The 111,671-nt window shown below is 63.1% G+C and carries 108 protein-coding genes, 1 tRNA gene and 1 pseudogene (2 of these 110 only partly in view); 54 read left to right on the top strand and 56 right to left on the bottom strand.

Annotated elements, in window-relative coordinates; translation table 11 throughout:
- On the top strand, nt 1-316 hold the 3' end of the coding sequence (locus RHIBR816_RS0105270) for a LacI family DNA-binding transcriptional regulator (protein ID WP_018235492.1). The gene continues 704 nt to the left of window position 1, outside the view; 316 of the gene's 1,020 nt are visible here — the last part of the coding sequence; the start codon falls outside the window, past its left edge; its stop codon occupies nt 314-316.
- Nucleotides 317-523: 207 nt separating this feature from the next.
- On the opposite strand, the gene RHIBR816_RS0105265 is transcribed toward RHIBR816_RS0105270, so the two are convergent.
- Nucleotides 524-1,678, bottom strand: coding sequence for an ROK family transcriptional regulator (locus RHIBR816_RS0105265; protein ID WP_018235491.1), 1,155 nt, complete (start codon nt 1,676-1,678; stop codon nt 524-526).
- 203 nt (nt 1,679-1,881) lie between these two features.
- Here RHIBR816_RS0105265 and RHIBR816_RS0105260 point away from each other — a divergent pair, with 203 nt between their 5' ends.
- From RHIBR816_RS0105260 to RHIBR816_RS0105240, 5 genes are all read left to right on the top strand, one after another.
- Nucleotides 1,882-3,162 carry an ABC transporter substrate-binding protein gene (locus tag RHIBR816_RS0105260; protein WP_018235490.1) on the top strand — a complete coding sequence of 427 codons (1,281 nt, stop codon included), beginning with the start codon at nt 1,882-1,884 and terminating at the stop codon, nt 3,160-3,162.
- Nucleotides 3,163-3,300: 138 nt separating this feature from the next.
- Entirely contained in the window at nt 3,301-4,185 is an 885-nt protein-coding gene (locus RHIBR816_RS0105255; RefSeq protein WP_026186665.1) for a carbohydrate ABC transporter permease, read from the top strand.
- The gene (locus RHIBR816_RS0105250) at nt 4,185-5,036 is read left to right on the top strand and encodes a carbohydrate ABC transporter permease (RefSeq protein ID WP_026186664.1); all 852 of its coding nucleotides are present in this window, start codon (nt 4,185-4,187) and stop codon (nt 5,034-5,036) included. Before RHIBR816_RS0105255 ends, RHIBR816_RS0105250 begins: the two co-directional genes overlap by 1 nt.
- Nucleotides 5,037-5,060: 24 nt before the next feature.
- Nucleotides 5,061-6,197, top strand: a complete 1,137-nt coding sequence (locus tag RHIBR816_RS0105245; RefSeq protein ID WP_018235487.1) for an ABC transporter ATP-binding protein — start codon at nt 5,061-5,063, stop codon at nt 6,195-6,197.
- A 14-nt stretch (nt 6,198-6,211) separates the two neighbouring features.
- Nucleotides 6,212-8,344, top strand: coding sequence for a beta-galactosidase (locus RHIBR816_RS0105240; RefSeq protein ID WP_018235486.1), 2,133 nt, complete (start codon nt 6,212-6,214; stop codon nt 8,342-8,344).
- Nucleotides 8,345-8,532: 188 nt separating this feature from the next.
- Here RHIBR816_RS0105240 and RHIBR816_RS0105235 read toward each other — a convergent pair whose 3' ends face one another.
- From RHIBR816_RS0105235 to adhP, 8 genes are all read right to left on the bottom strand, one after another.
- The gene (locus tag RHIBR816_RS0105235) at nt 8,533-8,865 is read right to left on the bottom strand and encodes a low affinity iron permease family protein (protein ID WP_026186663.1); all 333 of its coding nucleotides are present in this window, start codon (nt 8,863-8,865) and stop codon (nt 8,533-8,535) included.
- Nucleotides 8,866-9,570: 705 nt separating this feature from the next.
- Complete coding sequence (locus RHIBR816_RS0105225) at nt 9,571-9,792, bottom strand: hypothetical protein (protein WP_018235482.1); 222 nt, start codon at nt 9,790-9,792, stop codon at nt 9,571-9,573.
- 66 nt (nt 9,793-9,858) lie between these two features.
- Entirely contained in the window at nt 9,859-10,086 is a 228-nt protein-coding gene (locus tag RHIBR816_RS0105220) for a hypothetical protein (protein ID WP_018235481.1), read from the bottom strand.
- A gap of 252 nt (nt 10,087-10,338) precedes the next feature.
- Nucleotides 10,339-11,931 carry an IS66 family transposase gene (locus tag RHIBR816_RS0105215; RefSeq protein WP_026186661.1) on the bottom strand — a complete coding sequence of 531 codons (1,593 nt, stop codon included), beginning with the start codon at nt 11,929-11,931 and terminating at the stop codon, nt 10,339-10,341.
- Between the two features lie 54 nt (nt 11,932-11,985).
- On the bottom strand, nt 11,986-12,339 hold the full coding sequence (gene tnpB / locus RHIBR816_RS0105210) for an IS66 family insertion sequence element accessory protein TnpB (RefSeq protein ID WP_018235479.1): 354 nt from the start codon (nt 12,337-12,339) through the stop codon (nt 11,986-11,988).
- Entirely contained in the window at nt 12,320-12,778 is a 459-nt protein-coding gene (locus RHIBR816_RS0105205; RefSeq protein ID WP_026186660.1) for a transposase, read from the bottom strand. The genes tnpB and RHIBR816_RS0105205 overlap by 20 nt, the downstream gene beginning before the upstream one ends.
- 624 nt (nt 12,779-13,402) lie before the next feature.
- Nucleotides 13,403-15,751, bottom strand: coding sequence for an ethanolamine ammonia-lyase subunit EutB (gene eutB, locus RHIBR816_RS0105195; protein ID WP_026186658.1), 2,349 nt, complete (start codon nt 15,749-15,751; stop codon nt 13,403-13,405).
- A gap of 134 nt (nt 15,752-15,885) precedes the next feature.
- Nucleotides 15,886-16,914: an alcohol dehydrogenase AdhP gene (gene adhP / locus RHIBR816_RS0105190; RefSeq protein ID WP_026186657.1), complete on the bottom strand. Its 1,029-nt coding sequence runs from the start codon at nt 16,912-16,914 to the stop codon at nt 15,886-15,888.
- A gap of 629 nt (nt 16,915-17,543) precedes the next feature.
- On the opposite strand from adhP, the gene RHIBR816_RS0105180 reads away from it, so the two are divergent.
- The 5 genes from RHIBR816_RS0105180 to RHIBR816_RS38270 all read left to right on the top strand — a co-directional run bounded on the left by RHIBR816_RS0105180 (nt 17,544) and on the right by RHIBR816_RS38270 (nt 20,625).
- The gene (locus tag RHIBR816_RS0105180; RefSeq protein WP_018235473.1) at nt 17,544-18,557 is read left to right on the top strand and encodes an aldo/keto reductase; all 1,014 of its coding nucleotides are present in this window, start codon (nt 17,544-17,546) and stop codon (nt 18,555-18,557) included.
- Nucleotides 18,558-19,008: 451 nt separating this feature from the next.
- Nucleotides 19,009-19,245, top strand: a complete 237-nt coding sequence (locus RHIBR816_RS38275; protein ID WP_018235472.1) for a hypothetical protein — start codon at nt 19,009-19,011, stop codon at nt 19,243-19,245.
- Between the two features lie 214 nt (nt 19,246-19,459).
- Nucleotides 19,460-20,038, top strand: a complete 579-nt coding sequence (locus tag RHIBR816_RS0105170; protein ID WP_026186656.1) for a hypothetical protein — start codon at nt 19,460-19,462, stop codon at nt 20,036-20,038.
- Nucleotides 20,039-20,154: 116 nt separating this feature from the next.
- On the top strand, nt 20,155-20,343 hold the full coding sequence (locus tag RHIBR816_RS0105165; protein WP_018235470.1) for a hypothetical protein: 189 nt from the start codon (nt 20,155-20,157) through the stop codon (nt 20,341-20,343).
- A gap of 36 nt (nt 20,344-20,379) precedes the next feature.
- Nucleotides 20,380-20,625, top strand: a complete 246-nt coding sequence (locus RHIBR816_RS38270) for a hypothetical protein (RefSeq protein ID WP_018235469.1) — start codon at nt 20,380-20,382, stop codon at nt 20,623-20,625.
- A 35-nt stretch (nt 20,626-20,660) separates the two neighbouring features.
- On the opposite strand, the gene RHIBR816_RS0105155 is transcribed toward RHIBR816_RS38270, so the two are convergent.
- From RHIBR816_RS0105155 to hutF, 6 genes are all read right to left on the bottom strand, one after another.
- A complete protein-coding gene (locus RHIBR816_RS0105155) occupies nt 20,661-21,236 on the bottom strand; it encodes a HutD family protein (RefSeq protein ID WP_026186655.1) in 576 nt (191 codons plus the stop codon).
- The gene (hutH, locus tag RHIBR816_RS33710; RefSeq protein WP_018235467.1) at nt 21,208-22,719 is read right to left on the bottom strand and encodes a histidine ammonia-lyase; all 1,512 of its coding nucleotides are present in this window, start codon (nt 22,717-22,719) and stop codon (nt 21,208-21,210) included. Before hutH ends, RHIBR816_RS0105155 begins: the two co-directional genes overlap by 29 nt.
- A complete protein-coding gene (locus RHIBR816_RS33705; RefSeq protein ID WP_018235466.1) occupies nt 22,712-23,539 on the bottom strand; it encodes a glycine betaine/L-proline ABC transporter ATP-binding protein in 828 nt (275 codons plus the stop codon). Before RHIBR816_RS33705 ends, hutH begins: the two co-directional genes overlap by 8 nt.
- Nucleotides 23,532-24,389 (bottom strand): proline/glycine betaine ABC transporter permease, encoded by an 858-nt coding sequence (locus RHIBR816_RS0105140; protein ID WP_018235465.1) that lies wholly within the window; start codon nt 24,387-24,389, stop codon nt 23,532-23,534. The genes RHIBR816_RS33705 and RHIBR816_RS0105140 overlap by 8 nt, the downstream gene beginning before the upstream one ends.
- A 135-nt stretch (nt 24,390-24,524) precedes the next feature.
- Entirely contained in the window at nt 24,525-25,559 is a 1,035-nt protein-coding gene (locus RHIBR816_RS0105135) for an ABC transporter substrate-binding protein (RefSeq protein WP_026186654.1), read from the bottom strand.
- 34 nt (nt 25,560-25,593) lie between these two features.
- Nucleotides 25,594-26,967 carry a formimidoylglutamate deiminase gene (gene hutF / locus RHIBR816_RS0105130; RefSeq protein ID WP_018235463.1) on the bottom strand — a complete coding sequence of 458 codons (1,374 nt, stop codon included), beginning with the start codon at nt 26,965-26,967 and terminating at the stop codon, nt 25,594-25,596.
- Nucleotides 26,968-27,096: 129 nt separating this feature from the next.
- Here hutF and hutC point away from each other — a divergent pair, with 129 nt between their 5' ends.
- A complete protein-coding gene (gene hutC / locus RHIBR816_RS0105125; protein WP_018235462.1) occupies nt 27,097-27,840 on the top strand; it encodes a histidine utilization repressor in 744 nt (247 codons plus the stop codon).
- A gap of 21 nt (nt 27,841-27,861) precedes the next feature.
- Complete coding sequence (locus tag RHIBR816_RS0105120) at nt 27,862-30,792, top strand: aminotransferase (RefSeq protein ID WP_018235461.1); 2,931 nt, start codon at nt 27,862-27,864, stop codon at nt 30,790-30,792.
- Between the two features lie 228 nt (nt 30,793-31,020).
- Here the strand turns inward: RHIBR816_RS0105120 and RHIBR816_RS0105115 are convergent, their stop codons facing one another.
- On the bottom strand, nt 31,021-31,962 hold the full coding sequence (locus RHIBR816_RS0105115) for an AraC family transcriptional regulator (protein ID WP_018235460.1): 942 nt from the start codon (nt 31,960-31,962) through the stop codon (nt 31,021-31,023).
- Nucleotides 31,963-32,182: 220 nt separating this feature from the next.
- Between RHIBR816_RS0105115 and RHIBR816_RS0105110 the strand changes: the two genes are divergently transcribed.
- Nucleotides 32,183-33,229: an NAD(P)-dependent alcohol dehydrogenase gene (locus RHIBR816_RS0105110; protein WP_018235459.1), complete on the top strand. Its 1,047-nt coding sequence runs from the start codon at nt 32,183-32,185 to the stop codon at nt 33,227-33,229.
- An 18-nt stretch (nt 33,230-33,247) separates the two neighbouring features.
- Here RHIBR816_RS0105110 and RHIBR816_RS0105105 read toward each other — a convergent pair whose 3' ends face one another.
- Together RHIBR816_RS0105105 and RHIBR816_RS0105100 are read right to left on the bottom strand one after the other, a co-directional pair.
- A complete protein-coding gene (locus RHIBR816_RS0105105) occupies nt 33,248-33,712 on the bottom strand; it encodes an Lrp/AsnC ligand binding domain-containing protein (protein WP_018235458.1) in 465 nt (154 codons plus the stop codon).
- Between the two features lie 23 nt (nt 33,713-33,735).
- Nucleotides 33,736-34,899: a M20 aminoacylase family protein gene (locus tag RHIBR816_RS0105100; RefSeq protein WP_018235457.1), complete on the bottom strand. Its 1,164-nt coding sequence runs from the start codon at nt 34,897-34,899 to the stop codon at nt 33,736-33,738.
- 171 nt (nt 34,900-35,070) lie between these two features.
- On the opposite strand from RHIBR816_RS0105100, the gene RHIBR816_RS0105095 reads away from it, so the two are divergent.
- Together RHIBR816_RS0105095 and RHIBR816_RS0105090 are read left to right on the top strand one after the other, a co-directional pair.
- Nucleotides 35,071-36,156: a D-alanyl-D-alanine carboxypeptidase family protein gene (locus RHIBR816_RS0105095; RefSeq protein WP_052522671.1), complete on the top strand. Its 1,086-nt coding sequence runs from the start codon at nt 35,071-35,073 to the stop codon at nt 36,154-36,156.
- A gap of 67 nt (nt 36,157-36,223) precedes the next feature.
- Nucleotides 36,224-37,354 (top strand): GTP-binding protein, encoded by a 1,131-nt coding sequence (locus RHIBR816_RS0105090; RefSeq protein ID WP_026186653.1) that lies wholly within the window; start codon nt 36,224-36,226, stop codon nt 37,352-37,354.
- 36 nt (nt 37,355-37,390) lie between these two features.
- Here the strand turns inward: RHIBR816_RS0105090 and RHIBR816_RS0105085 are convergent, their stop codons facing one another.
- The 7 genes from RHIBR816_RS0105085 to RHIBR816_RS35615 all read right to left on the bottom strand — a co-directional run bounded on the left by RHIBR816_RS0105085 (nt 37,391) and on the right by RHIBR816_RS35615 (nt 43,835).
- Nucleotides 37,391-38,971, bottom strand: coding sequence for a M10 family metallopeptidase C-terminal domain-containing protein (locus tag RHIBR816_RS0105085; protein ID WP_018235454.1), 1,581 nt, complete (start codon nt 38,969-38,971; stop codon nt 37,391-37,393).
- 203 nt (nt 38,972-39,174) lie between these two features.
- Nucleotides 39,175-39,657 (bottom strand): isoprenylcysteine carboxylmethyltransferase family protein, encoded by a 483-nt coding sequence (locus RHIBR816_RS0105080; RefSeq protein WP_018235453.1) that lies wholly within the window; start codon nt 39,655-39,657, stop codon nt 39,175-39,177.
- A 126-nt stretch (nt 39,658-39,783) separates the two neighbouring features.
- On the bottom strand, nt 39,784-40,020 hold the full coding sequence (locus RHIBR816_RS0105075; RefSeq protein WP_018235452.1) for a sulfurtransferase TusA family protein: 237 nt from the start codon (nt 40,018-40,020) through the stop codon (nt 39,784-39,786).
- Nucleotides 40,020-41,450 (bottom strand): murein L,D-transpeptidase family protein, encoded by a 1,431-nt coding sequence (locus tag RHIBR816_RS0105070; RefSeq protein ID WP_018235451.1) that lies wholly within the window; start codon nt 41,448-41,450, stop codon nt 40,020-40,022. Before RHIBR816_RS0105070 ends, RHIBR816_RS0105075 begins: the two co-directional genes overlap by 1 nt.
- Nucleotides 41,451-41,730: 280 nt before the next feature.
- Nucleotides 41,731-42,684 (bottom strand): acetyl-CoA carboxylase carboxyltransferase subunit alpha, encoded by a 954-nt coding sequence (locus RHIBR816_RS0105065; protein ID WP_018235450.1) that lies wholly within the window; start codon nt 42,682-42,684, stop codon nt 41,731-41,733.
- 63 nt (nt 42,685-42,747) lie between these two features.
- Nucleotides 42,748-43,689 carry a site-specific tyrosine recombinase XerD gene (gene xerD, locus RHIBR816_RS0105060; protein WP_018235449.1) on the bottom strand — a complete coding sequence of 314 codons (942 nt, stop codon included), beginning with the start codon at nt 43,687-43,689 and terminating at the stop codon, nt 42,748-42,750.
- The gene (locus tag RHIBR816_RS35615) at nt 43,686-43,835 is read right to left on the bottom strand and encodes a hypothetical protein (protein WP_018235448.1); all 150 of its coding nucleotides are present in this window, start codon (nt 43,833-43,835) and stop codon (nt 43,686-43,688) included. The genes xerD and RHIBR816_RS35615 overlap by 4 nt, the downstream gene beginning before the upstream one ends.
- Before the next feature lie 208 nt (nt 43,836-44,043).
- Here RHIBR816_RS35615 and RHIBR816_RS0105050 point away from each other — a divergent pair, with 208 nt between their 5' ends.
- From RHIBR816_RS0105050 to RHIBR816_RS0105040, 3 genes are read left to right on the top strand one after another with little or no spacing between them, the layout of a single operon-like run.
- Entirely contained in the window at nt 44,044-44,631 is a 588-nt protein-coding gene (locus tag RHIBR816_RS0105050) for a shikimate kinase (protein ID WP_018235447.1), read from the top strand.
- Nucleotides 44,628-45,758: a 3-dehydroquinate synthase gene (aroB, locus tag RHIBR816_RS0105045; RefSeq protein WP_018235446.1), complete on the top strand. Its 1,131-nt coding sequence runs from the start codon at nt 44,628-44,630 to the stop codon at nt 45,756-45,758. The genes RHIBR816_RS0105050 and aroB overlap by 4 nt, the downstream gene beginning before the upstream one ends.
- The gene (locus RHIBR816_RS0105040; protein ID WP_018235445.1) at nt 45,755-47,062 is read left to right on the top strand and encodes an HlyC/CorC family transporter; all 1,308 of its coding nucleotides are present in this window, start codon (nt 45,755-45,757) and stop codon (nt 47,060-47,062) included. The genes aroB and RHIBR816_RS0105040 overlap by 4 nt, the downstream gene beginning before the upstream one ends.
- Before the next feature lie 9 nt (nt 47,063-47,071).
- Here RHIBR816_RS0105040 and RHIBR816_RS0105035 read toward each other — a convergent pair whose 3' ends face one another.
- Nucleotides 47,072-47,353 (bottom strand): BolA family transcriptional regulator, encoded by a 282-nt coding sequence (locus RHIBR816_RS0105035; protein ID WP_018235444.1) that lies wholly within the window; start codon nt 47,351-47,353, stop codon nt 47,072-47,074.
- A gap of 112 nt (nt 47,354-47,465) precedes the next feature.
- Between RHIBR816_RS0105035 and RHIBR816_RS0105030 the strand changes: the two genes are divergently transcribed.
- From RHIBR816_RS0105030 to RHIBR816_RS0105015, 4 genes are all read left to right on the top strand, one after another.
- Nucleotides 47,466-48,101 carry a J domain-containing protein gene (locus RHIBR816_RS0105030; RefSeq protein WP_018235443.1) on the top strand — a complete coding sequence of 212 codons (636 nt, stop codon included), beginning with the start codon at nt 47,466-47,468 and terminating at the stop codon, nt 48,099-48,101.
- Between the two features lie 76 nt (nt 48,102-48,177).
- Nucleotides 48,178-49,173, top strand: coding sequence for a cobaltochelatase subunit CobS (gene cobS / locus RHIBR816_RS0105025; protein ID WP_018235442.1), 996 nt, complete (start codon nt 48,178-48,180; stop codon nt 49,171-49,173).
- Nucleotides 49,174-49,271: 98 nt separating this feature from the next.
- Nucleotides 49,272-51,167 (top strand): cobaltochelatase subunit CobT, encoded by a 1,896-nt coding sequence (gene cobT / locus RHIBR816_RS0105020; RefSeq protein ID WP_018235441.1) that lies wholly within the window; start codon nt 49,272-49,274, stop codon nt 51,165-51,167.
- A gap of 102 nt (nt 51,168-51,269) precedes the next feature.
- A complete protein-coding gene (locus RHIBR816_RS0105015) occupies nt 51,270-52,274 on the top strand; it encodes an esterase-like activity of phytase family protein (protein ID WP_018235440.1) in 1,005 nt (334 codons plus the stop codon).
- 64 nt (nt 52,275-52,338) lie between these two features.
- Here RHIBR816_RS0105015 and RHIBR816_RS0105010 read toward each other — a convergent pair whose 3' ends face one another.
- Both RHIBR816_RS0105010 and rpmB read right to left on the bottom strand, forming a co-directional pair.
- Nucleotides 52,339-52,977: a VUT family protein gene (locus RHIBR816_RS0105010; RefSeq protein ID WP_026186652.1), complete on the bottom strand. Its 639-nt coding sequence runs from the start codon at nt 52,975-52,977 to the stop codon at nt 52,339-52,341.
- 142 nt (nt 52,978-53,119) lie between these two features.
- The gene (rpmB, locus tag RHIBR816_RS0105005) at nt 53,120-53,410 is read right to left on the bottom strand and encodes a 50S ribosomal protein L28 (RefSeq protein ID WP_026186651.1); all 291 of its coding nucleotides are present in this window, start codon (nt 53,408-53,410) and stop codon (nt 53,120-53,122) included.
- 448 nt (nt 53,411-53,858) lie between these two features.
- Here rpmB and RHIBR816_RS0104995 point away from each other — a divergent pair, with 448 nt between their 5' ends.
- A complete protein-coding gene (locus RHIBR816_RS0104995) occupies nt 53,859-54,650 on the top strand; it encodes a DUF3108 domain-containing protein (RefSeq protein WP_018235436.1) in 792 nt (263 codons plus the stop codon).
- Nucleotides 54,651-54,775: 125 nt separating this feature from the next.
- The gene (locus tag RHIBR816_RS0104990; RefSeq protein WP_018235435.1) at nt 54,776-55,666 is read left to right on the top strand and encodes a DMT family transporter; all 891 of its coding nucleotides are present in this window, start codon (nt 54,776-54,778) and stop codon (nt 55,664-55,666) included.
- Nucleotides 55,667-55,669: 3 nt separating this feature from the next.
- Here the strand turns inward: RHIBR816_RS0104990 and RHIBR816_RS0104985 are convergent, their stop codons facing one another.
- On the bottom strand, nt 55,670-56,113 hold the full coding sequence (locus tag RHIBR816_RS0104985) for a cupin domain-containing protein (RefSeq protein WP_018235434.1): 444 nt from the start codon (nt 56,111-56,113) through the stop codon (nt 55,670-55,672).
- The gene (gloB, locus tag RHIBR816_RS0104980) at nt 56,113-56,883 is read right to left on the bottom strand and encodes a hydroxyacylglutathione hydrolase (protein ID WP_026186650.1); all 771 of its coding nucleotides are present in this window, start codon (nt 56,881-56,883) and stop codon (nt 56,113-56,115) included. The genes RHIBR816_RS0104985 and gloB overlap by 1 nt, the downstream gene beginning before the upstream one ends.
- Before the next feature lie 120 nt (nt 56,884-57,003).
- Between gloB and RHIBR816_RS0104975 the strand changes: the two genes are divergently transcribed.
- The 3 genes from RHIBR816_RS0104975 (at nt 57,004) to RHIBR816_RS0104965 (ending at nt 59,888) form a co-directional block, all read left to right on the top strand.
- Entirely contained in the window at nt 57,004-57,774 is a 771-nt protein-coding gene (locus RHIBR816_RS0104975) for a class I SAM-dependent methyltransferase (RefSeq protein WP_018235432.1), read from the top strand.
- A gap of 83 nt (nt 57,775-57,857) precedes the next feature.
- The gene (hisC, locus tag RHIBR816_RS0104970) at nt 57,858-58,964 is read left to right on the top strand and encodes a histidinol-phosphate transaminase (RefSeq protein ID WP_018235431.1); all 1,107 of its coding nucleotides are present in this window, start codon (nt 57,858-57,860) and stop codon (nt 58,962-58,964) included.
- Nucleotides 58,965-59,888 carry a prephenate/arogenate dehydrogenase family protein gene (locus RHIBR816_RS0104965; RefSeq protein ID WP_018235430.1) on the top strand — a complete coding sequence of 308 codons (924 nt, stop codon included), beginning with the start codon at nt 58,965-58,967 and terminating at the stop codon, nt 59,886-59,888. It abuts the gene before it with no gap.
- A gap of 15 nt (nt 59,889-59,903) precedes the next feature.
- On the opposite strand, the gene RHIBR816_RS0104960 is transcribed toward RHIBR816_RS0104965, so the two are convergent.
- Entirely contained in the window at nt 59,904-60,917 is a 1,014-nt protein-coding gene (locus RHIBR816_RS0104960) for a DUF2125 domain-containing protein (protein ID WP_018235429.1), read from the bottom strand.
- A 255-nt stretch (nt 60,918-61,172) separates the two neighbouring features.
- Between RHIBR816_RS0104960 and RHIBR816_RS33700 the strand changes: the two genes are divergently transcribed.
- A complete protein-coding gene (locus RHIBR816_RS33700; protein WP_034814939.1) occupies nt 61,173-61,742 on the top strand; it encodes a gamma-glutamylcyclotransferase in 570 nt (189 codons plus the stop codon).
- Nucleotides 61,743-61,754: 12 nt separating this feature from the next.
- Here RHIBR816_RS33700 and RHIBR816_RS0104950 read toward each other — a convergent pair whose 3' ends face one another.
- From RHIBR816_RS0104950 to ftsE, 4 genes are all read right to left on the bottom strand, one after another.
- On the bottom strand, nt 61,755-62,543 hold the full coding sequence (locus tag RHIBR816_RS0104950; RefSeq protein WP_018235427.1) for a 1-acyl-sn-glycerol-3-phosphate acyltransferase: 789 nt from the start codon (nt 62,541-62,543) through the stop codon (nt 61,755-61,757).
- A gap of 107 nt (nt 62,544-62,650) precedes the next feature.
- The gene (locus RHIBR816_RS33695; RefSeq protein ID WP_245262688.1) at nt 62,651-63,349 is read right to left on the bottom strand and encodes a YdcF family protein; all 699 of its coding nucleotides are present in this window, start codon (nt 63,347-63,349) and stop codon (nt 62,651-62,653) included.
- A gap of 112 nt (nt 63,350-63,461) precedes the next feature.
- Entirely contained in the window at nt 63,462-64,466 is a 1,005-nt protein-coding gene (locus RHIBR816_RS0104940) for an ABC transporter permease (RefSeq protein WP_018235425.1), read from the bottom strand.
- Complete coding sequence (gene ftsE / locus RHIBR816_RS0104935) at nt 64,459-65,082, bottom strand: cell division ATP-binding protein FtsE (protein WP_245262685.1); 624 nt, start codon at nt 65,080-65,082, stop codon at nt 64,459-64,461. The genes RHIBR816_RS0104940 and ftsE overlap by 8 nt, the downstream gene beginning before the upstream one ends.
- Before the next feature lie 434 nt (nt 65,083-65,516).
- Between ftsE and RHIBR816_RS0104930 the strand changes: the two genes are divergently transcribed.
- From RHIBR816_RS0104930 to RHIBR816_RS0104920, 3 genes are all read left to right on the top strand, one after another.
- Nucleotides 65,517-66,158, top strand: coding sequence for a hypothetical protein (locus RHIBR816_RS0104930; RefSeq protein ID WP_018235423.1), 642 nt, complete (start codon nt 65,517-65,519; stop codon nt 66,156-66,158).
- A gap of 161 nt (nt 66,159-66,319) precedes the next feature.
- Nucleotides 66,320-66,865 carry a hypoxanthine phosphoribosyltransferase gene (hpt, locus tag RHIBR816_RS0104925; protein WP_026186648.1) on the top strand — a complete coding sequence of 182 codons (546 nt, stop codon included), beginning with the start codon at nt 66,320-66,322 and terminating at the stop codon, nt 66,863-66,865.
- 267 nt (nt 66,866-67,132) lie between these two features.
- Nucleotides 67,133-67,492: a response regulator gene (locus tag RHIBR816_RS0104920; protein WP_018235421.1), complete on the top strand. Its 360-nt coding sequence runs from the start codon at nt 67,133-67,135 to the stop codon at nt 67,490-67,492.
- 142 nt (nt 67,493-67,634) lie between these two features.
- Here RHIBR816_RS0104920 and RHIBR816_RS0104915 read toward each other — a convergent pair whose 3' ends face one another.
- From RHIBR816_RS0104915 to argH, 4 genes are all read right to left on the bottom strand, one after another.
- Nucleotides 67,635-70,241, bottom strand: coding sequence for a TIGR02302 family protein (locus RHIBR816_RS0104915; protein ID WP_018235420.1), 2,607 nt, complete (start codon nt 70,239-70,241; stop codon nt 67,635-67,637).
- Nucleotides 70,242-70,384: 143 nt separating this feature from the next.
- A complete protein-coding gene (gene lysA / locus RHIBR816_RS0104910; RefSeq protein WP_018235419.1) occupies nt 70,385-71,653 on the bottom strand; it encodes a diaminopimelate decarboxylase in 1,269 nt (422 codons plus the stop codon).
- Between the two features lie 14 nt (nt 71,654-71,667).
- Entirely contained in the window at nt 71,668-71,862 is a 195-nt protein-coding gene (locus tag RHIBR816_RS0104905; RefSeq protein ID WP_018235418.1) for a lipoprotein, read from the bottom strand.
- A gap of 129 nt (nt 71,863-71,991) precedes the next feature.
- The gene (argH, locus tag RHIBR816_RS0104900) at nt 71,992-73,395 is read right to left on the bottom strand and encodes an argininosuccinate lyase (protein WP_018235417.1); all 1,404 of its coding nucleotides are present in this window, start codon (nt 73,393-73,395) and stop codon (nt 71,992-71,994) included.
- Nucleotides 73,396-73,421: 26 nt separating this feature from the next.
- Here argH and RHIBR816_RS0104895 point away from each other — a divergent pair, with 26 nt between their 5' ends.
- Nucleotides 73,422-74,096 (top strand): TlpA disulfide reductase family protein, encoded by a 675-nt coding sequence (locus RHIBR816_RS0104895; RefSeq protein ID WP_018235416.1) that lies wholly within the window; start codon nt 73,422-73,424, stop codon nt 74,094-74,096.
- Between the two features lie 16 nt (nt 74,097-74,112).
- Here the strand turns inward: RHIBR816_RS0104895 and RHIBR816_RS0104890 are convergent, their stop codons facing one another.
- The 7 genes and pseudogenes from RHIBR816_RS0104890 to RHIBR816_RS0104860 all read right to left on the bottom strand — a co-directional run bounded on the left by RHIBR816_RS0104890 (nt 74,113) and on the right by RHIBR816_RS0104860 (nt 79,652).
- Nucleotides 74,113-74,985, bottom strand: coding sequence for a 3-hydroxybutyryl-CoA dehydrogenase (locus tag RHIBR816_RS0104890; RefSeq protein ID WP_026186647.1), 873 nt, complete (start codon nt 74,983-74,985; stop codon nt 74,113-74,115).
- 143 nt (nt 74,986-75,128) lie between these two features.
- Nucleotides 75,129-76,058, bottom strand: a complete 930-nt coding sequence (locus RHIBR816_RS0104885; protein WP_018235414.1) for an electron transfer flavoprotein subunit alpha/FixB family protein — start codon at nt 76,056-76,058, stop codon at nt 75,129-75,131.
- Nucleotides 76,059-76,083: 25 nt separating this feature from the next.
- Nucleotides 76,084-76,833, bottom strand: coding sequence for an electron transfer flavoprotein subunit beta/FixA family protein (locus tag RHIBR816_RS0104880; protein WP_018235413.1), 750 nt, complete (start codon nt 76,831-76,833; stop codon nt 76,084-76,086).
- Between the two features lie 290 nt (nt 76,834-77,123).
- A complete protein-coding gene (locus RHIBR816_RS0104875) occupies nt 77,124-77,915 on the bottom strand; it encodes a rhomboid family intramembrane serine protease (protein WP_018235412.1) in 792 nt (263 codons plus the stop codon).
- Between the two features lie 30 nt (nt 77,916-77,945).
- Nucleotides 77,946-78,523: pseudogene (locus tag RHIBR816_RS33690) on the bottom strand (cob(I)yrinic acid a,c-diamide adenosyltransferase).
- 16 nt (nt 78,524-78,539) lie between these two features.
- Nucleotides 78,540-78,743, bottom strand: a complete 204-nt coding sequence (locus RHIBR816_RS0104865) for a twin transmembrane helix small protein (RefSeq protein ID WP_018235411.1) — start codon at nt 78,741-78,743, stop codon at nt 78,540-78,542.
- A gap of 75 nt (nt 78,744-78,818) precedes the next feature.
- The gene (locus RHIBR816_RS0104860; RefSeq protein ID WP_018235410.1) at nt 78,819-79,652 is read right to left on the bottom strand and encodes an SDR family oxidoreductase; all 834 of its coding nucleotides are present in this window, start codon (nt 79,650-79,652) and stop codon (nt 78,819-78,821) included.
- 154 nt (nt 79,653-79,806) lie between these two features.
- On the opposite strand from RHIBR816_RS0104860, the gene RHIBR816_RS0104855 reads away from it, so the two are divergent.
- Nucleotides 79,807-80,694, top strand: a complete 888-nt coding sequence (locus RHIBR816_RS0104855; RefSeq protein WP_018235409.1) for a YihY/virulence factor BrkB family protein — start codon at nt 79,807-79,809, stop codon at nt 80,692-80,694.
- A gap of 7 nt (nt 80,695-80,701) precedes the next feature.
- Here the strand turns inward: RHIBR816_RS0104855 and gluQRS are convergent, their stop codons facing one another.
- Nucleotides 80,702-81,595 carry a tRNA glutamyl-Q(34) synthetase GluQRS gene (gluQRS, locus tag RHIBR816_RS0104850; RefSeq protein WP_026186646.1) on the bottom strand — a complete coding sequence of 298 codons (894 nt, stop codon included), beginning with the start codon at nt 81,593-81,595 and terminating at the stop codon, nt 80,702-80,704.
- A 158-nt stretch (nt 81,596-81,753) separates the two neighbouring features.
- Here gluQRS and RHIBR816_RS0104845 point away from each other — a divergent pair, with 158 nt between their 5' ends.
- Entirely contained in the window at nt 81,754-82,401 is a 648-nt protein-coding gene (locus RHIBR816_RS0104845; RefSeq protein ID WP_018235407.1) for a DNA-3-methyladenine glycosylase, read from the top strand.
- A 106-nt stretch (nt 82,402-82,507) separates the two neighbouring features.
- Nucleotides 82,508-83,065 carry an HNH endonuclease gene (locus tag RHIBR816_RS0104840; RefSeq protein ID WP_018235406.1) on the top strand — a complete coding sequence of 186 codons (558 nt, stop codon included), beginning with the start codon at nt 82,508-82,510 and terminating at the stop codon, nt 83,063-83,065.
- A gap of 84 nt (nt 83,066-83,149) precedes the next feature.
- Here RHIBR816_RS0104840 and RHIBR816_RS0104835 read toward each other — a convergent pair whose 3' ends face one another.
- Nucleotides 83,150-83,659: a disulfide bond formation protein B gene (locus RHIBR816_RS0104835; protein WP_018235405.1), complete on the bottom strand. Its 510-nt coding sequence runs from the start codon at nt 83,657-83,659 to the stop codon at nt 83,150-83,152.
- A 188-nt stretch (nt 83,660-83,847) separates the two neighbouring features.
- Here RHIBR816_RS0104835 and RHIBR816_RS0104830 point away from each other — a divergent pair.
- Nucleotides 83,848-83,933 (top strand) — tRNA-Leu (locus RHIBR816_RS0104830).
- Between the two features lie 55 nt (nt 83,934-83,988).
- Here the strand turns inward: RHIBR816_RS0104830 and RHIBR816_RS0104825 are convergent.
- Nucleotides 83,989-84,669: a redoxin domain-containing protein gene (locus RHIBR816_RS0104825; RefSeq protein ID WP_026186645.1), complete on the bottom strand. Its 681-nt coding sequence runs from the start codon at nt 84,667-84,669 to the stop codon at nt 83,989-83,991.
- A 247-nt stretch (nt 84,670-84,916) separates the two neighbouring features.
- Here RHIBR816_RS0104825 and RHIBR816_RS0104820 point away from each other — a divergent pair, with 247 nt between their 5' ends.
- Nucleotides 84,917-86,563 (top strand): AMP-binding protein, encoded by a 1,647-nt coding sequence (locus RHIBR816_RS0104820; RefSeq protein ID WP_018235403.1) that lies wholly within the window; start codon nt 84,917-84,919, stop codon nt 86,561-86,563.
- A gap of 7 nt (nt 86,564-86,570) precedes the next feature.
- Here the strand turns inward: RHIBR816_RS0104820 and RHIBR816_RS0104815 are convergent, their stop codons facing one another.
- From RHIBR816_RS0104815 to secA, 3 genes are all read right to left on the bottom strand, one after another.
- Nucleotides 86,571-87,845, bottom strand: coding sequence for a GNAT family N-acetyltransferase (locus RHIBR816_RS0104815; protein WP_018235402.1), 1,275 nt, complete (start codon nt 87,843-87,845; stop codon nt 86,571-86,573).
- Nucleotides 87,842-89,236, bottom strand: a complete 1,395-nt coding sequence (locus RHIBR816_RS0104810; RefSeq protein WP_018235401.1) for a lipopolysaccharide biosynthesis protein — start codon at nt 89,234-89,236, stop codon at nt 87,842-87,844. Before RHIBR816_RS0104810 ends, RHIBR816_RS0104815 begins: the two co-directional genes overlap by 4 nt.
- 159 nt (nt 89,237-89,395) lie before the next feature.
- Entirely contained in the window at nt 89,396-92,104 is a 2,709-nt protein-coding gene (secA, locus tag RHIBR816_RS0104805; protein WP_018235400.1) for a preprotein translocase subunit SecA, read from the bottom strand.
- A 250-nt stretch (nt 92,105-92,354) separates the two neighbouring features.
- On the opposite strand from secA, the gene RHIBR816_RS0104800 reads away from it, so the two are divergent.
- The 6 genes from RHIBR816_RS0104800 to RHIBR816_RS0104775 all read left to right on the top strand — a co-directional run bounded on the left by RHIBR816_RS0104800 (nt 92,355) and on the right by RHIBR816_RS0104775 (nt 96,700).
- Nucleotides 92,355-93,209: a peptidylprolyl isomerase gene (locus RHIBR816_RS0104800; RefSeq protein WP_018235399.1), complete on the top strand. Its 855-nt coding sequence runs from the start codon at nt 92,355-92,357 to the stop codon at nt 93,207-93,209.
- 155 nt (nt 93,210-93,364) lie between these two features.
- Nucleotides 93,365-94,606, top strand: a complete 1,242-nt coding sequence (gene argJ / locus RHIBR816_RS0104795) for a bifunctional glutamate N-acetyltransferase/amino-acid acetyltransferase ArgJ (protein ID WP_018235398.1) — start codon at nt 93,365-93,367, stop codon at nt 94,604-94,606.
- A gap of 31 nt (nt 94,607-94,637) precedes the next feature.
- Complete coding sequence (locus tag RHIBR816_RS0104790; RefSeq protein ID WP_034814924.1) at nt 94,638-95,447, top strand: N-acetyltransferase; 810 nt, start codon at nt 94,638-94,640, stop codon at nt 95,445-95,447.
- A gap of 3 nt (nt 95,448-95,450) precedes the next feature.
- Nucleotides 95,451-95,864, top strand: a complete 414-nt coding sequence (gene mutT, locus RHIBR816_RS0104785) for an 8-oxo-dGTP diphosphatase MutT (RefSeq protein WP_018235396.1) — start codon at nt 95,451-95,453, stop codon at nt 95,862-95,864.
- Nucleotides 95,865-96,099: 235 nt separating this feature from the next.
- Nucleotides 96,100-96,420, top strand: coding sequence for a hypothetical protein (locus RHIBR816_RS0104780; RefSeq protein WP_018235395.1), 321 nt, complete (start codon nt 96,100-96,102; stop codon nt 96,418-96,420).
- Nucleotides 96,421-96,526: 106 nt separating this feature from the next.
- Nucleotides 96,527-96,700 (top strand): Flp family type IVb pilin, encoded by a 174-nt coding sequence (locus RHIBR816_RS0104775; RefSeq protein ID WP_018235394.1) that lies wholly within the window; start codon nt 96,527-96,529, stop codon nt 96,698-96,700.
- A 36-nt stretch (nt 96,701-96,736) separates the two neighbouring features.
- Here RHIBR816_RS0104775 and RHIBR816_RS0104770 read toward each other — a convergent pair whose 3' ends face one another.
- Nucleotides 96,737-97,636 carry a hypothetical protein gene (locus RHIBR816_RS0104770; protein WP_018235393.1) on the bottom strand — a complete coding sequence of 300 codons (900 nt, stop codon included), beginning with the start codon at nt 97,634-97,636 and terminating at the stop codon, nt 96,737-96,739.
- Nucleotides 97,637-97,694: 58 nt separating this feature from the next.
- On the opposite strand from RHIBR816_RS0104770, the gene RHIBR816_RS0104765 reads away from it, so the two are divergent.
- The 4 genes from RHIBR816_RS0104765 to RHIBR816_RS0104750 all read left to right on the top strand — a co-directional run bounded on the left by RHIBR816_RS0104765 (nt 97,695) and on the right by RHIBR816_RS0104750 (nt 100,159).
- The gene (locus tag RHIBR816_RS0104765; protein WP_018235392.1) at nt 97,695-98,471 is read left to right on the top strand and encodes a ComF family protein; all 777 of its coding nucleotides are present in this window, start codon (nt 97,695-97,697) and stop codon (nt 98,469-98,471) included.
- A gap of 45 nt (nt 98,472-98,516) precedes the next feature.
- Complete coding sequence (gene grxC, locus RHIBR816_RS0104760; protein WP_034815962.1) at nt 98,517-98,774, top strand: glutaredoxin 3; 258 nt, start codon at nt 98,517-98,519, stop codon at nt 98,772-98,774.
- A 102-nt stretch (nt 98,775-98,876) separates the two neighbouring features.
- A complete protein-coding gene (locus RHIBR816_RS0104755) occupies nt 98,877-99,734 on the top strand; it encodes a carbon-nitrogen hydrolase family protein (RefSeq protein WP_018235390.1) in 858 nt (285 codons plus the stop codon).
- Complete coding sequence (locus tag RHIBR816_RS0104750) at nt 99,731-100,159, top strand: DUF1178 family protein (RefSeq protein ID WP_018235389.1); 429 nt, start codon at nt 99,731-99,733, stop codon at nt 100,157-100,159. The genes RHIBR816_RS0104755 and RHIBR816_RS0104750 overlap by 4 nt, the downstream gene beginning before the upstream one ends.
- Nucleotides 100,160-100,178: 19 nt before the next feature.
- Here RHIBR816_RS0104750 and ubiG read toward each other — a convergent pair whose 3' ends face one another.
- Nucleotides 100,179-100,925, bottom strand: coding sequence for a bifunctional 2-polyprenyl-6-hydroxyphenol methylase/3-demethylubiquinol 3-O-methyltransferase UbiG (gene ubiG, locus RHIBR816_RS0104745; protein WP_018235388.1), 747 nt, complete (start codon nt 100,923-100,925; stop codon nt 100,179-100,181).
- Between the two features lie 114 nt (nt 100,926-101,039).
- On the bottom strand, nt 101,040-101,585 hold the full coding sequence (locus tag RHIBR816_RS0104740; protein WP_018235387.1) for a dihydrofolate reductase family protein: 546 nt from the start codon (nt 101,583-101,585) through the stop codon (nt 101,040-101,042).
- Between the two features lie 307 nt (nt 101,586-101,892).
- On the opposite strand from RHIBR816_RS0104740, the gene RHIBR816_RS0104735 reads away from it, so the two are divergent.
- The 6 genes from RHIBR816_RS0104735 (at nt 101,893) to clpB (ending at nt 111,558) form a co-directional block, all read left to right on the top strand.
- The gene (locus tag RHIBR816_RS0104735) at nt 101,893-103,167 is read left to right on the top strand and encodes an aspartate kinase (RefSeq protein ID WP_018235386.1); all 1,275 of its coding nucleotides are present in this window, start codon (nt 101,893-101,895) and stop codon (nt 103,165-103,167) included.
- 92 nt (nt 103,168-103,259) lie between these two features.
- A complete protein-coding gene (ptsP, locus tag RHIBR816_RS0104730) occupies nt 103,260-105,527 on the top strand; it encodes a phosphoenolpyruvate--protein phosphotransferase (RefSeq protein ID WP_018235385.1) in 2,268 nt (755 codons plus the stop codon).
- An 84-nt stretch (nt 105,528-105,611) separates the two neighbouring features.
- A complete protein-coding gene (prfA, locus tag RHIBR816_RS0104725; RefSeq protein ID WP_026186642.1) occupies nt 105,612-106,694 on the top strand; it encodes a peptide chain release factor 1 in 1,083 nt (360 codons plus the stop codon).
- 7 nt (nt 106,695-106,701) lie between these two features.
- Nucleotides 106,702-107,583, top strand: a complete 882-nt coding sequence (prmC, locus tag RHIBR816_RS0104720; RefSeq protein WP_018235383.1) for a peptide chain release factor N(5)-glutamine methyltransferase — start codon at nt 106,702-106,704, stop codon at nt 107,581-107,583.
- Between the two features lie 334 nt (nt 107,584-107,917).
- Complete coding sequence (locus tag RHIBR816_RS0104715; protein ID WP_018235382.1) at nt 107,918-108,547, top strand: DUF4167 domain-containing protein; 630 nt, start codon at nt 107,918-107,920, stop codon at nt 108,545-108,547.
- A gap of 404 nt (nt 108,548-108,951) precedes the next feature.
- Nucleotides 108,952-111,558: an ATP-dependent chaperone ClpB gene (gene clpB / locus RHIBR816_RS0104710; RefSeq protein ID WP_018235381.1), complete on the top strand. Its 2,607-nt coding sequence runs from the start codon at nt 108,952-108,954 to the stop codon at nt 111,556-111,558.
- A gap of 64 nt (nt 111,559-111,622) precedes the next feature.
- Here the strand turns inward: clpB and RHIBR816_RS0104705 are convergent, their stop codons facing one another.
- Nucleotides 111,623-111,671, bottom strand: partial view of a M23 family metallopeptidase gene (locus RHIBR816_RS0104705; protein WP_018235380.1) — the final stretch only. 1,907 nt of this gene lie beyond the right edge of the window; the window shows 49 of its 1,956 coding nt (coding positions 1,908-1,956); its start codon lies beyond the right edge, outside the window; the stop codon is at nt 111,623-111,625.

The following is a 111,671-nucleotide window of genomic DNA, read 5'->3' as shown; positions in this document are numbered from 1 at the left end:
GCCTGAAAAGGCGGAGAACGCCATAAAATCGCTCGCGGCAAAGGTCGGAACGCTGCCGCGCGGCATGTTCGTCAACTCGACCATTTCGCTTGAAGGCGTCATGCGATGGATCCGTCGCTCCAGCCACTATCCCGATCGAATGCCGCACCTTGGCTGCTTCGACTGGGACCCCTTCGTCGCTATGCTTGGGGATCACATCGAAATGGTCCGCCAGGACGTGCCGAGAATGCTCGAAGCGGTCTTCGAGATCATCGACTCCAGCGCGACGGACCCGAAAGTGATCGAGATTCCGCCGATCGTCGAAAAGATCGGGTAAGATGCGGTCGGATAGACTAGAGCCTTTCGAATACGTCGTCGCCGCGCTTCCCATGGGGTTTGGCTGCCAGCCGGTTTCCGCCGGCCAGTTTCCGGACCTGCAGTTACCGAATATTCCTGGCGCCACAATGCGGCTTCTCGCGCTTGGTCGTAACGATCAGCCGCTCGATCCGCTCCCGGAACTGCAACCATGCGCGATGAACGAAACTCACCCGCTGGGCAGGCGCTCGAAGTCGAATATGCCCTGTGTCGCCAAGGCTGCGGCGCCTCTCGCCCAGGAACTGGGCACCCAGTCTGTCTGTATCTCGGGTTTGGAGAAGAACAGGAACTCTTCCATTGATCGTTTGAGCGGATCGAGGAGGGCATTGCCGAACTGGACGGCTTCGCCTCCGACGACGATCACCTCGGGATCGAACAGGTTGACCAGGTCCGCCAGGTGTCTGCCGATGCGCGATCCCGCATTCGCGAGGATCTCCAGGGCGTCTTCGTCACCGGCGGCGGCGGAAGCGACGAAGTCGTCCCTTGTTGCTTCGACGCCTCTGCTGCGTCCCCATTCGGCAATCATGTATGGCTCGGCGGCGTGTGCCATGAGGCATCCGCGCCGGCCGCACTCGCAGAGTTCCCCGCCGGGCACGGAAGTGATGTGCCCGAGCTTGCCGGCCGCGCTGTTGCTTCCGTGGTAGATATCGCCGTTCAGCACCAGGGAGCAGCCTATCCCCGCGCCGATCGCGAGTGCCGCGAAATTGCGGTGGTTGCGGCCAGCGCCGAACAGCTTTTGCGCGATCGCAAAGGCGTTGACGTCGTCATCTATCCAGACGGGGGCGTGAACTCGCTCGGCCAGCATTTCCGCGAAGGGAAGATTGCGCCATCCGAAACGCGGGCTCTGGAGGCAGACGCCGTTCCTCGGATCCACTTCGCCTGGGATCGATACGCCGATCCCCATGATGTCCTTTTCGTCGCGCCTGGCCTGCGCCAGGAGGCGCGGAATGGCGTCCCGCATCGTCTCGATCATGCCCTCCGGGGTGGTGTCGGTAACAGTTGCCTGCAGCGTCGCAAGCGGGGAGGTGGCCAGGTCGGTGAGCACGCAATCGATGCTGCTGCGGTTGAGCTTGAAGCCCAATGCCAGATGGGCCTCGTAGTTGATATCCACCGGTATGGGCCGGCGACCGTTCGAGCTCGCGACCGCCTCCCGTTCCACTACCAACGCCTCGTCCATCAGTTCCGTGACGACGAACGTGACGGCTGCAGGGCTGAGACCCGTCACCGACGCAAGTTCGGCTCTCGACAGGGGTCCGCGGTTGCGCAGCAGGTTCAAGATCAGGCGCCTGTTCAGCGCGCGCGACGTGCTCGCATTGCCTTTCAACGCGGTATCTCCCAGTTAGTTTATTTCTTAAATTAACTCTTGTGCCTGATCCGAAGTTAGGCTAGCTTTTCTCCATTGGCAATGAGGAGGAGGGTGCGGAGCGCCAATTTCCCGAACTCCGCACGATCGCAAAATTTCTTTTCCAAGAGGCCTGGGCGCCGCTCGCCCGGGCGTGGCGGAGCTTTGTCCTGGGAGGATATGGAATGGCATCCAACGACATGATCAAGCTGGTCACGCGCGCCCCGGCGTCGCGTCGGCAGTTCCTCATCGGTGCGGGAACAGCGCTTGCGGGAATGACGCTCGGCGCTCCGGCGATCGCGCAGAGCAAGGAGCTGACGATCATCTCCAACATCGGCAACGCCTCGCAGCGCGAGGTGCTCCAGCGGATCGCGAGCGCGTACGAGAAGGAGAGCGGTGTCAAGGTCGCCATCAACAACATGGACCACGAGGCGCACAAGACCGCCATCCGCAGCTACCTCGTCGTCGGAGCGCCGGACATCTGCTTCTGGTTCTCCGGCAACCGCATGAAGGCTTTCGTCCAGCGAGAGCTTTTCGACGACATTTCCGATCTGTTCGCGCGCGAGAACTACAAGAGTGTGCTTGGCCCGGCAGCGGGCGCCGTCACGGTTGACGGAAGGCAGTACGGCCTTCCGCTCGGCGGCCTGCTCTGGGGACTCTTCTACCGCAAGGATGTCTTCGAGGAGAAGGGCTGGACGCCGCCGAAAAGGCTGGAGGATCTGCTGACCCTCGGTGAAAAGGCCAAATCCGCGGGTATGATTCCCGTGAGCATGGGAACCAAGGAGATGTGGCCCGCGGCCGGCTGGTTTGACCACATGAACCTGCGCATCAACGGTCTCGACAAGCACATGGCGCTGATGGACGGCAAAATGTCCTACACCGACCCCGCAATGCTCCCGGTCTTCGACAAGTGGGCGGAGCTGATCAATGCCGGGCTGTTCAGCCCGAACGGAACATCCTTCGGCTGGGAACAGGCCGCCGCCGCGCTTGCCCAGAAGAAGGCCGCCATGATGGATCTCGCAGGCTTCATCAAATACGGCTTCCCGGAAAGCCAGCAGGACCAGATCGCATTCGCCCCGTTCCCCGAGATTATCCAGGGCATGGCGCGTTACGAGGATTTCGCGCTCAATTCGATCCATGTTCCGAAGAACGCCAAGAACAAGGAAAACGCGCGCGATTTCCTTGCCTACTTCTACAAGCCCGACAACCTCGCGGCTTTCCTGGAGACGGAGAGCGCTGTTCCGCCGCGCAATGACTGCCCGCCGAGCAAGGACCCGCTCGTCAATGCCGCGGTCGAGTCCCTGAAGACCGTCGAAGGCTCCGCGCAATATTATGACCGCGACACGGACCCCGACATGGCGCAGGAAGGTTTGAAGGGCTTCCAGGAATTCATGGCCAAGCCCGACCGGCGCGATCAGATCCTCGAGCGCCTCGAAACGACGCGCAAGCGCATCTTCAAGGCCTGAGCCCGAACCTGAACCCTAAGCTGGCGGCCGCTCTCCTCTCCCAGGAGCAGACCGCAACAGGGCAGGGCCGCAGCACAGACCTGTGGTCCTGCCCGCTTCCGAGAGGCCGGCTTTCGAAGCCTTCGTGAGTGATCTTTAATGTCTACCTTCTGGCGAAACCACCGGCATTGGATGGCTCCGACGCTGTTCATCATGCCCGGAGCCCTGCTGTTCGCGGTCGTGATCATCCTGGCGTCCGCGCAGACCATCTGGGTTTCCTTCTTCGACTGGGATGGCGTCGGAGCAAAACAATGGGTGGGGCTGGCGAACTATGCGCAGTTGCTGGACGACCCGCAGTTCCACGTGTCGCTGAAGAACAACCTGATCTGGCTTGCCATGTTCATGCTTGCGCCGCCGCTGGGCCTGGCGCTGGCACTGCTGCTCAATCAACCCATCCGCGGCATGCGGGTCATGAAGTCGCTGTTCTTCGTTCCGCTGGTGCTGGCGTCCGTGACCGTCGGCGTCGTCTTCACCTGGGTCTATGATCCGACCTTCGGCCTGCTGTCGCTCATCTTCAGTTCCTTCGGAGCGACAGCCCCGGCGCTGCTTTCGGACGAGCATTTCGTCACCTTCGCGGTCGTCGTGGCGGCGCTCTGGCCGCAGGTCGCCTTCTGCCTCGTGCTCTTCCTGGCGGGCCTCAACAATCTGAGCGAAGATCTGATTGGAGCGGGTCGCGTTGATGGCGCACGTGGATGGCCCATGCTCATCCACGTAATCCTGCCGCAACTACGCGAAGTCAGCTTCATTGCGCTCGCGGTAACGGTGATCGGCGCGTTGCGGTCCTTCGACATGGTGGCGGTGATGACGTCCGGCGGACCCTTCGGCTCCTCGACGGTCCTTGCCTATCAAATGTACGAGCAATCGATCTTCTCCTATCGCTTCGGTTACGGAGCCGCGATCGCCACCGTGCTCTTCGTGATTATGGCGGTCTTCATCGCCTGGTATTTGCACACCCTTCTCAAGCCCGAACGGGAGGGCGTCTGATGTACCCACGTCCCTTAGCTGACGACGCGCCCTTCCGGCGGTTCGCATATACGTCGATGGTCGTGCTGATCCTTGCCCTGTGGCTCGTGCCGCTGATGGCGGTCATGGCGACGTCGCTCAGGTCGTTCGAGGAGGTGATGGCGGGCAATTACTGGGGTTGGCCGAAGAGCTTCAACTTCATCGAAAACTACATGGCGGTCTTCACGCAGACTGCCATGGCGCGGTATTTCCTCAACAGCCTGATCGTGACGCTGCCCTCGGTGTTCGGCGTGCTCGTCCTGTCGACGCTCACCGGCTATGTCCTGTCGCGGTATCGCTTCCGCGGGGCGAGCCTGATGTTCGCACTGTTCGTCGGCGGCAACTTCCTTCCGGCCCAGATCATGATGATCCCGGTCCGCGACCTGATGGTCTCGATCGGGCTCTACGATACCTATTATGCATTGATTGTCTTCCACGTGGCCTTCCAGACCGGCTTCGCGACGCTTTTCATGCGCAACTTCATAGCGGCACTGCCGGACGAACTGTTCCAGGCGGCCCGAGCGGAAGGCGCCTCGCCGTGGCAGACGCTGTGGCACGTGGTGCTTCCGTTGATCCGGCCGGCGCTTGCGGCGCTCGCGATCCTCACCTTCACCTTCGTCTGGAACGACTATTTCTGGGCGATCGTGCTGACCCAGAGCGACGCGGTGAAACCGGTGACCGCGGGGCTGAACAATCTTCGCGGCGAATGGGTGTCCGCCTGGAACCTGGTGGCCGCCGCAACGATCCTGGTCGCGATCCCGCCGGTCGTGATGTTCTTCCTCATGCAGCGCCACTTCATCGCCGGACTGACGGTCGGTGCGGTCAAGGGCTGAAGCGCAATTCAAGGAATCCTTCACATGACGAGCGTTGAACTGATCAGCATCGAGAAACACTATGGCGGCTTTCATGCGCTGAAGGACGTCAACCTGAGCATTGACGAAGGCGAGTTCGTGGTCATGGTCGGCCCGTCCGGCTGCGGCAAGTCGACGCTCTTGAAGACGATCGCGGGTCTCGAGACCACGAGCGCTGGAACGCTCCTCATCAAGGGTCGGGACGTGACCCGGCTTGAGCCCGGCGACCGCGGCATTGCGATGGTGTTCCAGTCCTATGCGCTCTATCCGCACATGACCGTCGCCGAAAACATGGGGTTTGGTCTCAGGATGGCGAAGCGGCCAAAGGCGGAGGTCGAGGCGGCCGTCGCGAGGGCCGCGAAAATTCTCAGGCTTGAGGAGCAGCTCGAAAAGAAGCCGAAGCAGCTCTCGGGCGGCCAGCGGCAGCGCGTCGCCATCGGGCGGGCGATCACACGGTCGCCCGACGTCTTCCTCTTCGACGAACCGCTGTCCAACCTGGATGCGGCACTGCGAACGCAGATGCGGGTCGAGCTTTCGACACTTCACGCCAAGCTCGGATCGACCATGATCTACGTTACGCATGATCAGGTCGAGGCCATGACCATGGCGAGCCGGATCGTCGTCTTGAACGGGGGCAGGATCGAACAGGTTGGAGCGCCGCTCGATCTTTATAGCAACCCCGAGAACATGTTCGTCGCCGGCTTTCTCGGCGCCCCGCGCATGAACTTCGTGACCGGCCAGGTGACCGAGGTCAGCGGATCCTCTGCCAGGGTCCTCTGCGCCGGCGGGCTCGAGGTGAGGTTTGAGGCTCTCGTCGGAAAGCTGAGCGTCGGTGAGGCCGTCACCCTGGGCATCCGCCCGGAGAGGCTGCGGCTCGATGATGCGGCAGCGCAGATCCGCTTTGCGGGAAGTGTCAGGCTGACGGAATATCTTGGCCGCGAGACGATCGTCTATGTCGATGCGGGGCCACTGGTCACCACCGGATCTGACAGCGGCACCAACGTGTTCACCGTGCAGATCGCCGATATCAGGCCCCTCCACCTCGGCAGCGCGGTGTCGCTCGGCTTCGATCCCGCCGACGCCTACCTCTTCGCCGCTGACGGCAGAACCATCACGCCTCCCAAGGCCGTCGCGAAAATCTAAGCAAGGACAAAATCATGAAGCGTACCCCTCCGGCGCCGCTCTCGGTCTGGCGCACCCTCAACCTTGACGATTTTTTGCTCGGCGTGCCGCATTATCCGGAGCATGTCGACGAAAGCTATTGGCTGCGCGATGCTGAGCGGATTGCTGCCGCCGGCTTCAACGTGGTGCGCCTCGGCGAATTCGCCTGGCATCTGATGGAGCCGAGGGAAGGGGTGTTCGACTTTTCGCTGTTCGATCGGGCCATCGCCGTGCTCGCCTCGGAAGGCGTGAAGACCATCTTCTGTACGCCGACCGCAACGCCGCCGCGGTGGCTGACCGCGAATTATTCGGAAGTGCTGCGCGTCGATGAAAGAGGCCGAACCGCCACGCATGGATCGCGCCAGCATGCGGACACCAACAGCCCCGTCTACCGCATGCATAGCCGGCGCATCACCGAGGCCTTGGCGCACCACTATGCGAATAATCCGAACGTCATCGGCTGGCAGACCGACAATGAGTTGAACACGACCGCTTCGACATCCTATTCCGAAGCGAGCGAACGCGAATTCCGCCGTTATCTCCACGATCGGTATGAGACGATCGACAAGCTCAATTTCGCCTGGGGCGGAAACTTCTGGGCGCTTGCCTATGACAGCTTTGATCAGATCACCATTCCGCGAAAGGACAATCCGGGATTTGTCGCGCCTGGGCACATGCAGGACTATCATCGCTTCCTCGCCCATGCGACGGCGGCCTTCCAGCATGATCAGGTGGAAATACTGCGCAGAGCCAATCCCGATTGGTTCATCTTCCACAATCTCGGGCGGCTCGAAGACATCGACTTCCGCGGCCAGTTCGGTCAGGATCTGGACTTTCTCGGCTTCGACATCTACCCGATGCTCTATGACGAGATGCGCCGGGCGGGCGGTCATCCCGCCACTCAGGCGCTGCATCTCGACGTCTGCCGCGCCTATGCCGGCAACTTCATCGTGCCTGAGCAGGCATCCGGTTTCGGCAGCCAGCCGGGTTTTTCAACCATGACGCCCGAACCGGGCGAAATGCGCCGGATGGCGTTGAGCTCCGTTGCGCGTGGCGCCGACGGTCTCCTCTTCTTTCGCTGGCGACCGGCGCATTTCGGCGCGGAAATCTATTGGATGGGTATCATCGACCATGACGATGTGCCTCGCCGCCGCTATCAGGAAGCAAGGCAGTTCGCCGCGGACATCGGCAGAATCAGGAAGGACCTCCTCGGCACAACCGTGCGCATGGACGTCGCGATCGCGGGAGCCGACTTCGACAACCAGGAAGCCTACAGGACCTATCCGATGGGCATGCCGAGCCCTCTCGAAGACGGCACGCTGCTCCATCGGTACTGCTATTCGAAGGGCATTGCCTGCGGTTTCATCCACCCCGAGGACGACCTCTCCCGGATCAAGGTCCTCTATGTACCGCACTGGGTGATGTGGAAGCCGGAGTGGAACGAGAACGTCGAGGCCTTCGTCCGCAACGGCGGAACGCTGATTGTCGGTGCGATGACCGGCACCCGCGACGACAACAATCACATACCGACGGATCTCGCGCCCGGCTCTGGGCTCTCGAAGCTCTGCGGCGTGCGCGTCGAGGAGTTCGGCCGGGTGGCAGAACCGGGCGCCGACGGTCTGTTCGGGCTCCATGGCACCGAGTTCGGCTTTCACAACCCGGCGAAGCGCCTGCCGTCCAGCTCGGCGTCGAGGCGCCACCGCTTCATCCTGGGCAATCGGGAGTACGAGGCCGCACACCTTTACGAGCTTCTTGCGCTTGATGATGAGGTCGAGGTTCTGGGGCACTGGTCGAGCCGCTTCGCGAGCGGCAGGGCAGCGGTGACGAGCCGCAAGGTCGGCAAGGGCCGGGCCTGCTATGTCGGAACTTATCTGACCGAATCCCTCGTCGAAGGATTGGTGGACCATGTCCTCGGCGCGGATGTCCAACCTTTGGTACCGGACCTGCCGTCTGCCGTGGAGGTGGTCCTGAGGGAGGCGGAAGACAGAAAGCTGCTTTTCCTGCTGAATTGCGATGCGGAGCCGGTGGAGGTCACGTCCCTGCCTGCCGGGATCGACCTTTTGTCCGGCGATCCGGTGAACGAGACGCTGAGGCTTCAGCCATATGGCTGTGCTGTCATCCGAATGTGAAGAGCGTGCCGCGAAGTATCTGGGGGCAAGAGCGGCCTGTTGAGAGTTTGGGCAAGGGTCGACTATCCGAAACTCACCCACGCAACAGGTCTGCTTCCTGCGGCCAAAGAAAGGTTACTGTCAATTTCGCAGATGCATCGGCGATGATTTCCTGTTAGCTCCCCTTTACTCCGTGACATCCCCCTGGCTCAGCCCCGCTCGTTTGCTTCCCTTTCCAACCGCGCGACTGCAGCGGCGATGTGCTCCGGCTGTTCGTGCTCGAGGCCGACCACTTCGTTACGGGTCTCACGCATGGATACGATAATTTCGTCGAGCTTGGCGTGGATGGCTGCCGTATCGCGATAGCCTTGGATCAGAACGACGCTGGTAATGACGATTGCCACGACCGACAGCACATAGGTGATGACGTTGGTGAAACCAAACGGCACCAAAGCGGTGCTGGCAATCATCGCCACGATCACGAAATAGAAGCCGGGAGGGCGAGAGAGAAAATCAGCCATTCGAAACAGAACCTGATTCACTATGAGTTCTCCGTATGTTGGTGCCCTCATTAACGCGCCAATGCAAATCTGGTTCGGACTCGGCTTCGTGCAGACGAACACGCGCGCAATTCACTCGTCCGTTGTTGACCGGTCGAAGAGGTGCTTCTCATACTTCTGGCGTGATCGGATGCTGCGTCGACGATCATGTCCTCCTGCCCTCCGTCGTGGATGCCGATCCTCTCCTGATGATTCAGGCGTCGATTTCCGTGCGGGTATGGCCGATCGGCGCGGCCCTTGCCGCGCCGCGAATTGAACAGCCGAAATAGGAAAATTGGATTCTGCGGAGATCGGATGATGCGAGCGGAAGAGATTGAAGTTCCATGATGACGCAAGCTCCCTCCGTTGGAACAGTGTGCGTTCATCGATAGATGATCTGAGCCGTTGAATGTGGCTCGGGGGCGATGTGCGTCGATAACACCTCGGCGGCAGCCAGCCACTCGACCGCAGCAATGGCCAGGGCAAGAAGGATAGCCGGCCCAGCGAGCGCTGCGAAGAATCTGAGTTTGCGCATTGAAGACCAATCAATAGTGTGTTGGCGCAACCAATTGCGCCCGTCTGATTAGGCGGGCGCCGAGTCGCCTCCTGACTCTTCGCTCCCATTGGGGACGCCGCATGGAGCTACGTGCGTGGAGCGATTTCTAATAACGCACAGACCCCCAAAGAGTTTCGAAAAATGGACGCTGCTCACCCCTCGTCGCTGTCTAGCAGCGCCTTCAGAAGTTCCTGCCGATCCGTGATATCAAACTCGCGGATCATGTAGAGAGCCCTCAAGCCTTCCATCATCGCGGTGTGGCTCTTCGTGTCGATCTGGTGAACTTCGCACCAGTCGGAGACAACTTGCTCCACAAGCTCCGCCTCGGTCTCTTTCGTCGGCGAAATCTGCATCTTTTTTGTTGAATGCGCCATCGCGGCTCCTCCCAGATACACGCAACCTTACGTCAACCACGGAAGTAGGCGCGTGTGGGACGTCTCCTAGCGGGTGTTCGAGACCTCAGAGGTCTGCGGTGTGTAGACGACTATTTCTGTATTATTCTCCGACCACGCTCCGCCGATTGCCAGGTAAGCGAGAATAACGCCAACCGAGAGCAGCAACAGGCTGATCGGGAGAGCGGTTGAGGCTCTCTGTTCGGGCATATCTTGATGATGCAAGCGATACATTTGAGCCTCCTTCGTGTTCATCACAACGAAGAAGCGGTTCATGGGTTCCCGCTCCCGCGAGTTAAGGGACCTTAGTCCCAACGCAGTACGGCTAAAGGTCCTACCGCCATTGCCGAGCGTTTCTCCGGCCACATATTGGGTAATTGTACCTGCGGACCGGGGATTAAACCCTTGCCGCGTTACGGTGCGAAATCCCAGAGCGATGCATCGGCCGTCCGTAAACGCTCATTTCCCTGCACGTTGACGCCCGCGATTTCGACGGAATGTGTGCGAATGGGAAGGCATCCGGCTTGATCAGGCCGGTGAGGCTTTGGGGAAGTTGAAGGGCAGCAGGTCGGTGATATCTGCATCTTCGGTGCGTTGAGGCAATTCGGTGAGGACGTGGCGCAACCACGCTAATGGCTCGACGCGTGAGGCGCGGCAGGTCAGCATGAGGCTGTAAATGACGGCGCTGGCCTTGGCTCCATCGGCGGTATCGCTGAAGAGCCAACTCTTCCTGCCGGTGGCAAAAACTCTGATATCGCGTTCGAGAAGGTTGTTGTCGATCGGCATCCTGCCGTCTTCGGTGTAGCGCGTCAGATATTCCCATTGGTTCAGGGTATAGGAGACGGCATCGCCGAGCTTGCTGTCCGGCAAGACCTTCGGGGCGATTTCGTCGAGCCATGTCTTGAGGGCGGTCAGGATGGGTACGCTGTGTTGCTGGCGAAAGCGGCGAATGCTGTCGGCCTGCGTCTCACCGTGCTCCGGCTTTTTGTTCCGTGCCTGCCTTTCAACCCGGTAGAGCTGTTCGAAGAACCGGAGCGCCTGCTCCGGCGGCCCGCCGGGTTTGTTTCTCGTCTTGAGAGCATTGACAAAACGTCGTCTTGAATGGGCCATACATCCAAGGTGGATCGCGCCCTCCAGCGTGCGCCAGGCGGAATAGCCGTCGCTCATCAAGATGCCGCGGTAATCGCCGAGGAAGGTCTGCGGGTGTATCTGGCCGCGGCCCGGCTGATAATCGAGCAGCACGATCGGCTCGTCACTGTCCTCGCCACTCCGATAGGCCCACATATACGATGTATCGGTGGCCTCTCGATTCTTTTCCTTCAGGACCTGAACCGTCGTCTCGTCGCCATGGATGAGAGGTTGCGATCTGAGCCGCAGTTTCAAGGCGTCATAGATGCGGGAGAGATGTTTTTCGCTCGAGCCGATCACCCAGTGACCCAGAGCGCCACGGCTGACAGGAACCCCGGCGCGCTCGAATGTCTGCGCCAGACGGTAGAGCGGTGTGCCATCGACATATTTGTGAACGAGCGCGAAGGCCAGCGTCGAGGCCGTGGCGATGCTGCCCGGCAAGGGTTGCGCGGGCATCGGCGCGATAACGATTGGCGTGTTGAGTCCGGTGCGGTCGCAATGGCGGCAAGCATATTTGAACCGCACATTCTGCAGAACCTTCGCCTTCACCTCGATATGAAGCTGCTCGGTAACGGTCTCTCCCATGCGATGCATCTGACCATGACAGCAGGGACAAGCCTTGTGATCGTCGGGAAGGTCGTACTCGACGCGCTCGCGCGGCAGGTTTTCCGGCAGCGCTCTGCGGCCGCGCTTCTTTCCCGTCGTGCCTTCGATCGCCGGTAATCCTGTGTTCGGCAGGTCGACGACATCGTCATCTTCGCCGCCGGCGACATCCTCATCGGCAACCTGTTCGGCTTCATTGAAGATGCGATCAACGTGTTTTTCGCTACGCGGCGCAAACCGATGCAGCCGCGCAAGCGCCAGCTCTTCCTCGAGTTTGACGACTCGCTGCGAGAGCGCTTCCTTCTCGGCTTTCAGCGCGGCGATTTCGGCAGCATGTGCCGCCAACTGCGCCTTCAACTCTGCAACGCTCGGTTCGCCGGTTCGATTCATCGGATTCTTGAATCTGAACCGTACCGCCGCGTCAACCGCGCAATTCAAGAGCCCTCAGCCAGCGACCTGGTATTGCCGCACCGGATGGCGCACCATCGCATCGATATCGATGCCGTCGAGAATCCAGTGCAATTGCTCCGTCGTCAGCCGCATCACTGTTTCCTGACGCCGGGGCCAGCGGAACTTGTCCTCCGTCAGCCGCTTCAGCACCAGCACAAAACCCGACCGATCGAAGAACAACAGTTTCATCCGGTCGCGACGGCGATTGCAGAACGCAAAAACCGCCGGAGCAAATGGATCGAGTGCCATCGTCTCCTGAACCAGGACCGCAAGACTGTTGATGCCGGCCCGAAAGTCGATCGGCTCGCGATGCAGGTAGACCTGAAGGTCAGCGCCCAGCTTGAACATCACCCAACGCTCCGATTATCACCGCTAACGCATTCGCATCACCGCATTCCAGCGTCAGCCTCACACCGTTCGGTAGTGATGCGCTCACCTTCGCTGGAGAGAACGAAGGGCCCATCCTCTCCGATTTCGCCAGGCGCTCTTCACCACGCGTGGCAGGCATATCCAACGACCTGCTCTGCATCGGCAGGCTGCGATCCGCGGCGACAACCGGAATAAATGCAGATGTTGAAGATGGCGGCAGAGTGCCGGCCTCCTTGGCGTTCTTTATCCATTTCCGAAGGAGGTTAGCGTTGATCCCATGCTCGAGCGCAAGTCTCGATACCGACACGCCGGGCTCAAGGCAGGCCGCAACGAGGCGCTCCTTCCATGCCGCATCGTAACGTCGGCGTCTGTTGCGCAAAACGCGCCTCACCGCCAGTTTCTGTTCATCGTCCTCAATCACTTGGTGTCCACCTCCGTTAAGTGGACACCTCATGCATGACAGCACTCAATGGCAAAAGGTGCGGAGAAAATCGCGCTTACGGCCGTCCCTTCGTCATTGCTCTGGGACATCACGTCCGAGATGGTCGACTCAGGATAATCTCAAGCAGGTGAGAACATGTCACTAGTTCGAGTCGGTAGAGCACGCCTGGCGATGGCCCTACCGCAGTATCGAAGGCAACTGCTCTCAGTGAAGAGCCGGGAATTGGATGACCTTTTCGAGGCATATGCACTTGCGGCGGGAGCACTCGAAAAGTTGATGCAGGTACCGGCGCAGCCCGAGCTATCGGCAGAATATCAGACCATATGCGAAGGCATTCAGGCTGCCGTCCTGCGGTTGCTTGAGGATGGCGTACACTCGGTCAGCGCGCAATGATCGACTCGCGCGCCGACATCCGTCTCCCTCCGGCGACCGAATAAGTCCGCTCCTCTCCGTGAAGCGTAAACCCCGAAAAAGTCTCGCGAATCTCCGGTGCATCGATAGGGAATGGTGGGGCAGTGCCGTTTTCGTTCCCTTTATACAGCAGGTGTATGCCCGGAATTTCGAAGAATTCTCGGCAAGGCTTCGGCAGGTCCGGTATTGCTACCCATAGCGACGGCTGCCGTTCACCTCCTTGCCGACGATCTCCCGGATAATGGTCAAGGTTTCCCGGGCGGCCTCTTCTGGCGGCAAGGCCGTGTCTGCGACATTGCTGACAAGTTTCGTAATATCGTGATCGATATTCTTCTGCGACCATCGCTTGCCTTTGGCGACGGTGATGTAGACCGAATAGGCGTGGTGCATGGTTCCGGGCCGTTCACCGATGATGTGGAGAATGCCTCTGATCGTCTCGGGATCCGCTTTCTCGAAAAGCACTTCGCCGATCCGATAGCCGGCTCGCACCCTGCCGCTGGTGACCATGATGTTCTTGTCGCTCATGGTGACACCGGCCTCGGCAAGCAGCCGGCGCATCTCCTCGAGGTAGGGTGCGAGATGTCCGTCGTCCATGATGGCCTTGGCGTTCAGGCCGTCCGAGATGACGATCTGGCCCTTGGGCATGTCGTCACCCCAGGAATCCCTGATTTTCTCAATCTCTACCAGGGCTTCCGGGCTCAGCGTTTCGCCCGTGTTCGGGTGGGCTATGTAGTCGTTGCGGTCCTTGGACAGGGTGCGGACGGGCACGACATCAGGAACGCCGGAGATGAAGGCGGGCGTGAGTTCGGCCCACAGGGACAGCTTGGCGTCGTCGTAGAGGCCCTTCACCTTGGCTGCGAGCGATGGATTGAGATCCCAGATATTCTCTCCGTGCCCTGTCGCGAGGTCGACACCTCTCCCTTCGACTTCCCGCATCTTCTCACGGCCTTCCGCGTAGATCGCGTCCTTGGGCCTCTTATCACCCTTGGCGAGACGGTACTGGTAGTAAACCCAGAGAGGATCTCCATAGTTCTCGGTGTAGGCGTCGTTCTCACCAACGATTCCGATCCGCTTGTAGAAGTCCCACATCGCATCGTTGACCTTGAAGCCAAACTTTCCCCGCAATCGCACGTGGTCCTGGAACGACGTGGTAAGATAGCTCAGCATCGGGTCGTTCTTGGTCGGCAGAGCTATCAGATAGGCGGGATTGGCCGGCATGATCTGATCCTGGCACCAATCCAGGTCTTCAAGGCTGACCGTCATGTGCAGGGTCGTGCAAATGTCGAGGCCGATGGTGAGACCATGGAGCTTGCCCATGACCATGTCTTCGAGGCAGCATCGCACCAGTTGTTCGCGACTCTTGAAGACTTCCGGCCCGATGAAGCCGGCAACATCGTTGACATGAAGCCAGGCGCCGCTCGGCTGCACCTTGGCGAGTTCAAGTCCCACCGCTCTGCTGAAGCCGTATTTCCGGGACTCGAGCACCATCATGTCGACGCCGTTTGCTACGCCGTTGGTGAATTCCGAGCCCTGTCCGGTTTCGAAGTAGAGGCCATATCTTTCCCCATTCTTCGCGCGCGCATACTTCAGGATCTTCTCGTTGGTGATATCAAAGATCTTGTTGCAGTCGTCTGTTCCGGCAAGGCTCTGGAACATCGTGGAAACCGTTCCCGGGAAAGTTTCGTTGACCTCACCCTGGACATCGATGTGCGCGAGCACACACCAGGGGATCACGTCGGCAAGCTTGAACGCATCGACGATGTCCTTCAGGGCACGTTCGACCGCGACGACGCTCGCGACCGTGCTGTCCACCGGGTTGGTGCCGATGACGATGTCTCCGGTTGCATAGGAGAACGCATCGAAAACCTGCCAGGCGATGTCGTCCGGGTGGTCAGTGGGAGAATTGGGCTGGATCCGCGCGCCCATGTATCCCTTCGCCCCCATCCTGGTGCCGGGCATGACATTGAAGATTTTCTGGCTGAGGGCGACCAGCTCCTCGTTGCTCATCAGTTTCGGGACAAGGCCGATCGTGTCGCTGGTCAGGCCATTCATGACACCTTTGATGTTTTCCTCCGGTTCCCTCAGAAGAAACACCTTCAACTGTCCCATGGTCCAGTCCTTGACCTTTTCGTACTGGGCCCGGTCCGTGGTCTGCCAGATCAATTTTTGCAGATCATCCTCGAACAGCGGGCGCTGGTAGAGGTCATTGATTTTGGTATTTGTCAGAAGGGCGCGAGCATTCCGTCGTGTCGTCTCGTTTTCGGCGCTCACGCCGATCGCTTGATCTCCCTCCTTGAACTCATTCGCGGCGCCTATCACCTGCTGGTAGGCAGTCTGGTCAAACCCGCCCTTGATCCTGCTGATATAGGCAAAGACGTCCTCGCCCTGCTTGACCTCGTCGATCGTGAAGCTGCCTCCACCAAGCGCCGCTCTTGCACTATGGCTATAGCTTGCGAGCGCGGCGGCGGCTCCCGCCATTACCAGGAGATCTCTTCTGGAAATCCCGTCATGCTCATGGGAGAACCAGCCCTTGGTCATGGCCATTTCCTTTCTCCAGAAAGTCCAGTGCGATCGGCACTCCGCTGAGCGGCTTGCCGTTGCGGGTCGATGCCGCCTGAGCCTCCCAAGCAGATGGTATCGTTGACGTCACCCAAGCTTGCCGTCGCGCGAAGCTACTGCAGTCTCATCACGATACGACCGTCGATCTTGCCTGCTTCCATGCGATGGAAAATGTCGTTGATGCTCTCCAGGCTCTCCCAGGAGAAATGCGGTGCCACCTTGCCTTCCGCCGCGAATTGCAGCGATTCCTCCAGGTCCTGACGGGTGCCGACGATCGAGCCACGCACCGTTATGCGCTTCAGTACCGTTTCGAACACCGGTAGGGAAACCATTCCGGGAGGGAGGCCGACAAGCGCCATCGTTCCTCGTGAGCGCAGGAAGCCAAAGGCCTGTTCCATCGCAACAGGAGAAACAGCGGTCACGAGTGCGCCATGAACGCCGCCGTTCGTCGCCTTTTGTACCTGTGCAATGGCATCTGCCGCTTTGCCGTTGATTGTAACGTCGGCCCCGAGCTCTTTTGCCAGGGAGAGTTTTTCGTCGAATATGTCGGCGGCGACAACGTTCATGCCCATTGCCTTCGCGTACTGGACGGCCATGTGACCCAGGCCCCCGACGCCCGAGATGGCGACCCATTCACCGGGGCGGACCTCTGTCTCCTTCAGCCCCTTGTACACGGTGACGCCTGCGCAAAGGACGGGAGCAGCGGGTCCGAAATCCAGTCCGTCAGGGAGATAGCCGACGAAGTCCGGATCCGCCAATCCGTATTCGGCGAACGTGCCGTTGACCGAATATCCGGTGTTGGATTGCGATGCGCACAGGGTTTCCCAGCCGGTTCGGCAATATGGGCAGTAACCGCAAGCGCTGTGGAGCCAGGGCACGCCAACCCTGTCGCCTTCCTTTACTCTCTTCACGCCCGCGCCGACGGCCGAGACATATCCGACACCTTCATGTCCGGGAATGAAAGGTGGACTTGGCTTCACGGGCCAGTCACCGTTTGCGGCATGGAGATCGGTATGGCAAACGCCCGTCGCTTCATATTTGACGCGTATCTGCCCCGGTCGCGGGGTTGGAACCTCCACCTCCTCGATGGCGAGCGGCGTACGGAACTGTCGAACGACAGCGGCCTTCATTGTCTGTGCCATTTCCATCCTCCTCCCTCTGGCATGAATCGGAAATGCGTTTCGAGGGCAGCAAAAGGTCGGCAAGCGTTGTTTGGGTCTTCGGTTCTCCGTTCGGTATCCTCGGAATTCGCTTAATGCCGCGTTCCTGCGTGCGCTTGCGATGTGTGCGACCGACGCGCACCGCCTTGCATAGGCGCTTGCACGGTCATTTGCCGCAAGCTCCAAAGTGGCTGTCGGCTCGGCCGTCCGCTACGCAACTCGGCGCGCCGGACGTGGTTGTCAGGTGAACATTCGACGACCCTCGTCGTCATCGCATCTTTGACGCGCATGGGATCTAACTCCGGCAATGCCCTCGGTACCGTCATTAGCAATGAACTACAGCGCCGTGCGTCTTATCAGACGCACAAAGGACGCTGTAGCACCTTAGATTGCTGCATGTTTTTGTCCTTAAGTCGACTACGACTTAAGGAAACATGCAGTAGAGTAAACCTGCCGGAACGGTTCGACAACCATTCTGCCTTTGCCACCTGCAGCCGATCGCGCATGCGGTTTTTCATTGTTGAAAAACATCCTGCGGAATCGAAGCTTCGATCCTCGCATGCTTGATGAGATGGTTCGTCGACTCCGCACCACGTATGGAAGGGAACGCCATGCTTGCCAGCGACATCTCCGTTTTCGGGCGCAGACCATTGGGACGCTCCGGCCTGACCGCCGGTGCCGTCGGATTAGGCGGGTGGGCGATTGGAGGCTTTTTCACTCTTAACGGCAAGCCGGACGGCTGGGGCGAGGTCGATGACGAAGAGTCGATCCGGGCTCTGCGTCTCGGGCTCGACATGGGCGCGTCGCTGATCGACACGGCCGATGCCTATGGGACCGGGCACAGCGAGGAAGTGATTGGCCGAGCGCTGAAAGGGCGAAGGGGCGACGCAATCGTCGCAACCAAGTTCGGCTATACTTATGATCGCGCTGCCCGCGCCCTTATCGGCACCGATGTCAGCCCCGCCTACATCGAGAGGGCGTGCGCGGCATCGCTGCAGCGTCTCGGTACCGACTATATCGACCTTTATCAAATCCATGTGGGGGAGCTTTCGGCCGATCAGGCAGATGCGGCCGGCGAGACGCTCGAAAGGCTGGTGGAACGAGGCGCCATCCGTTTCTGGGGCTGGAGCACCGACAACGCCGCTGCCGCGACGCGCATGGTGAAATTCCCGCATTTCGTCGCGGTCCAGCAGGAACTGAACGTCTTCACCGATGGGCCGGAGTTGCTGGCGATGTGCGAGGCCAACAATCTGGCCAGCCTCAATCGATCGCCTTTGGCCATGGGATTCCTGACCGGCAAGTTCGGGACAGAGACGCGCCTGCCTGCCAACGACGTGCGGGCGGCGGGGCATAGCTGGGTGCGGTTCTTCGAGGACGGACGGCCGCGTCCCGACCATCTGCGGCGCCTTGCCGAGGTGCGGGAACTTCTCAGGACCGGCGGCAGGACCCTGGCACAAGGGGCGCTTGGCTGGATTCTTGCCCGCTCACCCAGCACCTTTCCCATACCGGGCTTCAAGACGGAGGCGCAGGTGCGCGAGAATCTGGGCGCGCTGGAGATGGGGCCGTTGTCGGCTGCCACGATGGCGGAAATCGGCGCAGTGCTCGGCAGCAGGAGCGATTGGTAAGGCGCGCCTTTCGGGCTCCATAGATCGCAGATCGGCCCTGCCGAGATCGGGCGTGGACAAGACAGCGCCGCGGCAAGCTGTTGCTGTTCTGCAACGAATCCGGCGACGATTGCTGCAATCCGAAATTGTGTGTTTGCCAAACCGCCGTTCTCGTGTATGGTGGCCGCATTCGCAATTCAAGCCAGAGGAGGCGTGAAATGGATTCTATTCTCGTGACCGTACGCCTCTCTCGTGGAACGGCTGTCGTGGCTTCGATGCATCGCGCATGCGGCCCTAGCCGATTTGGCTTCCAGGGTTATTAAACCCCGGATTTCTGCGGATTGGCATATCCCCATTTGACCTGACGTGACCGGCTGACGGAGCGATTTTCTCGTATTGTCGCGTCCGCATCCTTGCGTCTTTCCAACCTTCGAGAGGACCTGGCCACGTCGTTGCGCCGGGACGGAAAATCATGCGTGAAGCACAATTATTAGTTGTTGACACTCTTGCGGCAACGGTCGAGGACCTGTTCCGCAAATTCGGCGTCTGGAAGACCGCTCGTGCGTTGCTTCTGGCAGTCTGGAGGCATCGTCGGATGACGAACCAGGTCTCCCATCTGTCCCATCGCATGCGACGCGACATCGGTCTTGCGGAGAATGAGGACCGGCTTTTCGAGGCCAGATTTTCCCTTTGGGATGTCCGGCTTTGAGGTGCCACCCCGACGGGCGACCGCGGTGTCTGGAGAGGGGCGTCATGGGCGCCCCTCTCGCATTTCTTACCTGCGGGGTGAGTAGGTGAGCGCCCGGATATCGGCTGCCGCCGCAATGCACTAACCCAATCGCATGAATGGCGCATGGATGTCGCCCGCAGTATCATGGCGCCCGCTCCTCGCGGGAGGCGAGTGAGCCAAGGAGGACCGAGCCATGCCTATGCCTTCGGTGCCGCGCCGCCTGTGGACAAGCTGTCTGGCGGCGGCCATTGCTTTCATCTCGGCGCATCTGGTGAGTGCTGCCGACAAGCTTCCGCCGGAGCTCGAGAAGCTCAAGGCGTCGCTTGAAAAATATCAGGATCCGGTGGTTGCCGTGCGTGACGGCTATTTCTCAACGCTCGGCTGCGTCACGTTCGCGAGCGGTACGATGGGTGTCCATTTTCTGAACCCCGCTTTGATCGGTCCGGAGCCCGATCCGATGAAGCCGACCCTGCTGGTCTACGAGCCGGTCGGCGACAAGCTGCAACTGGTTGCCGTGGAGTGGCTGATACCGCTCGCCACGGGCATCAAGTCGAAGCCCGAGCTGTTCGGGCAGCCCTTCGACGGGCCGATGGAAGGCCACGAACCGCTTCTACCGGCGCAACTGCATCATTACGATCTGCACGCCTGGATCTTCAAACCGAACCCACTCGGACTGTTCCATCCGGTCAACCCGGACGTCAAATGTCCGGAGGGGCCCTACACGCTCCTGGAAGAGGCGCCGAAATCCGTGCCGCATCACGGGGTTCAGTGAGAAGTGACGGCGCGCGCGCCGGCGACGCGCCCACGGAGGGCGGGATTTGCTGCAAGAACCTCGCGTGGAACCAAACTTGACGTCGGCCGTTCTTCGACAGAGGTGGGAGGTGCAGAATGAGACACACGGACATCCACAAGCTCGAAAAATCCCATGCCAGGCACGTTTGGGACGTGTCGGAGTATTGCAGGCGAAGCGGCCTTCACAAGACCGAGGAACAGCGTCTGATCAAGGTTCTGGGGAGGTATGCCTCAAGTCACGAGCTTCAGATGAATGTCGTGCGTCCGCAAACGCGCATGCGCTGACGCGGCATCGCGCGTGTTTTCCTAAGGAGCAAGCGCGTGTGGGCAATCCTCGCCGGCGCATTCCTGTTTATCTGCGGCGTTCTCGTGATGACCTGGGAAGCGCTTGGCCGACGGCGGCTAAGCGAGCCGCCGCATTCCCTCGAAAACTCCCAAACTCTGGAACCGCGCCATCAAGGCTTGGGGTTTCTCGGTTTGACGCGGAACTGGCACGCAGCGGCGCTGATGGCGGTGGGCGCAGTCCTCCTGCTCTTCGGTGCAATCCGGTACGCCTTGGTCCTCTAGCTTTAGACTACTAGCTTTAGACTACTAGCTTTAGACTAGGGGGTACTGATCTCGACCAGGAAGACCTCGGAGGCGATATCTGCGGAGAGGGTAAGGGCGCCCGATTGCTGAAGCACCGCCGTGTCCCGGGCATGCAGGCTCGCCGAAATGCCTTCGGTCGAAAGCGTCACGCTGCCGCGGTGGCAGAAAAGGATGAGTTCCCGGGCGTGGGAGGTGATCGGCTGCGAGTGCTCGACATGGAGCTTTCGCACTCGGTGCCTGAGCGTCTGCCGGCGGGTCATGACATTCAGGTCGGTGATCGGGCCGTTTGCGAGCTTCGCCGAGGTCGTGACATCGGCCGGGAAGGAGAGGGGCGGATCGGCCACGGTCAAAAGCTTTGGCGGGCGGCCCTCGATCGACAGCGTCATGCCGGCGCCCTCTAGAATGGAGAGCGTCCGGTCAATCCCGGGAAAGCTGGAAAACATGCCGTCATTCGCAACGGTTGCCATGCTGACGCGCCAGTCGAAATCGGAAAGCGGCGCGCGGTCCGGCGACACTGCGATCTCAACGGTCTCGCCACCGCCGTTCTTCCAGGGCATGTGCCTATAGTCGTTTGAGCGCAGTATCTTCATGGTCTCGTTCCTCCATGAGGTCGCGCATCCGGGCGAAATCGTCGTTCATTGGCCGGTCGTCGGCATAGGCCGAGATCGTGCCGCGAATGCGGCCGTAAAGAGCATCGGTGCGCGGCGCCCTGCCGCGGGACTTGGGCTGCAGATCGTAGGCCTGAGCGGCAGAAAGCAATTCGATCGCCAGGACTTGCTCAAGATTATCCAGGATCGACAAGACCTTCCATGCGGCAGGCGTGGCATGGGTCAGTATATCCTCCTGCAGCGCGGATGTGATGCCGCCGTCAAGACTTGCCGGCGCTGCCAGGCGGCGGTTCTCGGCAACGAGGGCCGCTGCGGTATATTGGGCAATCATGAAACCGGAGGCGACGCCGCTGTCGTCGGCGAGGAAAGCCGGAAGTCCGCTGACGAGAGGGTTCACCAGACGGTCAATGCGGCGCTCCGAAATCGCGGCGACTTCGGCCGCGGCGACGGCGAGGCTGTCCAGCGCGAGCCCGAGCGCCGCCCCGACGGCATGGGCCTGCGAATGCACCCTCGGATCCTCCGGCGAGCCGGAGACGGCCGGATTGTCGGTGACGCTCGACAACTCGCGGTCGACGATCTCGCCGACGTGGTCGAAGGTGTCGCGTGCCGCGCCGTGCACCTGCGGTACGGCTCTGAGGCTCAACGGATCCTGCGTGCGGCTGCCGGCCATCTCCGCAAGCATAGGGCTCTCGGCCAGCCAGTCGCGCAAGCTCTTGCCGACCGCCTGAAGGCCCGGCGACTGCCGCAGGGCCAATGGTCCCTCGGCAAAGGCCCTGGCCTGGCTGCCGAGGTTTTCATAGGTCATTGCCGCGGCCGCATCGGCCCAGCGGAACAGCCGTTCCGCACGGGAGAGCGCCAGCACCGCCTGGCCGGTGGCGCAGGGCGTGCCGTTGACGAGGCTCAGCCCCTCTTTCGCCTCGAACCGCAGCGGCTCCAGTCCGATGCGGGCAAGCGCCTCCCTGCCGCTCAGTTTCTCGGCCCCGCGCACAGCCGTGCCATGACCGATCAGAACGAGCCCGATTGCTGCTCCATGGGTGAGATAGCCGACCGAACCGCGCGATGGAATGAGCGGAACGATGTCGGCGTTGAGCAATGCCAGCAGTGCCTCGACCGTCTCGACTCGGACACCGGAGCAGCCGTGCGCAAAATTGGCGATCTGCGCCGCCATCACGGCGCGAGCTTCGGCGCGGCCCAGCGGCTCGCCAACGCCGCAGGCGTGGCTCAGGATGATGTTGCGCGACAGGGCCTGCTGGTTCTCGCGGCTGATGACGACATCGCAAAGCGCCCCGACGCCGGTATTGATGCCGTAGCCGCGGATGCCGCGCTCGACCAGCGCGTCGACGATCCGGCGGGCATCGATGATCCGCTGACGTGTCCGGTCGGACAAGACGAGGCGAGCGCCGTCGGCAACGGCGGCGATCTCTCTCCAGGTCAGCGGTCCATCGATGGTGATCGTTTCAGCCATGCTTCTCGGGCCTCTCCTGCCGGCGCTGGACGAAGCGCGCGACATAGTCGTTTGCCGGATTACTAAGAATATCACCGGGCGTGCCGACCTGCACGACCTGACCGTCCTTCAGGATCGCGATCTCCGATCCGATGCGCAGCGCCTCGTCGAGATCATGGGTGATGAAGACAATGGTCTTGGAAAGGTTCTGTTGGAGTTGCAGCAGTTGATCCTGCATATCGCCGCGGATCAGCGGATCGAGGGCGCTGAACGCCTCGTCCATCAGGATGACGTCGGTATCCGCAGCGAGCGCCCGCGCCAGGCCGACGCGTTGCTTCATGCCGCCCGAAAGTTGATGCGGGAATTTCGCGTCATAGCCCGTGAGACCGACCGTCTCGATCCACTTCATGCCGATCTCGCGGGCGTCGGCTTTCGACACGCCGCGCACGCGCTGGCCATAGACGACGTTCTGCAGCACGGTCCGGTGCGGCATCAGGGCAAAACTCTGGAAAACCATGCTGACGCGCCGCATGCGGAAGGCGCGGAGTGCCTTCGCGTCGAGGTTCAGGATGTTGCTGCCGTCGAAGACGACCTCGCCGCTCGTCGGTTCGATCAGCCGGTTGATGTGGCGCACCAGCGTCGACTTGCCCGAGCCGGAAAGCCCCATGATCACGAAGATCTTGCCGGCGCCGATCTTCAGGCTGACATCGTTGAGGCCGACGCTGCAGCCCGACCGGGCAAGGATGTCGGCCTTGTCCAGGCCGTCCCTGGCCATGGCGAGCGCCTTCTTCGCGTCCTGACCGAAGATCTTGTAGACGTTGCGGATTTCGATATCAGCCATTGCGGGCGTCCTCCGTCCGGGGCTTGCCGAAGCCTTGCGTGATGCGGTCGAGCACGATTGCGAGAATGACGATGCCGATGCCGGCCTCCAGGCCCTTGCCGACGTCGAGCGTCTGGATGCCGTTCAGCACCTGCTCGCCGAGACCGCGCGCGCCGATCATCGAGGCGACGACGACCATCGACAGCGCCATCATGATCGTCTGATTGAGGCCGGCCATGATGGTCGGGGTGGCAAGCGGCAGTTCGACGCCGAACAGGATCTGCGTCGGACTGCCGCCGAAGGCGGTCGCCGCCTCGACAACCTCGCCGTCGACCTGGCGGATGCCGAGATCGGTCAGGCGGATCAGCGGCGGAACCGCATAGATGATGGTCGCAAGGATCGCCGGCACCTTGCCGAGACCGAAAAGCATCAGCGCCGGGATCAGGTAGACGAAGCTCGGCATGGTCTGCATGACATCGAGCACCGGCAGGGTGACGTTGCGGACGGTCCGGCTCTTGGCGACGAGAATGCCGATCGGCACGCCGATCACCACCGAGACAATGGTCGCCATCAGCATCAGGGCGAGCGTCTGCATCGTCAGGTCCCAGAGACCGAGCACGCCGACGGCGAGAAGCAGAACGCCGACGGCCACGGTCAGCGTCCAACGCTTCGAACTCTGCCAGGCGAGCGCCATGAAGGCGAGAATGACGAGCCACCAGGGCAGGCCGCGCAGGATCCATTCGATGAACAGCACAGCCTTCAGGATGATGCCGCTGATCGCCTTGAACACCCAGCCGTAGTTGGTGACAAGCGCCTGGATGAAGTCGTTCACCGGCGCGCGGATCGAAAGATTGAGAGAGTCCGGAAACATCGGAATCGTTCCTTGCTCAGAGCCGCGGGGGGCCATTGCGGCCGGCGCGCGAGCAGCTTGGCAGCCTGCGAACCGCCACGTCCTTCCGTCATTAAACGGTAAGGCGTGGCGAACGCAGGCGGGTTAGGCTCGGCCTTACTTCAGGCTTGCCTCGATTTTACCGCGGGCTTCCTCGGAGACCCACTTGCCCCAGATGTCGCCCTTGGTCTTCAGGAATTCTGCGGCGGCGGCCGTGGCGTCGACCTTATTGTCGACCATAAAGGCGAGGCTGCCGTTGACTTCCTCGAGCGGGAAGGTTGCCTTCTCGAGGATCGCGACGATTTCAGGCGCTTCCGACGCGAAGGTGCTGTTGACGCCGTAGGCGACGTCGACCGAAGGGAAGGCGCAGCCCTGGTCACGCTTGCCGTTGGCGCTGCTCAGTTCCTTCCAGCAGGCCTCGTTGTAGGCCGGCTCTTCAAGCTGGACGAGCTTGAATTTGCCCATGATGGCGGTTGGCGACCAATAGTAGAAGAGGATCGGCTCGCCCTGGAGATAGGCGGACGTGATTGCCGAATCGAGCGCCGTGCCGGTACCGGGGCGGAAGTTCACATAGGCTTCGCCGAGCTTGTAGGCTTCGAGCTTGGCCGTGCTGACGCCCTCGCAAGTCCAGCCGGACGGGCAATTCAGAAAGCGTCCCTTGGACGGCTCCTCCGGGTCGGCAAAGACTTCGACGACCTTCGGGTCGGAAAGCTGAGAGACGCTCTTGAGATCCGGCGCCTTGGCTTCGATGTTGCGAGCCGGATCGCCGTGGACGACATAGTCCGGCACGAACCAACCCTCGCTGGCACCGACGAAGGTCTTGCCGACGGCAACCACCTTCTTTTCCTCGACCGCCTTGTTCCAGACGTCGGAGCGGCCGATCCATTCTTCGGCAAAAATCTGAACGTCATTGTTGGCGGTCGCCTGCTCCAGCGTCACGGAGTTGCCGGGGATGGAATCCACCTGGCAATCGTAGCCCTTGGCGAGGATCGTCTTCATGACCTCGGTGATAAAGGCGCCGCTTTCCCAGTCGATGCCGGCGAAGGTCACGGTCTTTCCGTCGCCGCAATAGGAGGCGTTGGCCGAGCTGGCGGAAGCCGCAAGCATCAGGCCGGCGGCGGCGAAGGTGAGTTTCAGTGTGCTGATCGACATGCGCATTCCCCTTTTTTGATCGTCGACTAGTTCGCTATTTCAGCTTTGTCAGAACCCGCGCGAAGGCGCGGTCGATGTCTTCCTCCCGGTCATGGCGTCCGTTGCGGATCTTCCATTGGCCGGCGACCATGACGTCGCGGACCGTCTCGCCGCCGAGCGCGAAGAGCCAGCGGTCGAGGATCTGGTTGCCGCTTGCGGCGGCGATGTAGGGATTGGTGCCGTCGAGCACGACGAGGTCCGCCCGTGCGCCTGCCTCGATGCCGGCCGTGCCGAGTCCGGCCGCCTGAGCGCCGCCTGCGAGCGTCGCGTCGAAGATAGTTCCGCCGACGGAAGCGCCGGGCGCGGCAAGGCGGTTGCGCCTGCGGTCGCGCAGCCGCTGGCCGTATTCGAGTAGCCGCAACTCTTCCGCGACGCTGGTTGCCACATGGCTGTCCGTGCCGATGCCGAAGCGGCCGCCGGCGGCGAGAAAGTCGGTGGCCGGAAAGATGCCGTCGCCGAGATTGGCCTCTGTGGCCGGGCAGAGCCCGGCGATCGCGCCCGACTTTGCCAGTCGCGTCGTTTCCCCGGCCGTCATGTGCGTCGCATGAATGGCGCACCAGCGCTGGTCGACCGGCATTTCGTCGAGCAGCCATTCGACCGGGCGGCGACCGCTCCAGGCGATGCAGTCCTCGACTTCGCGGGTCTGCTCGGCGACGTGGATGTGGATCGGACCGGAAACCGGTGCCGCGCCGAGGATCCTTCGCATCTCGTCCGGTGTCGCGGCGCGCAGCGAATGGATGGCGTAGCCGAGTTCGGCGCCCGCTCCGGCGCTCGCCGGAACCAGCCGCTCGAGGAGGGCCAGAAAGCGCTCCGGATCGTGCAGGAAGGGGCGCTGGCCCGGATTGGGTGCGGCGCCGCCGAAATTGGCATGGGCGTAGAAGACCGGCAGATGCGTAAGACCGATGCCCGCCGCTTGCGCGGCATTCAGGATCCTGAGCGACATCTCCGCCGGATCGGCATAGGGCGTGCCGTCCGCGGTGTGATGAAGATAGTGAAACTCGACGACGCGGCCGAAGCCGCCCTTCAGCATTTCCACATAGAGCTTTGCGGCAATCGCCTCGACATCGTCCGGATCGACAAGCCCAACGGTGCGGTACATGGCCTCGCGCCATGTCCAGAAGCTGTCGTCGCCGCTGCCCGCCACTTCGGCAAGGCCAGCCATGGCGCGCTGAAAGGCGTGGGAATGCAGGTTCGGCATGGCCGGAACAAGTGGACCGGAGACACGCTCGTCGCCCGCTGCAGGTGCCTGGTCTGTTTCGACCGCGGCAATGTATCCGTCACCGTCGAGGGAAATGACGACGTTCTCCGCCCAACCCGTCGACAGAAGCGCCTGTTCGGCGAAGAGCCGGTGAGCGGAAAAGGCAGGCATCGCTTCCTCCTGTACGTGGTTGTATATGGAACTATAGATATTTTCTGGTGGCGCGCAACCTTAAAATCGTCGAAAACAGTTCCGATTTGCCGGTGGCATGTCGGTCCTGACCGACGAACGGAGAACTTTATGACGTCAATCGAGCGCAAAAGCGACACATCCGCCTTCGAGGATGGGCCCATCCCGCGCTATGAGGCGGTGAAGCAGTTCATCCGCAGCCGCATCGAAAGCGGCGAGTGGCCGGCGCACCACCGCATCCCTTCCGAGAACGACATTGTCGCCGACCTCGGCGTCAGTCGGATGACCGCGAACCGCGCGCTTCGAGAGCTTGCGAGCGAGGGGGCGATCACGCGGGTCCAGGGCGTCGGGTCTTTCGTTGCCGCGCACAAGGGCAGCACCGCACTGCTCGAAGTCCGCAACATTGCCGACGAAATCCGCGAGCGTGGCCACCGTCATACGTCCCGCATCGATCTCCTCGAGGAAAAGTCGGCGAGCCCGGAGATTGCCGACGCGCTGGGGCTTGCGACCGGGGCGCGGGTCTACCACTCGATCATCGTTCACGCGGAGAATGGCGTGCCGATCCAGATCGAGGACCGTTTCGTCAATCCGGTGATCTGCCCCGAATACCTGGCACAGGATTTCTCCAACACGACGCCGAATGCCTATCTGACGCTGGTGGCACCGATCACCCGCACCGAACAGGTCGTCGAGGCGGTGCTGCCACAGCCCTGGGAGTGCAAGCTACTTTCAATCGGCCGCAATGAGCCCTGCCTGATGATCCGCCGCCGGACCTGGTCGGAAAACAGGAATGTCACGGTCGCACGGCTGCTCTACCCCGGCACGCGCTATCGTCTGGAGGGCGTTTCATCGTAGGCACAGCCTCGGAGTAGATGAATGATGGAAGAAGACTCGCTGAAGCGCCGCACTGAACTTCCCAGGCCCGATGTGTCGGCCGACGAGGCGAAGACGATCCTGTTGGAGCACTACGGCCTCTCCGGCGACGTCGCCGAACTCGGCAGCCAGCAGGACCGCAACTATCGCATCGACACGGGCGAGGGCCGATTCGTGCTGAAGATAGCACGGGCGGACTACGAGCGCGTCGAACTCGAGGCCCAAAACGCGGTGTTGCGCCATCTGGGCACCAAGCCCAACGCGCCAATGGTGCCCAAGGTCATCCCGGCGCGCGATGGCGAAGAGATCGTCACCGCAGCCGTGCGCGACGGAAGCTACCAGTTCCGGCTGCTGACCTACCTTGAGGGAACGCCGCTTACGCGCCGCACGCACCTCTCGGCCGAAACCGTCTCGGCCCTCGGCGACCTCGCCGGCCGGCTCGCTGTCGCGCTCGCGGACTTCGATCATCCGGGGCTCGAGCGGCAACTGCAATGGGACCTCCGGCGGGCGGGACCGGTGGCGCTCCAGCTGCTTTCGGCGATGACCGACGCCGACATGCGCAAGCGCATCGCCGAGGCGATGGTGGGGGCGATGCGCCGCGTCCAGCCGCTAATGCCGGAGCTGCGCCTGCAGGCGATCCATCAGGATGTCACCGACGACAACGTGGTGGCGAGGGCGGAGAAGGGCGGGCGCCTCGTTCCCGAAGGAGTCATCGATTTCGGCGACGTGCTCCAAGGCTGGCTCGTCGCCGAGCTTGCCGTCACCTGCGCGTCGCTGCTTCACCACGCCGACGGCGATCCGTTCCGCATCCTGCCGGCGGTCAAGGCCTTCCATGCCGTCTGCCCGCTGACGGAGGCCGAAATAAGGGCGCTCTGGCCGCTGATCGTCGCTCGCGCCGGCATTCTCGTCGCGAGTTCCGCGCGGCAGTTAGAGGTCGAGCCGGACAATGCCTATGTTCAGTCGAACGTCGCGAATGAGCGCGAGATCTTCGATGTCGCCGTCTCGGTTCCCTTCGACCTGATGGAGCGTGCCATCCATCAGGTGATCGGCAGGGAGGAGGCGCCGGCGGCCCTTCCGACTGCGGGCCGCCTGCTGCCGGATATCGACCCGGGCCGGGTCGGCATCGTCGACCTGTCGCTGCTTGGACCGCATCTGCCCGCCGACCGCTGGCACTACGAGGATACCGAGGCGCTGCTCCTGCAGTCCGCGGCGCGGGCGGCCGGTACGGCGGCGACCCGCTATGGCGAATTCCGCCTGACCGAAACGCGGCCTCTCCAGGCCAAGGCCCCCCAAACCCTCGCCCTCCATGTCGACCTATGCCTGCACGGGCAGACGGCAGTTCACGCCCCCTTTGCCGGTGAGCTCCACCAGCGCGGCGGCAGGCTGATCCTCTCGGCGCAGGGCCTCCACCTTCACCTGCTCGGGATCGAGCCGGCAGGCGGCGACGGTGGGGGCGTCAGTGCAGGGGACCGGATCGGCACGATCCCGGGCGAGCCCACGGCGCTCGGCTTCATGCGCGTTCAACTCTCAACCGCCCCGGAGATCGACCCGCCGCCCTTCGCCGCCGCGCACCGGGCGGAAGCCTGGCGTCGGCTCTGCCCGTCGCCGGCGCGGGTCCTCGGGTTCGATTGCGATGCGCCCGTGCCCGATGCGGCCGGGCTGCTGGAGCGGCGCCGGCGACATTTCGCGCGGCCGCAGAAGAACTATTACCGCAAACCGCCGCAGATCGAGCGCGGCTGGAAGGAACATCTCTTCGACATCGAGGGTCGAGCCTATCTCGACATGGTCAACAACGTTGCGATCGTCGGGCACGGCCACCCGCGCCTCTCCGCCGCTGTCGGTCGGCAATGGTCGCTGCTGAACACCAATTCCCGCTTTCATTACGCGGCGGTCGCCGAGTTTTCGGAGCGGCTTGCCGCTCTTGCACCCGAAGGCCTCGATACGGTCTTTCTCGTCAACAGCGGCTCGGAGGCGAACGATCTCGCCATCCGGCTCGCCTGGGCCTATTCCGGCGCGCGCAACGTGGTCTCGCTGCTGGAGGCCTATCACGGCTGGACAGTCGCGAGCGACGCGGTCTCGACCTCGATCGCCGACAATCCGCAGGCGCTGACGACCCGGCCGGCCTGGGTGCATCCGGTTGTCTCGCCGAACACCTACCGGGGGCCCTATCGCGGCGAAAGCTCAACCGGCGACTATCTCGGGGCCGTCGCGGCCAAGCTCCAGGAACTGGAGGAGAGGAGTGAAAGTCTGGCGGGCTTCATCTGCGAAAGCGTCTACGGCAATGCCGGCGGCATTCCGCTGCCGCCGGGCTATCTCGAGGCCGCCTATCGGATGGTCAGGGCGCGCGGCGGTGTGTGCATCGCCGACGAGGTGCAGGTGGGTTATGGCCGGCTCGGTCACTATTTCTGGGGCTTCGAGGAACAGGGGGTCGTGCCGGATATCATCACCGTCGCCAAGGGCATGGGCAATGGCCACCCGCTCGGTGCAGTGATCACCCGCCGCGAAATCGCCGAGGCGCTCGAGAAGGAGGGCTACTTCTTCTCTTCCGCCGGCGGCAGCCCGGTGAGCTCGGTCGTCGGAATGACGGTCCTGGACATCTTGCACGACGAGGCGCTGCAGGAGAACGCCCGCATGGTGGGTCATCACCTCAAGACCCGGCTGCAAGCGCTCGGCGAGCGGTTCCCGATCGTCGGTGCGGTGCACGGCATGGGTCTCTATCTCGGCGTCGAATTCGTCCGCGACAGCGAGACGCTCGAGCCCGCAACCGAAGAAACGGCGGCAATCTGCGACCGTCTCCTGGAGCTCGGCGTCATCATGCAGCCGACCGGCGACCACCTCAACGTCTTGAAGATCAAGCCGCCGCTCTGCCTCGCCCATGAGAGCGCCGACTTCTTCGCCGACATGCTGGCAAAGGTGCTGGAGGAGGGGTGGTAGCGGGAAGGGCTGCGAAGGATGCAAGACCCCCCCCAACCCCTCCCCTCAGGTGGGAGGGGCTTAACCTACCGCACCCTCCGCGCCTCTCTTGATCGTTACAGCAGGGTTCGATTCTTTGGGAATGGTAGTCGGTCGCAGCGGGCGCCAAAGCCCCTCCCACCTGTGGGGAGGGGTTGGGGAGGGGCCTTGTCCCTGTTAAGGAGGCGCGTTCGTGCTGCCTTTTCCCGCCTAAGCCTCGCTCAGCAACTCCGGCTCGCCGGCCAAACGGTCGACGAGGCTGCGGCGAACCCGGCCGATGTCGCGCATCGGCGGTTCGCCGAAGTGGCGCGCATATTCGCGGCTGAACTGCGACTGGCTGTCGTAGCCGACCTGGTGGCCGGCGTCGCCCGCGTCGAGGCGCTCCTCCAGCATCAGCCGGCGGGCTTCCTGCAGGCGGAGCTGCTTCTGATATTGCAGCGGGCTCATCGCCGTGATCGCCTTGAAATGATGGTGGAGCGAGGAGACGCTCATGCTGACCCGGTTTGCCAGGTCGTCGATGCGTAGCGGACGGGAATAGTGTTCCTTCAGCCAGGCGACGGCGCGGCCGATCTGGTGCGGCTGGCTTTCAGCGGTCGTCATCTGCCGCAGCCTGGCACCATGTGGCCCCATCAGCAGCCGATAGAGGATTTCCTGTTCGATGAGCGGCAACAGGACGGGCATCTCGGCGGGGCGATCGAGGAGCCGCAGCAGGCGCAGCGCCGCGTCTTCCAGGTCCGCAGTCAGCTTGTTGACCGTCATGCCGCGCGGAGACGCGGGTGACCTTGCCGTCTGGTCGCCGACCCTGTCGATAAGGGCTGGAATCTTTGCCGTATCGATCTGGAAATTCATGCTGAGATAGGGTTCGTCGCTGGAAGCCAATGAAATCTGCGACAGGACCGGAAGGTCGATGGACGTCAGCAGATAGTCCGATGCCCCATAGACGAACAACTCCCCGCCGAGCAGGACGCGTTTGGCTCCCTGGACGATGATTGCGAGGCTCGGCTTGTAGGCGGCACAATTCGGCTTGGCGGAGCTCGAATGCCGGTGAATGCTGAGGCCCGGAACGATCGTCGGGTGGTCGCCGTCCACCTCGGCGATCCTGGCAATGATCTCGATCATCTCCTGGCGCGGCGTCCGTTGCAGTTCTGACATCTTCGGTATTCTTTCCGGTGCTTGGGGCTTGCGAGATGGGGCACAGATAGGCGGAGGAAGTTGCGGCGCAACGGCCGTTCTTTCATTCTTGCAGGATTGTGCAAAAACTTTGCAGGATCGCACTAACGCAGTGGCGCCCGGGGACAGCATAGTCCGCCTTGCCGCCCGAGGTCCATGCCTCCGCGCGGCGCGCTATTCCCAGACATGAAGGAAAGACCCCATGGCCATCGCAAGAGGATATGCGGCAACGGACGCATCGAAGCCGCTCGCCCCTTTCACCTTCGAACGTCGCGAACCGCGCGACGACGACGTCGTCATCGACATTCAATATTGCGGCGTCTGCCACTCCGACATCCACCAGGCCCGCAATGAATGGGGCAACTCGACCTTTCCCATGGTGCCGGGCCACGAAATCGTCGGCATCGTTCGGGCGGTCGGCTCCAAGGTTAGCAAGTTCAAGCGCGGCGACCGGGTCGGCGTCGGCTGCTTCGTCGATTCCTGCACGACCTGCGCCACGCGCGATCCCGATCTCGAACACTATATGCCCGGCCTGGTCGTGACCTATAACGGCGTCGAGGCCGATGGAAAGACCCCCACCCAGGGCGGCTATTCCGATCACATCGTCGTCAAGGAAGGCTACGTTCTCTCGATCCCGGAGAACCTGCCGCTCGATGCGGCCGCGCCGCTGCTCTGCGCTGGCATCACGCTCTATTCGCCGCTCCGCCACTGGAAAGCGGGGCCTGGAAAGAAGGTGGCGATCGTCGGCATGGGCGGTCTCGGTCACATGGGCGTTAAGCTCGCCCATGCGATGGGTGCGGAGGTCACCGTCCTCAGCCAGAGCCTTTCGAAGAAGGAGGACGGGCTGAAACTCGGAGCCGACCACTATTATGCAACGAACGATCCGCAGACCTTCGAGAAACTGGCCGGAAGCTTCGATCTGATCATCTGCACCGTAGGAACGGAGATCGACTGGAATGCCTATCTCAACCTCTTGAAGGTCGATGGTGATTTCGTGGTCGTGGGCATTCCCGAGAAGCCGGTGCCGGTCCATGCCTTCTCGCTGGTGCCGGCGCGGCGGAGCATTTCCGGCTCGATGATCGGCTCGATCAAGGAGACGCAGGAGATGCTCGATTTCTGCGGCGAGCACGGCATCGTCTCGGAGATCGAAACGATCCGGATGGAGGAGGTCAACGCCGCCTATGAAAGGGTGCTCAAGAGCGACGTGCGCTATCGCTTCGTGATCGACATGGCTTCGATCAAGGCGTGACGTGATAGGCCGCTGCCGTCAAACGAGCGGCAGCGGCCCGTCGTTCTTGATTTCCTCCATCACCGCATAGGTGCGGGTCTCCTTGACGCCCGGGAGCGTCCAAAGCACTTGGCCGAGGAAATTGCGATAGGCGGTCATGTCCTCGAAACGGGTCTTGACGAGGTAGTCGAAGCCGCCGGCGACCATATGACATTCGAGCACCGCCGGCGCCTGCTTGACGGCGGCGGCGAACTGATCGAACACTTCCGGCGTCGTCTTGTCGAGCATCACCTCGATGAAAACCAGCAGCCCGAAGCCGAGCTTGTGCGGATCGAGACGCGCCCCGAAGCCGGACACGTAGCCCTCTTTCAGGAGCCGCCGCAGCCGCTCGCTCGTGGCGGTCGGCGAAAGGCCGATGCGGTCCGCCAATTCGAGATTGGTGATCCGCCCGTCCGCCTGCAGGATGTTGAGGATTCTGCGGTCGGTCTTGTCGATCTGATGCATTTGCGTGCCCCCGCTCGCGTCTCTCAGGCGGCGAGCCGCGCTTCGGCGAGCTTCACCCAATAGGAAATCCCGTGCGGGATCACGTCGTCGTTGAAGTCGTAGGCGGGATGATGAAGCCCGGCGGAATCGCCATTGCCGATGAAGACGAAGGCGCCGGGCCGGGCAAGCAGCATGTAGGAAAAGTCCTCGCCGCCCATCATCGGGTCGAGCGCGGCGTTGACATTGCCGTCGCCGGCGATCGTCGCGGCGACGGCAAGGGCGTGGCCGGTCTCCGCGGAATGATTGACGGTGACGGGATAGTTGCGGCCGTACCAGACATCGACGGTCGCACCGTAGGCGCTGGCAATGCTCTCGGCGATCTGGCGGATCCGCGCCTCGCCGGTGTCGCGCACCTCGGGTGTGAGTGCACGAACCGTGCCGGCCAGAACCGCCTGTTCCGGAATGACATTGTGGGCGAAACCGGCATTGAACTTGGTGACGGAGACGACGATCGAGGCAAGCGGATCGACGGTGCGCGAAGCGATCGTCTGCAGTGCGTTGACGATCTGCGCGCCTATGGCGATCGGGTCGATGGTCTTGTGCGGCTGAGCCGCATGGCCGCCACGACCCTTGATGGTGATGGTGAACTCGTCCGTGGAGGCCATGATCGGGCCGACGCGGCTGCCGAAATGGCCGACGGGCATGCCTGGCATGTTGTGCATACCGTAGACCTCTTCAATCGCGAACCGCTCCATCATGCCGTCCTTGACCATCTCGTTGCCGCCACCGCCGCCTTCCTCCGCCGGCTGGAAGATGACGGCGATGTTGCCGGCGAAGTTGCGCGTCTCGGCGAGGTATTTCGCCGCACCGAGCAGCATCGCCGTGTGGCCGTCGTGGCCGCAGGCATGCATCTTGCCGGGCGTGTTCGACGACCAGGTCTTGCCGCTGGTCTCGGTGATTGGCAGGGCGTCCATGTCGGCTCTGAGGCCGATGGTGCGGCCCGGGCCGAGACTGCCACGGATGATACCGACGACGCCGGTCCGGCCGAGACCGGTCACGATCTCGTCAACGCCGAATTCCTTCAGTTTCTTTTCGACGAAGGCTGCCGTATTTTCCACCGCGAACAGGAGCTCCGGGTTCATGTGCAGGTGGCGCCGCCATTCGGTCACTTCGTTCTGGAGTTCGGCGGCGCGGTTCAATATCGGCATGATGCTTCCCTGTGGGTCTGTTCGGTGGACGGGGCAGGCGGTCAGGTGGAATGGCTTTGCCATCTCCTTGCCATATAGGCTAAATAGCCGGACTATACGAGGCAACTCCGGAAATTCGAGGTTAAGGTAGTGGTGACAGTTCGACTTCTGATGCGCAACAGGGCAGGCGCGATGGGCGTTCTTGCCGGTGTTTGTGCGGCATTGGCGGCGGCGGTTCCGGCGTCGGCCAATCCGCGGCTCGTCGTCGATGTCGCCACCCTCAAAGTCTACGAGCATCAGGACATCTTCCAGAAATGGTATCCGGCGTCGCTGACCAAGCTGATGACGGCTTATACGACGTTTCAGGCGATCAAGGCAGGACAGCTGACGCTGGAGAGTCCGGTCGTCATGACGAAGAACGCAGCCTCCGAGCCGCCGAGCAAGATGTTCTACAAGCCCGGCCAGGCGATGACGCTCGACAGCGCGTTGAAGATGATGCTCGTCAAGTCGGCCAATGACGTTGCCGTGGCGATCGCCGAAACGGTCGGCGGATCGGAACAGGCGTTCATCGATCGGATGAACGCGGAAGCGCGGCGGATCGGCATGACGTCGTCGCGTTTCACCAATGCCAACGGCTTGCCCGGCCAGGGCCAGTACACGACGGCGCGCGACCTTGCCATTCTGGCGATCACGCTGAAGCGCGAGTATCCGCAATACGCCTCGTATTTCTCGCTGGAAGGCTTCACCACCGGCAAGAAGGATTATGCAAACTACAACATGCTGATCGGCCGCTTCGAAGGCGCCGACGGCATGAAGACCGGCTTCATCTGCGCGTCGGGCTTCAACCAGGTATCGTCGGCGACCCGTTCTGGACGCAGCGTCATATCGGTGGTGCTCGGCGAGGATAGCCTCGGCGCCCGCGCCGACGAGTCGGCCCGGCTGCTCCAGATGGCACTGACGACGCCTTCGGCCGGAAAACCGTCGCTGACCGCCATCGCCCCTTACGGCGAGGGCCGGGAAGTGGTTGCGGACGTCAGCAAGGAGATCTGCTCCAAGCAAGCGGCGAAGGTCCGCAGCGAAGGCCGCGACGAGGCCGGCCGGCAGAAGCTGTTGTCGCCCTATATCCACGAGATCGATCGTCCGCTGAAGCTGGCCTTCGCCGGACTTATTCCGGGCAGCGGCGACAAGACCGCCAAGGCAGGCAGCGATGTCGCCGGGCAGGGCGATGTCGCCGAACTCGCCAACGTCCCGGTTCCGGTGCCGCGCCCCAGCTTCTGAGCGCGACGGGAATGCAAGCGCGGTTTCCGCCCCGGATGCCGCCAAGGTCTATGACGGAGTCCTTTCCATGAACGGTCCATTGCCGGTCGTGCCGGTGTCGATCCTCACCGGCTTCCTCGGTGCGGGCAAGACGACCCTTCTGAACCGCCTGCTGAAGGATCCGGCGCTCGCCGACACGGCCGTCATCATCAACGAGTTCGGCGATGTCTCGATCGATCATCTTCTTGTCGAGGCGTCGAGCGACGGGGTGATCGAGCTTTCCGACGGCTGCCTGTGCTGCACCGTGCGCGGTGAACTGGTCGATACGCTCGCGGACCTGATGGACCGGATGCAGACCGGGCGGATCAAGCCGCTGCAGCGTGTGGTCATCGAGACGACCGGCCTTGCCGATCCGGCGCCGGTGCTGCAATCGGTGCTCGGCAACCCGGTCATCGCCCAGAACTTTCGCCTCGACGGCGTGGTGACGGTCGTCGATGCGGTCAATGGCGCGCAGACGATCGCCAGCCACGTCGAGGCGCTGAAGCAGGTCGCCGTTGCCGACCGGCTCGTCATCAGCAAGATGGGGCTGGCGGGCAAGGAGCAGCTAGAAGCGCTTTGCGATATTCTGAAGGACCTCAATCCGCGCGCACCGATCATGGACGGCGACGGGCAGGAGGCAGGGCGCGCCGAACTATTCGCCTGCGGCCTCTACGACCCATCGACCAAGGTCGCCGATGTCGGCCGCTGGCTGCAGGACGAGCTCGACGGAGACGATCACGATCATGACCATCGTCACGGCCATGATCATGGGCACCACCATCACCACGATGTCAATCGCCACGGCTCCGACATCCGCTCGTTCAGCATCGTTCACGACCGGCCGATCGAGCCGATGGCGCTGGAGATGTTCATCGATCTCCTGCGCTCCGCCCACGGCGAGAAGCTGTTGCGCATGAAGGCGATCGTCGCCGTCGCGGACAGGCCCGAGCGGCCGGTGGTGCTGCACGGTGTCCAGACCGTCTTTCACGCGCCCGAACGGCTTGCCGCCTGGCCGGACCCGGCCGACCGCCGGACACGGATGGTGCTGATTACCAAGGGCCTCGAAGAGGCCTTCGTGCGCGATCTATTCGATGCCTTCACCGGCAAGCCGCGCGTCGATCGCCCGGATGCGCAGGCACTCACCGACAATCCGCTGGCCGTGCCCGGAGTGAAGTTCTGATCATGCGGCCGACTGAACGCGGCCGCGCTGCGATCGTCACACGATGAAGAAGTCGGCAGATGTAATCGCCGCCTTGTTGTCGAGAACCGCAAATTGCACGGCCTTGCCCGCGCCCGAGCCATCGGCATCATAGAAGAGACCGCCGGTTTTACTGTTGTAGAGAAGCCGATCGGTGGCGTCGACCTTGGCAACCGCGGCATCCTTGAAGAGACCTAGTGACAGAGTGCCGGGCGTCAAGGCCGTGAAGATCCTGCTCGACAGCACGAACATATCGTCGATGGCAGAAAAATCCCGGATATGATCGACATTGCTTCCACCGAGCGCCGTGCTGAAGACGAATTGATCCTTGCCCGCATTGCCGGAGAGCAGGTCGCTGCCGGCTCCGCCGTCCAGCGCGTCGTTGCCGGCAGCCCCGCTCAGCACATTGGCGGCGGCATTGCCGGTGAGTTTATTGGCAAGACCATTCCCGGTTCCATTGATGGAGAGGCTTCCCGTCAAGAGAAGGTTCTCGACATTGGCACCGAGTGTGGAGGAGACGCTGCTCTTCACCAGATCCGTTCCGGCCGATGCGGCCTCGGAGACGCGGTCACCGCTATTGTCGACGATATAAGTGTCGTTGCCGGTGAGGCCCTGGAGTTGATCGGCTCCGCGTCCGCCATCGAGAATATTGCCAGCCGCGTTGCCAATCAGGATGTCGGCGGCGGGACCGCCTTTGGCGTTTTCGATCACCACGCCATTGGCGATGGTGAAGCCGCCGGTTAGCGTCTCCGAGGTGGAAAGCCAGCCGCCGCCCCCGATCTCGGCTTTCAGCGTCGCCGCGCGCAGATCGATTTTTGCCCGGCTGGTGCCGGTGTAGGCGATTGTGTCATTGCCGCCGGTGTCCCAAAGCGTCGTGTAGCCGCGGTTGAAATCGACATCGTCGCTGAAGCGATAGAGGTCGTTGCCGGTGTTGTGCGCTCTGGCGCCATACATGTGCTGGAGTGCAGCGATATCGATGGCGCCGAGCGAGCCCGGCTGGGCGTTCAGCGTCGCACCGAAATCCTTGGCCGTGGTGAACGGGTTGTCCTCTCCCCAGAAGGCATAGGTATACCCCATGACTGAGTAGATCGAGGAATTGAGGAGGCCTGTGCCCTTGTCATCTTCGTCCACGACTCCGGGCAAGGTTGGGCCAGCAATTGAGTCATGCGTATGTTTGAGGCCGAGGCTGTGGGCGATCTCATGCAGCCAGACGTCCGAGAATGTGCCGAGGCGAATGATGTCGGCCGCCGCCTTCACGCTCTTCGGGTCGATGCCGACGGCGGTCGTCACCGTATCTTCCGTCGGTCCCGGCCCACCGGAAAACCCACCGCCGCCGGTGTCGAGCAGCGTTTGCTTCAGCGTCGCATTTGCGACCGCCGTTTCGCGAAAGGTCACGTTGATGCAGGCCGAGATGTCCTTGAACATCTCGCGATAGAAATCCTTCCAGTCGCCCTCGGCGAAATCGTCGATGCCGTTTTTGTCGATGTCCTGCTCGGCAAAACCGAAGGTCAGGGTTTTCGATGTCCAGGCATAGCCGCCGATCACACCGTCGGTAACCGCATTCTTCGCAGAGCCGACGCGCTTGTATGTGGTTGCCATCGACGAATTCCCCCATCCAAACTGCTTCAATGGGCAGATACAGACCGCTCCCAATCGCCGCAACGGGCGCTCGCCAATCTTTCGCGCCAGGTGGATAACGGGTGCGCGATCAGGCGATTTTGCCGGCAGAATTCATCGGCGTGCCGATGACGCGTGTTCGTTTCGGTAGAGGATTCGCCGGCCAGGATGCATCAATCACGGCGCTACAGCCAGCGGCGGACGCGGGTTTTGTAAGCGCGATAGACGTCGCCGAACTTGCGCTCGAGATAGGCTTCCTCGCGGGCGACCACGCCGTAACGGATGACGAAGTAGAACGGCACCAGCATGAAGAGGAGCCACAGGCTGTCGAAGGCGAGGGCGAGGCCGATCAGGCCGAGGAACATGCCGATATAGATCGGATTGCGGCTGTAGCGGTAAGGGCCCGCTTCGACGATCGCCGTCGTCGGCTGGACAGTCTGGATATGCGTACCTGCCCGGCGGAAGGTCGCCGCCGCGAGGATCAACAACGCCAGGCCGGTGAGGAAGACAAGCGCGCCCAGCCAGCCGGCGGGCACGGCCGCCGGCAGGAACGGGAGAGGGAAGACGGCGTCGAGCACGACCCCAGCGAAGACCGCAAGGGCCCAGGCGACCGGTGGCCGTACCACAGCACCGGAATTGTCGCGGAAACTGCCATTTGGCTCGTTCATCCTGTCGCCCCTTCTCGGCTCGGGATGATAGCAAGAATCCCTGTTACCTTGGAGCCCCGGTTTGCCGAGGGAGCCGATGCCGGGCAAGAGAGAGCGTCGGCGGATGTGAGACAGCATGCCGATCGGCTACGTCTTCTTGCGAATGAGAAAGCGATGTCCGCCGGCGGTCGACGCCGCCTGTTCAAGCCGGTGCCCGTCTTCGTTGCAGAAATGCGGAATGTCGATCACGGCCATGGGATCGGTGGTCTCGATCTCGATGAGCGCGCCGGGCGCGATTGTCTCCATCCGTTTGCGTGTCTTCAAAACGGGGAGGGGGCATTTCAGCCCCCTCAAATCATAGACGATCCTCGTTTCGTCCGGCATCAATTGCCCCAGATCTTCCAGAACGGGCGCTTCTTCGGCGGTTGTTCCGCCGGCGCCGTCTCGCCGCCGGCTACCGGGGCCGTGGCCACCTGAGGATTGGGCTCGGTCGGCGCAGCCGCCTGCTTTTGATCCGTGGCGGGCTGCGGCTGAGCGGCGGCGGGCTGCTGGGCTGTCGGTTGGGCCGCGCTCGGCTCGGCGGGTGCGGCGTTGGCGGTTGGCGCCGCTGGCGCCTCGGCTTCGCCCGGCGAGAACAGGTTCCAGAAAGATTTCCTGGCTGGCGCCGCCTGCAGCGCCGCCTGCTGAACCGGACGCTCGATCGGGTTCTCTTGCGGGACGGGGACACTCTTGCCGTCGCGCGTTGCCTTCTCCAGCGCTTCCTTCTGGATCAGCGCTGCCTGCTTGGCCTCTTCGACCGCTTTCTGATCGGCAAGCCGCTTTTCGAGGTCGCTGACCTTCATCAGCTTGCCGGCGTCAAGCGAGGTGCCAGTCGGTGCATAGGCAAGCTCGCGGCCCTTGCGCTGTTCGGCAACGATTGCCTTGCGCTCCGCTTCGCTCGGTTCATACCAGACCATGCCGTCGTATTTCTTCAGCGCCTTGTCATAGTCGCGCTGATAGTCTTTCGCGAAATTGGTCATGGCCATCTGCAAGGCTGGCGGCGTCGACATGGCGGGGCACTGGCCGGCCGGATTGAAGCTGCCGTCGGTCTGCTGGTTGAAGACGTATTTCTTCTCGCAGACATTGACCTGCGGGGGGCGCTTGGTCACTTCGAACTGGTCGTAGCCGACCTTCAGCATCTTCCAGAACTCGATGTTCGGATTGTCCCGATGGCGCGCCATGTTCTCCGCCGTCATCCGGTAGGGGAAGGCCTGCAACTGCACGAATTCCTGCCCGCCCTTGAAGGCGTCGCGTGCGAGCGCGAAGATCTCGATGATCTGCTCGTCGGTCATCGAATAGCAGCCCGACGACGAGCAGGCGCCATGGATCATCAGGTGCGTGCCGTAGCGGCCGTTCGCCTTGTCGTAGGCGTTGGGAAAGCCGGTATTGATCGCCAGATAGTAGTTCGAGTTGGGGTTCATCTGGTGCGGATAGAGCGGATAGAACCCCTCCGGCGCCTGACGGTCGCCCTCCTTCACCTTGGGGCCGAGCTTGCCGGACCAGGCGCAGATCTTGTAGCTCTTCAGAAGCTGGAAGCGGCTTGACGCATTCGCCTTCCAGACCTCGAGCGTTCCCTCTTCCTTGAAGATGCGCAACAGGATCGGGGATGTCTTCTGCATCCCCAACTCGCTCATCTTGCTGACCATCTTGCCGGAAAGCTGGTATTCCGTCTTGTTCTTGACGGAAGAGAGGTTGACCGAATCGAGCGTTTCGTTGGTGCAGCCGGCAAGCAGGGCTGCGATGGCGGTGGTGACAACAAGATTTCTGAAACGCATTGGCAAAAGCCCGTTTTAGCCAGATTCCATCCGTGCACGCCTCATCCGCGACGGAGAGGGATCAACGAATCAGTAAGTCATTATTCTTCACGAAATCTTAACCGTGCACGCGCCCCGTGCGAACGGCCGTTTCTCATGACCTGATGAATATGGCCAAGATTTGGCCATAGTCCCGATTTCCGGTTGCCGAGCGAGGCAACTTAATCGCGATGGTTCAGACCCGATCCTGTCACGGTTAACGTGGGCTGCGGGCGCGCCGTGCCCGCCTTTCCTCGTCCGTTTAGAGATTGCGGCCGATATTCAGGTACTTTTGCCGCCGGTCGGCCCGCAATTCGACGCCACTGCGCCCGGAAAGTTCCTTCAGCGCGTCGGCGATTGCCGTGCCGGTGCGGCCGATCACGGCCTGCGGATCGCGGTGGGCGCCACCGACCGGTTCGGGAATGATGCCGTCGATGACACCGAGCGACTTCAGGTCCTCGGCGGTGATCTTCATATTGCTGGCTGCTTCCTTGGCGCGCGTCGAGTCGCGCCATAGGATCGAGGCCGCACCTTCCGGCGAGATGACGCTGTAGATCGCGTGCTCCAGCATATAGACGCGGTTGCCGGTTGCGATCGCGATGGCGCCGCCAGAGCCGCCTTCGCCGATCACCACGGTGACGATCGGCACCTTCACGTTGAGGCACATTTCGGTCGAGCGGGCGATCGCCTCTGCCTGGCCGCGCTCCTCGGCGCCGACGCCGGGATAGGCGCCGGCGGTGTCGACCAGCGTGATGAGCGGCAGGCCGAACCGGTCGGCCATTTCCATGACGCGAACCGCCTTGCGGTAGCCTTCCGGGCGCGGGCTGCCGAAGTTGTGCTTGATGCGCGACTTGGTGTCGTTGCCCTTCTCCTGGCCGATCACGGCGATCGGCGAGCCGCGAAACCGCGCGAGGCCGGCCTGGATCGCATCGTCATTGGCGAAGTTGCGGTCGCCGGCGAGCGGCGTGAATTCGGTAAAGAGCTCCGCGGCATAATCGAGGAAATGCGGGCGGGACGGGTGGCGCGCGACCTGTGTCTTCTGCCAGGGCGACAGCTTGGAATAGATCTCCATCATCGCATCGCGGACGCGGCCCTCGAGCCGGGCGATCTCGTCGGAGGTGTTCACGCTCTCGTCTTCGCCGGCAAGCTTCTTCAGTTCGAGGATCTTGCCCTCGAGATCAGAGATGGGTTTTTCGAAGTCGAGATAGTTGTGCATGAGATGCGTTTCCGATCGTTTTGCGACAAGGACCGTCCGGCAAAGCCAACCTGCCCGCCGGTCCTAATCCTGTTTTTTCGCCTGTTTGGCAAGGGGGTGATGGTTTTGCACCAGTTCGTGCAGCCGTTCCTCCAGCACATGCGTATAGATTTGTGTCGTCGAAATGTCCGAATGACCGAGCAGTTCCTGCACGGCGCGAAGGTCGGCGCCATTGGCGAGGAGGTGGCTGGCGAAGGCATGGCGCAGCACGTGCGGTGAGATCACGGCGACCCGGATACCGGCGCGCGCTGCGAGACTCTTGAGGTCGCGGGCAAAGACCTGGCGGGGCAGGTGGCCGGACTTGCCGGAGGAGGGAAACAGCCAGGGGCTTTCGGCTTCCGCCGCGTTCGTGCGCAGCGCATCGCCGTAGGTCCGCATGGCGCGGATCGCCGCCTGCGACAGCGGCACCAGCCTTTCCTTGTTTCCCTTGCCGCGGATGACCAGGAATCGGCCATTTTGCGCAAGCACGCTTGCGGGCAGCGACACGAGTTCGCTGACGCGCATGCCGGTCGCATAGAGAAGCTCGATGAGCGCATGCATGCGCAGCTTCGCGAAGACGTCTTCGCCGCCGGACGCGGCCTCCGTCTCGGCCTGGCCGATCAGCCGGGTGACGTCGTCGACGCTCAGCGTCTTCGGCAGGGTGCGTGCCTTCTTGGGCGCATCGAGGATGCCGGTCGGGTCGTCGCCGCGCAGTCCCTCGGCATAGAGAAACTTGTAGTATTGCCTCAGCGCCGACAGCCGGCGTGCCTGGGAGGAAGACTTGAAGCCCTCGCCGGCGAGGTGCGAGAGATAGCGTCTGAGATCGTTGGCCGTCGCGGTATTGAGCCGCGTGCCGCAGGAGCGCAGGAAGGAGAGCGCGTCCCTGAGATCGCGCTCGTAGGATTGCAGCGTGTTGACCGCCGCACCCCGCTCGGCGCTCATCATTTCCAGGAATGCTTCGAGGTGGGCCTCCGAAAGATCGGTCATTGCGGCTTGTTGACCCGTTCGGAGGGTATGCGCACCGTCACGTCCCGCTCCACCGGCTCGACGAAGGTGACGAGCGCCACCATGGTTCCATAGATCATGCCGGCCACGACCGCGCAGAAGAACAGGAACCGGAAGAGGGTCGGCATTTTAGTCTCCTCTGCATGTCTCTCCGACCGGAAACGATCGAGAAGGTCCATGCAGCGTTCAAGTGCACCCGTGTGGCCCCGTGATGGGCCGTGATCTATATGAACGGCTCGATCGGCAAGTTCAAGAAGCGCCACGTGCTCCGCGCGACGACTTGACGCCCCCGGCCGATTTGTCGATACCGAAGTGGAATGGGGACTATGACGCCTAATGAACGACGTGACCGAACCGGTTTCCGCGACCCTCGCCGAACGGGCGAAACGCGCTCTCGGTAAGCGCAATCTGATTTTCATCGGCCTGATGGGGGCGGGAAAATCGGCGATTGGTCGGCTGACCGCCCAGGCGCTCGGGGTTCCCTTCGTCGATTCCGACCATGAGATCGAGCGGGTGTCGCGCATGACGGTGAGCGAGCTCTTCGCGGCCTATGGCGAGGAGGAGTTTCGCGCGCTCGAGGCGCGGGTGCTGAAGCGGCTGCTGCGGTCGGGACCGCGGGTGGTTTCGACCGGCGGCGGCGCCTATATCAACGAGCGTTCGCGCCGGCAGATCAAGAAGGGCGGCCTGAGCGTCTGGCTGAACGCGGACCTCGACGTTCTCTGGGAGCGGGTGAACAAGCGCGATACCCGGCCGCTGCTCAAGACGGAAAACCCGAAACAGACGCTCGAAAACCTGATGCGCGCCCGCTATCCGATCTATGCCGAGGCGGATCTCGTGGTCCTCTCGCGCGACGTGAAAAAGGAAACGATGGTCGAGGAAGTCCTCGCGGCCGTCGCCGACTGCAAGAAAGTCGAGATGCCATGATGAACGATGCGATGCATGCGGAGCGAAAGGTCCGCGTTAATCTTGGAGACCGTTCCTACGACATTCTTATCGGCCCCGGCCTGATCGCCGCCGCGGGCAGGGAAATCGCCTCCCGCCTCAAGGGCCGCAGGATGGCGGTCATCACCGATGAAAACGTGGCGCCGCGCTATCTGGAGCCGCTGATGGCGAGCCTGAAGGCGAGCGGCATCGAGGCGGTGTCGCTGGTCCTGCCTGCAGGCGAGAAGACCAAGAGCTTCGAGCATCTGGTTCCGGTGTGCGACGCCATCCTCGCTGCGAAGATCGAGAGAAACGATGCGGTGATCGCGCTCGGCGGCGGGGTGATCGGTGATCTCACGGGCTTTGCCGCCGGCATAGTCCGGCGCGGCTCGCGGTTCATCCAGATCCCGACCTCGCTTTTGGCGCAGGTCGATTCCTCCGTCGGCGGCAAGACCGGCATCAACTCGCCGCACGGCAAGAACCTCATCGGTGTCTTTCATCAGCCGGATCTCGTGCTTGCCGACACGGACGTGCTCGATACGCTGAGCCCGCGCGAGTTTCGCGCGGGCTATGCCGAAGTTGCGAAATACGGCCTGATCGACAAGCCGGAGTTTTTCGATTGGCTCGAGCGAAACTGGCAGGCGGTCTTCGCCGGGGGAGACGCACGAATAGAGGCGATTGCGGCCAGTTGCCAGGCGAAGGCCGACGTCGTGGCTGCCGACGAGCGCGAGAACGGCTTGCGCGCGCTTCTCAATCTCGGACACACCTTCGGCCACGCCCTGGAAGCCGCGACCGAATATGACAGCCGCAGGCTCGTGCACGGGGAAGGCGTTGCGATCGGCATGGTGCTGGCGCACCAGTTCTCCGCCCGGATGAACCTCGCAAGCCCGGACGATGCGCGGCGCGTCGAAGCCCACCTCAAGGGCGTCGGCCTGCCGACGCGCATGGCCGATATTCCCGGCGATCTTCCGCCTGCCGAGCGGTTGATGGAGGCGATCGCCCAGGACAAGAAGGTCAAGGGCGGCAAGCTGACTTTCATCCTGACGAGGGGCATCGGCCAGTCCTTCGTCGCCGACGACGTCCCGGCTTCCGAGGTGCTGGGCTTCCTCAAGGAAAAACATCCGCGATGAGCGCCGAGGCGTTATGGCTCTTTCTGGCGGACCATTGGCTGCCGCTCCTCTCGGTCATCTGCCTCCTGCTCCTGTCGGCGTTCTTCTCCGGGTCGGAAGCGGCCCTGACCGCAGCCTCCCGGGCGCGGATGCACACGCTCGATGGTAATGGCGACCGACGGGCCGGCGTCGTCAATCGGCTGATCGAGCGGCGTGACCGTCTGGTTGGAACGCTGCTGCTGGGCAACAACCTCGTCACCATTCTCGCGACTTCGCTGACGACGAGCCTGCTCATCGGCCTCGTCGGCAACTTCGCCGTGCTGGTCGCCACCCTCAGCATGACCGTGCTGCTCGTCCTCTTCTGCGAGGTGCTGCCGAAAAGCTGGGCGATTGCCTCTCCGGACCGGTTCGCGCTTGCCGTGGCGCCGATGGTAAGACGCTTCGTGGCGGTCGCCGGCCCGTTTTCGGCGCTCATCAATGCGATCGTACGCAGCCTCTTGAACCTCTTCGGCGTGAATGTTTCCTCCGACAGGCCGATGCTTTCGGCCCAGGATGAATTGCGGGGTGCGGTCGATCTGCTTCACCGGGAAGGGGCGGTGGTCAAGGCGGACCGCGACAGGCTCGGCGGCGTCCTCGATCTCGGCGAGCTCGAGGTCTCCGACATCATGATTCACCGCACCGCGATGCAGGCGGTCAACGCGGAGGAGCCGCCCGCGGCCTGCGTCCGGGAAATCCTCGGAAGTCCCTTCACGCGCCTGCCGCTGTGGCGCGGCTCGACCGACAACATCATCGGCGTCGTCCATTCCAAGGATCTCCAGAGAGCGCTCGCCGAGCCCGGGGTCGAGCCGTACAATATCGACATCGTCAGGATCGCGCAGAAGCCATGGTTCGTGCCGGACACGACCAATCTCAAGGACCAGCTCAACGCCTTCCTGCGGCGAAAGCTGCATCTGGCGATCGTCGTCGACGAATACGGCCAGGTTCAGGGCCTCGTCACGCTCGAAGACATCCTCGAGGAAATCGTCGGCGATATTGCCGACGAGCACGATCTCGATATCCAGGGTGTCCGGCAGGAGGCCGACGGCTCCATCGTCGTCGATGGCTCCGTGCCGATCCGCGATCTGAACCGGGCGCTCGACTGGTCGCTGCCGGACGAGGAGGCGACCACGGTCGCCGGTCTCGTCATCCATGAAGCCAAGAGCATTCCGGAGGAGCGGCAGGCCTTCACCTTCTACGGCAAGCGCTTCATCGTCATGAAGAGAGTGAAGAACAGGATCACCAAGCTGCGCATCCGCCCGGCCGAGGGCGAGTCGGCGGGGCTTTAGGCTCAGGACCTACCAGCGCGTCGGCTCACCGGGTGCGGCCGGCTCGACGGCCAGCGCGTGCAGGCCGGCATCGAGCTCGGGCTTCAAGAGGTCGTTGATCGCCCGGTGCCGCGCCACGCGGCTCATGCCGGCAAAGGCGCTGGACACGATGCGGATGCGCATATGGGTTTCGCCGCCGCCGTCGAAGCCGGGCTGGTGGCCGGCGTGCAGATGGCTTTCGTTGACGACCATCAGCCGTTCGGGATGGAAGGCCTCTTCAAGCTTCTTTTCAATGCGGCTTTGCAGCGACATGCTTCAAGTCCCAATCTCCTGCGCAAAAGGCGCCGGCGATGCAAAATGCCCGCACAAAGCCAGCAACATTCCGCTTTGTCAATTCTTGTTGTGACCCGTCGCAAACCCCATAATGCATGCCATGAAGCTCGATTCAAAATACTTCGATCGCATCCGCACGCGCCCCAAGCGGGAAGCGCGCGTCGAGCCGTCTGCACCTATGTGCCAGTGGGACGGTTGCGACCAGAAGGGCGTGCATCGGGCGCCCGTCGGCCGCAATGCCGAGGGCGAATACTTCATGTTCTGCTTCGAGCACGTGAAGGAATACAACAAGGGATACAATTATTTCTCCGGGCTGTCGGACACGGAGATCGCGCGCTATCAGAAGGAAGCGGTCACCGGTCACCGTCCCACCTGGACGGTCGGCGTCAACAAGAGCGCCCGAAACGGACCGGCGCAATCGCAGATGCGCTCCGGCAGCGCCGGCTCACAGGCGCGCATGCGCGATCCGTTCGGCTTCTTCAACGAGGCGCGGGCCCGATCGGCACGGCACGAACCGCGGCTGCGAAAATTGAAGACGCTCGAGGCCAAGGCCTTCGAAACGCTCGGACTTGCCGCGACGGCGACCTCCGCCGATATCAAGGCGGCCTACAAGGATCTCGTCAAGAAACACCACCCCGATGCGAATGGCGGAGACAGAGGTTCGGAAGAGCGTTTTCGGGCCGTGATTCAAGCCTATCAATTGTTAAAACAGGCTGGTTTCTGCTAACAACGCGGACTAAGACAGAAAACACTTTTCGCAGGCGAGTGCGCGGCTGCCGTCCGGCGGCCGCTCTGGAGACATGATGAGCAAGATTGACCTCGATATTTCCAACCTCCCCGACACGACGGTCTCGGTCCGGGAGGCTTTCGGCATTGATACGGATCTGCGCGTTCCCGCCTATTCGAAGGGTGATGCCTACGTGCCCGATCTCGATCCCGATTATCTTTTCGACCGGGAAACGACGCTCGCCATTCTTGCAGGCTTTGCCCACAACCGACGCGTGATGGTGTCCGGCTACCACGGGACCGGCAAGTCGACCCATATCGAGCAGGTTGCAGCGCGCCTCAACTGGCCCTGCGTGCGCATCAACCTCGACAGCCATGTCAGCCGTATCGATCTCGTCGGCAAGGATGCAATCGTCGTCAAGGACGGGCTGCAAATCACCGAGTTCAAGGACGGCATCCTGCCCTGGGCCTATCAGCACAATGTCGCGCTCGTTTTCGACGAGTATGATGCCGGACGCCCGGATGTGATGTTCGTCATCCAGCGCGTGCTCGAATCCTCCGGCCGGTTGACGCTCCTCGACCAGAGCCGTGTCATCCGCCCGCATCCTGCCTTCCGCCTGTTTGCGACCGCCAACACGATCGGCCTCGGCGACACGACCGGGCTTTATCACGGCACGCAGCAGATCAACCAGGCGCAGATGGACCGCTGGTCGATCGTGACGACGCTCAACTACCTGCCGCACGACAAGGAAGTCGACATCGTCGCTGCCAAGGTGAAGGGCTTTACGGCCGACAAGGGCCGCGAGACGGTATCGAAGATGGTGCGCGTCGCCGATCTCACCCGCGCCGCCTTCATCAACGGCGATCTGTCGACCGTCATGAGCCCACGCACGGTGATCACCTGGGCCGAGAACGCCCATATCTTCGGCGATATCGCCTTTGCCTTCCGCGTGACCTTCCTCAACAAATGCGACGAGCTGGAGCGGACGCTGGTCGCCGAACACTACCAGCGTGCCTTTGGTGTCGAATTGAAGGAAAGCGCCGCCAACATCGTGCTGGAAGCGACAGCCTGAGGCTCGCCAGGCGCCGGCTCCTGTCCGCAGGGGTCAGCTCTCGGGTAGAATGGTGATGCGCTCGATATCAGCTGAACCTGGCTGAAGAAGGAACTGTCGTGAGCTCGAATTCCAAGGCGAAGCCACCAACGAGGGAGAACGCCGCCGAACCGTTCAAGCGGGCGCTTTCCGGCTGCGTCCGGTCGATCGCCGGGGATGCCGAGCTTGAGGTCGCCTTCGCGAACGAGCGGCCGGGGATGACCGGTGAGCGCGTCCGGCTGCCGGAGCTCTCCAAGCGCCCGACCCGGCACGAACTCGCCGTGACGCGCGGCCTGGGCGACTCGATGGCGCTGCGCAAGGCATGCCACAACGATCGCATCCATGCGACCATGTCGCCGCAGGGCGCGGATGCGCGGGCGATCTTCGATGCCGTCGAGCAGGCGCGCGTCGAGGCGATCGGGGCGATCCGGATGCCCGGCGTCGCCGACAACCTCTCCTCCATGCTCGAGGAGAAATACGCCAAGGCCAATTTCGGCGCGATCGAAAACCAGGCGGATGCGCCGCTCGAAGAGGCGGTGGCGCTTCTGGTGCGCGAGAAGCTGACCGGCAAGAAGCCACCGACCTCCGCCGGCAAGGTGCTCGACCTCTGGCGCGAGTTCATCGAGCAGAAGGCGTCCGCCGACATCGGAAACCTTACGGCGGCGATCAACGATCAGCAGGCCTTCGCCCGGGTCGTGCGCGACATGCTCGCTTCGATGGATGTGGCCGAGAAATACGGCGAGGACGACATCGAGCCGGACGAGCAGGAAAGCGAGACCGACGAGGACCAGCCGCGCAGCCAGGAGCAGGACGAGAACGCCAGCGAAGAAGAGGAGGGCTCCGACGCCGCCCCAGCCGATGAAAACCAGTCTGCCGAGGAGCAGATGGAAGAAGGCGAGATGGACGGCGCCGAAATCTCCGACGACGACCTTCAGGACGAGGGCGACGAGGACAGCGAGACGCCCGGCGAGGTCAAGCGGCCGAACCATCCTTTCGCGGACCTCAACGAAAAGGTCGACTACGCGGTCTATACGCGCGAGTTCGACGAGACGATCACCTCCGAGGAACTTTGCGACGAGGCCGAACTCGACCGGCTGCGCGCGTTTCTCGACAAGCAGCTCGCGCATCTGCAGGGCGCCGTCGGCCGCCTCGCCAACCGCCTGCAGCGCCGGCTGATGGCGCAGCAGAACCGCTCCTGGGAGTTCGATCTCGAGGAAGGCTTTCTGGATACCGCGCGTCTGCAGCGGGTCATCATCGATCCGATGCAGCCGCTTTCCTTCAAGCGGGAGAAGGATACCAACTTCCGCGACACCGTCGTGACGCTGCTGATCGACAATTCCGGCTCGATGCGTGGCCGGCCGATCACCGTTGCCGCCACTTGCGCGGACATTCTCGCCCGCACGCTGGAGCGTTGCGGCGTCAAGGTCGAGATCCTCGGCTTCACCACCAAGGCCTGGAAGGGCGGGCAATCGCGCGAGAGGTGGCTCGCCGGCGGCAAGCCGCAGGCGCCGGGTCGCCTCAACGATCTGCGCCACATCATCTACAAGTCGGCCGACGCGCCGTGGCGCCGCGCACGCCGCAATCTCGGCCTGATGATGCGCGAAGGGCTGCTCAAGGAGAATATCGACGGTGAGGCGCTGATGTGGGCCCACGATCGCCTGCTCGGCCGGCCGGAGCAGCGGCGGATCCTGATGATGATCTCGGACGGTGCGCCGGTGGACGATTCCACCCTCTCCGTGAATCCGGGCAACTATCTCGAGCGTCACCTGCGCGCCGTCATCGAGCAGATCGAGACCCGCTCGCCGGTCGAGCTTCTGGCGATCGGCATCGGGCATGACGTAACGCGGTATTATCGCCGCGCCGTAACGATCGTCGATGCGGATGAATTGGCCGGCGCGATGACCGAGCAGCTTGCCGCCCTGTTCGAGGAGGAGCACCGGCACGGCCGCGTCGGGCGGATGCGCAGGGCCGGCTGATCGATTTGCCGCGCCGCAAATTCGCCGGGATCTCCGTCATCTGCTAAGAGGCTGCCTGTCCCTCAGCGCCCGCGTTGCCTCCCTGGAAGGTTGTGCCTCGAAATGCTCCGCCGAACTCTTGTCGTTCTCTCCCTGTTGGCATCGACCGCTGTGGCCGTGGCCGAGGCGCCATGCGAAATCGCTCCGATCCGGAGCCGGCAAATCTCGCAGTTCAAGGTCGGTTCCGACGCGAAGACATTCGGCAGACTCGAATTCATCGGTGGCATCGAACTGACCTCGCCGAATGCCCTGTTCGGGGCGCTTTCGGCGATCCGCTTCCGGCCAGACGGCCAATCCTTTGTCGCGGTCCTGGATACCGGGCATTGGGTCGAGGGCGCCGTCATTCGCGACGCGGCCGGCCGGCTCGAGGGACTGAGCGATCTTGCGATCACCGCGATGACCGACGGCAATGGCGCGGCCCAGCTCGAAAAGTGGAAGGTGGATTCCGAAGGGCTGGCGTTGCGCGACGGCGAAGTGATCGTCAGCTTCGAGCAGGCGGCGCGCGTCGATGTCTATCCCGATCCGGGCTTCGCCGCGTCCAGGCCCTTGCGCCAGATAAGCCTGCCCTTTCCGGTCGAGGAATTGCGCAGCAATGGGGGGTTGGAGACGATCGCGATAGCACCGAAGGATGGTCCGCTCGCCGGGGCCGCAGTGGTCGTCGCGGAGCGCAGCGTCGATGCGTCCGACAATCTCCTGGCCGGCATTCTCGACGGGCCGATGCGCGGCGCGTTCTCGGTGGTGCGCGAAGATCCCTATGCCGTGACCGATGGCGCGTTCCTGCCGAATGGAGATCTGCTCATCCTGGAACGCCGCTTCAATTTTGCCTCGGGACTCGGCATGCGCATTCGCCGGCTGGCAGCCGCCGATATCCGGCCGGGTGCCGTGGTCGACGGCGAGGTGCTGCTCGCGGCCGATATGGGCTACCAGATCGACAATATGGAAGGGCTTGATGTGGTCGTCCGGCCCGATGGCGAGATGCGGGTCATCCTGGTTTCCGACGACAATCACTCGATCCTCGAGCGCAACCTGATGCTCGAGTTCCGGCTGAGGGACGACTATACCAATTAGATTGGTTTCGCCGCTTCAATCGGAACAGGGCCAAGTCGGCCCTGTTTGATCGTCGATATCGCCCTTACGCCGTGGCTTTGGCCGCCGGCATCGGCTTGATGACGCTCATCAGCGCGCCATAGGGCAGCAGCAGCACGAAGCCGCACAGGATCTTCACGGCAAGGTCACCGAGTGCCCACGAAATCCAGCGCGGCGCTTCGAAGGCGATGACGCCGAGCAGTGGCGCCGCTTCCAACGCAAAACTGTCGTTCGGACCGAGGAAGACGAAGAACGGTGCGAAGGCGAAGGAGAAGAACATCGCCGTGTCGAGGCCCGAGCCGATCAGCGAGCCGGCGAGCGGCGCGCGCCACCAAGTCTGCCGCCGCAGCCGGTTGAATACCGAAATGTCGAGCAGCTGGCCGAGCAGGAAGGCGGAGCCCGAGGCGATCGCGATGCGCGGCGTCGCGGCGAAGAAGGAAAGCGCGACTGCGACCACGAAGCCGGCGACGACGACGCGGCGCGCCATGCGGGGGCCGAACTGGCGATTCGTGAGATCGGTGACCAGGAAGGCGAAGGGATAGCTGAAAGCGCCCCAGGTCAGGAGGTCGCCGAGTTGCATGCCGGCGATCGAGCCGGGCAGCGGATATTGCACGAGGAAGTTCGACGCGACGACCACCAGGGTCATCAGCGCGACATAGACGAAGAACGTACGGTTGATCAGCATTTTTTTATCCTGGGTGATGCCACCAGCGAGAGGGGCCTGCCGGACGCGGGCATCCGGCCAATGAATGTCGAGCACGAGAAAAAGGCTTGCCGGGCGGACCCGCAAGCCTTTCAAGCCGTTCTCAGGAAGGTGCTGGCGCCGATCAGGCGGCTTCGGCAACCTTCTTGACGATCTGGCGGCGCAGCAGGCGAGCGCGCATGCTCAGCTCGTTCTCGTTGGCCTTCAGCAGGAAGGCGTCGAGGCCGCCGCGATGTTCGACCGAACGGAGGGCCGCAGCGGAGACGCGCAGGCGGAAACGCTGGCCGAGTGCATCGGAGATCAGCGTGACGTTGCACAGGTTCGGCAGGAACTTGCGCTTGGTCTTGTTGTTGGCGTGGCTCACATTGTGACCCGACTGGACGCCCTTGCCGGTCAATTCGCAACTACGGGACATGGTACACCTATTTTCTTTTCGCCGCCGGACAATGCGGTAGCGGGCCCAGAGCCCAGGCCGCGTTCCTACTGGCCATTATTGGAAAGTCGCGGTTCTATAGTCAGTGATCGGCCGCCAGTCAAGCCAAACCTGCGCTTTCCTGAAAATCCGCGCCTTTCCAACGATTAGCAAAAAATAGGCACGGTTGCGAGCCGTCATCTTTCCGGCCATGCTGCGCCGCGCTATCTCCATTCGAACGCAGGCGGAGTCGAACCATTGGCTCCCGCCCGCCGAATGAATATGACGAACCGAGCGCAGAAATGCCGCAAACCGCCTGCATTTCAGGGGATTGCGACCGGACCGCGCCGGGCGTCGATCGGACGCACCAAAGACGCTGCAACACTTAGAGCTGCTGCATGGTTTGTCCTCGAACCGGCTCCGTTACACGGGGCCATGCAGGAGAACGGGAATGGGGCTTTCGGGAATGATGTTGCGCACTGGTTTTCGCGTGCCGGCACTCCTGGCCGCCGTGGCTTTTTCCACAGCCTGCTTCGCTGCGGAAATCGAGCATCAAACGGACTATAGCATTGCGCTCGCCGGCCTGCCGCTGGCGCGCGCCTCGTTTCATACCGAGGTCGACAAGAATCGCTACATCATTTCCGGGACGCTGAATTCGGCCGGCTTGGTGAACATCATAAGCCCGACCTCGGGCCAGACCAGGGTATCCGGCACAATCGGACGCGACCGGCTTCGCGCGACGCAGTATTCGATGTCCTATCGCAGCGGAAAAAAATCGCGGGCGATCAGCGTCAGCTACCGCAACGGAAATGTGGTGCGCGCCAGCATGGTGCCGAAGCGCACGCCATTGCCGAAGAACTGGGTGCCGGTGACGAGCCGCGACATGCGCAACGTGCTCGACCCGCTGTCCGGGCTGATCATTCCGGCGACGACCCGTGTTTGCCCCAATACGCTGCCCATCTTCGACGGCGAATCGCGGCTCGACATCAAGCTCTCGGCCAAGGGGACGCGAAACTTCAAGACCAAGGGCTTCGACGGCGAGGTCATCGTCTGCGGCGTCCGATTCGTGCCGAGGGCGGGATACAAGAAGGGTCGCGAGGACGTCGAATATCTGCGCCGGCTGGAAACGATGGAAATGTGGTTCGCGAAGTCGGAAACGGTCGACGTCTACGCACCGGTCTATGTCCGCATTCCGACCAAGATCGGTCCTGTGACCGTGTCCGCGACACGGTTCGGCGGGTAGGTGCGGCGGCCGTTCCTGCTCTTTCGGGATTCGCGGAAGAGCGCTGGATCAATGACAACACCATAAGCCATCGCACGCCTGGCGGCATTCGGGCGAGCCGTCGGCCCGCGTGAGGGAAATCCAGAATGAAGTTCAAGGCAACGCTTGTAGGTTTTTCCGCGATCCTGATGTGGTCGCTGCTGGCGCTCCTTACCGCGGCTTCCGGCAAGGTGCCGCCGTTCCAGCTTTCGGCGATCTGCTTTTTGATCGGCAGCCTGCCGGGCATCATCGTTTTGGCGTCGAAACCTCAACGCCTTGCGCTTCTGAAGCAGCCGGCCAAGATCTGGATCACCGGCATTGCCGGACTTTTCGGCTACCATTTTCTTTATTTCACGGCGCTCCGGAATGCTCCGGCCGTGGAAGCCGGCCTGATCGCCTATCTTTGGCCACTTCTGATCGTCGTCGGTTCCGCGCTGCTGCCGGGCGAGAGGCTTCGCTGGTACCATATCGCCGGCGCGCTTGCCGGGCTCTCCGGCACGATCCTGATCGTGGCACGCGACGGCGTCGCCTTCGACGACGCCTATGCGCTCGGCTATGGAGCCGCCCTTCTTTGCGCCTTCGCCTGGTCCGGCTATTCATTGATCACCCGGCGTTTCGGTGCGGTGTCGACCGATGTGGTGACCGGCTTTTGCCTGGCGACGTCGCTTCTGTCCTTCCTCTGCCATCTTGGCCTCGAGATAACGGTCTGGCCGCAGACACCATTCGAGTGGCTCGCGGTCGCAGGCCTCGGCCTGCTGCCGGTCGGCGCGGCCTTCTATGCCTGGGACTACGGCGTCAAGAACGGCGACATCCAGTTGCTGGGCGTTGCGAGCTATGCGGCGCCGGTGCTCTCGACATTGATCCTCATCCTGTTCGACTTTGCCGAGCCGTCCTGGCGGATTGCCATGGCCTGCCTGCTAGTCACCGGCGGCGCCGTGCTCGCCGCGAAGGATATGGTCTTCAGGAGCGGCGGGACGGCGGCGCAAGCGGCGGAGTAAGGTTCAATCTCGCGGCGGCTGCCAATCCGGTGCGGCCATCTCGAACGCAGAGAAATCGAAGCCGGGCGCGACCGTGCAACCGACAAGAGTCCAGTCTCCGAGCGAGGCGGCCGATTGCCACCAGTCGGCGCGAACGACGTATTGCGGCCGTTCGCCGTTCAGAAGATCGGGACCGAGCCGATGGCGCGTGGCCCGCTTGCCGGGTTCGGCAATGCTGAGTTCGAGCGGCGCCCCGGCGTAGTAATGCCAGACTTCGGCTGCATCGCGGACGCGATGCCAGTGCGATCGGTCGCCCTTTTCGAGCAGATAGTAGATTGCCGTCGAGTGGCCGCGTGGTCCGCCGTCGGCATCGCGGAAGGTCTCGACGTACCAGCCGCCTTCCGGATGCCGGGTCAGCCCCAATGTCTCGATGATCGTCGCCGCAGCAACAGCCCCCGATGCCGCCATCAGAAATTATCCTTGCGCTTGCGGATCTCCGCGAAGACGGCGGCATCGCTCGCCTTCTCCATGCCGAGGTGAGCGCGGATCTTCGGATCGCCGGCGCGCAGGAACGGGTTCGTCCTCTTCTCGAGGCCGATCGTCGTCGGAGCGGTGAAGCCGCCGTCCGAGCGGGTCTCCTCGATTTCGGCGGCGCGTTCCTTGAGCGCCGCGTTTTCCGGGTCGATCGTCACGGCAAAATGGGCGTTCGATAGGGTGTATTCGTGACCGAAATAGACGGACGTATCGTCCGGAAGCGCCATCAGCCGGTTCAACGACCGCCACATCGTCTCCGCCGTTCCTTCGAACAGCCGCCCGCAGCCGAGCGCAAACAGCGTGTCGGCGGCGAAGAGCAATTTATCCTCGGGCAGATGGAAACTGATATGGCCTGCGGTATGTCCCGGCGTTTCGATGACCTCGACCGGATGGCCGGCGAAGTCGAAACGGTCGCCATGGCCCACTTGCTTGTCGATGCCCGGGATCTTCGAAGCCTCGCCTTTTGGGCCGATGATAGTGGCACCGAACCGCTCCTTCAGGCTGACATTCGCCGCCACGTGGTCGCCATGGTGATGGGTCGTCAGGATGTGCGTGAGTTGCCAGCCGCGCCGCTCCAGCGCTTCGAGGATCGGTTGCTCCTCGGGTGCGTCGATCGACGCCGTTGCGCCGCTTACCGGATCGTGGATCAGCACACCAAAATTGTCGGTGCGGCAGAGGAAGAGGTCAAGTTCGAGCGCAGCCATGGCTTGGTCCTCCCATTGGAGCATGCGGCGGGCGAGACGGAAAGACATTGAGGCTTGCCTCTTCCCGCTCCAGCCGAATGTAGCGAGCCTCGCCTTGAAGTCTACCGCTTCAAGGCTAACATGTTGCGCATGCACACCGATATCGTCGATCTCCGTCAATTCTATCATTCCGAGCTCGGTCGGATGGCGGAGCAAGCCGTCAGCATGGCGCTTGCTTCCGTCTGGGCGCGCATGCCGGAAGAGCGCCTGGTCGGCCTCGGCTATGCGGTTCCCTATCTCGAGCGCTTCCGCGCCGATACCGAGCGGACCTTCGCCTTCATGCCGGCCGGTCAGGGGGCGGTGAACTGGCCGGTTGCCGAACTTTCCTCCACGGCACTGGTCTTCGACGAGGAGTTGCCGCTGCCCGATGCCTCGATCGACCGGGTGCTGATGGTTCATTCACTGGAATTTGCCGAGAGCCCGCGCGAAACGATGAAGGAGATCTGGCGCGTGCTGGCCCCCGGCGGGCGGCTCGTCATCGTGGTGCCGAACCGTCGCGGTGTGTGGGCACGGATGGAGCACACGCCCTTTGGTTCCGGCCGGCCCTATTCACGGGGACAATTGACGGCGCTCTTGCGCGAGACGAACTTTACGCCAGGTGCCAGTTCCGAAGCGCTGTTCTTCCCGCCGTCCAGACGAAAGATTATCCTGCGCCTGCGTCACGGACTCGAGCGCATCGGCCGCTCGCTATGGCCGGTCTTTTCCGGGGTGATCATCGTTGAGGCACAGAAGCGGCTCTATCAGGGCCTGCCGGTCGCGGCGCGTGCCTCGCGCCGCGTCTTCGTTCCGGTACTGGCGCCGCATGGTGTTCCCAGCACCCGCATTCGAGCGCCGGAGATCAAAGCCCCGTAGGCGCGGTGTTGACGTCGCACTCGACAAATTTGTTGCGCCCCGGTATTGGCTGGACCGCATTCTTCCCCGCGAAAGCCGATCCGATGAACCTTGCCTTGAAGAGCCCGCAGCCGCGCCCCGGCATCCTGGAGATCGCCGCCTATGTGCCCGGCAAGGAACATGCGCCGGGCGTGGCAAAGGTTCACAAGCTGTCGTCGAACGAAACGCCGCTTGGCGCGAGCCCGCGCGCGATCGAGGCATTCCAGCAGGCTGCGTTCAATCTCGAGCGCTATCCGGATGGCCAGGCGCATGCGCTCAAGGACGCGATCGCCGCGGTTCACGGGCTGAACCCGGCCAATATCCTGTGCGGCAACGGCTCGGACGAGCTGCTTGGCCTCCTCTGCCACACCTATCTCAGTCCCGGCGACGAAGCGATCGTGACCGAGCATGGGTTCCTCGTCTACAAGATCCAGACCACGGCCGCGGGCGGTACACCGGTGACGGCGAAGGAGCGGGATCAGCGCGTCGATGTCGATGCGATCCTGGCCGCCGTGACCGAGCGGACGAAGATCGTCTTCATCGCTAATCCGGCCAACCCGACGGGGACCTACATCCCCGTGGACGAGGTGCGGCGCCTCCATGCCGGCTTGCCGGCCGGCGCCTTGCTGGTGCTGGATGCGGCCTATGCCGAATATGTCCGGCGCAATGATTACGAGGCGGGAATCGAGCTGGTTTCGGCCAATCGCAACGTGGTGATGACGCGGACCTTTTCGAAGATCTACGGCCTTGCGGGCCTGCGGATCGGCTGGATGTATGCGCCGCGCGACGTCGTGGATGCAGTGGATCGCGTGCGCGGCCCCTTCAATCTGAATACGCCGGCGATTGCGGCCGGAGCGGCAGCGATCCGGGATCAAGCCTTCAACGCCGCGGCTGTCGATCACAATCTCGCCTGGCTGGCGAGAGTGAGCGAGGCCTTGACGGCGATCGGTCTTCGCGTCACGCCGTCGGTCACCAATTTCGTGCTGATCCATTTCCCGGAAACGGGCGGCAGATCGGCCGAGGAAGCGGATGCGTTTCTCACGAGCCGCGGGTTTATCCTGCGTGCCGTCAGCGCTTACGGCTTTCCCGATGCGCTGCGCATGACCATCGGCTCCGAGGAGGCGAATGAGGGCGTGATCGCGGCGCTAACCGAATTCATGGGACGGAAATAGATGGCTCAGCAATTCGAAACCATCGCCCTCATCGGCATCGGCCTGATCGGCTCGTCGATCGCGCGGGATATCCTCGACAGGCAAATCGCTGGAACGATCGTCGTCTCCACGCGCAGCGAAGCGACGCTGAAGCGCGCCAGCGAGCTCGGCCTCGGGCATCGCTTTACACTCTCGGCCGCCGAGGCCGTGAAGGATGCCGATCTCGTCATCGTCTCCGTGCCGGTTGGAGCTTCGGGCGCCGTCGCCGTTGAGATCGCAGCGCATCTGAAGCCCGGGGCGATCGTCACGGATGTAGGCTCGACCAAGGGTTCGGTGATCGCGCAGATGGCTCCGCATCTGCCGAAAACCGTGCATTTCGTGCCCGGCCATCCGATCGCGGGGACCGAGCACTCCGGTCCGGATGCCGGATTCGCCGGGCTTTTCCGCGGCCGCTGGTGCATTCTGACGCCGCCCCCGGGAACCGACGAGGAAGCCGTCGCCAGGCTCAGGCTTTTCTGGGAAGCACTCGGCTCGATGGTCGACGAGATGGATCCGGAGCACCACGACATGGTGCTGGCAATCGTCTCGCACCTTCCGCACATCATCGCTTACAACATCGTCGGCACGGCGGACGACCTCGCTACCGTCACCGAGTCGGAAGTGATCAAATATTCCGCCTCCGGCTTCCGCGACTTCACCCGTCTTGCCGCCTCGGACCCGACCATGTGGCGCGACGTCTGCCTGCACAACAAGGACGCGATCCTCGAAATGCTGGCACGCTTTTCGGAGGATCTCGCCTCGCTGCAGCGCGCGATCCGCTGGGGCGACGGCGACAAGCTCTTCGATCTCTTCACGCGCACGCGGGCGATCCGCCGATCGATCATCCAGGCCGGTCAGGATACGGCGATGCCGGACTTCGGCCGCCATGCCATGGACCAGAAATAGACCGGTTCGTCCGGGTCAAAGGGCCGGCAATACACCGATCGGAACAAAGGCCAGGAAGGCGGTGCCGTCGCGGACATTGAGCTTGACGGTCGCCTCGTCCTTGCCGCCGGCGAGCGCCGTCAGCATGTTGGCGATGTTGTTGATGAGGTCGGTTTCCTCGGGAACGGCCTTCACGAGGTTCTCCCGCCATGCGGTGATGTTCATGAGGGTTAGCGAGAACTCGCCCGACAGCAGCCCATGGTCGTTGACCGAGTAGGGACCGGAGAGCCTGGCGTTCATCCCGCTCCCCGCATCCAGCGTCAATTGGCGCAGTTCGCCCTTGGTGCCCCGCAGCATGTGCGGGGAGACCGTGCCGCCGCGCAGCCATTCGGCCTTGCCGGTGACGGTAAGGTCGGCGGCGATATTGGCCGGCGGGGCGAGGCTCGGTCCTTCCTCGGGGCGCAGGTCGAGCTTGTCGACGCTCAGCGCCGCATCGAGATCATCGCCGTTCTGGCGCAGATGGATCTCCCCGTGGCTCGCTCCGAAGCCCACGCCCTTGCCCATCTGCGGCGAACGGACGGTGCCGGTCAGATTGTCATAGGCAATCGACGTACGGTCGACACCCGAGAGCGTCGCTGCGAGGCTGGCGTGCAGGAGCGTCCAGTCGGCCGAGACCGAGATACCCGGCGAGACGCGGATTTCCGCGGGGCCGTCGAGTTCGACGACGGCGCGGCCCGGCTGGTAGACCTGCGCTGCGGTCCTCAAGGCGCCGAAGGATGCGGACGCACCATGGCGGGTGTCGTCGACGCGCACCTTGTCGCAGAAGAGGCCGATCCGGAATGGAAACCCGCGCACCTCGGGTTCGCTGCACTCGCCGCCAAGGCCGCTCGCCTGCCTTTCCGCCAGATAGGCCGGGAGCCGCTTCTCTATCTGGTCGGCGGCGACGAACCAGGTGCCGGAATAGATGCCGGCGACAAGAATGATGCCGGTTGCAAGCCAGAGAAACTTCCTGCTGGCCGGCCGGCCCTTGGCGACCTCGGTTACCGTCATGGTATCGCGTACTCCACTCTTGCGCCGGAAGCGGCATTTCGGGTGGCCGGCTCCGTTCTCACAAACTAACTTCTGCCTAACTTCTGCATGACACGCGCGGGCACCTTTCTTCCGCGCAGCGTCGTAGTCTCAAGATGTTAGGGCAGGATGAAGGCGGAAAACCGCTTCACACCCTTGCCCATCCCGCTTTAGAAAGTTCTGGACGGCCGCTGCCATGCTCACGGGTGATTCGGCGATAGCGGCAACATCGGTTGAATGGCAGCGGATATGGACGAATTTTGGGTCTTTGGCTACGGGTCGTTGATGTGGAACCCAGGCTTTCGCTTCGAGGAGAAGCTGACGGCAAGGGCCTTCGGCTACCGCCGCTCCCTTTGCGTCCACTCCTGGGTGCATCGCGGTACCGAGCGGCATCCCGGCCTCGTGCTCGGGCTCGATTACGGCGGCTCGTGCATAGGCATGGCGTTCCGCGTCGCCCTCGCCGAAAGGGCGGAGGTGACCGGCTATCTGCGTGAGCGCGAACTGGTTACACATGTCTACAAGGAGCGGACCATGCCGGTGCAGCTCTCCGACGGTCGCCGCGTGCCGGCGCTTGCCTATGTGACCGACCGCAAGCATGTGCAGTATGCCGGTGCGCTGACCGCGGAAGCGGCCGCCGCGACGGTCGCAACCGCTGTGGGGAAGTCCGGCAACAACAGGGAATACGTGCTCAACACGCTTGCCCATCTCAGGGAGATGGGCATCCGCGACCATTGGCTCGAGGAAGTCGTCGCCAATCTTAGCGCCACGGTGCCGCGCGTCTTTTCAGCGGCACAAGGGACGCAGTAGGGGGTACTCGGCTCAGGCCTGGTTGGCACCGAGCTCGCGCAGCCGTTGTTTCGCCGTCGGCGGCAACGGCAGATGCGGGTTATTTCTGACGGTTTCCACCAGGAGTTCGTCGCTCGCGGCCTCCGTCACCTCGACCAGCTTTGCCAAGAAGGCGTCCGGATCCAGGCCGGCTTCTATGGGCGGCAGCACACGCACCTTGAAATGGCCGGGAAAGCGCAGGAACTTGCGACGTGGCCAGAACAGCCCCGGATGCATGGCGACCGGGACGACCGGCACCTGCAGGTCGCGGTAGAGCCGCGCAATGCCGTATTTATACTCCGGCGGCGCGCCAGGCGGGCGCCGCGTGCCCTCCGGGTAGATGATCAGCTGGCGTCCGGTCGCCATTTCCCGCTTGGTGCGGTCCATGACTTCGGTCATCGCCTTGCCGCGCGCGGCGCGGTTTACCGGCACCATGCGCTGCTTGATGATGTACCAGCCGAATAGCGGGATCCAGGTGAGTTCGCGCTTCAGGATGTAGAACGGATCGTCGAGCCAGGGCAGAAGCGCATAGGCGTCCCAGAAGGACTGGTGCTTCGGCGCGAAGATGTAGGCCCCCTCGGGGATATTATCGAGACCCTCGATCTCGAAGGTCGTTCCGACCATCTTTTCCATGAGCCAGTGGTTGCTGCGCACCCAGTTCTTCGGCACGAACCAGGCCGTCTTGCGCGGCACGATAAAATAGACCGGGGTCAGCACGATCATCTGGACGATCAGATTGGCATAGAAGACCAGGTTGAAGAGGATCGAACGCAGGATGATCATCAGGCAGGCTCTCGATAGGGTGCGACGCGGACCGCGAGGCGGTGGGCCGTTCCGCTGCCTACACGAAACTCGCACGGAGGAAAACAGGTCTTGAAGGATCGAGCGCGCTACTCTTCCGGCTGAGCAGGGCGAGGGGCGTCGACTTCCGAACCCCGCACCAGGTGCTTGGTCGCAAACTCCCGCAACGACGCGACGGAATATTTGGCGTATTCGAGCAGGATGGCCTTGATGAAGAGCGGATTGCGCAGCCAGTTGGAGGTCTTGAGATCCGAATTGACGACCGGATAAGCAATGAACTCCGTGTCCGGCCGAACGCGGCGCAATTCGAGCAGGCTGCGCGGCATGTGATAATTGTTGGTGACGACGAGAACACGTCCATAGCCGTGATCGCGGATCCATTGCCCGGCCTCGGTCGCGTTGCCGATCGTATCGACCGCTGCGTGACCGATGTCGACGCAGCATTTGAAGAGGTCGGCCGAGCTTTGCGTGTTGCGGCGTATCTGGCTGCCCGTCGTCGCCGGATTGACGCCGGAGATCAGCAGCCGCCTGCCGGCGCCGGACTTCAGCAGGTCGACCGCCTGGTCTATCCGCTGGAAACCGCCGGTCAGCACCACGATTGCATCCGCCCTGGGCGCGGCGGGCGGCTGCAGCGAGGCCACCGTGTCGGCGAAGTACAGAAAGCCCGCGAGGAATACAGCGAGAAGCGCGACCAGCACGAAAAAGCCGCGTCGCAGAGCTTTCCGCAGCAGACTGCGGGACCGGCGGCGGCGCGCGGCCCTGTCTCGCCATTTGCCCCTCTCGGTCATTCCGCTCTCGCGAAGCTCCTCAACCATCATGATTCTCTCACATAGCCGCCGATTGCGGCAGGGGATAGATCGTTTGAGGGGAGATTCGCCGCTTTGGGGGTCCTGGTCCTGCCTAGCCCTGATAGCTATCCGTTCGGCCCGGGTCCGACCGGATTAGGTCGATCTCGTAAATCGTCCGCGTGACGGTGAGCCGCGCCGTCAGCGTCGTTAGCAGGGCAATGACGATGATGATCGCGAAGATGCCCAGATAACCGGTATAGCCGATGGCGAATGTGCCGAAGAGGGCGGTCGCCTGGTCCGTCTCGGGGGTTGCGAGCGTCTGGGATTGCCAGAAGCCGGCGATACCGAAAGACAGTGCCGCAAGCAGCCCGCCGGCACCGGCACCCTTGAGGCTGATTCTGAGGAAGTGCTTCTGAAATTCGGACGCCACGAAGCCCGCCTCGGCCCCGACGAAATGCAGGACCTCGACGATGTGGCGATTGCCGGAAAGCGCACCGCGCGTGGCGAAGACCACCGTCAGCACCATCGCCGAAAAAACAAGCGCCAGCACGCCGGTCCCGATCATCGTCGTGGTGTTCGCCATGGCAACCAGGCGGTCGACCCAGGTGCGATGGTCGTCGAGGAAGGCCTCCGGGATCGTCTCCATCAGGGCCTTGCGCATGGATCCGAAATCCGGCGGGTTGTTTTCGTCGATGGTTATCACGATGAGCCGCGGCACCGGCAGTTCGTCGAGATCGAGGCCGCCGCCGAGCCAGGGTTCGAGGAGCCGGGCGGTCGCGGCGCGGTCGATGATGTTGCCGCCCGTCGTGCCCGGGAAGGTCAATGCGAGGTCGCGCGCGTCCGCGAGCGCCTTCTCCATGTCCAGGTTCTCGTCGGGCTTGATCTGGATTGTGATCTCGCGGGAGATCTGCGATTGCCAGCTTTGCGCCGTCGCCCGCACCATGCTGACGCCGCCGAGCGTGAGGCAGGCGAGGAAGGACATGATGGCGATGACGCACATCAGGGCGTGGCCGGAGACGTTGGCCGAGGGTACGATCGGTCCGGTCGGGCGCACGCGCATCTCGGCGCGACGCTGCTGCGGCGGGTCGGGCTCGTGGCGGGCGCGGTGCTCATTCATAGACGTCAAGCCGCCCCTGTGAAAGGATCATGCGCCGGGCCTCGACCTGGTCCATCAGCGACAGGTCGTGGGTGGCGATCACCACGGCGGTTCCGAGCCTGTTCAGTTCGAGGAAAAGGTTCAAGAGCCGCCTCGCCATGGGCGGATCGACATTGCCTGTCGGTTCGTCGGCGAGCAGGATCTCCGGGCGGTCGATCAGAGCGCGGGCGATCGCAGCGCGCTGCTTTTCACCGCCGGAAAGTACCGGCGGAAGCACATTGATGCGCTCGCCGAGGCCGACCCATTTCAGAAGCTCGAGCACATCCGACCGATAGCTCGTCTCTTCCTTACCGCGCACCCGAAGCGGCAAGGCGACGTTCTCGTAGGTCGTCAGATGGTCGAGAAGGCGGAAATCCTGGAAGACGATGCCGACGCGGCGGCGCAGCATCGGAAATTCCTCGCGCGGGATGGAGGAGATGTTGCGGTCGAACATGCGAATCAGTCCGCGCGTCGGCTTCAGCGACAGAAACAGCAGCCGCAGCAGCGTCGTCTTGCCTGCCCCCGAGGGGCCGGTCAGGAACTGAAAGGACCGGCGCGGAATGTCGAATGTCAGGTCCCGGAGAATTTCCGGTCCCATGCCATAGCGCAATCCGACGTTCTCAAAATGAATCAACGGGACAGCCCAATCTCTCGCCACGACCCTCAACAACCGCCGCAACCGGCCGCCCGCACATCTACAGCGCCGTCTCGCCGGGCGCACGCAACTCGCTGCATCGCTTTGAACTGCCGTGCCGACTGAAGGACCATGCAGTAGGACAGCGCGCCTGCCAAGGCAAAACGGAGTGCGGAACAATGGTTAAGCGACGGTTAATGTCCCAGGAAAAGACGCCGCTTTCGCGGCCTTTACCAAAACATTAACCATTTCGGTTTACGTGTCGTCAGGATTTGATGCAATGCCCTCTTTTTTGCAGGGGTGTTGCCGCAGCGAGCGTGGCGCGTGCTACAGCGACCTTGTGCGTCAGAAAGGCGCGCGGCGCTATAGAGGGCGCGGCACTCCGATGGGAGGGCCCCATGCAGGCATTTTGCACGAAGGCAGCCGGAATAGACCTCATTCCGCCGGAGCGCGTGCCGCGCGCAGAGACCCCAAAAGCCAGGAAACTCGACTTTATCGATGTCGATTTCGAGACCGTGGCTCCGGGTTTGCAGCGCGGCCCCTATCCGGTCTTCAACGACAAGCGGCGATCGGCGCCGCGCCCGGCGACGACCAGTCGGCGCGAAGGCGCAGCGCGGTTGCTGGCGATCGCGGAGACGAAACTGCGGGCGATGCCGGCGCGCCGCTTCGCGGGCCTCGCCGCCGGCCTTGGCTTGACGGCCTTCCTGCTGATCGCGGGCCTCGGGGGTCATGATGCGGCGGACGCTCATCCGCTTGCCATCGAGGGCGTCACCACCTCGCTCGACTACAACGGCGGCATGCGCGTGCTTTCCGTCTACGGCGCCATCGACAACCGGTCGGGCCTCGAACAGCACCTGCCGCCCATGGTCGTCGAAGTCATGAGCAACGGACGGCCCGTGACGGCGACGCGCCTGATGCCCGAAGGCGCCGCCATCGCGCCCGGCGAAAGCCGCCGCTTCGTCACTCGCCTTCCCTATGCGGGTGGTAAAATGCCCGATGTCACCGTTTCTTTCGCGGAAAACAGTGTGTCGCCGCCCTGAGTGTGCTAATCGGCGTTTGCAGGGAGGGCCGGCGTTCTTCCGACTGTTTTCATCCTTAAATCGTAACCGATTTAAGGATGAAGAACATGCAAACAGAAGTGCTGCAGCGACCTTTTGTGCGTCTCGAAGACGCACGGCGCTGTAGGAAAATGGAGGCCCGCATGCCCGTCGTTCGCGGCAAGAATATCGAGATCCTTTACGGCCCCGAGGCGATCGCCACCCGCAATCGCGACATGGCGGAAGAGATTATGCGTGGGCCGCACAAGGACCTCCTCGTCATCTCGATCCTCAAGGGCTCCTTCATCTTCGCGGCCGACCTCATCCGCGCCATGCATGGCGCCGGGCTCGCGCCGGAGGTGGAGTTCATCACGCTTTCGAGCTACGGCACGGGAACCGAATCCAAAGGCGTGAAGATCACCAAGGATATCGACAGCGACGTGCATGATCGCGACGTGCTCCTGATCGACGACATTCTCGAATCCGGGCGAACGCTGCGCTTCGCCAAGGACCTGCTCTACGAACGCGGCGCGCGCCACGTCACCGTCGCCGTACTGCTCGACAAGCGCATGAAGCGCCGCGTCGAACTGGAGGCCGACTATGTCGGCTTCGATTGCCCTGACCATTTCGTGGTCGGTTACGGCATGGACGTCGCCTATGCCTTCCGCGAACTGCCCTTTGTCGGCGTCGTCACGGGCGATGCGGATTAGCATTTTCCGGTCGCGATCCCCGGTTGCGCCGGTTGCAGGACATCAACGATTCCTTGCTCTTCATGGGCGAGAGATGTTGATAGTTCTACCTGACGGCGCAAGATACTGAAAATCGAAGTGATCGCGTTTACCGAAAGCAAACACAAAGCTGTTTGGTTGGAACGGTGTCACGGCCGCTGTCGGCGTGGGACACGTATGTTCAACGACGTGGAGCGTCTTCTTGTGAAAGACGCCGGCGCTCAGTGAGAGCGAACACGGGAGGCCATGATGGCGAAAATCCTGATTACCGAGGATGAGGATGCCTTGCGCTCATTTGTGGCGCGGGCCTTGCAACTCGATGGACACGAAACGGTCGAGGCCGGAGATGGAGCGGATGGGCTTGCGCGGCTCAAGGACCAGCGCTTTGACCTTTTGCTTTCCGATATACGCATGCCCGTCATGGACGGCATCGAACTCGTGCATCAGGCGTCGGCCGCCTTTCCTCAGCTCAAGATCCTGCTGATGACCGGCTATGCGGAGCAGCGCGAGCGCGCTGACGATCTCTCGGGCAAGGTCGTGGATGTGATTTCGAAGCCGTTTTCGCTGCCTGACATCCGCAAGGCGGTCGCGCACGCCCTTGCCGCCTGATGGCCTCCAGCGTATCGGCTCGAAAATCGGAATCGATTTCGGAAAGCACGATGCGTAGATTCGAAGTCCTACAGCGTCCTTTGCGCGTCTGAAAAGACGCGCGGCACTGTAGAGAGCTCTGCCGCTATTCTGCGGCAGGGCCTCAGCGCATGTCGAGCAGGCGCTCGAGATATTGCCGTTCCATCTCCGGCGACAGGTTGTCGCCGAGCTTGCGGCGGATCGCGTCGAGGATCTGCCGGGCGCGCTGCGTGTCGATCTCGTCGGGCACCTTCACCTGGTTGCCGAAGTCCGGTCCGGCGTTCTGCTGGCGCCGCCCGAGTGGGTCACGCCCGTTCTGGCCGTATTGCGGAACGCCTTGTCCAGGGCCTGGACCCTGTCCCTGCGCCTGCATCTGGTTCATCATGTCCTGGGCGCCTTCCCGCAGCGCCTGCAACGCCCGGCCCTGGCTGCCGACGGCCCGTTCGCCCTGGCCCTGCCCGAGTGCGCCTGCGGCGTCGCCCATTTCGCGCTGGGCCTGGCCGAAGCCCTTGCCGGGCTTTATGCCTAGATCCTCCAGACCCTTTTGCAGCTCGCCGAGCTGCTTGGCCAGCCCTTCCTGCTGCTGACGGAGCTGTTTCAAGGCTTCCTTCAGCTGCTCGGCGGTCATGTCGTCGAGCGGATTCGGCTGTCCGTTCGGGTCACCTTGCTGGCCGGGATCCTGCGGCATATCCTGGCCGAAGAGCTCGTTGTCCTCGCCCTGCAGCGGATCGCCGCGCTGCATCCGGTCACGCAGGGCCTGATCCAGCTTGAATGTTTCATCCATCAGCTGCTGTTGTTGTTGCATCAGCTGGCCCAGCTTGTCCATTTGCTGGCGCATGGCATTGTTCTGCTCGCCGCCCTGCTGCATGCGGCCGGCTTGCAGATTGTTCATCATCCGCTGCAGTTCGGACAGAAGCTGCCGCGCCTGGTCGCGGGCACCGGAGCGCGCCAGATTCTCGATCTGGTCCATCAACTTTTCCAGATCCTGCTGGCGCAGCACATTGTTCAGGTCCGGATTGGCGGCGATCGCCGGATTCTTGGCCGCCTGTTCGGCCAGCGCGCGCATATATTCCTGCATGGCCTGGCGCAGTTCCTGCATCAGCCTGGCGATCTCCTGATCCGAGGCATTGCGTTCGAGTGCATCAGACAGGGCCTGCTGGGCATCGCGCAACCGCCGCTCGGCGAGCGACAGGTCGCCATCCTCGATGCCGAGCGCGATCTCCCAGAGATGGTCGGCCGCATCGCGCAGCATGTCGTCGTTGCGGGCCAGCTCCATTCGCGTCCGGGCGGACTGGATCAACAGGAAATGCGTGAGATTCGGGATCGTCTCCTCGGGATAAAGGGTCAGCGCGTCGTTGAGGTCGATGGCGCGGGGCAGTTGATTGGCATCGAGTGCAAACACCTGTCGCTGTTCGGCGACGGCTGCGGCAAGCGGTTCGAAGAACCGCCGCGCCGGCAACACCATTTCCTCCGGGACGCTTCGGCCTTCCTGGCCAGCGGCGTCGCGGGCGACGAGGGTTATCTCCACGCGCTTTCCGGAAAGGGGATGCTCGCTGAGATTCCGGCTCGTCGTTCCCTTGGCCTCGCGAGGATTGCGGCGCGGCAGATCGAGGCGGTATTCCGGCGGCGGATAGAGCGGCCTGGCGTCTGCCGCGGGGTCGTCCAGAGGCTTTATCTCCGCCCAAGCCTGGGAGATGCCGTAGTCGTCATGGGCGAGGAAGCTTACCTCGAGCGACGCGTTGGCCGTCGCACGGGGCGCGCCGTCGAAAGCGATGCTCGGGACACTGTCTGGAATGACCTTGAAGTTCCAGCGCTGCCCGGCGACGGAAAGCGTGCCGTCCCGGGTGATCTTGAAGAGATGATTCCGGGCGCCGTTCGGCGGCGTTCCAGCCGCTTCCGTTGGCTGCGACGACGACTTGGCGGCTGCAGCCGGGATGATCGTCGGCTGCGGGTTGCCCGTGTCGGCGTAGCTGACCTGCGTCTCCTGTCCGGGGCCGGTAATTCGAACCGTCACATCGCTGAACTGCGGGATGGTGATTGCCGCCTGCCCGTCGACGGCTGCCATATCCTCACGACCGGTGAGGAAAATCGGAGCGCGGCCGGTATAGGCCGGCGGCGTCACCCAGGCATCGATCCGGATATCGGGGGTCGCGGCCTGACGCTCCGGCAGCCGAAACGCGTCCGACACCAGGCCGGCGCGGTTCGAATAGGAAAAGGCGAAGGCCACACAGGCGATCAGGATCGGCACGGCCCTGAGCGCGAGAGGATCGTGCCGCGCGACATCGGGGCGCGGCAGGCCGGTGTCGAGGCCGTGGACAAGACGCGCCATGCGTGCCTGATGCTCGCGCCAGAGGGCCGCACCGACGGCCCCGTCCGTTGCCGGCGCGTCGTCCTGCACCCGGATCGCCTGATGGGGCAGTTCGTTGCGGACTTCGAGCATCCTGTCGGCTTCGGCGACGTCCGGCCAGCGAATGCGGGTGAGCGGCAGGAGTGTAAGGAAGAACCCGGCGACGAAGCCGAGCAGAACCACGATATGCAGCCAGAACGGCGCAATCCGGAAAAACCCGAGCCAGCCCACGGAGAGGAAGAGGAGAACGAGCGCGGCGGGTGCGAGCGCACGGGGGAGGACCTGCTCGGCCAGCAGGATCAGGCGCGCCAGGAACCGTTTCGTCGCCAGCATCCTGGCGAAGGCCTTCGGTTTTGGCGTTTCATCCTGCCGCAATTGCGTCATCCGCCCAAATTCCCTTCCATCCCTTTTGACTGCCGCGGCGGTCAAGGGTCAGGATAACATCCTTTGTGGCGAAGGCGAGGGCGACCGGCAAAACAAAACGTGATCACCCGGCGGCGCACCACTTCGAACGGAAGCACGTCGGCTCAGTCAAGCCAGTCCGGCACAGAGTCGAGACCGATCAGATCCTCATAGTCCTTGCGGGGGCGGATCACATGGAAACGATCGCCCTTGACGAGGACCTCGGGGACAAGCAGCCGGCTGTTGTAGGTGCCGGCCTGAACGGCACCGTAGGCACCTGCCGAGCCGATCGCGAAAAGATCGCCCGGCTTCGGCATCGCCATCTCCCGGTCGAGCGCAAGATAGTCGCCCGTCTCGCAGACAGGGCCGACGACGTCCGCCTTGATGCGCGGCGCATTGGCGGCGGAAATCTTCACCGGCCTGATCTCGTGATAGGCCTCGTAGAGCGTCGGGCGGATCAGATCGTTCATCGCACCGTCGACGATGACGAAGGTCTTTTCGCCGCCATCCTTCACATAGATCACTTCGGTGACGAGGATGCCCGCATTGCCGACGATCAGCCGGCCCGGTTCGGTGACGATCTTGCAGTCGAGGCCCTTGAGCTGGTTCTTGACGATATCCGCATAGGCATCGGGGAGCGGCGGCGGATTGTTGTCTTCCCGGTAGGGGATGCCGAGGCCGCCGCCGATATCGACGTGATCGATCACGTGGCCGTCGGAGCGCAGCGTATCGACCAACTCGCGCAACAGCTTGAAAGCATCATCGAAGGGCTGCAGTTCGGTGATCTGGCTGCCGATATGCATGTCGATGCCGGTGACCTTGATGCCGGGCAGCGTCGCGGCATGGGCATAGACGGCGCGGGCCCGCTCCCAGGAAATGCCGAACTTGTTTTCCTTCTTGCCAGTCGAGATCTTCGCATGGGTGCGTGCGTCGACGTCCGGATTGATGCGGAAGGAGACATGCGCCTGCTTGCCGGCGCGCACGGCCCGCTGGTTGAGGATTTCCAACTCCGGCTCGGATTCGACGTTGAAGCAATAGATGCCGGCCTCGAGTCCCAGATCCATCTCGCGCGGCGTCTTGCCGACGCCGGAAAACATGATCCGGGCCGCCGGAATCCCGGCGGCGAGCGCCCGGCGGAGCTCCCCTTCGGAGACCACGTCGATACCGGCGCCGAGGCGGCCGAGCGTCTTCAGCACGGCCTGGTTGGAATTGGCCTTCATCGCATAGCAGACCATTGCATCGACATCGGCGAAGGCTTGCGCAAACACCCGGTAGTGGCGCTCGAGCGTCGCTGTCGAATAGCAATAGAACGGCGTGCCGACGGCACGGGCGATATCGGTGACTGGAACGTCTTCGGCGTAAAGAATTCCGTCGCGATAGTCGAAGTGGTTCACGGGGTGTCGCTCGCTTAGAGGAGGGGGTCAAGCAGGAAGGGGCGGTCTTCAACCGTCTCCTTCGGTTCGGCGGTACCGGCGGGCGCTTTCGTATTGATCGACGTGGTGGCGCCCGGCCGGTCTAGGTCGCCCTTGCGCCCGCAACCGATGAGAACCAGCCCCGGAATCGCCAGCAGGAGCGCAAGCCGGGCCGCCTTCGTGAATGTCATCGTGATTTCCCTCGCCGAAGCTGAAGCCGATAGGTCAGAGCGGCAGCGCGGCGCACGCCTCGCATTCCTCGCTCTGGTGCGATCTCTTATCGGTTTTTCAGCAGCTTGTGCACCCTGTTTCTGCGTGGGCTAATTACGCGCCCGCCACCAGGCAATCTGCCTGCGCACCTCGGCCGGCGCGGTGCCGCCGAAGCTGGTGCGGCTCGCCACGGAGGCCTCGACGGTCAGCACATCGAAAACCTTGTCGGTAATGGCGGGGTTGATCGCCTGCAGTTCGGCAAGCGAGAGAGCGGCAAGGTCGCAGCCTTTCTGTTCGGCAAGCGCGACGGCGCGACCGGTGACGTGGTGGGCGTCGCGGAAGGGGAGACCCGCCTCGCGCACCAGCCAGTCGGCAAGGTCCGTGGCGGTCGAATAGCCGGAACCGGCAGCGGCTTTCATTCGGTCGGCGCGGATCGTCATGTCACGCACCATGCCGGTCATCGCCGCAACGGCCAGTTCGAGGCTTTCGGCCGCGTCGAAGACCTGTTCCTTGTCCTCCTGCATGTCCTTGGAATAGGCGAGCGGCAGGCCCTTCATGACCGTCAGAAGAGCGATCAGCGAGCCATTGATGCGGCCGGTCTTGGCGCGCACGAGCTCGGCGGCATCCGGGTTCTTCTTCTGCGGCATGATCGACGAGCCGGTCGAGAAGGCATCCGACAGGCGGATGAAGCCGAATTGCGGCGTCGACCAGATGACGATTTCCTCGGCGAGCCGCGACAGGTGCGTGGCGGCGATCGACGCGATCGACAGGAACTCGAGCGCGAAGTCGCGGTCGGAGACCGTATCGATCGAATTGCGCGTCGGCTCGCGGAAGCCGAGCGCCTTGGCCGTCATGTGGCGGTCGATCGGAAAGCCTGTGCCGGCAAGGGCTGCGGCGCCGATCGGGCTCTCGTCCATGTGCTCGATCGCGTGGCGGACGCGCGAGCGATCGCGGCCGAACATTTCGACATAGGCCATGCAATGATGGCCGAAGGTGACCGGCTGGGCCGTCTGCAGATGCGTGAATCCCGGCATCACCGTTTCGGCATGCTCTTCCGCCCGATCGAGAAAGGCGCCGATCAGCGCGGTCAGGGCCCTTTCGGTCCTCTGCAGTTCCTCTTTCACCCAGAGGCGGAAATCGAGTGCGACCTGATCGTTGCGGGAGCGTGCCGTATGAAGGCGGCCGGCGGCAGTGCCGATCAGCGTCGCCAGCCGCGCCTCGACGTTCATGTGGATGTCTTCGAGACGACGCGAGAACTCGAAGGCCCCGCTCTCGATCTCTGACAGGATCGTGTCGAGACCGTGAACGATCTTGTCTTTGTCTTCAGCGGAAATGATGCCCTGATGCGCCAGCATGGTGGCGTGCGCTATTGAGCCGCGGATATCCTGGGCATAGAGCTTCTTGTCGAAGCCGATCGAGGCATTTATCTCCTCCATGATCGCATCCGGGCCCGAGGCGAAGCGTCCGCCCCACATCTGGTTGGAGGATTTTGTCTCGGAACTGCCGTCAGCCATCGGGATGCCCGCCTTTGGAGAATGAAATGCAAGACCAGAAGAAACGTCCTCCAGCCGTGAAGTTGTTCGCGCTCGCCGCCCTATTCGGCGTGATCGCCGGTGCGGCTGCGGTATACGTGAAGGAGACCGGGTCTGGCAATGGCGGCGCGGTGCCGACGGCCGACGCAAGCTGCCCGCTCGCCGGACAGAAGGTGGCGATGCTGACGCCGCTGATGCGCGGCCAGGTGGCCGCCATGACGCCGGCCGCCAATCCGCGCCCGATCGGCGGGCTCGACTTCGTCGGTCCGGACGGAAAACCGCTGACGCTTGCCTCCTTTGCCGGCAAGTCGCTGCTTGTCAATCTCTGGGCCACCTGGTGCCTGCCGTGCCGGGAGGAAATGCCGGCGCTCAACGCGCTGCAGGGAGCGCTCGGCGGCGATCGCTTCGAGGTCGTCGCCATCAACATCGATACGGGCGACGACGAGAAGCCGAAGGCGTTTCTCGACGAGATCGGAGTCAACGACCTGCGCTATTATCGCGACGCCTCGATGGGGGTCTTCAACACGATAAAGAAAGAGGGGCTTGCCTTCGGGCTGCCGGCTACCCTGCTCATCGACGAGAAGGGTTGCCTGATCGGCTCGATGAACGGGCCGGCCGCCTGGGACAGCGACGATGCGAAGCGGCTGATCGAGACGGCGATAGCACCGCCTCCGGAAATTTGAGGGATCTCCCGAGGCCTCAGCGTGTCGGGACCGGTACGTCGCCGCGGTAGTCGTAGAAGCCGCGGCCGGACTTGCGACCGAGCCAGCCGGCCTCGACATATTTCACCAGCAGCGGACAGGGACGGTATTTGGAATCGGCCAGGCCGTCATGCAGCACCTGCATGATCGACAGGCAGGTGTCGAGCCCGATGAAGTCGGCAAGCTGCAACGGGCCCATCGGATGGTTGGCGCCGAGCTTCATCGCCGTGTCGATCGCATCGACCGTGCCCACACCCTCGTAAAGCGTATAGATGGCCTCGTTGATCATCGGCAGCAGGATGCGGTTGACGATGAAGGCGGGGAAATCCTCGGCAACGGTGACGGTCTTGTCGAGATGAGCGACGAATTCCTTTGCGGCCTTGAAGGTCTCTTCCTCCGTGGCGATACCGCGCACGAGTTCTACCAGCTTCATGACCGGAACCGGGTTCATGAAGTGGATGCCCATGAACCGTTCGGGACGGTCGGTTGCCGACGCCAGCCGGGTAATCGACAGCGACGAGGTGTTGGTCGCGAGGATCGCGTCCGGCTTCATGACGGGACACACCTGGCCATAGATTTTGCGCTTGACGGTTTCGTCCTCCGTGACCGCCTCAATGACGAGATCGGCCTGCGAAAGATCATTGATGTCCGTCGAGCCCTTGATCAGCGACAGCGCCTTTTTGCGGTCCTCGTCGCTCATCTTGCCGGAGGAAACCTGCCGGGCGAGGTTCCCATTGATGGTTGCCAGTCCTGCCTCGATGCGGTCAGCAGCAATGTCGTAGAGCTGCACCTTGTAACCGGCGCTTGCTGAAACATGAGCAATGCCGCAGCCCATCTGCCCCGCGCCAATAATTCCGATCGTCTTGATCATCGAAGCGAACATCCATCTTAAGAAATTTCGGCAGCGGCGCTGCCGAAGATGTAAAAAAACCGGGCCGATGGATCGGCCCGGTACGATTGTTAATGCCAAGCCGGCAGATTTTCCAGCCTTTTTCGTTCCGGAATGCCGTGCGCTCAGAGCGCCTTTTCGAGCTCCGGCAGGACGTCGAAGAGGTCGGCGACGAGGCCGTAGTCGGCGACCTGGAAGATCGGTGCCTCCTCGTCCTTGTTGATGGCGACGATGACCTTCGAATCCTTCATGCCGGCAAGGTGCTGGATGGCACCGGAGATGCCGCAGGCGATGTAGAGGTCGGGGGCGACCACCTTGCCGGTCTGGCCGACCTGCCAGTCGTTCGGGGCGTAGCCGGCATCGACGGCGGCGCGGCTGGCACCGACGGCAGCGCCGAGCTTGTCGGCGACCGGCAGGATCACCTCCTTGAACTTCTCCGAGGAGCCGAGCGCGCGGCCGCCGGAAATGATGATCTTCGCCGAGGTCAGTTCGGGACGATCCGACGACGACAGTGCGTCGGAAACGTGGCTGGACAGTCCCGGATTGGCGGCAGCCGAGACCTGCTCGACCGCGGCCGAACCGCCTTCGCCGGCCGCGGCGAACGAGGCGGTTCTGACGGTGATGACCTTCTTGGCGTCGCTCGTCTGCACCGTCTGGATGGCGTTGCCGGCATAGATCGGCCGCTTGAACGTGTCGGCAGAAACCACCTCGATGATCTCCGAGACCTGGGCGACGTCGAGCAGGGCCGCGACCCGCGGCATGACGTTCTTGCCGACCGAGGTGGCGGCGGCAATGAGCGTGTCGTAGGAACCGGCGAGCGAAACGATCAATGCCGCCAGCGGCTCTGCCAGATTGTTGGCAAGCGAGGCGTCGTCGGCAACCAGCACCTTGGAGACGCCGGCAAGCTTCGCCGCTTGCTCGGCAACGCCCTTGGCGTTCGCGCCGGCGACGAGAACGTGGACGTCGGACCCGATCTTGGAGGCCGCCGTCAGCGCCTTCGCCGTCTGGTCGGAAAGGTGGGTGGTGTCGTGGTCAGCCAGAAGCAGAATGGCCATGATGAAAGTCTCCCTTTCCTAAATCTCAGAGAACGCCGGCTTCGGACTTGAGCTTGTCGACCAGCTCGGCGACCGACTTCACCTTGATGCCGGCCTTGCGGCCGGACGGCTCCTCGGTCTTCAACACCTTCAGCCGCGGTGCGGTGTCGACGCCGAAGTCGGCCGGGCTCTTCCTGTCGAGCGGCTTCTTCTTCGCCTTCATGATGTTCGGCAGCGAGGCATAGCGCGGCTCGTTCAGCCTGAGATCGGTGGTCACCACCGCCGGCAGCTTCAGTTCGACGGTCTGCAGGCCGCCATCGACCTCGCGGGTGACGTTGACCTTGCCGTCGCCGATCTCGACCTTCGAGGCGAAGGTGCCCTGCGGCCAGCCGAGCAGGGCCGAGAGCATCTGTCCGGTCTGGTTGGAATCATCGTCGATCGCCTGCTTGCCGACGATGATCAGCCCCGGCTGCTCGGCCTCGGCCACACCCTTGACGATCTTGGCGACCGCGAGCGGCTCGATGGCATCGTCGGTCTCGACGAGGATCGCCCGGTCGGCGCCCATGGCGAGCGCCGTCCTGAGCGTCTCCTCGGCCTTGGCCGGGCCAATCGACACGACCACCACTTCCGAGGCCTTGCCGGCTTCCTTCAGCCGCAGCGCCTCCTCGACCGAGATCTCGTCGAACGGGTTCATCGACATCTTGACGTTGGCGAGTTCGACGCCCGAACCGTCCGCCTTCACCCGGATCTTGACGTTGAAGTCGACGACCCGTTTTACCGTGACTAGGATTTTCATGGGTTCTTTCCCTCCAGGAACTTTCGCAGGAAAATGCGCCTTAACAGAGCGGCCTGATTGTCGGTTGGCGACATCGATACGCGTTTTTTCTCCAATTACAATCGCCCACCGCGACGCTAAATCGATATAAGTGCGAGATCATAATTAACGTTTACGTACACGTAAGATAATCATCTGGCAAGCGGACAGTGGAATTACCGCGGAGAAATGACGCGGCGTGCCCGCTGGGCGCGTAGTCCGTTGAAATTGCAGCGTATATTCTGCGCAGGACGAAAGGGCGACCTGACCCTTCAGGTCGGGCGGCCCCAGGGCGTTGGGGGCTTTTGGTTGCCCGGCAGCGGCGCATCCGTTCCCTCGGGCGGGCCGGACTCGTGTTCGACGGCGCGGGGGCTGACGATCGTGCGGTCGAAAAGCGGCACGCCGCGGCGTCGCAAAACGACCACGAGCACGAGGCCGGCGACGATGCCGCCGACATGGGCGCTCCAGGAGACGCTTCCGCCCGGATCGGCGACAAACATGTAGAACTGCTGGCCGATCCAGAAGGCGAGCGGGATGGCGGCGGGCAACGGCAGGGGAATGCGGAAAAGCACGAGGACCCACACCCGCACCTTCGGATGCAGCAGGAAATAGGCGGCGACGACGCCGGAGACGGCGCCGGAAGCACCGATCAGCGGCGCTTCCGAAGCCGGATCGATGAGCCCATGCGCCAGCGCACCGGCGGCGGCGCAAAGAAGATAGAACAAGAGAAAGCGGAAGTGCCCGAGCGCGTCCTCGACATTGTCGCCGAACACCCAGAGAAACAGCATGTTCATCGCCAGATGGGTGAAGTCGCCATGCAGGAAGGAATAGGTGACGAAGGTGAAACCGTCCGGGACGACCGCAAGGGATGGTTCGAGAATGGCATAGTCGAACACGACCGCCGGGATGTAGCCGAATCCGAGGACGGTGGCATTGGCGAATTCCTCGGAGGCGATCGGGCCCGTGACGAGCCAGGCGAGGAAATTGACGACGATCAGCGTGACCGTCACATACTGCATGTCGATATGCTTCAGGGCGTTCCTGTCGTGCAGCGGTATGAACATGCGATCCCCGAAGCGTGAATTTCCGCGACCTTATCTGTTCTTGCCCGGAACCCAAAGGACGTCGGCGCGCCCCTCGTCGTTCGCCCACCGGGCGGCGACGAACAGGAAGTCGGAGAGGCGGTTGATATAGGCGACTGCCTCGCGGCTGACGACCTCGCCTTCTGTTTCGGCAAGTGCCACCATCTGCCGTTCGGCGCGGCGGGCGACGGTGCGGGCGGCATGCAGCGCTGCGGAAGCGGCACTGCCGGCCGGCAGCACGAAGGAGCGCAAGGGCTCGAGATCCGCATTCAACCGATCGATCTCGGCCTCGAGCCGCGCCACCTGGGGGGCAACGATCCTCAGCGGTTCGTAGTCCAGCTTCTCGCCGGTCTCGGGTGCCGCGAGGTCGGCGCCGAGATCGAAGAGATCATTCTGAATCCGCATCAGCATGGCGTCGAGATCCGGCCTGTCGCCGGTGTGCTGGCGCGCCAGGCCGACGAAGGCATTGCTTCGTCGACGCTCCCATAGGCATCGACGCGGAGGTCGCTCTTCGAGCGGCGCGGCCCGGTGACGAGACCGGTCGTGCCGTTATCGCCGGTCCTGGTGTAGATCTTGTTGAGCTTGACCATCGTTTCCGCTTGGTTCTCAGCTTGGGCGGCCGCCGCCGGTGACCCACAGCGTCAGCATGATCAGCACGAGAGCGACGGCCTGCAACACGATGCGCGTCTGCATCAGCTTGTTGGAGGTGCTGCCGCTGCCGCGTCGGGCCATATTCAGCAGGCCGCGGATCAGCACGATCGCGACCAGGCCCATGACGAACAGTGTTACCGCGGTCAGGAAACTGGGCATGTCCTCACTCCTTGCGTTTGATGTGCATGTCGCCCGAAACCGCTGCACACTTTCGGGCGACATGCACCGGCTCGATCAGCCGAGTCGGCCGAGGATACGATAGAACAGCGCCGCCGGCAGGAGCTTCTTGAGCAGCACACCCTGTTTGGCGGGCCTTGTCACTATATAATGCGGCCGTGGCCGGCGTGCCGTCAAAGCGTGTTTCAAAACGTGATAAACGGCGTCCGGCCCGAGCTTGCCGCGGGCCGGCTCGCTCTCGCCGCGCAGACGTTTCAACTGCCTTTCGTACTCCGCCCGGTGGACGGAATTCTTGAGGTCGATATAGCGCTCGATATAGGCGAGTGCGTTGGCCGTGAACTTCGACGCGATCGGGCCCGGCTCGATCAGGCTGACGTCGATGCCGCTGCCGGCCAGTTCCATCCGCAATGTCAGCGACAGTGCCTCGAGAGCAGATTTCGAAGCATTGTAGGCGCCGCGCCAGCGATAGGGGACGAGACCGAGAATCGAGGAGCATTGCACAATGCGGCCCCGGCCCCGGGCGCGCATCGCCGGGATGACGCGGCGCGTCAGGTCGTGCCAGCCGATCACGTTGGTTTCCAGTTGCAGCCGCAGCGCTTCGGTCGGCAGATCCTCGACCGCCCCGGCCTGGCCATAGGCGCCGTTGTTGAAGAGCGCGTCGATCCGACCGCCGCTCAGCGCCATCACGGCTTCCACCAGCGCGGCAATCGTCTCCGGCCTGGTATAGTCCATGATGAAGGTTTCGATGCCTTCCCGTTCGAGTTCCACCTGGTCTTCCGCCCGGCGGACAGTCGCGAAGACGCGCCAGCCGTCCCGCTTCAGCGCCCGCGCGCAATAGGCGCCGATGCCGGACGAGCAGCCGGTGACAATGATGGTGGGGCGTTCAGACATCCGGTCGATTCCTGTAGAAATCCGGACCCCGTTTCCCATATTCACGGTTGGGATACAATTGAATTGCGTGTACTGCCTTTGGTCGCGGGCGGCGCGTCGCCACAGGCTCTGCGCCGCCGATCACGCGGTATGCGCGGGCACCATAGGAGACGGAATGCCGGCATCGCTTCGCATCATCTGGAAGGTCGTGTTCGATGCACTCTGGCATTTCAGCGAAGACGACGGTTGGGCGATGGCGAGCCACGTGGCCCTGTCGTCCCTGATGGCGGTTTTCCCCTTCCTGATCTTCGGCACCGCGCTCGGCAGCTTCCTCGGCGCCGACCAATTCGCCGTGACGGCCGTGCACCTGATCTTCGACGCCTGGCCCGAATCGATCGCAAAGCCCGTCGCCGACGAGATCGTCGAGGTGCTGACCATCCAGCGCGGTGGAGTCTTGACCCTTTCCGTCGTGGCGGCCGCCTATTTTGCATCGAACGGCGTCGAAGCGCTGAGGATTGCGCTCAACCGGGCCTATCGCGTGGCGGAAAGCCGTCCCTGGTACATCACCCGGCTCGCCAGCCTCGGCTTCGTCCTGGCGGGCGTCCTCATCCTTGCCGTCATCAGCATCCTCCTGGTCGCCGTGCCCCTTGCCGTCCGCAATGCCGACCAATGGCTGCCTTGGCTCGATACCATGCTGGCGGCCGTCGACAATTGGGGCCTGGCGCTGGCGCTCACGATGCTGACCGGCGGGCTGCTCGTCTCGCATCTGTGGCTGCCGGACGGGCACCGCAAGATCGTCGACGTGCTGCCCGGCATCCTGCTGACGCTGATTCTGTGGTCGATCGGTGCCTATGCTTTCGCGTCCTATCTGGCGGCCTTCTCCAACTACGTGGCAACCTATGCCGGCCTCGCCTCGATCGTGATCGTGCTGGTTTTTCTCTATATGGTCGGCGCCATCTTCATCATCGGTGCCGAGATCAACGCCGCTATCCTGAAATTCCGGGTCAAGCGCATGGTGGCACGCAGCTTTCAGGGGCGGGGCGAAGGGCCGCCCGCGCCATAGAGAAGCGCTATTGCACGCCAATCATAGCGCGCAGTTCCGCCGGCGAGCGGCCGGCGGCGCGAAAGGCGGCGATGCCCGTGTCCCCGTTGCTTTTCGACAGTTTCCTGCCGTCCGGCCCGAGGATGAGACGGTGATGATGGTAGACCGGCTCCGGCAGGTCGAGGAGCCGCTGGAGAAGGCGGTGAACGGAGGTCGCGTGGTAGAGGTCGCGACCGCGCACGACATGGGTGATGCCCTGCAGGGCGTCATCGACCACCACTGAAAGATGATAGCTCGAGGGTGCGTCCGAGCGCGACAGGACGACGTCGCCCCAGGCGGCCGGGTCCGCCGCGATCAGGCCGGTTTCGCCGGCGGGGCCCGCCCCGGTTTCGCGCCATGTGATCGGCCCGGCAAACAGGCTGACTGCCTTCGCCACGTCGAGACGCCAGGCGTGAGCACGACCGCTCATGGCGAGCGCCTCCTGCCGGCTTGCCGACAGGTCACGCTCGTGACCCGGATAGAGCGCCGTTCCATCCGGGTCGCGTGGCCATGCCTGACCGCCCGCCTCGTAGACGGCTACCGCCGCCTTGATCTCGCCGCGGGTCATGACGGAGGGATAGACAAGACCCAGGTCCCTCAAGCGCTGGAGCGCCGCCCCATAGAGATCGAGATGATCGGATTGACGCCGCACCGGTCGTTCCCAACTCAGTCCCAGCCAGGCGAGATCCTCGAAGATCGCCGTTTCAAATTCCGGACGGCAGCGGGTTCTATCGATATCCTCGATCCGGATGAGGAAGCGTCCGCCCGCCGCGGCCGCCCTGTCGTGGTTGATGATTGCCGATAGCGCGTGGCCGAGATGAAGCAAGCCGTTCGGGCTGGGGGCGAAGCGGAAAACGGGTCGTGCTGGCGGCGGAACGGGCATCGTGCTCCTTTGCCACGGAAGCGGTATGAAGGTCATCCGCTTTCTACGGCGCCCAGCGTCTTTTCAGACGCGTGAAAGGACGCTGCAGTACTTTGAATTGCTGCATGTTTTTGTCCTTGAATCGGATACGATCCAGGAAACACGCGGTGGGAGGGCGCATGCGGATCATTCGGACGATCGACGACATCGAGGCCGGCCTCGCCGGCCTGGTGATGCTCGACGCGCGCCTCGAACATGTCATCGACAAGGCGGGTCCGGTGCCGCTCCGGCGCACGGATCCGGGCTATCGCGGCCTTGCCAATATCATCGTTTCGCAAATGGTCTCCAAGGCGAGTGCGGCGGCGATCTGGAAGCGCATGGAGGGTGCGCTCGGCGAGATCAGCGCTGCCGCCGTGCTTTCCCTTCAGGACGACGACTGCCGGCAGTTCGGACTTTCCCGCGCCAAGGCCGATACTTTGCGGCGGGTGGCGGCGGCGACCGTGGCCGGCGAAATCGACCTCGACGGCATTTGTGACATCGAGGCGGTGGCAGCAATCCACGAACTGACCGCGATCAAGGGCGTCGGGCGCTGGACGGCGGAGGTCTATCTGCTCTTCTGCGCCGGCCATCCGGACGTCTTTCCGGCCGGCGACGTGGCGCTGCAGAACGCCATAGGCCACGCGCTCGGTTTCGAGCTGCGTCCGACGGCAGCCGAGGTCGATTCGCTCGCTGCCTTCTGGTCCCCCTGGCGCAGCGTCGCGGCCCGGCTCTTCTGGGCCTATTATGCGCGTGAGATGCGGCGTGATGCGCTTCCCGTGACGCCTTGAAGAAAAAAGCGAATTCATTGTTCGGATTTTCTTTCCGGCTTCACAATCCTGTCGCAACGGGCCTAATATAGAAGATGCAGATGCCGAATCGCTCAGGAGAATACGCTTGACGATTGCAGTCTCACCTCAGGCCTTGCCGGCGCTTGTGCTGAACGCCGACTATCGGCCGCTGAGTTACTATCCCTTGTCGCTCTGGTCCTGGCAGGACGCGATCAAGGCGGTCTTTCTCGACCGTGTGATAATCCTTGCCGAATACGAACATTCCGTCTCTTCGCCAAGCTTCTCGATGCGGCTGCCGAGCGTCGTCTGCCTGAAGAGCTATGTCCAGCCGTCGCGCTTTCCGGCCTTCACCCGGTTCAACGTCTTCCTGCGTGACAAGTTCGAGTGCCAGTATTGCGGATCCCCGGACGATCTGACCTTCGACCACGTGGTGCCGCGCGCCCACGGCGGGCAGACGACCTGGGAAAATGTCGTGGCCGCCTGTTCGCCCTGCAACCTGCGCAAGGGCAGCAAGCTGCCGAAGCAGGCCCACATGTTCCCGCATCAGAAGCCCTATCAGCCGACCGTGCAGGACCTCCACAACAATGGCCGGCTCTTCCCGCCGAACCATCTGCACGAGAGCTGGATGGACTATCTCTACTGGGATGTCGAACTGCAGCCGTAAGGCGGCGGTGCCCGATTTCACGTCAATGCGAATGCCTTCCCGGCCGATACGCGGGCGGGGCAAGCTGCATTGGCGTGAGCGACCTTACGCCTTGGCGGCGCCACGCAGCGCGATCGCCGCGAGGATCAGGCTGGCGATGACGTTCCATCCAGCAAAGGACAGGCCAAGTATACGCAGGGCGGCTTCCGTGCAGGAAGGGGCGTGCTTGGCGTCAAGGTCGCCGAGCAGGTCGCCGACATTGGAGGAGATCCCCTGCGCCGTCGTGGCGCAGGTCGACGGACCCTCCCAGAAATGCCATTCGGCACCGGCGTGATAGACGCCGATCCCGGCGCCGGTGAGCATCAGGATGCCGACGAGCAGGAGCAGCGCCCGCGTCGTCCAGGCCGGCAGCTTCAGGACGCTGGTGGCAATGGCGAGGATGCCGAGCGGGATGGCGTAGTAATAGGGGTCGCGCTGCAGCAGGCAGAGAGCACAGGGGATGTAGCCGCCGATATGCTCGAAACCGAGCGCACCGCCCACGGTCGCCGCCATGCCGAGCGTGACGATAAGCGCGAGAAGCAGTTGCTGGCGGTGAGCGGCGGAAGCCTCGATCATCAATACCTCATAGCGGGCGGCGTTTACGACGCCCGTCTTCTTATGTAGGTTCGGTTCCGCTGTAAATCGCCGTCACCGGCCCCTGGCCGCACGCTTTTGTGATTGCCGTTGCGAAAATCGCAATTTCTCGATTGACCGGCGCGAAAACGATCGTGTAAATCCCAAGCCGCTGATATCGCTTGAGCCTTGCCCCATTGGCGGAATTGGTAGACGCGCTCGACTCAAAATCGAGTTCCCAAAAGGAGTGCTGGTTCGACCCCGGCATGGGGCACCACTTGATCTCCTCTTTCGACACCGAAAAAGATATCCCGGCGGGCTTCTGTCCCGGGTCAGCCTCCGAGTTTGCCCGCGGCGGCAAGGATCTGCGCCGCGGTGGGGAAAGTGCAGAGGTCGTTCGGCCCGTCGCGCGCCTCGATTTGCGCCCAGCCGACGATGCCGGTGGCGTCGACGAGAAAATGTCCGACGAGCTGAGTGCCATGCTGGGTAAAGATCGCTTTGTCCGCTTCGTCGAGCTCGAAGCCGTCGCTTGCGTTGAGGACGGCGTTGGCTTCCATGGGCTGCAACGGCTCCGGGAACACGCCGGCAGGATTGATGCGAGCCGCCTCGAACTGCGCCATCGATGCGCGATGGGGCCATTCGGGCCGCTCGCTGCTGCCATCGGGCAGGAATTCGCCACGCGGCACGCCGAAGGCCCGATGCGTGTGGCAATCCGGGTCGCACAGAAGCGTTACCGGCGTCGGCCGATGGCGGAAATAGAGGCGAGCGCGTTCGACCGGCGTGTTGATCACCGCCAGGGTTTCGATCCCCGCGGCGCGTAGCGCTGGCTGGAGGCCGGCAAGCTGTTCTACCTGACGCCGGCAGAACGGGCAGTGCAAACCGCGAAAGAAGCCGATCAGGAACGGGCGGCCGCGCAAATCCGCAAGGGAGACCATTCCTTCGAGGTTGGCCGCGGCAAGCGCGAACGAGGGCGCGGGTTCTCCCGGATGCAGCGGACGCATTGGGTCTGCCATGGAATATTCCTCCCTGAAGCATCATGTGGAGGTCATGCAGCATGGGTTGGCACGACTTTGACCTCCGACCGCGGTCGGGCTGAGGTCGCTCGAGCTCCGACTATACCGGAAACGGCGTATTCACTCTATCAGGCAAGGTGTCAGCGGACCTCGCGCCTGTTCCGAGTTCTCTTCAGCCCAAACCCATTGAATTCCACGGGGCGAAAGTGTTAGCTGCTGCGCTGCAGCAAACTCCACCGTCCGGGCCATGCTACCGAAGATCGATACATACGAAGACCTCTACCGCGAATTCCGCTGGCGGATTCCGGAGCGGTTCAACATCGGCGTCGCGGTCAGCGACGCATGGGCGGCGCGCGACCCCGAACGTGTCTGCCTCCAGCATTTCAGCCCGGATGGCGCGCATCATTCGTTGACCTATGGCGCCTTTGCGGCTCGCTCTTCGGCCTTTGCCGGCGGGCTTGCCGCGCATGGCATAAAGCCGGGCGATCGCGTCGCCATCCTGCTGCCGCAGGGGTTCGAGGCTGCGATCGCGCATGCGGCGATCTACAAGCGCGGCGCGGTGGCCCTGCCTTTGGCGCTGCTCTTCGGCGTCGAGGGGCTCAGCTATCGGCTTCAGGACGCGGGCGCGGCGGCGATCGTCACCAACCGCTTCGGCTACGAGCGGCTTCAGGCGATCCGGGGCGAATTGCCGGAGCTCCGGCTGGTGGTGCTGGCAGAGGACGAAGACCTGCCCGGCACGGTACGGTTCGACAGCCTCGCTGCGGGTGAGGGGCTTTTCGACACCGCCGAAACCGGACCGGACGATCCGGCGCTGATGATCTATACGTCCGGCACGACCGGGCCGCCGAAAGGGGCGCTGCACGGCCACCGCGTGCTGCTCGGCCATCTGCCGGGCTTCCAGTTCCACCATCATTTTCTTCCCGAGCCGGGCGACCGGATGTGGACGCCTGCCGACTGGGCCTGGGCCGGCGGCCTTTTGAATGCGCTGCTGCCGTCGCTCTACTTCGGCGTGCCGGTGGTTTCCTCTCCGGCGCAGAAATTCGATCCGCACATGGCCTTCCGCATCATGGAAGAGATGGATGTGCGCAACGCCTTCATTCCGCCGACGGCGTTGAGGCTCTTGAAATCGGTCGATCGACCGCTGGATCACTACAGGCTCAATTTGAGGACGATCGGCTCGGCGGGGGAAGCGCTCGGGCGCGAAACCTTCGAATGGGCGAAGGCTGCGCTCGGCATCGAAGTGAGCGAATTCTACGGCCAGACGGAATGCAACATCGTCATCTCGTCGGCCGCCGATCTCGGCGTCCTGAAGCCCGGCTCGATGGGCAAGGCGGCGCCGGGTCATGAGGTGGCGATCATCGACGGCGAGGGTCGCGTGCTGCCGCCCGGCACGACGGGCCAAGTGGCGGTCAAGCGCCCCGATCCGGTGATGTTCCTCGGCTATTGGCAGAATGAAAAGGCGACCGAGGCGAAGTTCATCGGTGATTGGATGACGACCGGCGATCAGGGCGTCATGGATCAAGAGGGTTACTTCACGTTTTTCGGCCGGGACGACGACGTCATCACCTCGTCCGGTTACCGCATCGGCCCGGGCGAAATCGAGGATTGCCTGGCGGGACATCCGGAGGTCCAGATGGCTGCGGCGATCGGCAAGCCGGACCCGATCCGCACCGAGATCGTCAAGGCTTACGTCGTGCTGAAGCCCGGTGTCGCCGCCAGCGACGAGACCGCGGCCGGGATCCGCGACTGGGTGAAGAACAGGCTCTCCATGCACGAATATCCGCGCGAGATCGAGTTCGTCGACAGCCTGCCGCTGACCACCTCGGGCAAGGTGATCCGGCGGCTCCTGCGGGAGAGGTCGGCTGCCGAGGTGGAGGCAGCGCGCGACCGCTGAAACCTGATCAGCGCCCCGCCAGCGCCCGTATCTTCTCGCGCAGCAGCCGCGCCATGTTGCGGGTGTTGCGGTAGAGGTGGAGCTGGGCTGCGACCTGGCGCACGTCCCGGTCGCGGTTCTGCTGCAGGCCGATCACCAGCGTGCCCATCTCCTCGCGCTCCTGCCAGAAACGGGCGATCATCGGATGATCGGGCACGGCGCAGGAATCGGAGCGGGCGATATTGGCGTCGTCGAGGTGCCATTCGGTGAGCTCGGCAAGCAGCAGCTTGCCCGGCGAATATTTCGCGTAGTCCTCGTTATAGGCGGTCTTCCAAGTATAGGCCTCGCCGGCCATCATGAGCACGACCATCGCGGCGATCGCCTTGCCGTCGAGATCGAGCGTGTGGATGCGCACGCTGTCGGCCTCGGCGAGATTGGTGATCGCTTCCCGCGCGAAGGCGGCGCGGAAGCGGTCCATGATCATGGCGCTGCGCTCGCGCCCCTTCCAGCCGGAAGCCTCGAGCGCCAGGAACTCTTCGAGCCGCCAGCGGATCTCCTCCGGCTGACGCGCGACGCTATAGGCGAGCCGGCCGCGTTTCTCGAGATTGTTCCACTGGCGTCTGAGTTCCTTGAGATGGGGGCGGCTGATCGCCTGGCGCAGATAGGTCGGCCCGTCGAGCAGGCTTTCGAGCATCGGCCGCTCGAAGGTGTCGGTGACGGTCAGCGGCAGGTTTTCGCCGATCGCGACGGCGCGGGCGAGCTGCGCGAACTTGCCCTTGAGCCGCACATCCGGGAGCACCAGCACCTGCGGCAGTCCGGAGGAGGGCGCGGCGAGCGCCGCGTAGAGGTTGCTGATCGTCTCGGCGGCGTCTTCCGCATCGAGAAGCGGCACGCCCAAGGGGCCGAAGGGATTGGACCAGCCGCGAATGATCGGCGCGCCGATCGAAAAGCCCGGCTTCTCGATCGAGAAGGGCATGAGGAAGCGCAGCCGGCTGCTGCGCTCGTTGTGGTCGCGGATGACGGCGAGGCGGATCACCCGGTCCTCCAGGCGCGGCATGGCCGGCGCCAGGAAGCGTCCGCTGAAGAAGACGTTCGGCTCGATCGCGCGGTTGGACAGGAAATCGAGCTCCCGCTGCAGCTCGTATCCGGACCGGGCCGGATAGATCGCGAGGTGGCGGCCCGGCCGCCCCACCGTCAAGGTCCGTTCGGCCTGCACCGGGTCGAGGCCGGGTTGCGCCAATCCGCCCAGCAGGCGGTTCGCCCTTCCGTTCGTATCTCCCGGGAACTGGATATTGCCGCTCATGGCTTGATCGCCTCGTTCTTGTCATGACCGCTGCTCGCGCCGGCAAGCGCCAGGAGCGTGAAGCCAAAGGTGTGTCTTACCGCGATGTGCAGGATGGCAGCTTCCGCGAACATCGCGCCCGCGGTCGCGGTCGCCGCTCCGGTCAGGCCGAAGAGCGGAACGAGCGTGACGTTCAGCGCGATATTGGCGCCGAGCGCGGCCGCATAGAGGATGACGCAGAGCTTTTGCCGGCCGGCCATGGTCAGCAGGGTCTCGGCGGGGCCGACAAAGGCCTTGGCGAGGATGCCGGCGAGCAGGATCGCCATCAGGGGCGCGCCGGCGGGGAAGGCGGGACCGAACAGCGACAGCAGCAGCGGACCTGACAGCACGACGGTGCAGCCGATTGCGAGCGACGGCCAGAAGGACCAACGCGCGCTCTCGATGGCGATTTCCGCCAGTTGCTGCCGGTCATCCGCGGCCATGGCCGCTGAAAAGCGCGGGCCGGCGGCGGCCTTGACCGCGAACATGACGAAATGGACAAGCGCCATGGTCTTTGCCGCGGCAAAATAGATCGCCACGTCGTCGGGCTTCAGATAGAGACCGACGATCACGACGTCGGAATTGGTGAGCAGGAAACCGAAACCGTCGACGAGGAATATCGGGATGGAGACGCGCAGCCAGCGCCCGAGTTCGATTTTCATCGGGCCTCGGACATAGTGCCGGTCGAGACGCCAGATCATCGCGGCGAATTGCCCGAGCGTGGTCACATAGGTTGCGGCAAGTGCTGCGGTCATGGCCGTCGGCGCGTCGTGCGGCAGGCCGGCGACTGTTGCCAGAACCATGAAGGCGAGGATCAGCAGCGGCCGCACGATGTAGGTCGGGCTCAAGGCCGCAATCGGCCAGCTATGGGCGCGCGCCGTGCCATCCATCACGTCGCCGAGCGCAATCATCGGCAGGGTGAAGAGGCCGAGATAGAGCGGCGTGAGATAGTAGCTTTCGATTGCCCCGCCGAAGAGCCACAGGCCGGCTGCTCCGATGGCGGCAAAGGCGCTTGCGGAAAGGAGCGCGAAGACGCGCGCGGTCGTCGTCAGGCCGCGGATTTCGGCGAGCGCGGCAGTGGTCGAGTATTCCGGCAGGAAGCGAATGACCGCCGCGTGCAGTCCGAGGCAGGACAGATTGCCGAACAGGACCGCCATCACCCAGACGAAGATGAAGATGCCATATTCGAACTCTCCCATCAGGCGCGCGAGAAAGATCTGTGAAACGAAGGCTATTGCGGCACTGAGGATGCGGATCGCAAAGGCGATCAGGGCCATGCGCTGCGCGCTGCTGCGGGCATCGGCGCCGGTAAGAACGGGCAGAAGCCGTAGCAGCGGAGGGGACAGGCGGTGCCTCAGCGCCGACGGCAGCATTCGTCCGGCCGTTTGACATACCGCCATCAACACGAAGACACCCTGAATTACGCAATACAGGGCCTCACTTCTGCCAGAACAGCGTTAACAAACGGTTCAGCAAGCCGTGCGGCTTGCAACTCGCCGGATATGAAAATGCCGCCCAGAGGCGGCATTTCGTCAGGCTTCGTAGGTTCCGTGGCAATGCTTGTATTTCTTGCCCGAACCGCAGGGGCAGGGCTCGTTGCGCCCGACATTGCCCCACGTGGACGGGTCGGCCGTGTTGCGCTTCGCCGGGGCAGCGGCAAGCAATTGCGACGCCTGCGCGAAATCGTCTTCGCCGGTAATCGGGTCGAAGTGATGGCCCTCCATCGGCGGCAGCGGCTGTGGCTCCTGCGGCGCCTCGCGCACCAGTTCGACGCGCATCAGCTGTGCCGACACCGCCTGCCTGAGATTGACGAGCAAAGCCTGGAAGAGCTCGAAGGCCTCCGACTTGTATTCCTGCAGCGGGTCGCGCTGGGCATAGCCGCGGAAGCCGATCACCGAGCGGAGATGGTCAAGGTTGACGATGTGCTCGCGCCAGAGGTGATCGAGCGTCTGCAGGACGACCGAGCGCTCGACATATTGCATGATTTCCGGTCCGAAGCGTTCCGCGCGCTCGGCGGCAGCCTTGTCGGCGGCGGCCGTGACGCGCTCCAGAATGTCGTCCTCGGCGATGCCTTCCTCGGCGGCCCAATCGGGCACCGGGAGTTCGAGATTGAGATACTGCTGGACGTCGGCCTTCAGGCCCTCCACGTCCCACTTCTCGGCATAGGCCCGCTCGGGGATGCGCTTGGCGACGATGTCCTCGATCACTTCGTTGCGCATGTCGGCGACGGTGTCGCTGACGCTTTCCGCGTCCATCAGTTCGAGACGCTGCTCGAAAATGACCTTGCGCTGGTCGTTGAGCACGTCGTCATATTTCAAGAGGTTCTTGCGGATGTCGAAGTTGCGCGCCTCAACCTTCTTCTGGGCGCGTTCGAGCGCCTTGTTGATCCACGGGTGGACGATCGCCTCGCCCTCCTTGAGCCCCAGCTTCTGCAGCATGCCGTCCATGCGGTCGGAGCCGAAGATGCGCATCAGGTCGTCCTGCAGCGACAGGTAGAACTTCGAGCGGCCCGGGTCGCCCTGACGGCCGGAACGGCCGCGCAGCTGGTTGTCGATGCGGCGGCTTTCGTGCCGTTCGGTCGCAAGCACATAAAGGCCGCCGGCGGCGAGCGCCTTCTCCTTGAGCTTCTGCACCTCCTCGCGGATTGCCTTTTCGCGCGCCTCGCGCTCCGGCCCGGGCTCGACCTCCGCCAGCTCCTGCTGGATGCGCATGTCCGGGTTGCCGCCGAGTTGGATGTCGGTGCCGCGGCCGGCCATGTTGGTGGCGATCGTGACGGCGCCCGGTACGCCGGCCTGCGCGACGATAAAGGCTTCCTGCTCGTGGTAACGGGCGTTCAGCACCTGGAATTTCGAGAAACCGCTCTTCTTCAGCATGTCGGCGAGCAGCTCGGATTTCTCGATCGAGGTGGTGCCGACGAGCATCGGCTGGCCGCGTTCGTGGGCCGACTTGATCTCGTCGATGATCGCCTTGTACTTCTCGCCCGCGGTGCGATAGACCTCGTCGTCCTCGTCGGCGCGCTGGATCGGCAGGTTGGTCGGCACTTCGACTACCTCGAGACCGTAGATATTGCCGAATTCCTCGGCTTCCGTCGCCGCGGTGCCGGTCATGCCCGCGAGCTTCCCGTACATGCGGAAGTAGTTCTGGAAGGTGACCGAGGCGAGCGTCTGGTTCTCGGGCTGGATCTGCACTTTCTCCTTGGCCTCGAGCGCCTGGTGCTGGCCCTCGGAGTAGCGGCGGCCCGGCATCATGCGGCCGGTGAACTCGTCGATGATGACGATCTCGCCATTGCGCACGATATAGTCCTTGTCGCGCGTGAAGAGCTTGTGCGCCTTCAGCGCGTTGTTGACGTGGTGGACGATCGCGACGTTCTCGATGTCGTAGAGCGACTCGCCCTTCAGCAGCCCGGCCTGGCGCAGCAGGTTCTCGAGCTTCTCGGTGCCATCCTCCGAGAAGTTGGCCGAACGCTGCTTTTCGTCGATCTCGTAATCTTCCGGTGCGAGCAGCGGAATGAAGTCGTTGATCGTGTTGTAGAGGTCGGACCGGTCGTCGAGCGGGCCGGAGATGATCAGCGGCGTGCGTGCCTCGTCGACCAGGATCGAGTCCACCTCGTCGACGATCGCGAAGAAGTGACCGCGCTGCACCATCTGCGCGCGTTCATACTTCATGTTGTCGCGCAGATAGTCGAAGCCGAGTTCGTTGTTGGTCGCGTAGGTGACGTCGCAGGCATAGGCGTCGCGGCGTTGCTCGTCGGTCAGCCCGTGGACGATCACGCCCGTCGTCATGCCGAGGAAGCCGTAGACGCGGCCCATCATGCCCGCGTCGCGCTGGGCGAGGTAGTCGTTGACGGTGACGACATGCACGCCCTTGCCGGCCAGCGCATTGAGGTAGACGGGCAGCGTCGCGACGAGCGTCTTGCCTTCGCCGGTCTTCATCTCGGAGATGGCGCGCTCGTGCAGGATCATGCCGCCGATGAGCTGGACGTCGAAGGGGCGCAGGCCGAGCACTCGGCGCGCCGCTTCGCGCACGACCGCGAAGGCCGGTACGAGGATGTCGTCGAGGGTCTTGCCTGCCTCGAGCTCTCGGCGGAACTCCGCCGTCTTCGCAGCAAGCGCTTCGTCGGTGAGCGCCTTCATGTCGGCTTCGAGAGCGTTGATCGCATCCACCCGAGCCTGGTAGCCGCGCACGCGGCGATCGTTGGCGGAACCAAACAACTTGCGGGCAAGGCCGCCGAGACTGACCATCCGAATGGTCCTTTCCTTTTTTATCGCCCTGGGGGTTTCAGGTCCCGGCTCGAAAAACCGTCTGACGCCGTGAAACGCCCGGAAACTGTTCTGGACGCGAGGTTGCGTGACAGATAAGAGGGGGGTCGGATTATGTCAACGCAATTGCGCGGCCGGCCGGCTACAGAACCGCCACATTGTGGTGCTGTGCAGCCCCTCAGGCAGGGCCGGAGGTAATCGCGCTGGCAGCCAATGGTGAAAGGTAAGAAACATGTCTAGATACAAGACCCTGGCGGCCGCGGCACTGGTCGCGATGATGGCGGCAGGCGTCGCCCGCGCCGAAGGGACCGATCCCGTCGTTGCAAAGGTCGGCGATCAGGAGATCCGCCAGTCGGAACTTGATCTCGCGATCACCAGCCTGGATCCGCAGCTCCAGCGCATGCCCGACGAGCAGAAGCGCGCAGCAGCCCTTTCCGCCGTCATCGACGTCAAGCTGCTCATCAAGGATGCCGAAAAGGAAGGCCTGCAGAACGACGCGATGTTCAAGCAGCGCGTCGCCTTCCTCACCGAGCGCGAACTTCATAATGCCTTCTTCAAGAAGCACGTCGTCGATGCGGTGACGAAGGAAGAGGTGAAGGCGCGCTATGACAAGGAAATCGCCGCCATTCCTGCGCAGGAAGAAGTGAAAGCCCGCCACATCCTCGTCAAGAGCGAGGACGAGGCAAAGGCGATCATCAAGGAACTGGATGCGGGCAAGAGCTTCGTCGAACTCGCCAAAGCCAAGTCCACCGATCCGAACAAGGACGACGGCGGCGACCTCGGCTACTTCACCAAGGGCCGGATGGTACCGGAATTCGAGACGGCCGCCTTCGCGCTCGAGAAGGGCACCTATACAAAGACGCCGGTCAAGACCCAGTTCGGCTTCCATGTGATCCTGGTCGAAGACAAGCGTCCGCAGGCACCGCCGGCGCTCGACCAGGTCGAGCAGCAGGTTCGTCAGCTCGTCATGCGCGACAAGTACCTTGCGCTGCTGGATGCCGCGAAAAAGGCGATTGCGGTCGACATTTCCGACCCGGCGCTGAAGAAGGCCTATGATGAGGCCGGCAAGGCGCGCGAAGCTCAATAAGCGTTCCGGGGTTTCCTGCGGGAAGAGCCCCGCGGCGGAGCGGAACGGAGGCGTTCGTCGACGCTCTCGCTTGCTGAAAAGACCAGGATGCCCGGCGGCTGAATGCCGTTCGGGCATTTCTCGCAACAATCCGAAGCTCTCAAACAGGGTTCGCCATGTCCGGTACCGTTTCTCCGCTCGCTCCGAAATCCTTTGCCGAAGTGCCGGCCCTTCGCGGTGTGCGCATGGCGACCGCCGCCGCGGGGATCAAGTACAAGAACCGCACAGACGTCCTGATGATGGTCTTCGACGAGCCAGTGGCTGTGGCCGGCGTGTTCACCCGCTCGAAATGCCCGTCCGCTCCGGTCGACTTCTGCCGCAAGAATCTCCCTGGCGGTCGCGCACGTGCCGTGGTCGTCAATTCGGGCAATGCCAACGCCTTCACCGGCAAAAAGGGGCGGGAGGCGACAGAGCTCACCGCGCAGTCCGCGGCCAAAGCCGTCGGCTGCAGCGAAGGCGAGATCTTCCTGGCGTCGACGGGCGTGATCGGCGAGCCGCTGGATGCCAGCAGGTTCGCCGGCGTGCTCGACGGGCTTGCGGTCTCGGCCAAGGAGGACTTCTGGTTCGAGGCGGCCAAGGCGATCATGACCACGGACACCTATCCGAAGGTGGCGACGCGCAGTGCCGAGATCGGCGGCGTCGCAGTGACGATCAACGGCATCGCCAAGGGTGCAGGGATGATCGCGCCGGACATGGCGACCATGCTTTCCTTCGTGGTGACCGATGCCGATATCGCTCCGGCGGCGCTCCAGGCGCTGCTTTCGGCCGGCGTCGGACCGAGCTTCAATTCCGTGACGGTGGACAGCGATACGTCCACTTCCGACACGCTGATGCTGTTTGCGACCGGCGCCGCGGCAAAGGACGGGCAGGCGAGGGTCGAGGATGCGGGCGATCCGCGGCTTCAATCCTTCCGCGCCGCGCTCAATGATCTGCTGCGCGATCTGGCGCTGCAAGTGGTGCGCGACGGCGAAGGCGCGCGCAAGATGGTGGAAGTGACCGTCGAGGGCGCCGAGAACGACGCCGCGGCCAAGCGCATCGCGCTTTCGATCGCCAATTCGCCGCTCGTCAAGACGGCCGTTGCCGGCGAGGACGCCAACTGGGGCCGGGTGGTCATGGCGGTCGGCAAATCCGGCGAGATGGCCGAGCGCGACAGGCTGGCGATCTGGTTCGGCGACGTGCGCGTCGCCGTCGAGGGCGAGCGCGATCCGACCTATTCGGAAGCGGCGGCGACAGCCGTGATGAAGGGCGAGGACATTCCGATCCGCGTCGATATCGGTCTCGGCCCGGGCCGGGCCACGGTCTACACCTGCGACCTGACCAAGGAGTATGTCGAGATCAATGGTGACTACAGAAGCTGATGCGGTCGCTCGCGGCGTCGAGGCTGTGGACATGATATCGGACGACAGACGGCCTCCGGTCGATGGCGGGGCGGTTGGAGTTAGCATGGTTGATCTTCCCAGTGTGCGGCGGCTGGAAGCGGTGGGCTTTCGCGCCTGGCCTGCGTCGACGGTTCTTTACGACGGTAGCTGGCTGATCCGGCTGACCGCCGGGCATCCGTCCAAACGGCTGAACTCGATCAATCCGCTCGATCCATCGGACTACCGCGACATCACCATACGGCTCGAGAAGGCGGCGCGGCGCTTTGCCGAGCACGCCCGGCCGCTCACCGTCCGCCAGACGCCGCTCACGCCGCCGCAACTCATCGCTTACATGGACGTCGAAGGCTGGGCATCTTTCAGCCACAGCCGGGTCCTGGAGCTCGATCTTGCGCAGGGCGAGCTTGGCGAGGGCATGGATCACCTGCCGATCAAGGACCTCGGCCGTTTCGTCGACGCCCGGATCCAGATCGGCAAGGAGGATCCGGCAATCAAACCGGCATTGACCGAAATCATCGCCGCGATCAAACCCGAATGCGGCCTGTTTCTTTTCGAGGATCGCGACATCGGGCCGACGGCCGTCTCGCTCGTCGTCCACGATAACGACCTTGCCGGCATCATGCAGTTCTCGGTCTCCGAATCGGTGCGGCGCCAGGGTGTCGGCAGGGCGCTGCTCGACGCGTCGCTGCGCTGGGCGCGGTTGCGCGGCGCGAAAAAGGCCTGGCTGCAGGTGGAAGCCGACAACGAGGCGGCGATCGCGCTTTACCGCAAGGCCGGCTTCACCGAGGTCTATCGTTACCTTTATCGCACGCCGGGGATCTGACGTATGGAAGCATCGGGAAAGCGGATCGTGCTTGTTGCAGCCTGCGCACTGGTCGATTCCGACGGGCGCATTCTCCTGGCGCAGCGGCCCGAAGGAAAGTCGCTTGCCGGTCTGTGGGAGTTCCCCGGTGGCAAGGTCGAGGCCGGCGAAACGCCGGAGGAGACGCTGATCCGCGAGCTCGAAGAGGAACTCGGAATCCGCACAAAGATCGCCTGCCTCGCGCCTTTGACCTTCGCGAGCCACAGCTACGACGATTTCCACCTGCTGATGCCGCTCTATGTCTGCCGGCGCTACGAGGGATTTGCCGAAGGGCGGGAGGGCCAGGTGATCAAATGGGTGCGCCCCAAGGCCCTGCGAGATTATCCGATGCCGCCAGCGGACGAGCCGCTGATTCCCTTCCTGATGGATTTGCTTTAGGTCGCCGCCCTACCTTACGAGAATTACGGGCGCTCGGGCGACAATCCGCCGCCATGCCGTTCAATTCCCCTAAATTCTAAGATTTATTAATCAAAAGTTTATCACCCTCCTCCACAATCGAGCCCATCAGTTTCGGCGCTCCGGTTATCCGGTTGCGCCGGTTCGAGCAGCAGTGGTGGGCGAAGCTTGGGAAGGGTGCGTCGCCCCCGCTCTCTGAGGTGTTTGTGAGGCTGGAATGGTGGACGAGGATTTCTGGAGGACAGTTCAGGACAAGGATCTGGTTTCGAGCCAGTCCCGCCGGACGGGCGTGCTCAATCTGTCGCTGCTGTTCGGAACGGCAGTGATCGCGCTGACGCTGATCCTGACGCCGATGCTTTCATCCAAGAGCGACAAGCGGATGCTCGCAAATACGCCGATCGATTACGACAATATTTCCACGGGCTCGATTCCTTCCGGCGGTACGGCCAAGCGCTACACCGTTCGCCGCAGCGTGCTTCAGGAAATGCCGGGTGCCGTCTGCATCATCGATGCGAACGGCAGCAAGAGCGGCTGCTGATTCGAGCGGATACGCGCGAGCCCGCGTCTTTCGCTCCCATTGACCAATCGACGGTCAACTGGTGTTCCTCGAGGGCGCCGGCGACCGTCACGGGGCCGGAGGACGCATGGACAAGTTGAGATCTCTCGTTCGCAGCCGAGATGGTGCGACCGCCGTCGAGTATGGTCTCATCGCGGCTTTGATTTCCGTCGGACTCCTCCTCGGTTTTCAGGGCTTCTCGAACGAACTGCAGAATGTGCTGACCCTCATCGCCGATGCGATCGAGAACTCCTGGGCCTAAACCAATCCTGAGCGAGGCAGGCAGAGGTGTCGCGGATCACGACGGCTTGCCCGGATCCTTGAGCGCGTGCTCTCGTACCCCAAGCGCCTCCGACAGCCTCTGCTTCGCCGAACCCGGCTTCAACGGCTTTTGCTGGCTTTCGTGCGGTGCCCAGCCCGAGACATATATAATCGAAAAGGTGGCGCGGATCCGGCCGTCCGGGTCGGAGAAGCGTTCCGCATAGATCTCGGCTGTTCTCAGGAAGAAACGCCGCGGCACGGGCCTGCGGCTTCGCGCTGCAAGCGGATTGGTCATGCCCATCGCCCTCAAGTCCTTGAGAAGCCCGAAGAGCGAACCGTAGCGAACCGTGTAGGTCTCGGCGTCCGCCACCGGCAGGGCGAAGCCGGCACGCTGCAGAAGCCCGCCCATGTCGCGCACGTCGGCAAAGGGAACCACCCGCGGGCTTGCTCCGCCGGTGAGTTCCGACTCCGCCGCCAGCAGGGCTTCGCGCAGCTCCTGCAGCGTGCCGCTCCCGGGGATCGCGGCAAGAAACAGGCCGTCCGGCCTAAGGGCACGACGCGCCTGAATGAACATGCCGGGCGTATCGTTGGTGAGATGCAGGGACAGCGGCGACACCAGCAGATTGAGAGACTGCACTTCGGCGGGGACGCGCTCGAGCGGGGCAAGGGTGACCGGTGCATCGGACGATCCGAAACCTTCGTCCGTTTCCACTCGTTCGATGGTGCCCACCTTGCCCGTTTCGGCGAGGCGAAGCGCCGTCGCGCCCGTGTAGCCGTGCAATTCCATCGCTTTGTCGAAATGCCGTTCCACGACGCTGACGCGGTCGGCCAGTTCCTGCGCGACGATGTCGAGAAGGAAGGCCGCCTTGGTGTCTCCGCCGTGGAGCGCGCGGCGGCGGTGCGCCTCGACGAGGCTCTGGTCAAAGATGATTTCCACGATACTCTCTCCGAAATCACGGATGCAAAGAAACCCAGAAGGGAACAAAGTCAACCTTATGGAACGGGCTGGTTGGAGAAATCGGGCAAGGCGTTGGCGATCGCTTCTCGGCGCGATTGGAGCTGCGGCGGTCAATCTCGTCTTTCCGCCAGTCTGCTGCGGATGCGGCCGGCTGACGGGCGACGCGCATGCGGTCTGTCCCTCCTGTTGGGCAGGGCTGCGCCTGATAGAGCGACCCTATTGCGAAATCCTCGGCACCCCTTTCGCCATCGATCCGGGCCGGGGTGCGGTTTCGCCCCAGGCGATCGCCAATCCGCCGGTCTTTGACCGGCTTCGTTCCGTTTCCCTTCACGAGGGAATTGCCCGCGATCTGGTGCACGGCCTGAAATATCGCGACCGCACCGATCTCGCAGCCATGATGGCCGAATGGATGATCCGGGCCAGCGATGGCGCCGTCGCGGCGGCGGACATCATCGTGCCGGTGCCACTCCATGCCTTCCGGCTCTGGCGGCGAAAGTTCAACCAGTCGGCGGAACTCGCGCGCTGCCTCTGCGAGCGCGCCGGCAAGCCCTATCGGCCGGAGGCGCTTCGGCGCGTCCGGCGCACCCGCCGGCAGGTCGGGCTCGGCGCGCGGGCACGCGAGGAGAATGTTCGTGGCGCCTTTGCCGTACCGGAAAGCGCCAGGGCCAGTATCGAGGGCAAACGCGTCGTGCTCGTCGATGACGTCTATACGACGGGCGCAACGGTCTCGGCCGCGGCGCGCGCGCTGAAGCGGGCGGGGGCCGGAGATGTCACGGTCTTGACCTTTGCAATGGCGATGCCCGAGACTATATGACGAAAGTGTCCGGCAACGATGCCGGTGAAGGAGCAATTCGAGACTATGGCTTCGGTCGTCATTTATACGCGTCAGTTCTGTGGCTATTGCGTGAGAGCCAAGCAACTTCTGGAGAGCAAGGGAGTCGATTTCGTCGAACACGACGCAACCCACGACCCGGCGCTTCGCCAGACGATGATCGAAAAATCCAATGGCGGCAGGACCTTTCCGCAGATCTTCATCAACGACGTCCCGGTCGGCGGGTGCGACGATCTGCATGCGCTCGATCGTGCCGGCAAGCTCGACGCGTTGCTCGCCGCCTGAGTTGGATGCCGTGCCCGAACGGGCTACGCTGTATCGTATGAAAATTGGAAGGCATGATCCGGGTCGCATCGGCCCGGTCCTTCGGCTCGGGAGAAGAGAGCGATGACGTTCAAGGCTGCGGCCGTCCAGATGTGCTCCGGCGTCGATCCCGCAAGGAATGTGGAAACGATGGCGAAGCTGGTGCGGGAAGCCGCTTCCGCGGGGGCCAGTTACATTCAGACGCCTGAGATGACCGGTGTCCTGCAGCGCGATCGGGCGGGGCTGCGATCGGTGCTGAGAGACGAAGCCAACGATCTCGTCGTTCGCGAGGCGGCGCGCCTTGCCGGCGAGCTTGGCGTCTATCTGCACGTCGGTTCGACGCCGATCGGTCTTCCGGACGGCAAGGTTGCCAACCGCGGCTTTCTGTTCGGACCGGACGGGGCGAAGATCTGCGATTACGACAAGATCCACATGTTCGACGTGGACCTCGACAACGGCGAGAGCTGGCGGGAGAGCGCCGTCTACCGGCCCGGCGCCACGGCACGGATGGTCGATCTTCCTTTCGGCAAATTGGGTTTCGCGATCTGCTACGACGTGCGCTTTCCGGAGCTCTTCCGCCAGCAGGCGGTCGCCGGCGCGGAGATCATGTCGGTGCCGGCCGCCTTCACGCGCCAGACCGGCGAGGCGCATTGGGAGGTCCTGCTCAGGGCCCGCGCCATCGAGAACGGCCTCTTCGTCATCGCCGCTGCCCAGGCGGGCCGGCACGAGGATGGACGGGAGACCTTCGGGCATTCGATGATCGTCGACCCTTGGGGCAGGGTGCTCGCCCAGGCCGGCCCGACCGGTGAAGCCGTCCTCGTCGCGGAGATCGACGTGGCCGCGGTCAGTGGCGCGCGGGAGCGCATCCCCAATCTCAAGAACGCCCGCGATTTCGTGCTCGATGAAGTGGTTGCGGCAGGGAAAGGGGGCGTGGCAGCTTGATCCGCTACAATCTCTCCTGTGACAATGGCCACGGATTCGAAGGCTGGTTCTCGTCGAGCGACGACTTCGACCGGCAGGCCAGGGATCATCTCGTCACCTGTCCCACCTGCGGTTCCGGCTCCGTCAGCAAGCAACTGATGGCGCCCACCGTTTCCACTGCACGCAAGAAGGAAGCACGGCAGGCCCTGGTCATGGACCAGGCGCAGAAGGAAACCATCGCCAAGCTGCGGGACATGGTGAAAACGATCCGTGCCAACGCCGAAGACGTCGGTGAGCGCTTCCCCGAGGAGGCCCGCAAGATCCACTATGGCGAGGCCGACCAACGTGGGTTGATCGGCAAGGCGACCGCGGAAGAGGCGACGGCGCTGCTCGAGGAAGGCATCGAGATCGCGCCGCTGCCGGTGCTTCCGGACGACACGAATTGATGGAGCTTTCTGGTCGCTCTCAAAGCGGCCGTCTGGCGACGATCATATAGTTGACGTCCATGTCCTTCGACAGGCTCCACTGATTGGCGAGCGGATTGAAGAACACGCCGGTGCGGTCGGTGACCTGCATGCCGCTGGCTTCGATCGGCTTTTCCAGTTCTTCCGGGCGGACCAGCTTGTCGTATTGGTGGGTACCGCGCGGTAGCCAGCGAAGCACGTTCTCGGCAGCGAAGATGGCAAGGGCTGCCGCCTTCAGCGTGCGGTTGATGGTGGCGACGAACATCAGGCCGCCGGGGCGAACCATGTGGGCACAGGTCGTCATGAAGAAGTCGACGTCGGCGACATGCTCGACGACTTCCATGTTGAGGACGATATCAAAACTCTCGCCGGAGTCGGCAAGAGCCTCGGCCGTCACAGCGCGATAATCGACGGTTACGCCGCTTCCCGACGCATGCGTCTTGGCGATGCCGATATTTTTTTCCGAAGCGTCAGCACCCAGCACGTCCGCTCCCATGCGTGCCATCGGCTCGGAAAGCAGCCCGCCGCCGCAGCCAATATCGAGCAGCCTCAGGCCTTCGAGGGGCCGCGGGCTCCTCGGGTCGCGGCCGAACTGTTCGCATACCTTGTCGCGGATATAGGCCAGGCGTACGGGATTGAACTTGTGCAGCGGACGGAATTTGCCGGTCGGATCCCACCATTCTGCAGCCATCGCCGAGAAACGGTCCACCTCGCCCTGGTCGATCGTCGTGCGTGCCGTCTCGCTCATCGGAGCCTCCTCGCGTTGCCGGGCGGAAGCATCGCGTCGGTCGCCGACCTTCGCCCGTCGAAACGTGAAGTCGGACGATCGACGCGCGTTGTCAAGGGTCGACGGCCGAACCGTTCAAGCGGCGGCCGGCTGGTAGTGCAGGATGACGACGCCGGACTTCAGCGGGCGGACATGGACGAGCTGCAGCTTCGTGCGTTCGGGAATGTTCTGAAAGAGCGGCGTACCTTGTCCGAGCAGCACCGGATTGATGCCCAGGCGGTACTCGTCGACCAGCCCCTTGGCGGTCAGCGTGGCAGCAAAATCGGCGCTGCCGAAGATGAAGATCGCCCCGCCATCGCGCTGCTTCAGGCGCTCGACCTCGGCGACGGCGTCGCCCGAGACGAGCGTTGTGTTGCCCCAGTCGGGGCTCTCGAGCGTCTTCGAGAAGACGAATTTCTCCGCACCGTTCATGAAGTTGGCGATGTCGCCTTCGGCCGTTGGCCAATAGGCGGCCATCATCTCGTAGGTGACGCGACCGAAGAGCAGGGTGCCGGCTTCCAATTGGGTCTCGCCGATATAGGCGGCAAGCTCGTCCTCGAAGACGAACCAGTCGATGTCGTGCCCCGGCGCCTCGAAGAACCCGTCGACGCTGACCATGTCCCACATGATGACCTTGCGCATTGTCCTTCCTCCCGTTGAGCATGGCCGCTCGACTTTCGCTGCGGCAATGGCTCCAGGATTGCAAAACTGAATCAATAATACAAGCGGTTTTATTATTGAAGCACTATGGATCCGACGCCCAAGTCTTCCTCTGCCCTCCCATTGCACGCCGCCCCCTGATCCGCTAAGAGACGCCGCGACTTTCTGCTCCGTGAAAACGGTGGCTGACCGATCTGCGAGAAGTCTCTTCAAAGCTTTTTGATCGTCAGGCGCCGGCGGGAGCGCTGTCGAGCGCAGGCGCGAAACATGATGGTACGGTAGAGGCGAAATGGCACGCATCGTGATGAAATTCGGCGGAACCTCCGTCGCGGATTTGAACCGCATCCACAACGTCGCCCGCCATGTGAAACGCGAAGTCGATGCCGGCCACGAGGTCGCGGTCGTCGTTTCCGCCATGTCCGGCAAGACCAACGAGCTGGTCGGCTGGGTCGAGAACATGCCGAAGGTCGCTGGTTCGAATGCCCCGTTTTATGACGCGCGCGAATATGATGCGGTGGTTGCCTCCGGCGAACAGGTAACGTCCGGCCTGCTGGCGATCGCCCTGCAGTCGATGGGCATCAACGCCCGCTCCTGGCAGGGTTGGCAGCTGCCGATCAAGACCGACAACGCCCATGGCGCCGCCCGTATCCTCGACATCGAGGGCGCCGATATCATCCGCCGCATGGGCGAGGGCCAGGTGGCCGTCGTCGCCGGCTTCCAGGGGCTCGGTCCGGACAACCGTCTGGCGACGCTTGGCCGCGGCGGTTCCGATACATCCGCCGTGGCGATCGCTGCCGCCGTCAAGGCCGATCGCTGCGACATCTACACCGATGTCGACGGCGTCTACACGACCGACCCGCGAATCGAGCCGAAGGCGCGGCGATTGAAAAAGATCGCCTTCGAGGAAATGCTGGAAATGGCCTCTCTCGGCGCCAAGGTCTTGCAGGTGCGCTCGGTCGAGCTCGCCATGGTGCACAAGGTGCGTACCTTCGTGCGCTCTTCTTTCGAGGATCCCGATGCGCCGGGCATGGGTGACCTCTTGAACCCGCCCGGAACGCTGATTTGTGATGAGGATGAGATCGTGGAACAGGAAGTCGTAACCGGCATCGCCTACGCCAAGGATGAAGCCCAGATCTCGCTGCGTCGCCTGGCCGACCGGCCGGGCGTTTCGGCTGCGATCTTCGGGCCGCTCGCCGAAGCCCATATCAACGTCGACATGATCGTCCAGAACATTTCCGAAGACGGCTCCAAGACGGACATGACCTTCACCGTGCCGTCCGGCGACGTCAACAAGGCGTTGAAGGTGCTCTCCGACAACAAGGAAAAGATCGGCTACGACGTTGTCCAGTCCGAGGCCGGTCTCGTCAAGGTCTCGGTCATCGGCATCGGCATGCGCAGCCATGCGGGCGTTGCCGCCTCGGCCTTCCGCGCGCTTGCCGACAAGGGCATCAACATCAAGGCGATCACAACCTCCGAGATCAAGATTTCCATCCTGATCGACGGTCCATACGCGGAATTGGCCGTTCGCACTTTGCATTCCGCCTACGGTCTGGATAAGAGTTAGACAGCAGGCATTCGATTTGGGATTCGCGGCCGGCAAAGCTCGCGCGTCCCATCACCTGCCGTCGTATATTCTTATTCGGGAGACCCTACGCGATGAGAGACCTTTCCGCGGGTCCGCGCGTTCTCCTCAAGCGGTTGCGCGAGCTCATGGCGGAACCGCTCGAGCCGCAGGAGCGCCTTGACCGGATCGTGCGCCAGATTGCGCAGAACATGGTCGCGGAAGTGTGCTCGGTCTATGTGCTGCGCTCCGACGGCGTGCTCGAGCTGTACGCGACCGAAGGTCTGAACAAGACCGCGGTGCACCTGGCACAACTGAAGATGGGGCAGGGCCTCGTCGGCACGATCGCCGCCTCGGCGCGGCCACTCAATCTCTCCGACGCGCAGGCGCATCCCGCCTTCACGTATCTCCCCGAGACCGGCGAAGAGATCTACCACTCGTTCCTCGGCGTGCCGATCCTGCGCACCGGGCGCGCGCTCGGCGTTCTCGTCGTACAGAACAAGGCGATGCGCAACTATCGCGAGGACGAGGTCGAGGCGCTTGAAACGACCGCCATGGTGCTTGCCGAGATGGTGGCGACCGGCGAGCTCAAGAAAATCACCAAGCCCGGCCTCGAACTGGACCTTTCACGCCCCGTCTCGATTGAAGGCAACAGCTATGGCGAAGGCATCGGCCTTGGCTATGTGGTGCTGCACGAGCCGAGGATCGTCGTCACCAACCTGCTCAACGAGGACACGGAGCACGAGCTGCAGCGTCTCGCCGAGGCGCTCGGGTCGCTGCGTATCTCGATCGACGACATGCTGTCCAGGCGCGACGTCTCGATGGAGGGCGAGCATCGCGCAGTGCTCGAAACCTATCGCATGTTCGCCCATGACCGCGGCTGGGTAAGGAAGCTCGAGGAAGCGATCCGCAACGGCCTGACGGCCGAGGCGGCGGTCGAGCGCGTGCAAAGCGAGACGAAGGCGCGGATGATCCGCCTGACGGATCCTTATCTGCGCGAGCGGATGCACGATTTCGACGACCTTGCCAACCGGCTGCTGCGCCAGCTCTCCGGCTATGGCGCCAAGCTCTCGGCCGCCGACTTCCCGACCGACGCGATCATCGTGGCACGCGCCATGGGTGCGGCCGAACTGCTCGATTATCCGCGCGAGAACGTCCGTGGCCTCGTGCTGGAGGAGGGCGCCGTCACAAGCCACGTGGTGATCGTCGCACGCGCCATGGGCATTCCGGTGGTCGGGCAGGCTGCGGGCGCCGTGGCGCTTGCCGAGAACCGCGATGCGATCATCGTCGATGGTGATGATGCGAAGGTGCACTTGCGGCCGGTCGCCGATCTGCAGCGGTCCTATGAGGAGAAGGTGCGCTTCCGCGCCCGCCGTCAGGCGCAATTCAGGGCGCTGAAAGACGTCGAGCCGCTGACGAAGGACGGCAAGCGCATCACGTTGCAGATGAATGCCGGGCTGCTGGTCGATCTGCCGCACTTGAACGAGGCGGGCGCCGAGGGCATCGGCCTGTTCCGCACTGAACTGCAGTTCATGATCGCCTCGACGATGCCGAAGGCGGAGGAGCAGGAAGCCTTCTACCGCAACGTCCTCAAGCAGACGGGCGGAAAGCCGGTGACGTTCCGCACGCTCGATATCGGCGGCGACAAGGTCGTTCCCTATTTCCGCGCGGCGGAAGAGGAAAATCCGGCGCTCGGCTGGCGTGCCATCCGGCTATCGCTCGACCGCCCGGGTCTTCTGCGCACGCAATTCCGGGCGATGCTGCGCGCCGCGGCCGGCGCCGAGTTCAAGCTGATGCTGCCGATGGTGACGGAGGTAGCGGAGCTCAAGGTGGCACGCGACCTCCTGCAGAAGGAGATCGAGCGGCAGTCGAAAATTGGCGAGCAATTGCCGCGCAAGCTGCAGTTCGGAGCCATGCTCGAGGTGCCGGCTCTGCTCTGGCAGCTCGACGAGTTGATGACGGAAGTGGATTTCGTATCGGTCGGCTCGAACGATCTCTTCCAGTTCGCCATGGCGGTCGATCGCGGCAATGCGCGCGTTTCCGACCGGTTCGACATACTCGGGCGGCCGTTCCTGAGGATGCTGCGCGACATCGTGCGCGCCGGCGAACGCAACAATACGCCGGTGACGCTGTGCGGCGAGATGGCGAGCAAGCCGCTCTCGGCCATGGCGCTGCTCGGCCTCGGCTTCCGGTCGGTATCCATGGCCCCGACCGCCGTCGGTCCGGTCAAGGCCATGCTGCTTGCGCTCGATGCGGACAAGCTGGCCGATGTCCTCAATGCCGCCCTGGACGATGTAAGATCCGAGACGCCGGTCCGCCAGCTTCTGGTCGATTTCGCGGCGGTGAACGGCATACCGGTATAGATTGATCGAGAGCGTCGTTGTCCCGTCTGGACCAGGTCTGGACGGGATGGATGCATTTGGAGTGACACTTGTTTGGGGTGAGAGTTGGCAAAGCTTCCCGTTGAAAAGATGCGCGAGCTCGAACGGCGGTTCGCAGAGATCGAGGCGCGGATGTCCGCCGGTCCCTCGGCCGATGTCTATGTGAAACTCGCGTCGGAATATTCCGAACTCCAGCCGGTCGTGACGAAGATCCGCGCCTACGAGAAGGCAACGGCCGAGTTTGCCGATATCGAGACCATGCTTGCCGACCGGGCGACGGACAGGGAGATGCGCGACCTCGCGGAGTTGGAAAAGCCCGAGGTCGAGGAGCGGATCGAAGCGCTTGAGCAGGAGATCCAGATCCTGCTCCTGCCGAAAGATGCGGCCGACGAAAAAAGTGCCATCCTCGAAATCCGCGCCGGTACGGGCGGCTCGGAAGCGGCGCTCTTCGCCGGTGACCTTTTCCGTATGTATGAGCGCTACGCCGCGGGCAAGAATTGGCGCGTCGAGGTGCTTTCGGCCAGCGACGGCGAGGCCGGCGGCTACAAGGAAATCATCGCCACCGTCTCCGGGCGCGGCGTGTTCTCGCGGCTGAAGTTCGAGTCCGGCGTCCATCGGGTGCAGCGGGTGCCGGAGACGGAAGCGAGCGGCCGCATCCACACCTCGGCGGCGACCGTTGCCGTCCTGCCGGAGGCCGAGGAGATCGACATCGAAATCCGGCCCGAGGATATCCGGATCGACACGATGCGCTCTTCCGGGGCGGGCGGCCAGCACGTCAACACCACGGACTCGGCGGTCCGCATCACCCATCTGCCGACCGGCCTCGTCGTCACGAGCTCGGAAAAATCGCAGCATCAGAATCGCGCCAAGGCCATGCAGGTGCTGCGCTCGCGGCTCTTTGACATGGAGCGTCAGCGTGCCGACAGCGAAAGGTCGGCGGACCGCAGGAGCCAAGTGGGGTCCGGCGACCGTTCGGAGCGCATCCGCACCTACAATTTCCCGCAGGGCCGCCTCACCGACCACCGCATCAACCTGACGCTCTACAAGCTCGACCGGATGATGGAAGGCGAAATCGACGAGGTCGTCGACGCACTGCTCGCCGACTACCAGGCAAGCCAGCTCGCCCTGCTCGGCGAGCGCCAGAATTGAGCCGGTGATGCCTGAGACACTGGACAGCGTTGTTGGCGAGAGCCGCGATCGGTTGAGGGCAGCCGGCATCCGGGACGCGGCGGTCGATGCCCGTCACCTGATTTCCGGTGTCCTCGGTCTGTCGCTTGCCGGCCTGATGGCGCGAGGAGGGGAGCCGGTCGATCCGGCAGATGCAGCGCGTATCCGTGCTGCCATCGAACGCCGCGCGGCGCGCGAGCCGGTCTACCGCATCCTCGGCGCGCGCGAGTTCCATGGACTGACCTTCAAGCTTTCGAAAGATACGCTGGAGCCGCGGCCGGATACCGAAACGCTGGTCGATTGCCTGATACCTCACATGCGGCGGATTGCCGCCAGGAAGGGAAGCTGCCGGCTGATCGATCTTGGAACCGGCACAGGGGCGATTTGTCTTGCCCTTCTCGCCGCAGTACTTGACGCGCGCGGCGTCGGTACCGATATATCTGAAGACGCCTTAGCAACGGCGCGGGAAAACGCGCAGAAGAACGGGCTGGCAGAACGGTACCAGACGCTTCGAAGCAACTGGTTCGAGGCGGTCGAGGGACGGTTCGACGTGATCGTCTCAAATCCGCCGTATATCCGTTCCAATGTCGTAACCGAGCTTGAGCCGGAAGTAAGATGCTACGATCCGGCCGCCGCCTTGGATGGCGGAGTTGACGGGCTTGATGCCTACCGTGCCATCGCTCTTGACGCCGGCCGCCATCTTGAAACGGACGGCGTAATAGGCTTGGAAATCGGTTTCGATCAAAAGCAGGCTGTAGCGGCGCTGTTCGAGGCGCAAGGCTTTCGCTTGCTCGACAGTTCGAAGGACCTCGGCGGCAACGACCGGGTCCTGATATTTGGGCAGGACGTCAAAGGCAGCCACGACCGTTGAAAAAATGCTGCACTCGCGTCTCTCTTTTCTCGAAGAGCAAAGAAAGGGCTTGGAATCCCCAAGGAAGCGGGCTAGTTTGCGGCCACGCACTGGGCAGAAGGTCATGGACCAAAGATTCGTTCCAGTATGACCTGGCCACGGGGATTGCTCTCAAGAAAGAGTTGCTAGGGTTCAACAGTGCCTTGTGCGGGTACCTGTTAATTTGACGTCAGCCGGCGCCGGGATCGCAAAACAGGCGATCTGCCGTGGCGCGTGTTTTCTCGGGCGCGGACCATCCGGCCGGGATTCGGAACCATATGATCATCATTATCAAGACAATTCAGGTGAATGGACTATGAGGCCAGGACAGCAGAACAAGCGCGGCCGTGGGCGGAACAACAACAACGGAAATAACAACAATAACAACCGCAAGGGATCCAACCCCTTGACGCGGACCTACGACAGCTCCGGCCCGGACGTGAAGATTCGCGGTACTGCCCAGCATATCGCCGAGAAATATTCAGCGCTTGCGCGCGACGCCCAGAGCTCCGGCGATCGTGTGATGGCGGAAAACTACCTGCAGCATGCCGAACACTACAACCGCATCATTGCGGCGGCGCAGGCCCAGATGCAGGACCGCTTCCAGCGCGAAGAGCGCCAGGACTACCAGGATCGCGATATCGACCGCGACCAGGACGATCTGGATCAGGTCTACGCCGAGCCGGCTGCGGCTGCTGTTGCTGCCGCCGCGGCGCCGGCCGTGAGCGAGCCGCAACCCGTGATCGACGGATCCGGCCCGCAGCCGGTGATCGAAGGCATGCCCGCCGAAGTCGCGATGGACGAGGAAACGTCGGCGGCTTCCGGCCGCTCGGCCTCGCGGCGCCGCAGCGCATCCCGGCCGCGGCGTCAGCCGCGCCGCAATGCCGCGGATGAGCCTGCGGCCGAAGAACAGCCGTCGGGCGACGCTCCGGCTCTGGCGGAATAGACGCCGAAACCACAAGATTATTCGTGATTTCGAAGCCCGGCCCGACGGCCGGGCTTCTTGCATGTCCGCCGCTACCCGACGCCGTTCCGCATTGCCGTCGCCTACAGCGCCGCGCGTCTTTTCAGACGCGCAAAGGACGCTGTAACACTTTGAATCTACGCATCGTGCTTCCCGAAATCGATTTCGATTTTCGGGCCGAAGCGCTAGGGCCGCAAGATTCGCGGAACGCCGCTTTCCGACGCCCTTTAATTTCCGGAAATATCGCCCCATATTCCGCTTCGAAGGCTTGATCCCGCGCAAGGCGGGGACGAGCTTGAAATGACAGGCTTGCCGAATGCGGGAGCCTGATCCTGAAACGCCGGCCGGTGCCACGGAGTGGGCTAGCCGGGCTATGGAGGCAAGACATGAATATCGAGAAATATTCCGAACGCGTCCGCGGTTTCCTGCAATCTGCGCAGACCCATGCATTGGCGGAAGGGCATCAGCAATTCACGCCGGAACACGTCCTGAAGGTATTGCTCGACGACGAACAAGGCATGGCGGCGTCGCTGATCGAGCGCGCCGGTGGTGATGCCCGCGAGGCACGTGCCGGCACGGCCGCAGCGCTGGCGAAGCTTCCGAAAGTGACGGGTGGCAGCGGTTCAGTCTACCTGTCGCAACCGCTCGCCAAGGTTTTCACGGCAGCGGAAGAGGCGGCCAGGAAGGCCGGCGACAGCTTCGTGACAGTCGAGCGCCTGCTTCTGGCGCTGGCGATCGAAAGCTCGGCCGCGACCGCATCGATTCTGACGAAAGCCGGCGTCACACCGACGAAACTCAACCAGATCATCAACGAGATCCGCAAGGGCAGGACCGCCGATAGCGCCAATGCCGAGCAGGGTTTCGATTCCTTGAAGAAATACGCGCGCGACCTCACCGAAGAAGCGCGGGACGGCAAGCTCGACCCGGTGATCGGCCGGGACGACGAAATCCGGCGCACGATCCAGGTGCTGTCGCGCCGGACCAAGAACAACCCGGTGCTGATCGGCGAGCCGGGCGTCGGCAAGACGGCGATTGCCGAGGGCCTGGCGCTGCGGATCGTCAATGGCGACGTGCCGGAGAGCCTCAAGGACAAGCGGCTAATGGCCCTCGACATGGGCGCCCTGATTGCCGGTGCGAAGTACCGCGGCGAGTTCGAAGAGAGGCTCAAGGCGGTTCTTAACGAAGTGCGCTCCGAAGAGGGCGAAATCATCCTCTTCATCGACGAGATGCATACGCTGGTCGGCGCCGGCAAGGCGGACGGGGCCATGGATGCCTCGAACCTCCTGAAGCCCGCGCTGGCGCGCGGCGAGCTGCACTGCGTCGGTGCGACGACGCTCGACGAATACCGCAAGCATGTCGAAAAAGATGCGGCGCTCGCCCGCCGGTTCCAGCCGGTGTTCGTCGAGGAGCCGACCGTCGAGGACACGATCTCCATCCTGCGCGGCCTCAAGGAAAAATACGAGCAGCACCACAAGGTGCGGATCTCCGATTCTGCACTGGTCGCCGCCGCGACCCTTTCCAACCGCTACATCACCGACCGTTTCCTGCCCGACAAGGCGATTGACCTCATGGACGAGGCGGCGTCGCGGCTCAGGATGCAGGTCGACTCCAAGCCTGAAGAGCTCGACGAGCTCGACCGGCGTGTCATTCAGCTGAAGATCGAGCGCGAGGCCCTGAAGAAGGAAACCGACGTCTCCTCGAAGGACCGCCTCGACAAGCTGGAGCTCGATCTGGCGGCGCTCGAGGAGCAGGCGGCGACGCTGACGGCGCGCTGGCAGGCGGAGAAACACAAGCTCGGGCGGGCCGCGGACCTCAAGAAGCAGCTGGACGAGGCGCGCAATGAGTTGCAGGTCGTCCAGCGGAAGGGTGAATTCCAGCGGGCGGGCGAGCTTGCCTATGGCGTCATCCCGAAACTCGAAAAGGAGCTCGCCGACGCGGAGAGCCAGGATGGTTCGAGCGCCAACGCCATGGTGCAGGAGGTCGTCACACCGGACAACATCGCCCATATCGTATCGCGCTGGACCGGCATTCCGGTCGACAAGATGCTCGAGGGCGAGCGCGAAAAACTGCTGAGGATGGAAGACGAACTCGCCAAATGGGTCGTCGGGCAGGGCGATGCCGTTCAGGCCGTCTCCCGTGCCGTCCGACGCGCCCGTGCGGGGCTGCAGGATCCGAACCGGCCGATCGGCTCGTTCATCTTCCTTGGGCCGACCGGCGTCGGCAAGACCGAGCTTACCAAGGCGCTTGCCCGCTTTCTCTTCGACGACGAGACGGCGCTGATGCGCATCGACATGTCGGAATACATGGAGAAGCACTCGGTCGCCCGGCTGATCGGCGCGCCTCCCGGCTATGTCGGCTATGAGGAGGGCGGCGCACTCACCGAATCCGTCCGCCGCCGGCCCTATCAGGTCGTGCTGTTCGACGAGATCGAGAAGGCGCATCCGGATGTCTTCAACGTGCTCCTGCAGGTGCTCGACGACGGACGCCTGACCGATGGCCAGGGGCGGACTGTCGACTTCAAGAACACGATGATCATCATGACCTCGAATCTCGGTGCCGAATACCTGACCGGGCTCGGTGAGAACGAGGACAGCGACGCGGTCCGCGACCAGGTGATGGAGGTGGTCAGAGCCGCCTTCCGCCCGGAATTCCTGAACCGGGTCGACGAGATCATCCTGTTTCATCGGCTGCGGCGCTCGGAGATGGGCGCGATCGTCGATATCCAGCTCGGAAGGCTGCGCAAGCTGCTCACGGAGCGCAAGATCACGATCGAGCTCGAGGACGAAGCGCGCGCCTTCCTTGCCGACAAGGGGTACGATCCGGCCTACGGTGCGCGGCCACTGAAGCGGGCGATCCAGAAATATCTTCAGGACCCGCTGGCGGAGAAGATGCTGCAGGGCGAGTTCCCGGACGGATCGACGATCAAGATCCTTGCCGGCTCGGACCGGCTGAACTTCAAGCGTGGCACGGCCGCTGCAAAGGAAGCCGCGTAATCTTGGTACTTGTATACAGAAGGCTGCATTGGGCGGCCTTCTGTATTGTCTTCATTGAAAAGATCTACTGACTTGCGACCTCGCTGGGGTCGTCCTTGCCCAGGAGTTCGTCG

This window comes from Ensifer sp. BR816 (assembly GCF_000378985.1).
In the GTDB taxonomy this organism is placed as follows: domain Bacteria; phylum Pseudomonadota; class Alphaproteobacteria; order Rhizobiales; family Rhizobiaceae; genus Sinorhizobium.
This window is presented reverse-complemented; position numbering and strand designations above follow the sequence as displayed.

Coding starts and splice junctions, on each gene's coding strand:
- RHIBR816_RS0105040 (WP_018235445.1), top strand. CDS start 45,755: ATGAGCGCCGAGGCGTTATGGCTCTTTCTGGCGGACCATTGGCTGCCG.
- RHIBR816_RS0105085 (WP_018235454.1), bottom strand. CDS start 38,971: ATGGCAACCACATACAAGCGCGTCGGCTCTGCGAAGAATGCGGTTACC.
- RHIBR816_RS35615 (WP_018235448.1), bottom strand. CDS start 43,835: ATGCCGACCCTCTTCCGGTTCCTGTTCTTCTGCGCGGTCGTGGCCGGC.
- RHIBR816_RS0104800 (WP_018235399.1), top strand. CDS start 92,355: ATGTCTAGATACAAGACCCTGGCGGCCGCGGCACTGGTCGCGATGATG.
- RHIBR816_RS0104765 (WP_018235392.1), top strand. CDS start 97,695: ATGGAACGGGCTGGTTGGAGAAATCGGGCAAGGCGTTGGCGATCGCTT.
- RHIBR816_RS0104780 (WP_018235395.1), top strand. CDS start 96,100: ATGGTGGACGAGGATTTCTGGAGGACAGTTCAGGACAAGGATCTGGTT.
- RHIBR816_RS0105135 (WP_026186654.1), bottom strand. CDS start 25,559: ATGTCGATCAGCACACTGAAACTCACCTTCGCCGCCGCCGGCCTGATG.
- RHIBR816_RS0104930 (WP_018235423.1), top strand. CDS start 65,517: ATGCAGGCATTTTGCACGAAGGCAGCCGGAATAGACCTCATTCCGCCG.
- RHIBR816_RS0104855 (WP_018235409.1), top strand. CDS start 79,807: ATGCCGGCATCGCTTCGCATCATCTGGAAGGTCGTGTTCGATGCACTC.
- RHIBR816_RS0104915 (WP_018235420.1), bottom strand. CDS start 70,241: ATGACGCAATTGCGGCAGGATGAAACGCCAAAACCGAAGGCCTTCGCC.
- RHIBR816_RS0105255 (WP_026186665.1), top strand. CDS start 3,301: ATGTCTACCTTCTGGCGAAACCACCGGCATTGGATGGCTCCGACGCTG.
- RHIBR816_RS0104950 (WP_018235427.1), bottom strand. CDS start 62,543: ATGATCATCCTGCGTTCGATCCTCTTCAACCTGGTCTTCTATGCCAAT.
- RHIBR816_RS0105180 (WP_018235473.1), top strand. CDS start 17,544: ATGCTTGCCAGCGACATCTCCGTTTTCGGGCGCAGACCATTGGGACGC.
- RHIBR816_RS0104985 (WP_018235434.1), bottom strand. CDS start 56,113: ATGGCGGCATCGGGGGCTGTTGCTGCGGCGACGATCATCGAGACATTG.
- RHIBR816_RS0104995 (WP_018235436.1), top strand. CDS start 53,859: ATGGGGCTTTCGGGAATGATGTTGCGCACTGGTTTTCGCGTGCCGGCA.
- RHIBR816_RS0104810 (WP_018235401.1), bottom strand. CDS start 89,236: ATGCTGCCGTCGGCGCTGAGGCACCGCCTGTCCCCTCCGCTGCTACGG.
- grxC (WP_034815962.1), top strand. CDS start 98,517: ATGGCTTCGGTCGTCATTTATACGCGTCAGTTCTGTGGCTATTGCGTG.
- RHIBR816_RS0104825 (WP_026186645.1), bottom strand. CDS start 84,669: ATGGCAGACCCAATGCGTCCGCTGCATCCGGGAGAACCCGCGCCCTCG.
- RHIBR816_RS0105220 (WP_018235481.1), bottom strand. CDS start 10,086: ATGAACCGCTTCTTCGTTGTGATGAACACGAAGGAGGCTCAAATGTAT.
- RHIBR816_RS0105070 (WP_018235451.1), bottom strand. CDS start 41,450: ATGCGTTTCAGAAATCTTGTTGTCACCACCGCCATCGCAGCCCTGCTT.
- RHIBR816_RS33705 (WP_018235466.1), bottom strand. CDS start 23,539: ATGGCTGATATCGAAATCCGCAACGTCTACAAGATCTTCGGTCAGGAC.
- RHIBR816_RS0104755 (WP_018235390.1), top strand. CDS start 98,877: ATGACGTTCAAGGCTGCGGCCGTCCAGATGTGCTCCGGCGTCGATCCC.
- RHIBR816_RS0104940 (WP_018235425.1), bottom strand. CDS start 64,466: ATGAATGAGCACCGCGCCCGCCACGAGCCCGACCCGCCGCAGCAGCGT.
- hutF (WP_018235463.1), bottom strand. CDS start 26,967: ATGCCTGCCTTTTCCGCTCACCGGCTCTTCGCCGAACAGGCGCTTCTG.
- RHIBR816_RS0104975 (WP_018235432.1), top strand. CDS start 57,004: ATGTTGCGCATGCACACCGATATCGTCGATCTCCGTCAATTCTATCAT.
- clpB (WP_018235381.1), top strand. CDS start 108,952: ATGAATATCGAGAAATATTCCGAACGCGTCCGCGGTTTCCTGCAATCT.
- RHIBR816_RS0105155 (WP_026186655.1), bottom strand. CDS start 21,236: ATGAAGATACTGCGCTCAAACGACTATAGGCACATGCCCTGGAAGAAC.
- ubiG (WP_018235388.1), bottom strand. CDS start 100,925: ATGAGCGAGACGGCACGCACGACGATCGACCAGGGCGAGGTGGACCGT.
- tnpB (WP_018235479.1), bottom strand. CDS start 12,339: ATGTTCAAGCTGGGCGCTGACCTTCAGGTCTACCTGCATCGCGAGCCG.
- RHIBR816_RS0105080 (WP_018235453.1), bottom strand. CDS start 39,657: ATGAACGAGCCAAATGGCAGTTTCCGCGACAATTCCGGTGCTGTGGTA.
- gluQRS (WP_026186646.1), bottom strand. CDS start 81,595: ATGCCCGTTCCGCCGCCAGCACGACCCGTTTTCCGCTTCGCCCCCAGC.
- RHIBR816_RS0104960 (WP_018235429.1), bottom strand. CDS start 60,917: ATGACGGTAACCGAGGTCGCCAAGGGCCGGCCGGCCAGCAGGAAGTTT.
- RHIBR816_RS0104735 (WP_018235386.1), top strand. CDS start 101,893: ATGGCACGCATCGTGATGAAATTCGGCGGAACCTCCGTCGCGGATTTG.
- secA (WP_018235400.1), bottom strand. CDS start 92,104: ATGGTCAGTCTCGGCGGCCTTGCCCGCAAGTTGTTTGGTTCCGCCAAC.
- RHIBR816_RS0105105 (WP_018235458.1), bottom strand. CDS start 33,712: ATGCATCAGATCGACAAGACCGACCGCAGAATCCTCAACATCCTGCAG.
- RHIBR816_RS0105115 (WP_018235460.1), bottom strand. CDS start 31,962: ATGTCAGAACTGCAACGGACGCCGCGCCAGGAGATGATCGAGATCATT.
- ptsP (WP_018235385.1), top strand. CDS start 103,260: ATGAGAGACCTTTCCGCGGGTCCGCGCGTTCTCCTCAAGCGGTTGCGC.
- RHIBR816_RS0105065 (WP_018235450.1), bottom strand. CDS start 42,684: ATGCACAACTATCTCGACTTCGAAAAACCCATCTCTGATCTCGAGGGC.
- RHIBR816_RS0105075 (WP_018235452.1), bottom strand. CDS start 40,020: ATGCCGGACGAAACGAGGATCGTCTATGATTTGAGGGGGCTGAAATGC.
- RHIBR816_RS0104990 (WP_018235435.1), top strand. CDS start 54,776: ATGAAGTTCAAGGCAACGCTTGTAGGTTTTTCCGCGATCCTGATGTGG.
- argJ (WP_018235398.1), top strand. CDS start 93,365: ATGTCCGGTACCGTTTCTCCGCTCGCTCCGAAATCCTTTGCCGAAGTG.
- cobS (WP_018235442.1), top strand. CDS start 48,178: ATGAGCAAGATTGACCTCGATATTTCCAACCTCCCCGACACGACGGTC.
- RHIBR816_RS33700 (WP_034814939.1), top strand. CDS start 61,173: ATGGCAGCGGATATGGACGAATTTTGGGTCTTTGGCTACGGGTCGTTG.
- RHIBR816_RS33695 (WP_245262688.1), bottom strand. CDS start 63,349: ATGACCGAGAGGGGCAAATGGCGAGACAGGGCCGCGCGCCGCCGCCGG.
- RHIBR816_RS0104920 (WP_018235421.1), top strand. CDS start 67,133: ATGGCGAAAATCCTGATTACCGAGGATGAGGATGCCTTGCGCTCATTT.
- hutC (WP_018235462.1), top strand. CDS start 27,097: ATGACGTCAATCGAGCGCAAAAGCGACACATCCGCCTTCGAGGATGGG.
- RHIBR816_RS0105010 (WP_026186652.1), bottom strand. CDS start 52,977: ATGCTGATCAACCGTACGTTCTTCGTCTATGTCGCGCTGATGACCCTG.
- prmC (WP_018235383.1), top strand. CDS start 106,702: ATGCCTGAGACACTGGACAGCGTTGTTGGCGAGAGCCGCGATCGGTTG.
- RHIBR816_RS0105120 (WP_018235461.1), top strand. CDS start 27,862: ATGATGGAAGAAGACTCGCTGAAGCGCCGCACTGAACTTCCCAGGCCC.
- RHIBR816_RS0105165 (WP_018235470.1), top strand. CDS start 20,155: ATGAGACACACGGACATCCACAAGCTCGAAAAATCCCATGCCAGGCAC.
- rpmB (WP_026186651.1), bottom strand. CDS start 53,410: ATGTCCCGTAGTTGCGAATTGACCGGCAAGGGCGTCCAGTCGGGTCAC.
- mutT (WP_018235396.1), top strand. CDS start 95,451: ATGGAAGCATCGGGAAAGCGGATCGTGCTTGTTGCAGCCTGCGCACTG.
- RHIBR816_RS0104885 (WP_018235414.1), bottom strand. CDS start 76,058: ATGGCCATTCTGCTTCTGGCTGACCACGACACCACCCACCTTTCCGAC.
- gloB (WP_026186650.1), bottom strand. CDS start 56,883: ATGGCTGCGCTCGAACTTGACCTCTTCCTCTGCCGCACCGACAATTTT.
- RHIBR816_RS0105030 (WP_018235443.1), top strand. CDS start 47,466: ATGCATGCCATGAAGCTCGATTCAAAATACTTCGATCGCATCCGCACG.
- RHIBR816_RS0104790 (WP_034814924.1), top strand. CDS start 94,638: ATGATATCGGACGACAGACGGCCTCCGGTCGATGGCGGGGCGGTTGGA.
- xerD (WP_018235449.1), bottom strand. CDS start 43,689: ATGACCGATCTTTCGGAGGCCCACCTCGAAGCATTCCTGGAAATGATG.
- RHIBR816_RS0105215 (WP_026186661.1), bottom strand. CDS start 11,931: ATGAATCGAACCGGCGAACCGAGCGTTGCAGAGTTGAAGGCGCAGTTG.
- RHIBR816_RS0104860 (WP_018235410.1), bottom strand. CDS start 79,652: ATGTCTGAACGCCCCACCATCATTGTCACCGGCTGCTCGTCCGGCATC.
- RHIBR816_RS0104715 (WP_018235382.1), top strand. CDS start 107,918: ATGAGGCCAGGACAGCAGAACAAGCGCGGCCGTGGGCGGAACAACAAC.
- hutH (WP_018235467.1), bottom strand. CDS start 22,719: ATGGCTGAAACGATCACCATCGATGGACCGCTGACCTGGAGAGAGATC.
- ftsE (WP_245262685.1), bottom strand. CDS start 65,082: ATGGGACCGGAAATTCTCCGGGACCTGACATTCGACATTCCGCGCCGG.
- RHIBR816_RS0105225 (WP_018235482.1), bottom strand. CDS start 9,792: ATGGCGCATTCAACAAAAAAGATGCAGATTTCGCCGACGAAAGAGACC.
- adhP (WP_026186657.1), bottom strand. CDS start 16,914: ATGGCACAGACAATGAAGGCCGCTGTCGTTCGACAGTTCCGTACGCCG.
- RHIBR816_RS0105260 (WP_018235490.1), top strand. CDS start 1,882: ATGGCATCCAACGACATGATCAAGCTGGTCACGCGCGCCCCGGCGTCG.
- RHIBR816_RS0105245 (WP_018235487.1), top strand. CDS start 5,061: ATGACGAGCGTTGAACTGATCAGCATCGAGAAACACTATGGCGGCTTT.
- RHIBR816_RS0105035 (WP_018235444.1), bottom strand. CDS start 47,353: ATGTCGCTGCAAAGCCGCATTGAAAAGAAGCTTGAAGAGGCCTTCCAT.
- RHIBR816_RS0104845 (WP_018235407.1), top strand. CDS start 81,754: ATGCGGATCATTCGGACGATCGACGACATCGAGGCCGGCCTCGCCGGC.
- hpt (WP_026186648.1), top strand. CDS start 66,320: ATGCCCGTCGTTCGCGGCAAGAATATCGAGATCCTTTACGGCCCCGAG.
- RHIBR816_RS0104880 (WP_018235413.1), bottom strand. CDS start 76,833: ATGAAAATCCTAGTCACGGTAAAACGGGTCGTCGACTTCAACGTCAAG.
- RHIBR816_RS0104890 (WP_026186647.1), bottom strand. CDS start 74,985: ATGATCAAGACGATCGGAATTATTGGCGCGGGGCAGATGGGCTGCGGC.
- RHIBR816_RS0104905 (WP_018235418.1), bottom strand. CDS start 71,862: ATGACATTCACGAAGGCGGCCCGGCTTGCGCTCCTGCTGGCGATTCCG.
- RHIBR816_RS0105240 (WP_018235486.1), top strand. CDS start 6,212: ATGAAGCGTACCCCTCCGGCGCCGCTCTCGGTCTGGCGCACCCTCAAC.
- RHIBR816_RS0104815 (WP_018235402.1), bottom strand. CDS start 87,845: ATGAGCGGCAATATCCAGTTCCCGGGAGATACGAACGGAAGGGCGAAC.
- RHIBR816_RS0105090 (WP_026186653.1), top strand. CDS start 36,224: ATGAACGGTCCATTGCCGGTCGTGCCGGTGTCGATCCTCACCGGCTTC.
- eutB (WP_026186658.1), bottom strand. CDS start 15,751: ATGACCAAGGGCTGGTTCTCCCATGAGCATGACGGGATTTCCAGAAGA.
- RHIBR816_RS0104740 (WP_018235387.1), bottom strand. CDS start 101,585: ATGCGCAAGGTCATCATGTGGGACATGGTCAGCGTCGACGGGTTCTTC.
- RHIBR816_RS0105050 (WP_018235447.1), top strand. CDS start 44,044: ATGAACGACGTGACCGAACCGGTTTCCGCGACCCTCGCCGAACGGGCG.
- RHIBR816_RS0104965 (WP_018235430.1), top strand. CDS start 58,965: ATGGCTCAGCAATTCGAAACCATCGCCCTCATCGGCATCGGCCTGATC.
- RHIBR816_RS0105250 (WP_026186664.1), top strand. CDS start 4,185: ATGTACCCACGTCCCTTAGCTGACGACGCGCCCTTCCGGCGGTTCGCA.
- RHIBR816_RS38275 (WP_018235472.1), top strand. CDS start 19,009: ATGCGTGAAGCACAATTATTAGTTGTTGACACTCTTGCGGCAACGGTC.
- argH (WP_018235417.1), bottom strand. CDS start 73,395: ATGGCTGACGGCAGTTCCGAGACAAAATCCTCCAACCAGATGTGGGGC.
- RHIBR816_RS0105100 (WP_018235457.1), bottom strand. CDS start 34,899: ATGCCGATATTGAACCGCGCCGCCGAACTCCAGAACGAAGTGACCGAA.
- aroB (WP_018235446.1), top strand. CDS start 44,628: ATGATGAACGATGCGATGCATGCGGAGCGAAAGGTCCGCGTTAATCTT.
- RHIBR816_RS0105015 (WP_018235440.1), top strand. CDS start 51,270: ATGCTCCGCCGAACTCTTGTCGTTCTCTCCCTGTTGGCATCGACCGCT.
- RHIBR816_RS0104835 (WP_018235405.1), bottom strand. CDS start 83,659: ATGATCGAGGCTTCCGCCGCTCACCGCCAGCAACTGCTTCTCGCGCTT.
- RHIBR816_RS0104895 (WP_018235416.1), top strand. CDS start 73,422: ATGCAAGACCAGAAGAAACGTCCTCCAGCCGTGAAGTTGTTCGCGCTC.
- hisC (WP_018235431.1), top strand. CDS start 57,858: ATGAACCTTGCCTTGAAGAGCCCGCAGCCGCGCCCCGGCATCCTGGAG.
- RHIBR816_RS0105095 (WP_052522671.1), top strand. CDS start 35,071: ATGGGCGTTCTTGCCGGTGTTTGTGCGGCATTGGCGGCGGCGGTTCCG.
- RHIBR816_RS0105140 (WP_018235465.1), bottom strand. CDS start 24,389: ATGTTTCCGGACTCTCTCAATCTTTCGATCCGCGCGCCGGTGAACGAC.
- RHIBR816_RS0104875 (WP_018235412.1), bottom strand. CDS start 77,915: ATGTTCATACCGCTGCACGACAGGAACGCCCTGAAGCATATCGACATG.
- RHIBR816_RS0104820 (WP_018235403.1), top strand. CDS start 84,917: ATGCTACCGAAGATCGATACATACGAAGACCTCTACCGCGAATTCCGC.
- RHIBR816_RS0104775 (WP_018235394.1), top strand. CDS start 96,527: ATGGACAAGTTGAGATCTCTCGTTCGCAGCCGAGATGGTGCGACCGCC.
- RHIBR816_RS0105170 (WP_026186656.1), top strand. CDS start 19,460: ATGCCTATGCCTTCGGTGCCGCGCCGCCTGTGGACAAGCTGTCTGGCG.
- RHIBR816_RS0104865 (WP_018235411.1), bottom strand. CDS start 78,743: ATGCCCAGTTTCCTGACCGCGGTAACACTGTTCGTCATGGGCCTGGTC.
- RHIBR816_RS0105110 (WP_018235459.1), top strand. CDS start 32,183: ATGGCCATCGCAAGAGGATATGCGGCAACGGACGCATCGAAGCCGCTC.